At 62.6% G+C, this 113,988-nt stretch carries 102 protein-coding genes (1 of these 102 only partly in view); 33 read left to right on the top strand and 69 right to left on the bottom strand.

Annotated features, from left to right (window positions below; all coding sequences use genetic code 11):
• Window positions 1–145 precede the first annotated feature (145 nt).
• On the bottom strand, window positions 146–1,816 hold the full coding sequence (locus tag AC0L18_RS00035) for a peptide ABC transporter substrate-binding protein (protein WP_473490116.1): 1,671 nt from the start codon (window positions 1,814–1,816) through the stop codon (window positions 146–148).
• Window positions 1,817–1,854: 38 nt separating this feature from the next.
• Complete coding sequence (locus AC0L18_RS00040; protein ID WP_473490117.1) at window positions 1,855–3,519, bottom strand: ABC transporter ATP-binding protein; 1,665 nt, start codon at window positions 3,517–3,519, stop codon at window positions 1,855–1,857.
• A 689-nt stretch (window positions 3,520–4,208) separates the two neighbouring features.
• On the opposite strand from AC0L18_RS00040, the gene AC0L18_RS00045 reads away from it, so the two are divergent.
• From AC0L18_RS00045 to AC0L18_RS00055, 3 genes are all read left to right on the top strand, one after another.
• A complete protein-coding gene (locus tag AC0L18_RS00045; RefSeq protein ID WP_473490118.1) occupies window positions 4,209–5,534 on the top strand; it encodes an NAD(P)/FAD-dependent oxidoreductase in 1,326 nt (441 codons plus the stop codon).
• Window positions 5,535–5,613: 79 nt separating this feature from the next.
• A complete protein-coding gene (locus tag AC0L18_RS00050; protein WP_473490119.1) occupies window positions 5,614–6,687 on the top strand; it encodes a tartrate dehydrogenase in 1,074 nt (357 codons plus the stop codon).
• A 10-nt stretch (window positions 6,688–6,697) separates the two neighbouring features.
• Window positions 6,698–7,174 carry an Lrp/AsnC family transcriptional regulator gene (locus AC0L18_RS00055; protein ID WP_027151795.1) on the top strand — a complete coding sequence of 159 codons (477 nt, stop codon included), beginning with the start codon at window positions 6,698–6,700 and terminating at the stop codon, window positions 7,172–7,174.
• Between the two features lie 40 nt (window positions 7,175–7,214).
• Here the strand turns inward: AC0L18_RS00055 and AC0L18_RS00060 are convergent, their stop codons facing one another.
• Both AC0L18_RS00060 and AC0L18_RS00065 read right to left on the bottom strand, forming a co-directional pair.
• Window positions 7,215–8,591 carry an aminotransferase class III-fold pyridoxal phosphate-dependent enzyme gene (locus AC0L18_RS00060; protein WP_473490120.1) on the bottom strand — a complete coding sequence of 459 codons (1,377 nt, stop codon included), beginning with the start codon at window positions 8,589–8,591 and terminating at the stop codon, window positions 7,215–7,217.
• A gap of 30 nt (window positions 8,592–8,621) precedes the next feature.
• Window positions 8,622–9,464 carry a GNAT family N-acetyltransferase gene (locus tag AC0L18_RS00065; RefSeq protein ID WP_473490428.1) on the bottom strand — a complete coding sequence of 281 codons (843 nt, stop codon included), beginning with the start codon at window positions 9,462–9,464 and terminating at the stop codon, window positions 8,622–8,624.
• Window positions 9,465–9,784: 320 nt separating this feature from the next.
• On the opposite strand from AC0L18_RS00065, the gene AC0L18_RS00070 reads away from it, so the two are divergent.
• The gene (locus AC0L18_RS00070; RefSeq protein ID WP_287174371.1) at window positions 9,785–10,474 is read left to right on the top strand and encodes a haloacid dehalogenase type II; all 690 of its coding nucleotides are present in this window, start codon (window positions 9,785–9,787) and stop codon (window positions 10,472–10,474) included.
• Window positions 10,475–11,330: 856 nt separating this feature from the next.
• Here AC0L18_RS00070 and AC0L18_RS00075 read toward each other — a convergent pair.
• The 5 genes from AC0L18_RS00075 to argE form a co-directional block, all read right to left on the bottom strand.
• A complete protein-coding gene (locus tag AC0L18_RS00075; protein WP_473490122.1) occupies window positions 11,331–12,806 on the bottom strand; it encodes an NAD-dependent succinate-semialdehyde dehydrogenase in 1,476 nt (491 codons plus the stop codon).
• 18 nt (window positions 12,807–12,824) lie between these two features.
• Window positions 12,825–13,868 carry a tartrate dehydrogenase gene (locus tag AC0L18_RS00080; protein ID WP_473490123.1) on the bottom strand — a complete coding sequence of 348 codons (1,044 nt, stop codon included), beginning with the start codon at window positions 13,866–13,868 and terminating at the stop codon, window positions 12,825–12,827.
• A gap of 167 nt (window positions 13,869–14,035) precedes the next feature.
• Complete coding sequence (locus AC0L18_RS00085) at window positions 14,036–14,392, bottom strand: cupin domain-containing protein (protein ID WP_023798459.1); 357 nt, start codon at window positions 14,390–14,392, stop codon at window positions 14,036–14,038.
• Between the two features lie 13 nt (window positions 14,393–14,405).
• Window positions 14,406–15,329: a 2-hydroxyacid dehydrogenase gene (locus AC0L18_RS00090; protein WP_473490124.1), complete on the bottom strand. Its 924-nt coding sequence runs from the start codon at window positions 15,327–15,329 to the stop codon at window positions 14,406–14,408.
• Window positions 15,330–15,345: 16 nt separating this feature from the next.
• Entirely contained in the window at window positions 15,346–16,470 is a 1,125-nt protein-coding gene (gene argE, locus AC0L18_RS00095; RefSeq protein ID WP_473490125.1) for an acetylornithine deacetylase, read from the bottom strand.
• A 255-nt stretch (window positions 16,471–16,725) separates the two neighbouring features.
• Here argE and AC0L18_RS00100 point away from each other — a divergent pair, with 255 nt between their 5' ends.
• Window positions 16,726–17,604, top strand: coding sequence for a GNAT family N-acetyltransferase (locus tag AC0L18_RS00100; protein ID WP_473490126.1), 879 nt, complete (start codon window positions 16,726–16,728; stop codon window positions 17,602–17,604).
• A 54-nt stretch (window positions 17,605–17,658) separates the two neighbouring features.
• Here the strand turns inward: AC0L18_RS00100 and AC0L18_RS00105 are convergent, their stop codons facing one another.
• From AC0L18_RS00105 to AC0L18_RS00125, 5 genes are all read right to left on the bottom strand, one after another.
• Window positions 17,659–18,837, bottom strand: a complete 1,179-nt coding sequence (locus AC0L18_RS00105; protein WP_473490127.1) for a MalY/PatB family protein — start codon at window positions 18,835–18,837, stop codon at window positions 17,659–17,661.
• Window positions 18,838–19,001: 164 nt separating this feature from the next.
• On the bottom strand, window positions 19,002–20,141 hold the full coding sequence (locus tag AC0L18_RS00110; protein ID WP_473490128.1) for an amino acid ABC transporter permease: 1,140 nt from the start codon (window positions 20,139–20,141) through the stop codon (window positions 19,002–19,004).
• 3 nt (window positions 20,142–20,144) lie between these two features.
• The gene (locus tag AC0L18_RS00115; RefSeq protein ID WP_473490129.1) at window positions 20,145–21,332 is read right to left on the bottom strand and encodes an amino acid ABC transporter permease; all 1,188 of its coding nucleotides are present in this window, start codon (window positions 21,330–21,332) and stop codon (window positions 20,145–20,147) included.
• Window positions 21,333–21,402: 70 nt separating this feature from the next.
• Entirely contained in the window at window positions 21,403–22,416 is a 1,014-nt protein-coding gene (locus AC0L18_RS00120) for an amino acid ABC transporter substrate-binding protein (RefSeq protein WP_473490429.1), read from the bottom strand.
• Window positions 22,417–22,556: 140 nt separating this feature from the next.
• Window positions 22,557–23,522 (bottom strand): LysR family transcriptional regulator, encoded by a 966-nt coding sequence (locus AC0L18_RS00125; protein ID WP_473490130.1) that lies wholly within the window; start codon window positions 23,520–23,522, stop codon window positions 22,557–22,559.
• Between the two features lie 284 nt (window positions 23,523–23,806).
• On the opposite strand from AC0L18_RS00125, the gene AC0L18_RS00130 reads away from it, so the two are divergent.
• Window positions 23,807–24,409: a cupin domain-containing protein gene (locus AC0L18_RS00130; RefSeq protein WP_473490131.1), complete on the top strand. Its 603-nt coding sequence runs from the start codon at window positions 23,807–23,809 to the stop codon at window positions 24,407–24,409.
• A 134-nt stretch (window positions 24,410–24,543) separates the two neighbouring features.
• Here the strand turns inward: AC0L18_RS00130 and soxA are convergent, their stop codons facing one another.
• The 8 genes from soxA to AC0L18_RS00170 are packed head-to-tail and all read right to left on the bottom strand — an operon-like array spanning window position 24,544 to window position 30,831.
• The gene (gene soxA / locus AC0L18_RS00135; RefSeq protein WP_473490132.1) at window positions 24,544–25,323 is read right to left on the bottom strand and encodes a sulfur oxidation c-type cytochrome SoxA; all 780 of its coding nucleotides are present in this window, start codon (window positions 25,321–25,323) and stop codon (window positions 24,544–24,546) included.
• Complete coding sequence (soxZ, locus tag AC0L18_RS00140) at window positions 25,323–25,643, bottom strand: thiosulfate oxidation carrier complex protein SoxZ (RefSeq protein ID WP_473490133.1); 321 nt, start codon at window positions 25,641–25,643, stop codon at window positions 25,323–25,325. Before soxZ ends, soxA begins: the two co-directional genes overlap by 1 nt.
• Window positions 25,643–26,143: a SoxY-related AACIE arm protein gene (locus AC0L18_RS00145; RefSeq protein WP_473490134.1), complete on the bottom strand. Its 501-nt coding sequence runs from the start codon at window positions 26,141–26,143 to the stop codon at window positions 25,643–25,645. Before AC0L18_RS00145 ends, soxZ begins: the two co-directional genes overlap by 1 nt.
• Window positions 26,144–26,145: 2 nt before the next feature.
• Window positions 26,146–26,598: a sulfur oxidation c-type cytochrome SoxX gene (soxX, locus tag AC0L18_RS00150; protein WP_473490135.1), complete on the bottom strand. Its 453-nt coding sequence runs from the start codon at window positions 26,596–26,598 to the stop codon at window positions 26,146–26,148.
• On the bottom strand, window positions 26,595–27,857 hold the full coding sequence (locus AC0L18_RS00155) for an FCSD flavin-binding domain-containing protein (RefSeq protein WP_473490136.1): 1,263 nt from the start codon (window positions 27,855–27,857) through the stop codon (window positions 26,595–26,597). The genes soxX and AC0L18_RS00155 overlap by 4 nt, the downstream gene beginning before the upstream one ends.
• Window positions 27,844–28,188 carry a c-type cytochrome gene (locus AC0L18_RS00160; protein WP_473490137.1) on the bottom strand — a complete coding sequence of 115 codons (345 nt, stop codon included), beginning with the start codon at window positions 28,186–28,188 and terminating at the stop codon, window positions 27,844–27,846. The genes AC0L18_RS00155 and AC0L18_RS00160 overlap by 14 nt, the downstream gene beginning before the upstream one ends.
• The gene (locus tag AC0L18_RS00165; protein WP_473490138.1) at window positions 28,175–30,349 is read right to left on the bottom strand and encodes a xanthine dehydrogenase family protein molybdopterin-binding subunit; all 2,175 of its coding nucleotides are present in this window, start codon (window positions 30,347–30,349) and stop codon (window positions 28,175–28,177) included. The genes AC0L18_RS00160 and AC0L18_RS00165 overlap by 14 nt, the downstream gene beginning before the upstream one ends.
• 11 nt (window positions 30,350–30,360) lie before the next feature.
• A complete protein-coding gene (locus tag AC0L18_RS00170; RefSeq protein ID WP_473490139.1) occupies window positions 30,361–30,831 on the bottom strand; it encodes a (2Fe-2S)-binding protein in 471 nt (156 codons plus the stop codon).
• A 312-nt stretch (window positions 30,832–31,143) separates the two neighbouring features.
• Here AC0L18_RS00170 and AC0L18_RS00175 point away from each other — a divergent pair, with 312 nt between their 5' ends.
• Both AC0L18_RS00175 and AC0L18_RS00180 read left to right on the top strand, forming a co-directional pair.
• Window positions 31,144–31,863 (top strand): response regulator, encoded by a 720-nt coding sequence (locus AC0L18_RS00175; RefSeq protein ID WP_023798507.1) that lies wholly within the window; start codon window positions 31,144–31,146, stop codon window positions 31,861–31,863.
• A complete protein-coding gene (locus AC0L18_RS00180; RefSeq protein WP_473490140.1) occupies window positions 31,860–33,341 on the top strand; it encodes an ATP-binding protein in 1,482 nt (493 codons plus the stop codon). The genes AC0L18_RS00175 and AC0L18_RS00180 overlap by 4 nt, the downstream gene beginning before the upstream one ends.
• 42 nt (window positions 33,342–33,383) lie before the next feature.
• Here the strand turns inward: AC0L18_RS00180 and AC0L18_RS00185 are convergent, their stop codons facing one another.
• The 8 genes from AC0L18_RS00185 to AC0L18_RS00220 are packed head-to-tail and all read right to left on the bottom strand — an operon-like array spanning window position 33,384 to window position 41,292.
• Window positions 33,384–34,178: an SDR family NAD(P)-dependent oxidoreductase gene (locus AC0L18_RS00185; protein ID WP_473490141.1), complete on the bottom strand. Its 795-nt coding sequence runs from the start codon at window positions 34,176–34,178 to the stop codon at window positions 33,384–33,386.
• An 11-nt stretch (window positions 34,179–34,189) separates the two neighbouring features.
• Complete coding sequence (locus AC0L18_RS00190) at window positions 34,190–34,609, bottom strand: diol dehydratase small subunit (RefSeq protein WP_473490142.1); 420 nt, start codon at window positions 34,607–34,609, stop codon at window positions 34,190–34,192.
• The gene (locus AC0L18_RS00195) at window positions 34,606–36,873 is read right to left on the bottom strand and encodes a propanediol/glycerol family dehydratase large subunit (RefSeq protein WP_473490143.1); all 2,268 of its coding nucleotides are present in this window, start codon (window positions 36,871–36,873) and stop codon (window positions 34,606–34,608) included. The genes AC0L18_RS00190 and AC0L18_RS00195 overlap by 4 nt, the downstream gene beginning before the upstream one ends.
• Before the next feature lie 25 nt (window positions 36,874–36,898).
• A complete protein-coding gene (locus tag AC0L18_RS00200; protein WP_473490144.1) occupies window positions 36,899–37,060 on the bottom strand; it encodes a hypothetical protein in 162 nt (53 codons plus the stop codon).
• Window positions 37,057–38,112 (bottom strand): ABC transporter ATP-binding protein, encoded by a 1,056-nt coding sequence (locus tag AC0L18_RS00205; RefSeq protein ID WP_473490145.1) that lies wholly within the window; start codon window positions 38,110–38,112, stop codon window positions 37,057–37,059. Before AC0L18_RS00205 ends, AC0L18_RS00200 begins: the two co-directional genes overlap by 4 nt.
• Window positions 38,113–38,130: 18 nt before the next feature.
• The gene (locus AC0L18_RS00210; RefSeq protein WP_473490146.1) at window positions 38,131–38,949 is read right to left on the bottom strand and encodes a carbohydrate ABC transporter permease; all 819 of its coding nucleotides are present in this window, start codon (window positions 38,947–38,949) and stop codon (window positions 38,131–38,133) included.
• Complete coding sequence (locus AC0L18_RS00215) at window positions 38,946–39,875, bottom strand: carbohydrate ABC transporter permease (RefSeq protein WP_473490147.1); 930 nt, start codon at window positions 39,873–39,875, stop codon at window positions 38,946–38,948. The genes AC0L18_RS00210 and AC0L18_RS00215 overlap by 4 nt, the downstream gene beginning before the upstream one ends.
• A 55-nt stretch (window positions 39,876–39,930) precedes the next feature.
• Window positions 39,931–41,292, bottom strand: coding sequence for an extracellular solute-binding protein (locus tag AC0L18_RS00220; RefSeq protein ID WP_473490148.1), 1,362 nt, complete (start codon window positions 41,290–41,292; stop codon window positions 39,931–39,933).
• A 383-nt stretch (window positions 41,293–41,675) separates the two neighbouring features.
• Between AC0L18_RS00220 and AC0L18_RS00225 the strand changes: the two genes are divergently transcribed.
• Window positions 41,676–42,536: a helix-turn-helix transcriptional regulator gene (locus tag AC0L18_RS00225; RefSeq protein WP_473490149.1), complete on the top strand. Its 861-nt coding sequence runs from the start codon at window positions 41,676–41,678 to the stop codon at window positions 42,534–42,536.
• A gap of 155 nt (window positions 42,537–42,691) precedes the next feature.
• Here the strand turns inward: AC0L18_RS00225 and AC0L18_RS00230 are convergent, their stop codons facing one another.
• Both AC0L18_RS00230 and AC0L18_RS00235 read right to left on the bottom strand, forming a co-directional pair.
• Window positions 42,692–43,129, bottom strand: coding sequence for a YqaA family protein (locus AC0L18_RS00230; RefSeq protein WP_473490150.1), 438 nt, complete (start codon window positions 43,127–43,129; stop codon window positions 42,692–42,694).
• 246 nt (window positions 43,130–43,375) lie between these two features.
• On the bottom strand, window positions 43,376–43,534 hold the full coding sequence (locus AC0L18_RS00235; RefSeq protein WP_473490444.1) for a hypothetical protein: 159 nt from the start codon (window positions 43,532–43,534) through the stop codon (window positions 43,376–43,378).
• A gap of 833 nt (window positions 43,535–44,367) precedes the next feature.
• Between AC0L18_RS00235 and AC0L18_RS00240 the strand changes: the two genes are divergently transcribed.
• The 5 genes from AC0L18_RS00240 (at window position 44,368) to AC0L18_RS00260 (ending at window position 49,230) form a co-directional block, all read left to right on the top strand.
• Window positions 44,368–45,087, top strand: coding sequence for a FadR/GntR family transcriptional regulator (locus AC0L18_RS00240; RefSeq protein ID WP_473490151.1), 720 nt, complete (start codon window positions 44,368–44,370; stop codon window positions 45,085–45,087).
• Between the two features lie 60 nt (window positions 45,088–45,147).
• Window positions 45,148–46,122, top strand: a complete 975-nt coding sequence (locus AC0L18_RS00245) for a sialic acid TRAP transporter substrate-binding protein SiaP (protein ID WP_473490152.1) — start codon at window positions 45,148–45,150, stop codon at window positions 46,120–46,122.
• A gap of 79 nt (window positions 46,123–46,201) precedes the next feature.
• On the top strand, window positions 46,202–46,774 hold the full coding sequence (locus AC0L18_RS00250; RefSeq protein ID WP_023798555.1) for a TRAP transporter small permease: 573 nt from the start codon (window positions 46,202–46,204) through the stop codon (window positions 46,772–46,774).
• Between the two features lie 3 nt (window positions 46,775–46,777).
• A complete protein-coding gene (locus AC0L18_RS00255; RefSeq protein ID WP_473490153.1) occupies window positions 46,778–48,184 on the top strand; it encodes a TRAP transporter large permease in 1,407 nt (468 codons plus the stop codon).
• The gene (locus tag AC0L18_RS00260; protein ID WP_473490154.1) at window positions 48,181–49,230 is read left to right on the top strand and encodes an L-idonate 5-dehydrogenase; all 1,050 of its coding nucleotides are present in this window, start codon (window positions 48,181–48,183) and stop codon (window positions 49,228–49,230) included. Before AC0L18_RS00255 ends, AC0L18_RS00260 begins: the two co-directional genes overlap by 4 nt.
• A gap of 230 nt (window positions 49,231–49,460) precedes the next feature.
• On the opposite strand, the gene AC0L18_RS00265 is transcribed toward AC0L18_RS00260, so the two are convergent.
• The 4 genes from AC0L18_RS00265 to AC0L18_RS00280 form a co-directional block, all read right to left on the bottom strand.
• Window positions 49,461–51,275 carry an alpha/beta fold hydrolase gene (locus AC0L18_RS00265; protein ID WP_473490155.1) on the bottom strand — a complete coding sequence of 605 codons (1,815 nt, stop codon included), beginning with the start codon at window positions 51,273–51,275 and terminating at the stop codon, window positions 49,461–49,463.
• Window positions 51,276–51,582: 307 nt separating this feature from the next.
• A complete protein-coding gene (locus tag AC0L18_RS00270; RefSeq protein ID WP_473490156.1) occupies window positions 51,583–53,217 on the bottom strand; it encodes a helix-turn-helix transcriptional regulator in 1,635 nt (544 codons plus the stop codon).
• A 323-nt stretch (window positions 53,218–53,540) separates the two neighbouring features.
• The gene (locus AC0L18_RS00275) at window positions 53,541–56,144 is read right to left on the bottom strand and encodes a TRAP transporter permease (protein WP_473490157.1); all 2,604 of its coding nucleotides are present in this window, start codon (window positions 56,142–56,144) and stop codon (window positions 53,541–53,543) included.
• Between the two features lie 72 nt (window positions 56,145–56,216).
• Window positions 56,217–57,200, bottom strand: a complete 984-nt coding sequence (locus AC0L18_RS00280; protein WP_473490158.1) for a TAXI family TRAP transporter solute-binding subunit — start codon at window positions 57,198–57,200, stop codon at window positions 56,217–56,219.
• A gap of 117 nt (window positions 57,201–57,317) precedes the next feature.
• On the opposite strand from AC0L18_RS00280, the gene AC0L18_RS00285 reads away from it, so the two are divergent.
• Window positions 57,318–58,190 carry a MurR/RpiR family transcriptional regulator gene (locus AC0L18_RS00285; protein ID WP_473490159.1) on the top strand — a complete coding sequence of 291 codons (873 nt, stop codon included), beginning with the start codon at window positions 57,318–57,320 and terminating at the stop codon, window positions 58,188–58,190.
• A gap of 12 nt (window positions 58,191–58,202) precedes the next feature.
• On the opposite strand, the gene AC0L18_RS00290 is transcribed toward AC0L18_RS00285, so the two are convergent.
• On the bottom strand, window positions 58,203–59,525 hold the full coding sequence (locus AC0L18_RS00290; protein WP_473490160.1) for an aspartate aminotransferase family protein: 1,323 nt from the start codon (window positions 59,523–59,525) through the stop codon (window positions 58,203–58,205).
• 94 nt (window positions 59,526–59,619) lie between these two features.
• On the opposite strand from AC0L18_RS00290, the gene AC0L18_RS00295 reads away from it, so the two are divergent.
• Together AC0L18_RS00295 and AC0L18_RS00300 are read left to right on the top strand one after the other, a co-directional pair.
• On the top strand, window positions 59,620–60,477 hold the full coding sequence (locus AC0L18_RS00295; protein ID WP_473490161.1) for a beta-keto acid cleavage family enzyme: 858 nt from the start codon (window positions 59,620–59,622) through the stop codon (window positions 60,475–60,477).
• 113 nt (window positions 60,478–60,590) lie between these two features.
• Entirely contained in the window at window positions 60,591–60,866 is a 276-nt protein-coding gene (locus AC0L18_RS00300; RefSeq protein WP_473490163.1) for a hypothetical protein, read from the top strand.
• A gap of 84 nt (window positions 60,867–60,950) precedes the next feature.
• Here the strand turns inward: AC0L18_RS00300 and AC0L18_RS00305 are convergent, their stop codons facing one another.
• Complete coding sequence (locus AC0L18_RS00305) at window positions 60,951–61,637, bottom strand: N5-glutamine methyltransferase family protein (RefSeq protein WP_473490164.1); 687 nt, start codon at window positions 61,635–61,637, stop codon at window positions 60,951–60,953.
• Between the two features lie 372 nt (window positions 61,638–62,009).
• Between AC0L18_RS00305 and AC0L18_RS00310 the strand changes: the two genes are divergently transcribed.
• Complete coding sequence (locus tag AC0L18_RS00310) at window positions 62,010–62,684, top strand: LuxR C-terminal-related transcriptional regulator (protein WP_128168176.1); 675 nt, start codon at window positions 62,010–62,012, stop codon at window positions 62,682–62,684.
• Window positions 62,685–62,732: 48 nt separating this feature from the next.
• Here the strand turns inward: AC0L18_RS00310 and AC0L18_RS00315 are convergent, their stop codons facing one another.
• Window positions 62,733–64,484: a PAS domain S-box protein gene (locus AC0L18_RS00315; protein WP_473490165.1), complete on the bottom strand. Its 1,752-nt coding sequence runs from the start codon at window positions 64,482–64,484 to the stop codon at window positions 62,733–62,735.
• Window positions 64,485–64,730: 246 nt separating this feature from the next.
• On the opposite strand from AC0L18_RS00315, the gene AC0L18_RS00320 reads away from it, so the two are divergent.
• Entirely contained in the window at window positions 64,731–65,471 is a 741-nt protein-coding gene (locus AC0L18_RS00320; RefSeq protein ID WP_473490166.1) for a helix-turn-helix transcriptional regulator, read from the top strand.
• A 125-nt stretch (window positions 65,472–65,596) separates the two neighbouring features.
• Here the strand turns inward: AC0L18_RS00320 and AC0L18_RS00325 are convergent, their stop codons facing one another.
• Window positions 65,597–65,899 carry a DUF982 domain-containing protein gene (locus tag AC0L18_RS00325; protein WP_473490167.1) on the bottom strand — a complete coding sequence of 101 codons (303 nt, stop codon included), beginning with the start codon at window positions 65,897–65,899 and terminating at the stop codon, window positions 65,597–65,599.
• 215 nt (window positions 65,900–66,114) lie between these two features.
• On the opposite strand from AC0L18_RS00325, the gene AC0L18_RS00330 reads away from it, so the two are divergent.
• The 4 genes from AC0L18_RS00330 to otsB all read left to right on the top strand — a co-directional run bounded on the left by AC0L18_RS00330 (window position 66,115) and on the right by otsB (window position 72,054).
• Entirely contained in the window at window positions 66,115–67,176 is a 1,062-nt protein-coding gene (locus AC0L18_RS00330) for a glycosyltransferase family 4 protein (protein WP_473490168.1), read from the top strand.
• Between the two features lie 44 nt (window positions 67,177–67,220).
• Window positions 67,221–69,383, top strand: coding sequence for an amylo-alpha-1,6-glucosidase (locus AC0L18_RS00335; RefSeq protein ID WP_473490169.1), 2,163 nt, complete (start codon window positions 67,221–67,223; stop codon window positions 69,381–69,383).
• A 152-nt stretch (window positions 69,384–69,535) separates the two neighbouring features.
• Window positions 69,536–71,296 (top strand): alpha,alpha-trehalose-phosphate synthase (UDP-forming), encoded by a 1,761-nt coding sequence (locus AC0L18_RS00340; protein WP_473490170.1) that lies wholly within the window; start codon window positions 69,536–69,538, stop codon window positions 71,294–71,296.
• Entirely contained in the window at window positions 71,293–72,054 is a 762-nt protein-coding gene (gene otsB, locus AC0L18_RS00345; protein WP_473490171.1) for a trehalose-phosphatase, read from the top strand. The genes AC0L18_RS00340 and otsB overlap by 4 nt, the downstream gene beginning before the upstream one ends.
• A gap of 69 nt (window positions 72,055–72,123) precedes the next feature.
• Here the strand turns inward: otsB and AC0L18_RS00350 are convergent, their stop codons facing one another.
• The 3 genes from AC0L18_RS00350 to AC0L18_RS00360 are packed head-to-tail and all read right to left on the bottom strand — an operon-like array spanning window position 72,124 to window position 75,065.
• A complete protein-coding gene (locus AC0L18_RS00350; protein WP_473490172.1) occupies window positions 72,124–72,795 on the bottom strand; it encodes an ABC transporter ATP-binding protein in 672 nt (223 codons plus the stop codon).
• Complete coding sequence (locus tag AC0L18_RS00355) at window positions 72,792–74,033, bottom strand: ABC transporter permease (RefSeq protein ID WP_473490173.1); 1,242 nt, start codon at window positions 74,031–74,033, stop codon at window positions 72,792–72,794. The genes AC0L18_RS00350 and AC0L18_RS00355 overlap by 4 nt, the downstream gene beginning before the upstream one ends.
• Before the next feature lie 6 nt (window positions 74,034–74,039).
• Window positions 74,040–75,065 carry an efflux RND transporter periplasmic adaptor subunit gene (locus tag AC0L18_RS00360; RefSeq protein ID WP_473490174.1) on the bottom strand — a complete coding sequence of 342 codons (1,026 nt, stop codon included), beginning with the start codon at window positions 75,063–75,065 and terminating at the stop codon, window positions 74,040–74,042.
• A gap of 131 nt (window positions 75,066–75,196) precedes the next feature.
• On the opposite strand from AC0L18_RS00360, the gene AC0L18_RS00365 reads away from it, so the two are divergent.
• Window positions 75,197–75,880, top strand: coding sequence for a TetR/AcrR family transcriptional regulator (locus tag AC0L18_RS00365; protein ID WP_473490430.1), 684 nt, complete (start codon window positions 75,197–75,199; stop codon window positions 75,878–75,880).
• A gap of 22 nt (window positions 75,881–75,902) precedes the next feature.
• On the opposite strand, the gene AC0L18_RS00370 is transcribed toward AC0L18_RS00365, so the two are convergent.
• The 5 genes from AC0L18_RS00370 to AC0L18_RS00390 all read right to left on the bottom strand — a co-directional run bounded on the left by AC0L18_RS00370 (window position 75,903) and on the right by AC0L18_RS00390 (window position 81,635).
• Window positions 75,903–76,433, bottom strand: a complete 531-nt coding sequence (locus AC0L18_RS00370) for a cupin domain-containing protein (RefSeq protein WP_473490175.1) — start codon at window positions 76,431–76,433, stop codon at window positions 75,903–75,905.
• Window positions 76,434–76,447: 14 nt separating this feature from the next.
• Window positions 76,448–77,323 (bottom strand): class I SAM-dependent methyltransferase, encoded by an 876-nt coding sequence (locus AC0L18_RS00375; protein WP_473490176.1) that lies wholly within the window; start codon window positions 77,321–77,323, stop codon window positions 76,448–76,450.
• Between the two features lie 225 nt (window positions 77,324–77,548).
• A complete protein-coding gene (locus AC0L18_RS00380; RefSeq protein WP_473490177.1) occupies window positions 77,549–78,055 on the bottom strand; it encodes a c-type cytochrome in 507 nt (168 codons plus the stop codon).
• A 170-nt stretch (window positions 78,056–78,225) separates the two neighbouring features.
• Entirely contained in the window at window positions 78,226–80,748 is a 2,523-nt protein-coding gene (locus AC0L18_RS00385) for a two-component system VirA-like sensor kinase (RefSeq protein WP_473490178.1), read from the bottom strand.
• A complete protein-coding gene (locus AC0L18_RS00390) occupies window positions 80,745–81,635 on the bottom strand; it encodes a cytochrome-c peroxidase (protein ID WP_473490179.1) in 891 nt (296 codons plus the stop codon). The genes AC0L18_RS00385 and AC0L18_RS00390 overlap by 4 nt, the downstream gene beginning before the upstream one ends.
• Window positions 81,636–81,892: 257 nt before the next feature.
• Between AC0L18_RS00390 and AC0L18_RS00395 the strand changes: the two genes are divergently transcribed.
• A complete protein-coding gene (locus tag AC0L18_RS00395; RefSeq protein ID WP_473490180.1) occupies window positions 81,893–82,675 on the top strand; it encodes a response regulator in 783 nt (260 codons plus the stop codon).
• 58 nt (window positions 82,676–82,733) lie between these two features.
• Here the strand turns inward: AC0L18_RS00395 and AC0L18_RS00400 are convergent, their stop codons facing one another.
• The 8 genes from AC0L18_RS00400 to tpiA form a co-directional block, all read right to left on the bottom strand.
• On the bottom strand, window positions 82,734–83,036 hold the full coding sequence (locus AC0L18_RS00400) for a DUF982 domain-containing protein (RefSeq protein ID WP_473490181.1): 303 nt from the start codon (window positions 83,034–83,036) through the stop codon (window positions 82,734–82,736).
• 305 nt (window positions 83,037–83,341) lie between these two features.
• On the bottom strand, window positions 83,342–83,776 hold the full coding sequence (locus AC0L18_RS00405; RefSeq protein ID WP_473490182.1) for a PIN domain-containing protein: 435 nt from the start codon (window positions 83,774–83,776) through the stop codon (window positions 83,342–83,344).
• Entirely contained in the window at window positions 83,773–84,024 is a 252-nt protein-coding gene (locus AC0L18_RS00410; protein ID WP_473490183.1) for a type II toxin-antitoxin system Phd/YefM family antitoxin, read from the bottom strand. Before AC0L18_RS00410 ends, AC0L18_RS00405 begins: the two co-directional genes overlap by 4 nt.
• A 512-nt stretch (window positions 84,025–84,536) precedes the next feature.
• Entirely contained in the window at window positions 84,537–85,076 is a 540-nt protein-coding gene (locus AC0L18_RS00415; RefSeq protein ID WP_473490184.1) for a DUF1697 domain-containing protein, read from the bottom strand.
• Window positions 85,077–85,109: 33 nt separating this feature from the next.
• On the bottom strand, window positions 85,110–86,747 hold the full coding sequence (locus tag AC0L18_RS00420) for a CTP synthase (RefSeq protein WP_084646645.1): 1,638 nt from the start codon (window positions 86,745–86,747) through the stop codon (window positions 85,110–85,112).
• Between the two features lie 137 nt (window positions 86,748–86,884).
• Window positions 86,885–88,003 (bottom strand): L,D-transpeptidase, encoded by a 1,119-nt coding sequence (locus AC0L18_RS00425; protein WP_473490185.1) that lies wholly within the window; start codon window positions 88,001–88,003, stop codon window positions 86,885–86,887.
• Between the two features lie 211 nt (window positions 88,004–88,214).
• On the bottom strand, window positions 88,215–88,673 hold the full coding sequence (gene secG / locus AC0L18_RS00430; protein WP_473490186.1) for a preprotein translocase subunit SecG: 459 nt from the start codon (window positions 88,671–88,673) through the stop codon (window positions 88,215–88,217).
• 316 nt (window positions 88,674–88,989) lie between these two features.
• Window positions 88,990–89,757: a triose-phosphate isomerase gene (gene tpiA, locus AC0L18_RS00435; protein ID WP_473490187.1), complete on the bottom strand. Its 768-nt coding sequence runs from the start codon at window positions 89,755–89,757 to the stop codon at window positions 88,990–88,992.
• A gap of 146 nt (window positions 89,758–89,903) precedes the next feature.
• Between tpiA and AC0L18_RS00440 the strand changes: the two genes are divergently transcribed.
• The 6 genes from AC0L18_RS00440 (at window position 89,904) to lexA (ending at window position 96,270) form a co-directional block, all read left to right on the top strand.
• Complete coding sequence (locus AC0L18_RS00440) at window positions 89,904–91,796, top strand: SurA N-terminal domain-containing protein (protein ID WP_473490188.1); 1,893 nt, start codon at window positions 89,904–89,906, stop codon at window positions 91,794–91,796.
• Window positions 91,793–92,803 (top strand): anthranilate phosphoribosyltransferase, encoded by a 1,011-nt coding sequence (trpD, locus tag AC0L18_RS00445; RefSeq protein ID WP_077384095.1) that lies wholly within the window; start codon window positions 91,793–91,795, stop codon window positions 92,801–92,803. Before AC0L18_RS00440 ends, trpD begins: the two co-directional genes overlap by 4 nt.
• A gap of 4 nt (window positions 92,804–92,807) precedes the next feature.
• Complete coding sequence (trpC, locus tag AC0L18_RS00450) at window positions 92,808–93,659, top strand: indole-3-glycerol phosphate synthase TrpC (protein WP_473490189.1); 852 nt, start codon at window positions 92,808–92,810, stop codon at window positions 93,657–93,659.
• Between the two features lie 66 nt (window positions 93,660–93,725).
• Complete coding sequence (moaC, locus tag AC0L18_RS00455) at window positions 93,726–94,223, top strand: cyclic pyranopterin monophosphate synthase MoaC (protein ID WP_473490190.1); 498 nt, start codon at window positions 93,726–93,728, stop codon at window positions 94,221–94,223.
• Entirely contained in the window at window positions 94,223–95,428 is a 1,206-nt protein-coding gene (locus tag AC0L18_RS00460) for a molybdopterin molybdotransferase MoeA (RefSeq protein ID WP_473490191.1), read from the top strand. Before moaC ends, AC0L18_RS00460 begins: the two co-directional genes overlap by 1 nt.
• A 104-nt stretch (window positions 95,429–95,532) precedes the next feature.
• Complete coding sequence (lexA, locus tag AC0L18_RS00465; RefSeq protein ID WP_023801235.1) at window positions 95,533–96,270, top strand: transcriptional repressor LexA; 738 nt, start codon at window positions 95,533–95,535, stop codon at window positions 96,268–96,270.
• Here lexA and AC0L18_RS00470 read toward each other — a convergent pair.
• Entirely contained in the window at window positions 96,264–98,720 is a 2,457-nt protein-coding gene (locus tag AC0L18_RS00470; RefSeq protein ID WP_473490192.1) for a ComEC/Rec2 family competence protein, read from the bottom strand. The genes lexA and AC0L18_RS00470 overlap by 7 nt on opposite strands.
• Before the next feature lie 103 nt (window positions 98,721–98,823).
• On the opposite strand from AC0L18_RS00470, the gene gltX reads away from it, so the two are divergent.
• Both gltX and gltA read left to right on the top strand, forming a co-directional pair.
• Window positions 98,824–100,248 (top strand): glutamate--tRNA ligase, encoded by a 1,425-nt coding sequence (gene gltX, locus AC0L18_RS00475; protein ID WP_473490193.1) that lies wholly within the window; start codon window positions 98,824–98,826, stop codon window positions 100,246–100,248.
• 181 nt (window positions 100,249–100,429) lie between these two features.
• Window positions 100,430–101,758, top strand: a complete 1,329-nt coding sequence (gltA, locus tag AC0L18_RS00480; RefSeq protein ID WP_473490194.1) for a citrate synthase — start codon at window positions 100,430–100,432, stop codon at window positions 101,756–101,758.
• A 179-nt stretch (window positions 101,759–101,937) separates the two neighbouring features.
• Here the strand turns inward: gltA and lpxB are convergent, their stop codons facing one another.
• The 12 genes from lpxB to tsf form a co-directional block, all read right to left on the bottom strand.
• On the bottom strand, window positions 101,938–103,104 hold the full coding sequence (gene lpxB, locus AC0L18_RS00485) for a lipid-A-disaccharide synthase (protein WP_473490195.1): 1,167 nt from the start codon (window positions 103,102–103,104) through the stop codon (window positions 101,938–101,940).
• Window positions 103,094–103,996, bottom strand: coding sequence for an LpxI family protein (locus tag AC0L18_RS00490; RefSeq protein WP_473490196.1), 903 nt, complete (start codon window positions 103,994–103,996; stop codon window positions 103,094–103,096). The genes lpxB and AC0L18_RS00490 overlap by 11 nt, the downstream gene beginning before the upstream one ends.
• Complete coding sequence (lpxA, locus tag AC0L18_RS00495; RefSeq protein ID WP_473490197.1) at window positions 103,983–104,816, bottom strand: acyl-ACP--UDP-N-acetylglucosamine O-acyltransferase; 834 nt, start codon at window positions 104,814–104,816, stop codon at window positions 103,983–103,985. The genes AC0L18_RS00490 and lpxA overlap by 14 nt, the downstream gene beginning before the upstream one ends.
• 13 nt (window positions 104,817–104,829) lie before the next feature.
• The gene (gene fabZ, locus AC0L18_RS00500; RefSeq protein WP_292484378.1) at window positions 104,830–105,288 is read right to left on the bottom strand and encodes a 3-hydroxyacyl-ACP dehydratase FabZ; all 459 of its coding nucleotides are present in this window, start codon (window positions 105,286–105,288) and stop codon (window positions 104,830–104,832) included.
• A gap of 1 nt (window position 105,289) precedes the next feature.
• On the bottom strand, window positions 105,290–106,348 hold the full coding sequence (gene lpxD, locus AC0L18_RS00505) for a UDP-3-O-(3-hydroxymyristoyl)glucosamine N-acyltransferase (RefSeq protein ID WP_287222067.1): 1,059 nt from the start codon (window positions 106,346–106,348) through the stop codon (window positions 105,290–105,292).
• A 180-nt stretch (window positions 106,349–106,528) separates the two neighbouring features.
• The gene (gene bamA, locus AC0L18_RS00510) at window positions 106,529–108,901 is read right to left on the bottom strand and encodes an outer membrane protein assembly factor BamA (RefSeq protein ID WP_473490198.1); all 2,373 of its coding nucleotides are present in this window, start codon (window positions 108,899–108,901) and stop codon (window positions 106,529–106,531) included.
• A gap of 217 nt (window positions 108,902–109,118) precedes the next feature.
• The gene (gene rseP / locus AC0L18_RS00515) at window positions 109,119–110,261 is read right to left on the bottom strand and encodes an RIP metalloprotease RseP (protein WP_473490199.1); all 1,143 of its coding nucleotides are present in this window, start codon (window positions 110,259–110,261) and stop codon (window positions 109,119–109,121) included.
• A 116-nt stretch (window positions 110,262–110,377) separates the two neighbouring features.
• Window positions 110,378–111,208, bottom strand: a complete 831-nt coding sequence (locus AC0L18_RS00520; RefSeq protein WP_473490200.1) for a phosphatidate cytidylyltransferase — start codon at window positions 111,206–111,208, stop codon at window positions 110,378–110,380.
• Window positions 111,205–111,936 carry an isoprenyl transferase gene (locus tag AC0L18_RS00525; RefSeq protein ID WP_236374111.1) on the bottom strand — a complete coding sequence of 244 codons (732 nt, stop codon included), beginning with the start codon at window positions 111,934–111,936 and terminating at the stop codon, window positions 111,205–111,207. The genes AC0L18_RS00520 and AC0L18_RS00525 overlap by 4 nt, the downstream gene beginning before the upstream one ends.
• A 32-nt stretch (window positions 111,937–111,968) precedes the next feature.
• The gene (frr, locus tag AC0L18_RS00530) at window positions 111,969–112,523 is read right to left on the bottom strand and encodes a ribosome recycling factor (RefSeq protein WP_473490201.1); all 555 of its coding nucleotides are present in this window, start codon (window positions 112,521–112,523) and stop codon (window positions 111,969–111,971) included.
• 122 nt (window positions 112,524–112,645) lie between these two features.
• Entirely contained in the window at window positions 112,646–113,368 is a 723-nt protein-coding gene (gene pyrH / locus AC0L18_RS00535; protein ID WP_023801221.1) for a UMP kinase, read from the bottom strand.
• A 320-nt stretch (window positions 113,369–113,688) separates the two neighbouring features.
• Window positions 113,689–113,988, bottom strand: partial view of a translation elongation factor Ts gene (gene tsf / locus AC0L18_RS00540; protein WP_473490202.1) — the 3' end only. It continues 624 nt past the right edge of the window; the window shows 300 of its 924 coding nt (coding positions 625–924); its start codon lies off the right edge, out of view; it ends in the stop codon at window positions 113,689–113,691.

Below are 113,988 nucleotides of genomic sequence, written 5' to 3' on the forward strand. Positions count from 1 at the left end.
CTCCCACCTCCCCACCATACTCCCCTCCCTTCGGCGGGGGGGTGCGCCCCGTGTCCTCCCCCCCCCCCCCCCCCCAAACCCAAACCCCCCCCCCCCCCCCCCGCCCCCCCCCCCCCGGCCGCGCCCCCCCCGCGGCGTATGGATGTCAGGCCTTCCAATGCCATCCGGCGGCATGCCAGGACGCGACGCGGGTGTTGGAATTTGCCTCGAAACCTTCCAGCCCTTGCTTGCGGCCGAACACGTTGGTTGAGGCAAACAGAGGCAGGAACGGCAGATCCTGACGGACGATTTCCTGCACACGCAGATAGATGGCGCGCCGCGCTTCCCGATCGAAGGTGCGGGCGCCCTTGTCGAGCAGCGCATCGACCTCCGGGTTGGAGTATTGGCCTGTGTTCGAGCCCTTTCCGCCCTTCGCGGCGATCGCCTTGCTGTGCAGGCGGTTGGAAACGTCGGGGTCGCCCGCGATGACATTGGTCACACCGGAGATGGCTGACTCGAACTGCGATTTGAGCCAGAAATCGCCCCACATGACAGCGGCGGGCAGGTTCGAGATGGTCATCTCCACCCCGATCTCGGCGAATGTCTGCTGCAGGAACTGCTGCGTCTGCTCCCGCAAATGGTTGCCGGAGGTGGTGGAGTTGGCGAACGACAGGCGCACCCCGTCCTTCGCCCGTATTCCATCGGCTCCGGGTACCCAGCCGGCCTCGTCGAGGATCTGGCCCGCGCGCTCGAGGTTGAATTCCTGTGCCGGCAGGTTCGGATTGTAGTAGTAGGAACTCTGCGGCATGAACGTCTCGGTCGGTTTGTGGATGCCGTAATAAAGTGCTTCGAGGATCGCTTTCCTGTCGATTGCGGCGTAGAGCGCCTGGCGGACCGCCGGGTCCTTGAATTGCGGCTTCTCAAGATTGAGATAGATGGACTCGACCGATGCCCCAGGCTCCAGCTTGACCGTACGATCCGATAGTGTGCTGGCTTCCGCGTAGTGGTCGGCGGTTATATATGCCTGGTCGACGAGGTCGATGTCGCCGCTCTTGAACTGGGTGTAGAGCACCGTCATGTCGGGGATGTATTTGAAGACGAGCTGCTCCAAATAGGGGCCCTCCCCGGCATAATCCGCGTTCGCGACGAGTTCGATATGATCGCCGGCAACGCGCTGCGCCCACTTGAATGCGCCAGTGCCGACAGGCGCCTGATTGAAGGCGGCGGCGTTGGGGTCGGCCTCCTTTTCGAGGATGTGCTTGGGAACCATGAAGGTTTCGGCGAGAAACGACAAATAGGGGGCGAAAGCCTGCTCCATCCGCCAGGTCAGCTCGGTCGGCGAGACCACCTTGATATCGCGCACCAGCGAATGGCCGGCCGTGCGCCACGCCCGGAATTTCGGATTGGTGATGAGCTCAAGAGTGAATTTCACATCCTCGGCCGTGAACGGCTTGCCGTCGTGCCAGCGGACATCGTCACGCAGGCGGATGTGCCACTTAAGACCGTCCTCTGAAATGCCGCCGTTTTTCTGGCTTGGCAGTTCGACCGCAAGATTGGGCTGAAGAATGCCTTTGGGATCCATGCGGAAGAGCGCATCGAAAAGCGAGAAATGCACAGCGTCGTCGACCTCGATATGCGGCATCAACGGATTGAATACGGTGGGCTCCTGCGAGAGACCGACGACGACGCGGCCGGTTGGGTTCGCTGGCGGGTTCTGGGCGAAGGCGGGTTTGCCCAACAGATTGGGCGCAATGAGGCCAGCCGCCCCGCCTATCGCCATCAATCGTAGTGCATCGCGTCGCGAGTAGTTTGATTTGGTGTTTGAGCGTTCAGTCATTGGAATTCCCCTTGTTCTGGCGGTATCCGCCGTGGCTCTTACCCATTTGCTGCAACCGGACGGGTAGATCCCGGCTGCTCTCCAGGAATCGCCGCCACCAGCTCACGTGTGTAGGCTGATTGCGAGTCGAGGAAGATTTGCGAGGGAGGACCGCGTTCCACGATCCGCCCCTTCTGCATCACCGCGATTTCGTCGCAGATCTGGCTGGCGACGCGCAGGTCGTGGGTGATGAAGATCATCGACACGCCGGTCTCCCGCTGGATCTGGTCGAGCAGCTGCAGGATCTGGGCCTGGATCGACACGTCCAGCGCCGACACCGCCTCATCGGCGATCAGCAGCTTCGGCTTGAACATCAGTGCCCGAGCGATGCCGATGCGCTGGCGCTGCCCACCGGAAAATTCATGCGGAAAGCGATCAAAGGCGCCGGCATCGAGGCCGACATGGGCCAGGAGCGCTTTCGCCTCTTCACGCGCCTGGGCATAGGGCGTGCCGTGCGCGACTGGGCCAACGGTCAGGATGTGGCCGATCGTCGAGCGCGGGTTGAGCGAGGCGAACGGATCCTGGAAGATCATCTGGACCCGCGGCCGCAGCGGGCGGAATTCGGCTTCGGAAAGCTTGGCGATGTCGCGGCCCTCGAACAGAATCCCGCCGCCGTCGCTGTCCAGCAGCTTGATCAAAAGCCGACCAAGCGACGATTTGCCGGAACCGCTTTCGCCGACAACGCCCAGCGTGCGCCCGGGCGCCAGATCGAACGAGACCTCGTTGACCGCGGGCACGACGCGCTGTGCGCTGAACAGGGAACTGCCGCTGCGGTAGGTCTTCATCAGGCCTTCGACCTTCAGGATCGGCGCTTTGTCGGCCGTTTCCAGAGGAACGCGGTCCTCACCGGTCAGGTGTGGGACGGCTGCGATAAGACGCCGTGTGTAGGGATGGCCAGGCGACTTCAGGACCTGTTGAGCACTACCCTGCTCGACGATGTGGCCCTTCTCCATCACCACGACGCTGTCTGCGATCTCGGCCACCACGCCGAAGTCGTGAGTGATGAACATGACGCTCATTCCCTTGCGGCGCTGAATGTCGCGGATCAGCTCCAGAATCTGCGCCTGTGTGGTCACGTCGAGCGCGGTCGTCGGTTCATCCGCGATCAGGATCGTCGGCTCGAGCGCCAGCGCCATGGCGATCATCACCCGCTGCCGCTGCCCGCCGGAGAGGCGGAACGGATACTGGTGGTACATGAGTTCCGGGTCCGGCAGTCCCACCTCGGTCAGCAGCCCGACAGCGCGGCCGCGACGCGATTTCGGAGTGCCGACGCCGTGCGCCGCCATGACCTCGTCGATCTGCGCGCCCACCGTCATCAACGGATTGAGCGCCGACAGCGGGTCCTGGAAGATCATCGACACCACCCGGCCGCGCAGGCTGCGCAGCTTGTCTTGCGGCATGCCTACGATGTTCATCCCATCGAGGTGGATGGCGCCCGAGGAGACGCGGATCACATTGGGCAGTAGCCCCATGATGGCGTTCGCGGTGACCGACTTGCCGGATCCGGACTCGCCAATGACGCACAGGATCTGGCCGCGTTTCAGATCAAAGGAGATGTTCTCGACGGCATAAGTCCGTTCCATGCCCTTCGGCAGATTCACCGTGAGGTCGCGCACCGAAAGCGCCACATCGTGGGGGGCTACAGGCTGGATCGTTGCGACCATTGCGATCATCTCCCGTTTGAACCGAGCGGGTCCACGCTGTTGCGGACCGCATCATCGCGCTTTGAGCAGAAGCGCCTCACCATAGCGTCCGTCGTCTGGCCGTCTCGGCGCTTCGAGCGCTGAGGCTGTGAGAGACGGATTCTGCTCATCCTGGCGGCTCCCTTGATGAAATTCGGTCCGTGAACCGGACACTGTTCCCTTTTGTTGGAGAACTCTCCGAAGGCGTAAGCCCTGCCTATCGGAAGTCCTCTGGAGCTTACCCGTTATAAGGAAGGGTTGCTCCGTTCTTTCAGCCAGTTTGACTGTTCTGTCTCCGCATAGTCGTCGAAATTAGGCCCTCGGGCGGCAGGAACTTCTGAAAAGAACGTCAGGTTCGGCATTTCACTCTGCTCCCGTTCCGGCGCAGAAACCGGGATCAGACAACCAGGTCCTTCGTCCGCTAATTTGTGCGCGAAAGGCCTTGCGTCACTGCGCGCCGCGTCCCGAAAAGCCCATGCCGCAGATCACGCGACTGGATGAAGTGTACTCCTGCTTGCCCCGGCGGGTTGGGCGCCGGCAAAACTTTTTTCGGCAACAATTGCCTGTTCCATGGGCTGCAAACCGCAGGAAATTCCGTCCAGGCATGAACTCCGCAGCCTGCCTCTGCGGGCCGCCGGTTAACATCCATTAAAATAACCGGAGTCCCATCCATGCCCGCACCGCTGATTCACATCGAGTCCAGCCCATCCCTGCCTCGCGAGGCGGATGTCGTCGTCATCGGCGGCGGCGTGGTAGGCGTATTCACGGCCTATTATCTGGCGCGACGGGGCGTCAGCGTTGCCCTGCTGGAGAAGGGGCGCGTTGCCGCCGAACAGTCCAGCCGCAACTGGGGCTGGTGCCGGCAGCAGAACCGTGACGCACGCGAGTTGCCGATGGCAACCAGGAGCCTCGATCTCTGGGAGAAAGTGGCGCAGGAGACCGGCGAGGACACCGGCTTCCGCCGCTGCGGCCTGCTCTATCTCTCGCAGGACGAAAACGAGTTGGCAGGCTGGGCAAAGTGGCGCGATTTCGCAAGGACGGTTGGCGTCACGACGCATGTGCTGAGCGCGCAAGAAGCCACCGAACGGGGCAAGGCGACCGGCCGCAAATGGAAAGGCGGCGTGTTCTCGCCAACTGACGGAACGGCGGATCCTTCAAAGGCGGTGCCCGTCGCCGCGCGCGGCATCATGGCGGCCGGCGGCACCGTACATCAGAATTGCGCGGCGCGCGGGCTGGAGCTGAGCGCCGGCCGGGTCAGCGGCGTCGTTACAGAAGCCGGGACCATCCGGACAACCACCGTGGTCATGGCCGGAGGCGCGTGGGCTTCCTCCTTCTGCAACCAGCTTGGTATTCGTTTCCCGCAAGCTGCCGTGCGTCAGTCCATTCTATCCGTAGCGCCGGGCGCAAATGGCCTGCCGGATGCCCTGCATACCGCGCGCGTCTCGCTGACGCGGCGCAGCAACGGTGGATACGCGCTGGCGATCAGCGGGCGGGCGCGAGTCGATCCAACGCCGCAGCAGCTCAGGTTCAGCCGCGAGTTCGTGCCCATGTTCGCCCGCCGCTGGCGCAGTCTGGCCCCGGGAGCGTTCGAGGGCTGGCGTCAAGGTCATGAAAGCCTGGGGAAATGGGTACTTGACGACGTGACTCCAATGGAACGGAATCGGATTCTCGACCCCAAACCTGACATGAGGCAGATTCGCCTGACCTATCAAAGAGCCTGCGAATTGCTGCCCGAGTTCCAGCGCGTCGCGATTTCTCATGCTTGGGCGGGCTATGTCGACAGCACGCCCGATGGCGTCCCGGCAATTGGTGAAGTGGAGGGGATTCCGGGCTTTCTTCTCGCCGCGGGATTTAGCGGCCACGGCTTCGGGATCGGCCCCGGCGCTGGGCATATGATCGCCGATATCATCACCGGCAGCGAGCCGATCGTCGATCCGCGTCCCTATCGGCCGGAGCGTCTGAAGACAGCTGCGTGGGGCAAAGTCGCTGAATTCTGAGAAGACCGTTTGCCAAGCTACATCAGGTCGCACACGAGATCGAGGCTGCCAGGCGGCCAGCACTGAAGGGAAAGTGACGATGCGCGAATATGAGATTGCCGCCATTCCTGCCGACGGCATCGGCCCAGAGGTCATTGCCGCCGGTCTCCAGGCGCTTGAGGCGCTGCAGCGGCGCTGCGGCGACTTCAAGCTGCGCATCCAGCACTTCGACTGGGGCTCAGACTACTACAAGGCGCATGGTCGGATGATGCCCGAAGATGGGGTGGCGCAACTGAAGCGCTTCGACGCTATCTTCTTTGGCGCGGTAGGCGCTCCCGATGTGCCCGACGACATCACGCTCTGGGGCCTCCGGCTGCCGATCTGCCAAGGCTTTGATCAATACGCGAACGTGCGGCCGACCAGGATATTGCCCGGCATTGTTTCGCCGCTGGCGGGCGTTGGCCCTGGCGATCTGGATTGGGTGATCGTGCGGGAGAATTCCGAGGGCGAGTATTCGGGCCACGGCGGCCGAGCCCATCGCGGCCTCCCCGAGGAGGTCGGAACCGAGGTCGCGATCTTCACGCGCGTCGGCGTCACCCGCATCATGCGCTATGCATTCCGGCTGGCGCAATCACGGCCGCGAAAGCTCCTGACAGTTGTTACAAAATCCAACGCGCAGCGTCACGGCATGGTAATGTGGGACGAAATCGCAGCCGAGGTGGCGCCGGAATTCCCGGACGTCGCCTGGGACAAGATGCTGGTCGATGCTATGACAGTGCGTATGACGTTGAAACCCCGGAGCCTTGATACGATCGTCGCCACCAATCTTCACGCCGACATATTGTCGGACCTTGCGGGCGCGCTCGCGGGCAGTCTCGGCGTTGCACCGACCGCCAACATTGATCCCGAGCGGCGCTATCCCTCGATGTTCGAGCCAATTCACGGCTCGGCATTCGACATCGCCGGCAAGGGTATTGCCAACCCGGTCGCCACCTTCTGGACCGCTGCCCAGATGCTCGAACATCTGGGCGAGAGCGCAGCGGCCGCCCGGTTGATGAACGCTGTGGAATCGGTGACGAGTGAGGGCGTGCTGACGCCGGACGTCGGAGGGACAGCGACCACGCAGGCGGTGACGGACGCCGTCTGCCGGACGATCCGCGGTTCCAACGTTTGACAGGTTTCCAATGAAGCTCGACAAGATCGACATCAAGATCTTATCCCAACTGCAGAAGAACGGGCGGGTCACGAATGTCGAGCTCGCCGACCTGGTGAACCTTTCACCGAGCCCTTGCCTGATGCGCGTCAAGAAGCTTCAGGCGGAAGGCTTCATCACCGGCTATTCCGCCCAGATCGATGTGTCCAAGCTCGGGCAGACTCTGACGATCTTCACCGAAGTCACGCTCAAGCACCACCAGCAGAACGACTTCGCGAGATTTCTCACCGCAATCCAGAAGGTCGATTCTGTTATCGAATGCCATTTGGTTTCAGGCGGTTACGACTATCTTGTGAAGTTTGTCACAGCGGGCATCAGCGAGTACCAGACGATCATGGAGCGCATGATCGAACTGGATATCGGAATCGACAAATATTTCAGCTTCGTCGTGCTGAAGTCACCGATCGTCAAATCCCATTTGCCTCTCGACGCCATATTCGACAGATGAGAAAGAGGCTGCCGCGCGCATGCGGCGGCAGCCTGGACGATCATCCCTTCATCGCCGACCGCACGTCCCGGTCCTCGAGGGTTTGATCCAGGGTCATCCGGGTGCGTTCGAGGATTCCATCAATATCGTCATCGGTGCAGCAGAGCGGCGGCGCAAAGCCGAGAATGCCGCTGTTGAAGGCGCGGATGACAAGGCCGTTCGCCCACGCGCGCTCGAAGATGCGGCGCCCCGGATCGGCCGCCGCCGGCAGCGGCGTCTTGCGCTCCTTGTCGGTGACCAACTCGATTGCTGCCAGCATGCCGCGGCCGCGAATGTCGCCAACCAGCGGGTGGTCGGCGAGCGAGCGAAGGCCTTCCATCAGGCGCTTGCCGGCCTTGCGCCCGTTCTCGAGCAAGCTGTCTTCGTAGAGACGCAGACATTCGAGCCCGACCGCCGCGCTCACGGGATGGGCCGAATAAGTATAGCCATGGCCGACAGGCGCTTTGCCGGCTCCGTCTGCGATAGTATTGTACACATGGTCCGAGATGAAGACGGCGCCCATCGGCACGTAGCCCGAGGTCAGTCCCTTCGCCGTGGTCATGAGATCAGGCACGACCTCGTCTTCCTCACAGGCGAAGAGAGGGCCGGTACGGCCAAAGGCAGTGATGACTTCGTCGACAACGAACAGGATGTCATGTTCCTTGCACACGGCGTGCAGAGCCTTCAGCCAACCTGTCGGTGGAACGAGGACACCGCCCGAACCCTGAATGGGTTCGGCGTAGAAGGCCGCAACGCGGCCCGCGCCAAGTTCCGCGATTTTGGCCCGCAGGGCCGCGACCGATGCATCGATGACCGCCTGCGGGTTGGAACCGACCGGATTGCGATAGGCGTAGTGCGAAGGAATTTTGTGCTGCCAGTCGTATGGCACGCCGAAACCCGCATGGAAAGCCGGAATCGCGGTCAGGCCGGACCCTGCCGTCGAGGAGCCATGGTAGCCATGGTCGACCGAGATGAACTGGTCCTTCTGTGGCGTGCCCTTGGCATGGTAGTAATAGCGAACGAAGCGGATCGTGCTGTCGATTGCGTCGGAGCCGCCAAGCGTGAAATAGACATGGTTCAGATCGCCGGGCGCCAGTTCGGCAAGCCTGGCAGCAAGGCGAATGGCAGGCTCGGATCCCAGCCCGAAATATCCCGTGGCATAGGGAAGCTCTCTCAGCTGCTTTGCGGCTGCTTCAACGATACTTTCCTGGCCGTAGCCGATGTTCACACACCATAGACCGGCGAATCCGTCGAGCAGGGTTTTCCCGCTCGCATCGGTCACCGTTGCGCCCTTGGCGGATTTGAGCACCCGCACGCCCGTCTCCTCGTGGCTCCGATAGCATGAAAACGGGTGAACCAGATGTGCGCGATCGAGTTCGATCAGTGAGTTTGCCAGCATTTCTTCCTCCGATTCAGCATAGTGCCTGATTTAACCGAGTGCCTGACTGACCAACGCATATGTGCGATGATGCGCCGGCTTGCTTTCCCTGTGCGTGGCCATGGAGCGTCGCATCGTGATCCCCCCGCCGACGTGCGCGAGCCCGCGCCAGGTGAGCCATTCAGCAAGATCCGTTGAGACGTCGGTATCGACACGCACGAACTTGCCCTGATGATGGGCGAGCAGAAAGTCGATCAGGGCCTTGGCCTCGGTACCGTTCCTCGCCACCACCGGGCCAATGACCAGCCCCCGGCCGAATGGCCGGATGGCGGAAAAGGCCTGGGCAACGCCTTCATCGCGAATGACAGCGAGCTTCGCGCGCTCGAAAACCCGTTTCATCAGCGCCGATCGGTCATGGCCAAATGCCTCGCGATCCAGCACCTCAAGGCGGGCAAGATCGCCGCTCTCTGCCCAGGATACACGGGCCGGCGCCGAAACTGCCAACGCCTCGCCCTGATGCTGCACGATCTCGCCAGTCGTGACGAAGCCCAGCTTCTCATAGAGCGGCAGGCCTTCCCGTGTCGCCGTCAGGCAACAGGTGCGCTCACCCGCCTTGGCCAGCGCCTCTTCCATCATCTTTCGGCCGAGTCCGCGGCCGCGCATCGCCGCATCGACGATCACCATGTTGATGGCGGCGGCATTGTCGCCGTAGGGGGTCATCATGATCGTCGCCACCACGCGTTCTTCTTCCAGGGCGACGATCCCCCGGCTGACCGATTGGGCCAGTTCCCAATCCTCGCGGCGATGCGGCCAATTGACTTGGCGAGACAACTCGACAGCACCTTCCAGGTGCCCCGGTGTCATCTCTTCAAGAATGATCTGTCGTGTGGTCATGATGAATTTCCAGCCTTCGTCTTCAGTGCTGACGGTAGACCACCAAAGACAGCAGTTCCTCCCGACCGGCAGCCAGGCGCGACGCGTTTTCACTATCCTTCGCCGCTCGTGCCGCATCTTCTGCCGAAGCATGGCCGACACGCCGCGCTGCTCCCAAAGCTCGAAAGGACAGCTGGCGCAACTCTCTGCCAAACCGGCGATGCAATACGAAACGATCTGCTTCAGGTCGCGGCGAATGCGGCCGTTAGTCTTCCAGATCTCCGCCTATGGTGATTGTGGTACAGGCACGCTGTGCCGAGAAAACCAGGAGGATGGTCGCCATGTCGACGTTCAGACCGAAATACATCACCTTCGATTGCTACGGCACGCTCACCAATTTCGATATGGCCGGTGCCGCGCGGCGCGTCTACGGCGAGCGCCTCTCCCCAGAGGCAATGGCCAGCTTCGTGGAGGCTTTTAGAGGCTATCGCCTTGACGAGGTGCTGGGGCCATGGAAACCCTTCCTCGAGGTGGTGCAGAATTCCATCGAACGCAGCTGCAAGCGCATCGGTATCCAGTTCAAACCCGAAGACGCCCAACGCATCTATGACGAAGTGCCGACCTGGGGTCCGCACCCCGACGTCCCGGCTGGCCTGTCCAGAGTGGCCAAGGAAATCCCACTGGTGATCCTGTCCAACTCCATGAACAGCCTGATCATGTCGAATGTGGAAAAGCTCGGCGCGCCCTTTCACACCGTCATCACCGCCGAAGAGGTTGGCGCCTATAAGCCGCTGATGAAGGGCTTTGAATACATGCTCGACAAGCTCGGCTGCGGCCCGGAGGACATCACTCATGTCTCGTCCTCCTTCCGCTACGATTTGATGACCGCCTACGATCTCGGCATCAAGAGCAAGGTCTGGGTGAACCGCGGCCACGAGCCCGCGAACCCCTTCTACGAATATACCGAGATCAAGGATATCGGCGGGCTGGCCGCCGCGGTCGGCCTGGAGCCCGTTCGGGAAGTTGCTTGAGGCCGGCGGGCCTCTGGCCATCGCGGCATTCGACGTATCGAAATGAGAAAGGGGCGGTTCGACCGCCCCTTTCTCATTGCTGATGCATTTCGCACAAAAGCATGCCCTCGGGCCTGGGATTGACCGAACCACCCCTCGCCCGTCGTCCCAGGGCAGAGCAAGGAGCGAGCGGCGCCGCGTAGACCCTGGCATCCATACAGCGGTGGACCTTCGCTGCCTGACGGTCGGGCAGCCAAATCTCCAACGCTGGCGATTGGCATAAGCCACCCCACCTTCGTCATCCTAGGGCGAAGCAAGGAGCGAAGCGACGCGGCGCAGACCCTAGGATCCATGCCGTTACGCCACCCGAAGCATGCAACGGCTCAGAACGCGCTTGCATGCGCAACGGTGCTCGTTACCCTTCTGCCGGCTATGCCACCAGAAGCGCGGCACGATCTACATCGGCGTCACCAACGACCTCGGACGCCGCATGCCGGAGCACAAATCCGGCACGGCTCGCGCTTCACCAGCCGCTACGGTTCCGGTCCGCAGGAGCACTGCCGCCAGGCAACGGCATGGATCCCAGGGTCTGCGCCGCGTCGCTTCGCTCCTTGCTCCGCCCTGGGATGACGAAGTGGAGGGATGCTTCGGCTAATCCCGGAGGTTTGCGATTGCCACTGAAAATCGGCCGCTGAAAAGGGGACTGTGTTCCAATGCATGTCGCGCTAAGGGATGCCCTCAGGCCTGACCCTGGGCCTGACCGAGGGTGTGCAGCGGTTTTGCGATAGCGACAGCATAAACAACAACCTAAAGCGCGCCGCATGAGGCCGGTCAAACGCGACGCACTTTAGTTCGCAGTTGCGACTTCGAAAGGCCTCTAATTAAGCCCGCCAACATGAAGCGTCTTGACCTCGAGATATTCGTCGATGCCGAGCTGCGATCCTTCCCGCCCCACGCCTGACTGCTTGACACCGCCGAAAGGCGCAACCTCGGTCGAGATCAGGCCGGTATTGAGCCCGACCATGCCGAACTCCAGCGCCTCGGCGACACGCCATGACCGTTTGAGGTCGTCGGTGTAGAAGTAGGCGGCAAGGCCGAACGGCGTAGCGTTCGCGATCGTGATGGCGTCTTCCTCCGTCTCGAAGCGAAAAAGCGGCGCCACCGGTCCGAAGGTTTCTTCCGATGCCAGCAGCATGTCGGTCGTAGCCTCCCCCAGAACAACGGGCCGTGCATATTGCCTGCCGTAGGGCACTGCCTCGCTTTGGGCGAGGATCTGCGCGCCTTTCGTCTTCGCATCCGCGATGTGACGCTCGATCTTGTCGATCGCGGCCGCGTTGATCATCGGGCCGATCTCAGTGCCCTCGTCGGTCCCCGCGCCAACCTTCATCCGCGTCACGCGCTGGCTCAGCTTTTCGGCGAAAGCGTCGTAAACGCCTTCCTGCACGAGAATCCGGTTCGCGCAAACGCAGGTTTGGCCGCCATTGCGGAACTTGGATACGATCACCCCTTCAACTGCGTTATCCAGATCGGCGTCGTCAAAGACGATAAAGGGCGCGTTGCCGCCAAGCTCCAGGCTCAGCCGCTTGATGCTATCGGCCGCGCCACGCATGAGCAGCGCACCGACGCGGGTCGAACCGGTGAACGAGATCTTGCGCACCGTTTCGTTGGCCATCAGCTCTTTGCCGATCTCTCCCGGCATGCCGGTCACGATGTTGATAACGCCTGCCGGGATGCCCGCCCGCTCCGCCAGGACGCCGAGCGCCAGCGCCGAGAATGGCGTAAATTCCGACGGCTTGATGACAACCGTGCAGCCGGCGGCCAGCGCCGGTGCTACTTTGCGCGTGATCATCGCGTTGGGGAAATTCCACGGCGTGATGATGGCACAGACGCCGACTGCTTCCTTGAGAACCAGAATGCGTCGATCGGCGGTGGGTGACGGAATGGTCGAGCCACCGATGCGGCGCGCCTCTTCCGCAAACCATTTCACGAAAGATGCGCCGTAGCGGATTTCCGCCGACGCCTCGGCAAGCGGCTTACCCTGTTCGAGCGTCAGCAGAAGCGCCAAGTCCTGTTCGTGCTGGCGAATGAGGTCGTGCCATCGCTCCAGCAATCTCGCACGCTCGGCATGGGTCGTCTTCTTCCAGCTTTTGAATGCCTCGGCCGCAGCACCGATCGCGGCCCGGGTGTCGTCGCCGCCCATATCGGGAACGCTGCCAAGAACGGCCAGGGTGGCAGGGTTGGTGACCTCGACGGCGGCCTTTGTATCCGCTTCCCGCCACACACCGCCAATCAACGCCTGCTGGCGGAACAGGTCCGCATCGTCAAACGTGCCAATCTTCGTTATCGCATTCATGGTCTTTCCTCTGCCCTTTCAGCTCAACGCCGCAAGCACGGCTTGCGTGATTGTTTCAGTCCGGTCCTTGCCTGCGATCGTGCCTATGCCCTGCGCGGTTACGGATTCGATCGCCGACATCACTTCTGCCGCAGCATGCCCCTCGCCCAGATGCTCGAGCATCATCGCACCCGACCAGATCGCGGCGATCGGATTGGCGACGCCGAGATGCGCGATGTCGGGTGCCGAGCCATGGACCGGCTCGAACATCGAAGGCGCGCTGCGATCGGGATTGATGTTGGCAGAGGCGGCGTAACCCAGCCCGCCCTGAATGGCCGCTCCAATATCGGTGAGGATGTCGCCAAACAGGTTCGAGGCGACGATCACGTCGAGGCTTTCAGGCGCCAGCACCATGCGGGCAGCCATGGCGTCGATGTGGTAGTGCGAGACGTCGACATCGGCATAGTCCTTCGCCACCTCGCGCGTGACCTCATCCCAGAACACCATCGAATGTTTCTGTGCGTTGGATTTGGTGACGGATGCGAGCTTCTTGCGGCGCGCCCGCGCCTGTTCGAAACCGAAACGCATGATCCGTTCGACACCTGCACGCGTGAAGATTGACGTCTCGATCGCCACCTCATTGGCCGTGCCGGAATGAACGCGCCCGCCGGCGCCGGAATATTCGCCCTCCGTATTCTCGCGGATGCACAGGATGTCGAAACCATCGGCGCGGAGGGGACCCTGAACGCCCGGCAGCAGCCTGTGCGGCCGTATGTTGGCGTACTGCGTGAACCCTTTCCGGATCGGCAGCAGGAGTCCGTGAAGCGATACTGAGTCGGGCACTTCCGCCGGCCAGCCGACAGCGCCGAGATAGATCGCGTCGAATTTTCGAAGGGTCTCGATGCCGTCTGGCGGCATCATTGCGCCGGTTTCCAGGTAGTAGGCGCACGACCATGGGAAGCGTGTGCCATCAAGGGCGAAACCGCCCCGTTTGGCCGCGGCCTGCATCACCTGCCATGCCGCTCCGGTCACGTCCTTGCCGATGCCGTCGCCGGGGATGAGCGCTATGTCATAGGTCTTCATCGATCGAGGTCCTCATTCGCACTAGCGGAACCATAGCGGACCGCGCGCCGCATTTTTCGTCGAGAATGAGCGGCCCGACAGCGTCGAATCGCGTCGGGCCGAACTTGGATAGCCGATTGTTCTGGAACCGCCGCGCGCTCTACTCGGCCGTACCTTGAGCACTGAACTCAGTCGTAAACGCAGACGTAGATCTTGCGCACGGTTTCGATGGTGCGCCAGACACCCACGAAACCGGGCTTCATCACGAAACTGTCGCCGGCGCGGTAAGTCTTGGTCTCGCCACCCTTCTCCTCGATTTCGATGAGGCCCGAAAGGATATGGCAGAACTCGTAGGTGGTGCCCTTGATCGAATGCGTCTCGCCGGGGGTGGCTTCCCAGACGCCGGTCAGAACCTTCTCACCTTTCGAGGCATCCTGCGCCCAGCTCTTGAAGGATGGAGTGCCGGAAATGAGCCGCTCAGGCAGCGGCAATGCCTCCTTCGGCGTGAAGGCGGGATTTGTGTCAATCGTGGTCAGCAGTGACATGTGGGTCTCCTGGTTAGTAGCCGAGTGTCCGATCGATGAGGCCGATCAGTTGTTCGCCGGCGCGGTGGCGCCGGACGTTGTCGACGGCGGCTTGCGCCGCCGTATGTGGTTGTGTCACCGAAGCAATGTGCGGCGTTATCATCACCTTCGGATGCGACCACAGCGGATGGTTTTCCGGGAGCGGTTCCGGATCAGTGACATCAAGCATCGCCGCAGCTACGTGACCGGTATCGAGCGCGTCGATCAGCGCGGCCTGGTCGAGTTGCGGACCCCTGCCGACATGCAGCAGCCGCGCCCCGGCTGGTAGCAAGGAGAAGAGTTTTGCATCGAGAATGCCGCTGGTTTCCGGCGTCAGCGGCAGCAGGCAGACGAGAATGTCCGTCTGCTTCAGAAAGCGGGGCAACTGATCGGCGCCGTGAAAACAGGTGACTCCCTCAATCCGCTTTTCGCTGCGGCTCCACCCGGCAAGCGGAAACTGGAATGGCTTCAGGCGTTCGATTGCCGCCTGCGCCAGCATGCCAAGACCAAGAAAGCCGACCCGGCGCTCAGCCGCCTGTCGAGCGGCAATCGGTTGCCAGAGGCACCTCTTCTGCTGCTCGAGATAGGCGGGCATCTCCCGGTGGAGCGCCAACACGCCAAGCGCGACGTATTCCTGCATCATGCGGATGATGCCGTCCTCGACCATGCGCACCAGCTTCACATGGCTCGGCACGACGTCCTGCTTGAACTGGTCGACGCCGGCTCCGATCGAAAACAGCACTTCCAGGTTGCGGTAGCAGGAGATGTCGTCCGGCACCGTCCAGGTGATGAGATAGCGCACCTTCTCCGGCTCCAACTCATCGCCGGAATGGAAGAATTCCAGATCCGGGAGTTCGCGCGCAAAAATCTCGCGGAACACCGCAGCACGCGCCGCATCGGAGTTGAAAAGAAATGCCATGGAACCCGCCCTTCCCTCAGGCCGCGAGACGCGCGCCGAGATCCTCGATCATGCTCTGGCAGGCAACAAGTTCACCGATCTCGATGTATTCATTGGGACGATGCGCGCGGGAAATTTCGCCAGGGCCGCAAATGATCGCATCGATACCGGCCTGCTGATAAAGTCCGGCCTCGGTGCCGTAACTGACCGCTGTGAGCGGCTCCTGCCCGGTCAGCTCGGTCAGAACGGCCGCTAGCTTGCTCCCATCCGCCGGCGCAAGGGCGGGATAGGAACTCAATTCGTGCCAAGCCACCTCGAAGCCGCTGTCGCGCAGATCGAAAAGCCGGGCTTTGACCGGCTCAAGCAGGGATGCTGGGGAAACGCCCGGCACGGCACGCACCTCGATATCGGCTGTGCAGTGGCCAGCGATGATGTTGACCGCCTGTCCACCGGCGATGACACCCACCTGCAAGGAAGAGTATGGGGGCTCGAAATTTTGATCGAGCGGGCCGCCCGTGAGCGATTGGCCGTAGGCCACTGCGTGCGAGATGACGCCGGCCATGGCGTGCACGGCATTCAGTCCGAGATCGGGGCGTGACGAATGGCCGGATCGCCCGATCACCTCGAGCCGCGCCGCGGCCTTTCCCTTGTGCGCACGCACAGGTTGCATCCGGCTCGGCTCGCCGACAATTGCGCCAAGCGGCCTCTCGCACAGGCTCGGCAACGCAGCCAGGAGATGCGGCACACCACGGCACCCCGCCTCTTCGTCGTAGGAGAATGCGAGATGGACTGGCTGCCGCAGGTTCATTGCCGCAAGTCCTGGCAGCGCGGCCAGTGCGCAGGCGAGAAAGCCCTTCATGTCGGTGGTGCCGCGGCCGTAAAGCCTGCCGCCCTCGCGACGCAGGACGAACGGATTGGAGCTCCATTCCGGCTCGCCGGCCGGCACGACATCCATATGTCCGGAGATGACGTAGCCCCGACCGCCACGCGGGCCGACCGTGACGAACAGGTTGGACCGGTCGCCCTCGGGACCGGGCAGAACCGTCACCTCGGCTCCGGCTGCCTGACAGTAGTCGCGGATCCAATCGACGATCTCACCGTTTGGCGTGCCCACAACTGAGGGAAACGCAATCAGGGTCGCGAGGATTTCTTCCACGTTCATGGCTGTCCGCTCTGCTTGCACACTGTAGGTTGCGACCAGCCTATCCCTGAGCAGCAGTGTTCCCTGCCGAATCGCGTCGTGCTTTGGTTGAAGATTGCGAAAAAACGCCTCGAACCAGCGAAACCTGCTGGCGTTCCCCTGTAATGCTGCTGCAAATGAGGCCTGTCGCAAACATGGCTATCGGCGCCAGGATTTAACACCGCGTGCCCTGGGCATTCGTTGAAAGACATTCGTTGAAGGAGCGGATCGACTGAGATGCAGAGATCAGTACGCCTGAAATCCTTTGAACTGGTCGCGCGAGACATCAATGATGTCGATGTTGATCTGCTGCATGCACTATCGATTTCGGTCCGCTGGCCGCATCGTCCCAAGGACTGGGATTTGTTGCGCCGCGCCGGCCACGGCATCGTCGCCGTTGACGGAATTGGGCGCGTCTTCGGAAGCGCGATGTGGTTTCCCCAAGGGGACGATTTTGCCACCATCGGCCTGGTGATCACGACGCCTCGCGCACAGGCGCAGGGAGGCGGCCGATGGCTCATGGACCAGGTCCTCGAGCAGTGCGGGGATCGCAATCTGGCCCTGAATGCCACCCATGCCGCCTATCCCCTATATGTGTCGCTCGGCTTCACGAACGAGGCGATCGTCTACATGCGCCAGGGCGAGATCCCACAAAAACTCCCGCCAATGCCAGCTCCGGATGGTGAATTAAGTGATCTGCCCAGCGGCAGACTTCGCGAGATCACCGAACTGGACGCGCGCGCATTCGGGACCAACCGTGCAAGGCTGCTTGCGTTGCTTTCGGAGGATGCCTCGATCGCCACTTTGAGTCGCGGCGGCGAGGTCGTTGGCTATTCCATGTGTCGCGAGTTCGGGCGCGGCCATGTGATTGGTCCCACAATAGCCCGAAACGACCAGGACGCGGTCCAACTCACAGCCGTCCATCTGAAGAAGCTGGCAGGTCGATTCGCCCGCGTCGATACGCGCGAGAAGGATGGCGTGTTTGCCGAGTTTCTGCAGCAGAGCGGCCTCGGCATTGCCGAAACAGTGACGACGATGTCCAAAGGCCGCCGCTTTCTGAACCGCGAAAGCAACGAGCCCTGGGTCTATGGATTGGCCAGCCACGCCTGGAGCTGAATGCCAGCACGCTATCGCCGATGCCGCTGGGCCGCTCCGGTCCCGTCAACGCTCTCACAACGACTCCAGCGCCCTGGACATGCGTTCGAGCCCCCTGCGCAACAGCGGACGAGGGCAACCGACATTGAGGCGAATGAAGCCTTCACCGCCGGGTCCATAAACCCGCCCGTCGTACAAATTGACTCCGGCTCGGTCGACGAAAAACCGTTGAACGCCTCCGACCTTCCGATCGAGCCCGCGCGCATCCAGCCACACCAGGAAGGAAGCGTCCGGCCGCATCGGTGTGATGCCCGGCAGGCGATCCTCGGCGAAGTTGAGGACGAAATCGACATTACCGCCGATGTAGCGCGTCAGCTGATCCAGCCACGGCGCGCCGGTGCTGTAGGCGACCTCTAGCGCCAGCCGTCCAAAGAAGTTGGCATTGACCATGAACGATGCCTGCATGGTGGCCAGAAGCGCCTCGCGCCGCTGCTTGTTGGCCACCGACACGGTTGCGGAGGGCACTCCGGCCAGATTGAAGGTCTTCGTTGGAGCCGTGCAGATGAATGACTTTTCCGCGGCATCCTCCGAGAGGGACGAGAAGACGATGTGCGGGCGATCCGACAATCTGATATCGCAATGGATGTCATCGGATATGACAAGGATGCCGTAGAGCTCGCAGACATCGTTCAGCGCCGTCAATTCCCCGCGCGTCCACACCTTTCCAGCTGGATTGTGCGGATTACACAACAGGAAGGCCTTGGCGCCGGCTGCCAGTTTCGCGAAGTTCTCCAGGTCGAGTTCATATCGGTTATCCTGCAACCTTAGCCTGTTGACCAGCAGCTTCCTGCCGTTCCCCTGAATCACTTCGAAATAGGGCGAGTAGATGGGAGACTGCACGATCACCCCGTCCCCGGGCTTCGTGAAGGTCCGAAGCATCGCGGCTACCGACGGCATGATCGCAGGCGCTGGCAGCAGCGATTCCAGTGCCGGCGACCAGCCGTGCCGACGCGCGAACCATGATTGCACAATCTCGTAGTGACGGGGGTCGCGGCGGGTATAGCCATAGATTCCATGGTCCGCCGCTTCCCGCAGCCGCGCGATGACGGTTTCAGGCGCGCGAAAATCCATGTCCGCGGTCCACAGCGAAAGCAGATCTTCGCCCTCGACTCGAGGCGAGAATTCGTCCCACTGATTGGCCCATTTGACTGACCCAAACTGGTGGCGATCATAGATCCTGTCGAAGTCGATCATTCCAACATTTCTTTCCGCAACCGTCGGTTGCGATGCATCTGCACAAGCCATTGCCTGGTTTCCGGTGTGGTTTTCGCCGCTCGCGGCTCGAACTCTTGGCGGGCTATTTGAGGATTTGCGCCACGTGCCTCGTTGCTGAAACTGCCTGTCGCATACTCCGCTTCCTAGCTCCTGTGGCCACGCGCCAACGCGCGCTCCATCGACTGCGAGTACCGGGACATTCCAAAGCAGAAGATCCAGTAGACCAGCCCGGCGAAGAGATAGCCGGTCGAGGAGATCGTCGGCCCAGCCCAGTTCGGGTCGACACGCGCCGTTTCGACGGCTCTCAGGAAGTCCGCAATGCCGACGATCGCTACCAGCGTCGTGTCCTTGAACAGCCCGATGAAGGTAGAGACGATGCCTGGGATAACGATAGTGAGCGCCTGCGGCAGGATGATCAGACGCATCATGGTGAAATAGCTGACGCCGAGCGCCTTTGCCGCCTCATATTGCCCCTTCGGGATCGCCTGAAGGCCGGCGCGCACCACCTCTGCCATGTAGGCCGACGAGAACAGCGCTATTGCAATCAGCGGACGCAGCAGCCGATCGGGCGTCAGATAGTCGGGGACGAAGAGCGGCATCATGAAATTCGCCATGAACAGCACCGTGATGAACGGCACACCCCTGACGACCTCGATGAAGATCACACACACTGCTCTGACGAGGGGAAGCTCCGATCGTCGGCCAAGCGCGAGAAGCACGCCGAGCGGCAGCGAGAAGACGATCCCCACGATCGACATGAGCAGAGTGATGAGCAGCCCACCCCACAAGACGGTATCGATGATCGGCAGATCGAGCGACGCGATGCCCCTCAACAGCACGAAGGCGACGGCCGGGTAGGCAACAAAGAACAGCAACGCCGCCACATTGCGCCGCGGCGCCCGTTTCCACAGCAGCCAGAAGATCAGCACGGCGCCGATTGCCAGCGTCAGGTCCACCCGCCAGCGCTCGGATACGGGATACGCCCCGTAGCGGAGATAGTCGAATTTCTCGACAATGAACGGCCAACAGGCGCCGTCAGGGTTGGCGCGGCATTCTTGCTGTCCGCCTGCCCAGACTGCGTCCAAGGCTGCAAAACGCACGAACTGATGCAAAAGCCATGCGGCGAGAACTGTGAAGCAGATCGTGAGAACGCCGGAGAACGGCGTCGAGAACAGGTTCTTTCTGATCCAGGTTGCCGGGCTCGGCCGGATTCCAGAAGGCGGTGCCATAGGGGCCAGAAGCGGAGCGCTAACGAGGGGCGGATGCAGGGACTGGCCGCTCATTCATCACCTCTCGACGATCGCGAAACGTTGATTGAAAGCGTTCATGGCCATCGACATGACGAGGGAGATCGCGAGATAGACCGACAGCGTGATCGCCATCACCTGGACGGCGGCGCCGGTCTGGTTGAGCACCGTCCCCGCGAAAATCTGAACGAGGTCGGGGTAGCCGATAAACACCGCGAGTGAGGAATTCTTCGTGAGATTCAGGTACTGGCTGGTCAGCGGCGGTATGATGATGCGCAGTGCCTGCGGAACGATGACCAGGCGAAGCGTTTTGCCCGGCGCAAGCCCGAGCGCATGGGCAGCTTCGGTTTGGCCTTTCGGCACAGCCTGGATTCCGCTGCGGACAATTTCCGCGATAAAGGAAGCGGTATAGACGGACAGACCGATCAGAAGAGCCGCGAACTCCGGATAAAGCTGGTGCCCACCCCGGTAATTGAACCCTTTCAACTCTGGCGTCACGAACGACACCGGCGAACCGACCAGGAGGAAGACGATCAGAGGCAGTCCGATCAAGGCAGCGAGGCTGACCCAAAGCACGGGCAGCTGCTTTCCGGTGCGGTTCTGTGCGCGCCTGGCGTAGGACCAAAAGGCGACGCAAAAGATGCTGGCCGCCAGGACTGCAAGTCCCACGCTACCTGCTCCTGCGTAGAGCTGGATTTCCGGAATGATGAGACCGCGATTGTTCAGATAGATGCCGCCGGGGAGTTCGATCGACGCCCTCGGCGCTGGCAGCGCTTTCAGGACTGCATTGTACCAGAACAAAAGCTGCAGCAATAACGGGATGTTGCGTATGATCTCGACGTACGAAGCCGCGACCTTTGAAACGATCCAGTTCGGTGACAGGCGGGCAATGCCGACTACAAAGCCCAAGACTGTAGCCAACACGATCCCAAGCAAGCTCACATAAAGGGTGTTGACCACACCTACCCAAAACGCCTGGCCGTAGGTGGAGAGCGTGTCGTAGGGGATCAGTATCTGATTGATGTCGAAGCCGGCGGTCTCGTTCCAGAAGCCGAAGGACAGCGGAATCCCGCGTGCCCTCATGTTCGACGCAGTCTGAACGGCAATGCCCACGGCCAAAGCCAGCAGGCTGGCCGCCAGTAAAAGCTGATAGACGATGCCGCGGACCTTGGCGTCGTGCAAGGACAAGCTCCTGCGCGAGGGCGCGGCGAGCAGCACGTCGGACATGACCCTGTTCCTGTGTTGATGTGGACTGAGACGCCGGCGCAATCGCTGGCGTCTTGTGGACCAACCCAGCCTAGCGGATCGGCGGGGCGTACTGGAGACCGCCCTCACTCCAAAGAGCGTTCAGGCCGCGCTCCATCTTGAGCGGCGAGGCCTTGCCGATATTGCGATCGAACACTTCGCCATAGTTGCCGACCTGCCTGACAACGTCCACGGACCAGCTATCGCCAAGCCCGAGATCCTTTCCAAGGCTGCCCTCCGCTCCGAGCAGCCGGCGAATGTTCGGGTTGTCCGACGACTTCATTTCATCGACATTCTCAGAGGTTACACCCAGTTCCTCGGCAGCAACCATGACAAGGAGCGTCCATTTGGCCACGTTGAGCCAATGATCATCGCCCTGCCGCACGGCTGGCCCAAGCGGCTCCTTGGAGATGAGTTCAGGAAGCACGATGCTGTCGTCGGCCTTCGCCATGCGCTGGCGCGACGCATTCAAGGTGGAGGTGTCGGCGGAGAGGACGTCGCAGCGGCCTTCGTCGTAGGCCTTTACGACGGCTTCTTCATCGGCAAACCCGACGGTCGAGAATGTCATCGAATGCGACCGGAAGTAATCGGCGAGGTTCAATTCTGTCGTCGTGCCCTGGGTGACGCAGATGGATGCGCCATCCAGATCCTTGGCCGAACCGATGTTCTCCGCTTTGCGGACCATAAAACCCTGGCCATCGTAGAAATACGTCCCCGCAAAAAGTATTCCGAGAGACGTGTCGCGGGATGATGTCCAGGTTGCGTTATGTGCGAGTATATCGATCTCGCCCGACTGAAGCGCGGTGAACCGGTCCTTCGGCGTAAGCGGAATGAACCTTACCTTCTGCGCATCGCCCAGAACCGCTGCTGCAACAGCGCGACAATAGTCGACCACGAACCCGGTCCATTTGCCCTCATTGTCCGGAAGGCTAAATCCGGCCGTCGCTGAGTTGGTTCCGCAGGTCAGAACTCCGTTCTTCCTAACATTGTCGATCGTCGCGGCGGACGCGTTGGATACAACGAGCCCTACCGCTGCTCCGACCAGACTCTTGAGAATTGCTTGCATCTTGGTTCCCCTTATTTTTTTGTGGAGCACCAAGGTTGCGCAGGCCTCATTATTGGTCAAATTCATTCTCGTCATGTTGACTATGAGGTCTGCTCATACAATGGCTGCACTCGTAATGGTTTCAGCCGTGTGTCTCCTGTTTATTTCTTCTGTTCTCTCTCAGAAACAATCTCTCTCTTTTTAATCTGTGACTCAGAGTAGATGTTTGAGAGAACTTCTTTGAGCCAGATCGTCCCTGGGTCCGTGGCCATCTGCGGATGAAGGAGCAACCACGCGCTCACATTTGGGATCGGCAGGGGCGGCGAAAGGAGAGTCACTTCACTCGCTTTATCAAGGATTTGGAGGATTCCGTCACCACAATGAGCAACAAGTTCGGTGCCTCGCAAGACCCACGGAAGTGCCAGATAATTCGATATCGTCGCGACCACGTTCCGCCGCAAACCGAGCTCCTTGAGCGCGGCATCCGCAAGTCCGCTGGAAACACCATCGGCGGAAACCTGCAAGTGAGACGCTGACAGGTATGTCTCCAATGACATCGCCGAACTTGCGATTTGGCTGCCGCTCCAAACTGCGCAGAAGAGACGATCCTGGCCCAGTTCGACCTTTAGGAGGCTTGGGTCATCCTTGATCACTGCTCCAGTCAAGGCACAGTCGATCTGTCGAAGATGAACCGAGGACGGGATATCGAGCCCGTTCGCTGGAATAATATTCAACGTGGCACCGGGCGCCTGCCTGGAAAACTCCCGGAGAAGACGGGGTATGATTATCATCGCATGGTAGTCGGTGAGTCCGACACGAAAGTTCCGCCGCGTGGTTGCGGGATCGAAATTTTGATGGCGATCAATCGAGGCTCGAATCGTTGCCAATCCGGCCGAAATGTCTGGCAGAAGCTCGACCGCGCGCGGGGTCGGCCTCATAACGCCTCCATCGCGCGTGAACAGCTTGTCGCCGAAAAGGTGCCGCAGCCTGGATAAGGAATGGCTGATCGCAGATTGCGTTCTTCCCAATTCGCATGCCGTGCGCGTGACGCTTCTTTCGCGCATCATGACGTCGAACACGCGCAGCAAATTCAGGTCGAGGTCATCGAAGCTCATGAGATTGCCCATGAATGGTTTGTCATGAATGGTTTGTCATGAATCAGCACCGAAAAATGACGGCCACAGAGAGCCGATAAGGCCTTGGGTTTCATGATGAGGCGAGAACGCTCGATTGCTGGCCCTGCCCCCGCCAGGGGTTTGCAAGCACATTGTGCCTTTGCTCGGGGCCTCGAGTCTGACGGATACCGGCTGGATTGCCGTGGGCCAAAAGGTAGCGGAACCGACCCGGCATGCAGCCGGTTGAATCGGCATGAAGAGTCGTCCTCTGACAACCAGCAATGCAAGGCAACATCATGAGCATTCTGCAGAGTACCAAGAAAGCCGTCGAGCAGGTTACCGGTTGCGCAGCACCGGGCAGGCAAGAGGTAACCGATCTTGTAAGGCGGCGAAAAGCAAATGAGTTTTGGTTCAAGGATGATGGCCTGGTCCCCAATCATCCGTTTTGGCCGCTTGTCGTCTATCGCAGCGCAGTGAGGCTGCCCGAAGAATTTGATCCCGCAGCCGTCTCGGAGGAGCTTTTTGAGGCCAATGGATGGGGGGATAGCTGGCGGAATGCCATCTACGACTACGTTCACTACCATTCACGAATACATGAGGTGCTCGGGGTTGCGGCCGGTACGGCCAAAGTCCGGTTTGGAGGCAAGAAGGGACGAACCCTGTCACTGAAGGCCGGCGACGTCGCGGTTCTTCCGGCCGGCACCGGGCACCAATGCCTTTCGGCGTCCGACGATTTTCTGGTTGTCGGCGCCTACCCTCCATTTGGGACCTATGACGAATGCACGACTGCCCAGGACCATGATGGCGCGCTGGCCACGATCCGGAAGGTAGGTCGTCCACGCAAGGATCCCGTCTATGGGAGCAAAGGGCCGCTTCTGCAAAATTGGAAGAAGACTTGAACTAGGCGCAGATCGATCGAAGACAAGCACAGAATGCAAGAGCGTGGGAGTGCGCAGCTCAGGCTACCGGCCGAGCGCCGCATTGCAATCAACTGTCCGTCGGCGGCAGGTGAACAACCATCCACAGCCCGGCATCACGGTCGCACGGCCGGCGTCTCGACCAGAAGGCCGCGGGCCCGCTCGGTCAGATGGAGCTCCAGGTCGACGAGTTCGGCTGCGCCGAATGCGAAGGGCTCGGCTCTGACCCCGATCATGCAGTTGCGCAGGCGCCGCTGCAGCGAACCGACCGTCTGCCACTCCAGTCGGTAGAGCGGATAGCCGGTCGGATGCGCCTGCGGGATGACGCTGCCGCCGAGCCGTTTGCCCCAATTGTCGTCGTGGCAGGAGGCGCAGGAAAGCTCGAGCTGTCCGATGCGGCTCTGGAACAGACGCCGGCCGTTGTCGCGAAACCGCGCGAGCCGGGCGTCGGTCGCCGGTGTGATTGGCATGCCGCGCGACTGATGCGTCACATAGGCCGTCAGGGCGAGCAAAGCCTCGGACTCCGGCGCCAGCGGCTCGCCCTGCTGCCGCTGCGCTCGGCAGGAGTTGATACGTCCGGCAAGGTCGATCGGCCGGCCCGTCGCCGCATCAAAGGCCGGGTAGCGCGCGGCAACGCCGCGCATCGTCTGACGCGCATCGTCATGGCAGCCGGAGCAGGCGACATCCGCCCTGCCCTGCGCCTGTTGCCAGAGCTGCTCGCCCTGCAGCACCCACAGCATGCCGGGATTGCTCATGTCGTCGGCCTGCAGCGCCTGCGTCTGCGGCGTCATGAAGTCGAAGCCGGAGCGCTTCTCGACGTCTTCGATGCCGGCGGCGATGGCAATGCCGCAGACGACCACCGCGATAATCCCCACCAGGCCCCAGAGGGCGCGCATCAGTTCACCGTGATGGTCGCCGACGCCGTTTGGGTCTTCCCGGCATCGTCGCTCCAGGTGAAGTCGATCGTGCCGCTCGTCGTGGCAACCAGCGTGAAGGCAATGAACGGGTTGGCCGATACGGCTGGAAAGAGATCCGCCGAAAACGCCTCCTCGCCGTTGTAGGTGCAGGCGAAACGGCGGATAATGTCGCGGGGGATGTTGGAGCCGTTCGGGCCGATACGATAGCCGGTTTCCATGGGATGGGCGATCATCGCCTTGATCTCGACGACTTCGCCCTGCTTGGCCACTTTCGGCACATTGACGAGCGGGCGCGCCATTATGAAAGGTCCTCGATACAGGCAGCCAGCGTGACGATGGCGCTCGCCCGGCTCGACCAGAAGCTGCCGTCGCTCATCTCTGCGACGGCGACAACGACCTGCGAGGTCGCGAGCCGGATCCGCGTCGAGACGATGGCGCGGCCGGAGCGCGGCCCGAGGTGGAAAACCGCGACATTCGCCTCCGGGTTTTTCTCGTTGAAGACCGCGATGCGCCGGACATGGTCGTCTTCGGTCATCGGGCTCTCGACGACGATTGCGATCCCGACCGCGTTGCCGTTCTCGACCAGAGGCGGCAGGTCGAGCCGGACGCGGCCGTCGAGAACGTTGGCTCCGCCGGTGAAGGTCCGGATCGCTTCCTCAAGGCTCGGACGGGCAACGGCCCAGCGCGGCAGGCTGATCACCAGCAGGCCGGTCATGCCGGCCCGAAGAAACTGCCGCCGTCCGACCAGGCCTGCGTAAACTCCCGGGCCTGCGTAAACTCCAAGCGGGTCTTCGTGCATGATCACCCCTTCAGCGTCGTGAGATAAGCGACGATATCCTCGATATCGGCGCCGCCCAGGATCGGCTTGCTGCGCCAGACGGTGGCGACACGCCGGCCCTGCTCATCCGCGATCCGATAGTAGGAAGGCATGATCGTGTTCGGCACGAGCCGCTTCATGTCGACCACGCGCAGCCGGATCTGGCCTTCCGAAAGTCTTGCCCCAACGCCGGCCAGGTCGGGGGCCAGCGTGCCGTGCAGATGCGCGTCGGGAAACGGCCCGCTGTGGCAGAGCGTGCAGAGGCTGCGCTGCCGGTCCGCGATCAGCGCGGCGCCGCGCGCCGGATCACCCTTGCCGCCGACCAGAGGCTGCATGATCGCATCGCCGGTCACGACATAAGCCCCCGTCTCCTCGCCGGCACCGGGCGAGGCCGCAAGCTGCAGTCCCATCAGAGCCAGAAAAGCCACCCTCATCATCCGAACACTTCATTGGTAATCGTCCGGAACCAGTCCTGCGCATAGGCCGCTTCCAGTTCGCGGACGGAAAGCGGCGCTTCGAGCGGGCTGGTGCCGCCCGCACCCTCCACCTCGGCAAGCAGGCCGTCACGCGCCTGGTAGACGCCGGCGATCGAAATCCCGTAACCGGGCGCGACCAGGCTGTAGCAGGTGTTGATGAGCTTCGGCTGCGCCGGCGGCCGCTCCCTGACCAGGGCGGCGACCGCCGCGGCGCAAGCTTTTGCCTGGGCGTTGGCGCTGAAGGCGGATTTCGGCATCGCCCCGCCGATCGCCGCGTCGCCGATGACGTGGATCGCCGGCTGCAGGCGGGACTCGAAGGTGACCGGGTCGATCGGGCACCAGCCCGTCTGGTCGGCAACGCCGGCCGACTGCGCAATCGCGCCGGCACGCTGGGGCGGGATCACGTTGGCGACATCGGCCTTGTGATTGCCGAACTCGGTCACCAGCGTCCTCGTCGCCGGGTCGACTTCTGTCACCCTGCCCCCCGACGACAGCGGCACCCATTCGATCAAGCCGGGATAGAGCTCTTGCCAGGCCGCTTCGAACAGCCGCTGCTTCGAAAAGCCGTCCTTGGCGTCGAGGATGATCAGCTTGGATCTGGGCTTGCTGGTCTTGAGATGATGCGCGATCAGGCTTGCCCGCTCGTAGGGACCGGGCGGGCAGCGAAACGGATTGGCTGGCGCGGCGAGGATGACGAGCCCACCGTCCGGCATCGCTGCGAGCTGGTCGCGCAGCAGCAGCGTCTGCGCGCCCGCCTTCCAGGCATGCGGCATGATCGCCGTCGCCGCCTCGTCGTAGCCCGGCAAGGCGTCGAAGCGCAGGTCGACGCCGGGCGCCAGCACCAGCCTGTCGTAGTCGATGTCGGTACCATCCTCCAGCCGAACACGCCGGCGCTCGGCATCGACGGCGACAGCCCGCTTGCGGATCAGCGCGATGTCGCCGAACTGGTCATAGTGGAAGGTCTGCGCCTCGATGCCGCGCAGCCCGGCAATCACTTCATTGCTGAACGGGCAGGCCAGATAGGCGGCCTCTGGCTCGATCAGCGTCACTGCAAGATCGCGATCCAGCCGTTTCAGCGCGCGGGCGCAGCTTGCCCCGCCAAAGCCGCCGCCGACGACGACTACGCCGGGCTGCGTCTGTGCGCGCAGCTGCGGCGCGGCAAGGACGGCCGCGGCGACGCTGGCCGCCACGCCGCCGATCAGGGCTCTACGGCTGGGCATGGCGTGCGGCCTCCGGCTTGGCGAGCCATTCGGCGATGGCGCGCGTCTCCGCCTCGGTAAATCCCCTGGCGATGCGGTCCATGACCGTCGCCTTGCGGTCACCGGAACGGAAGGCTTGCATCTGGGCGACGATGTCGTCTGCCGCGTGGCCGTCGAGCGAAGGGATGGCTGAGCCGAGCGCCGCCGGCCCGTGACAGCCGGTGCATGCCGCAGCACCAGGCGCCGCGTCGGCCCATGCCGGCGCGCTGGCCAAAAGCGCCGCAAGCAGGACAGGCGCGAGCGCCGGTCCGCCGCGCCTGTCCTTCACGCGCCTCATATCATGCGAGGTCATGGTTCTTCAGCGGCAGCGTGCGGATGCGTTTTCCGGTGGCGGCGAAGATCGCATTGAGGACAGCCGGCGCGGCGACTGCGATGGTCGGCTCGCCGACGCCGCCCCAGAAGCCGCCGGACGGCAGGATGATCGTCTCCACATCAGGCATTTCGGCCATGCGCAGGACCTCGTAGCTGTCGAAGTTTTCCTGCTCCATGCGCCCGCCATTGACGGTGCATTCGCCGTAGATGCAGGCGGAAAGGCCATAGACGAAGGAGCCCTCGACCTGCCGCTCCACCTGTGCCGGGTTGACGACATGACCCGGATCGGTGGCCGCCACGATGCGATGGATCCTGAGCTGCCCATCGGTGACCGAAACCTCCGCTGCCGCCGCCACATAACTGCCAAAACCCATGATCTGCGCCAGGCCGCGGTGAACGCCGGCCGCGGGCGGGGTGTCCCAGCCGATCCGTTCGGCGACCGCCTCCAGCACGGCGAGATGTTTTGGATGTTTGGCCATCAGCTTGCGGCGGAAGGCGAGCGGGTCGACGCCGGCGGCATGGGCGAGTTCGTCCATGAAACACTCGACGTAGAGCGCGTTCTGGTTGAGGTTGACGCCGCGCCAGAAGCCCGGCGGGATCGGTGGGTTGCGCATGGCATGGTCGACAAGCAGATTGTCGACCGTATATCCCAGCGTGCCTTCCGTGCCGCTGAGGACCAGGCCCTGGAAGACCACCGGGTCCATGCCGTTCTGCATGCCCTGCGGCCGCACCGCGGCAAGGATCGACTGGCCGGATATGCGCATGTGCAGAGCGGTCAGGTTGCCGTCCGCGTCGAGTGCGCCCGTCAGCCGGCATCTTGTGGTCGGGTGATAGGCGCCGTGCAGCATATCCTCCTCGCGCGACCACATGAGCTTTACCGGCGTTCCCGGCACCTGCCTGGCAATGCTGACCGCCTGGCGCACATAGTCCTGGAAGTTGCCGCGCCGGCCGAAGCCGCCGCCGAGATGGATCTTGTGCACCTCGCATTGCTGCACCGGCAGGCCGGCGGCCTCGGCCGCTGCAGCAAGGCTCGCCTCGCCATTCTGGGTCGGCACCCATACCTCGCAGCGCTCCGGCGTGTAGAGCGCCGTCGCGTTCATCGGCTCCATGGTCGCGTGGTTCTGGTAGGGGAAGGCATAGGTCGCCGTGACCGTCCGGCCGGCGGCGGACAGGACAGCACCGGCGTCACCTTGCCTGGCGCCGATGAAGGCGTCATTTGCGGCGAGCCCCTCTTCGAGCATCGCCGCGATCGAGGCGCTGGTGACCTGCCTGTTGGGGCCTTCGTCCCAGACGATCGGCAAAGCATCGAGAGCGGTCTTCGCCCGCCACCAGGTGTCGGCGACAACCGCAACGGCGGTCTCGTCGACCTGAACGACAGTGCGCACGCCCGGCATGCCCGCCACCGCCGCCGCGTCGAAACTCTCCACCTTGCCGCCGAAATACGGGCAGGCCCGGATCGCCGCGTTGAGCATGTTCGGCAGCTTGAGATCGGCGCCGTAGACCTGGCTGCCGTTAAGCTTGTCGGCCGTGTCGAGCCGCGGCAGCGGCTTGCCGGCTATGGTCCAATCCTTCGGGTCCTTGAGCGTGACATTGGCGGTCGGCGTCATTCGCGCGGCGGCGGCAGCCAGCTGTCCATAAAAGGTGGCGCGATCCGACGCTGCATGCGTGACCATGCCCATCCTTGCGGTGCATTCGCTGGCCGGGACGCCCCATTCGGCGGCCGCGGCGGCGATCAGCATCTCGCGCGCAACGGCGCCGCCAATGCGCACATACTCATGCGACTCGCGGATGCCGCGGCTGCCGCCGGTCGAGAAATTGCCCCACACGCGGTCGCGCGCCAGGTTCTGGGCCGGCGACGGGTATTCCGTCGTGACCTTGGACCAGTCGCAGTTCAGCTCCTCGGCGACGAGTTGCGCAAGGCCGGTCAGTGTCCCCTGCCCCATCTCGGAGCGGGCGATGCGGATGACCACCGTATCGTCGGGCCTGATCACCACCCAGGCATTGATCTCCGGCGCCGCCTCGCTGCCATCGGCCAGTGCCGGCTTGATGAACGGCACGTTGAATCCGAGGGACAAGCCGCCGGCTGTGGCGGCCACGCCGATGATGAAGCTGCGGCGGGAGAGGGAAATTGTGGCGTTCATGACTGCTCTCCTCAACCGCGTTGCGTGGCTTCGCCGGCCTTGGCGGCCAGCTTGATCGCGGCGCGCACCCGGTTGTAGGTGCCGCATCGGCAGATGTTGGTGATCTCGGCGTTGATGTCCTCGTCCGCGGGGTTCGCGTTCTGCATGAGCAGACCCGCCGCAGCCATGATCATGCCGGCCTGGCAGTAGCCGCATTGCGGTACGTCGAGCGCCAGCCAGGCCTGCTGGACCGGATGCGAGCTGTCCGGCGAAAGCCCCTCGATGGTGGTGATTTGCTGGTCGGGCTCGACCGCGCTCACCGGAAGCACGCAGGAGCGCGTGGCGACGCCGTCTATATGGATGGTGCAGGCGCCGCAGGCGGCAACGCCGCAACCGTACTTCGTTCCGGTAAGCCCGATCTGCTCGCGGATCACCCACAGCAGCGGCGTGTCCGGATCGACCTCGATGTCACGTGGCGTGCCGTTGATGATCAATCTGGCCATTGTGCAATCCTTTCGATCAAAGGCTGGCGAGGACCGAAGTCTGGATGCCGCCCCTGGCGACAAAGACCGGACGTCCCGGCTAGCGACGAGGCCAAGTTAGGCGGGAGCTGTCGCAGAACCTTGTCCCGAACACCGGCAGTTCATCGCAAGTTGTCGCGGGCGCAGTGCTCTGATACATTTCGTTACACTTCTCACGCTTTGTTGATGTCGGGCGAGATTGCCGCCATGGCGCGGAAGGTGATCATCCGTGTAGACGCAAACTAGATATCGTCGATACTGACCGACTATTCAGCGGCGACCTTGGAGCATTGCATGGAAGTGGCGCAGCACATTGCGGTCGTCGACGACCACAGGGACATCCGCGATCTCGTGGGGAAATACCTCACGCAGCAGGGTTATCGCGTCAGCGTCGCCGACAGCACGGCCGCGCTCAAGCGGCTGCTCGACCGCAGCCTGCCCGATCTTATCGTCCTCGACGTCATGATGCCGGGCGAGGACGGCATTGCCGCCTGCCGGCACGTGCGCGGAACGGTCGACGTTCCGATCATCTTCCTTACCGCCATGGCCGAGGAGGTCGACCGGATCGTCGGCCTCGAGATCGGGGCCGACGACTACCTGACGAAGCCGTTCAATCCGCGGGAATTGCTGGCGCGGATCAAGGCTGTGCTCAGGCGCGTCCACAGCCTGCCGCCGCAGCGCGGTCGGCTCAAGTCGAACGCGCTGCGCTTCGACCGCTGGACCCTGAATGTCGGCCGCCGCGAGCTGGTCGGGCTCGACGGCGTGGCGGTCGCGCTCAGCACGGCCGAATTCCGCCTTCTCACCGCTTTTATCGAGCATGTCGGGATCGTGCTCAGCCGGGATCAGTTGCTCGACCTCACCGTCGGGCGCTCGGCCGACGGTTTCGACCGGGCCGTCGACAACCAGGTGAGCCGGCTGCGCAAGAAGATCGAGGCGGACCCAAAGAATCCAATGCTGATCAAGACGCACTGGGGCGGCGGCTACTGCTTCACCGCCGAGGTGGCCCAGGCATGATGCTGTTATGGAGACGCAGCCTGGCGGCCCGCTTCCTCATGCTGGTGCTGCTTGCGCTCGCCCTGTCGCAGGCGATCACCTTCCTGATCTCTTGGGACGAGCGCGGACAAGCCCTGCACGCGGCGGCCAAGGGCGAGTTCGTCAGCCGCACGTCCTCGCTTGCCATTTTGCTGGACACGACGCCGCCCTCGCTTCGACCCGACATCCTCAACGTCAGCGGCACCGCCTATACGCGCTTCTGGACCTCGCACGACGGGCCGAGCAATCCCCTCGCCTGGCAACAGGAGGCGCTGACGCAACTCGCCAAGCCGCTGCCCGGCATTGCCGCCAAATATGCCGCCTACATGAACGGGCAGGCCTCGAACGCGGTCGCTGCCGCCGATCCTTCGGTGCCGCCGCGCATGCTGGACCTGTCCGGCAGTGGCAGCCCGTTCACCCGACCTGCCAAGTTTCTTTATCTGGACGGCGCCCCAAACGGCATGGGGCTTTCCGTCCGCCTTGACGACAGCACCTGGCTGAATGCCGCCTACGCCAAGGTGATGCCGAGCGCCTTCTGGACCGCGCAATCGGCGATATCGCTGGGGCTCACCGCACTCATCCTGTCCGCCATAGCGATTTTCGGGGCGCAGGCAATCGCGCGTCCGCTGCGACGGCTCGCCAATGCCGCAGAACTGTTCGGCCGCGGCGAGGCAGTGCCGCGGCTGCCGGAATCAGGGCCGGACGACATCCGCCAGACCGCAGAGGCGTTCAACCGCATGCAGGAGCGCCTGCAGCGCTTCGTCGAGGACCGCACGCGCATGCTGGCGGCGATCAGCCACGACCTGCGCACACCGCTGACCTCGCTCCGGCTGCGCGCCGAGTTCGTCCAGGATCACGATCTCCAGGAGAAGATGCTGAAGACCATCGAGGAAATCCAGACGATGACGGAAGCAGCGCTCGCCTTCGCGCGCGAGGACGCCGCGGTGGAGGAGACGCGAACCGTCGATCTTTCGGCGCTGGTCGGCAGCCTCTGCGACGACCTCGAGGAGCTGGGCCAAAACGTCACCGTCAGCGACGGGCCCAAGGTGCTGTATCGCTGCCGGCCGGACTCGCTGCGCCGGGCGATCCGCAACCTCGTCGAAAATGCCGTCCGCTATGGCGAGCAGGCCAAGGTGAGCCTGGTCAGGCGCACCGACAGCCTGGACATCGTGGTCGAGGACGCCGGGCCCGGCATTCCGCAAGCCGACATGGAACAGGTGTTCGCGCCCTTCTTCCGCCTGGAGCAGTCGCGCAACCGGGAGACCGGCGGCGTCGGGCTCGGCCTGTCAATTGCCCGCGCCATCGCCCGCCACCACGGCGGCGACATCGTGCTGGAAAACCGGAGCAACGGCCTTCGCGCGATCATCAGGCTGCCGCTCATCGACATGGCCAAGCAGCTTGCCCCGGCGCCGGTGCCTGAGACGAGCCCTCCGACCGGACTGCGATCCTTGCCGGCTTGACCGAAACCCATCCCGCGATCGCGCCAGGCCCGCTGCATAGGCTCAACGGGTGATAGATTGGCCCGAGTTCGTCCCGCCCGCGAGAGACTCGCCTCCGTCAGCGACCAGTGCATGGCCGGTCATGTAGGACGACTTATCGGACACCATGAACAGAATGACCTCGGCGATCTCGTCGGTCGTTGCGAAGCGGCCCATCGGGACGATGTTGGCGATCGCGTGCTCCAGCGCTTTGCGGCCGCCGAGTTGGTCCGTGTAGGGATCGTTGAACGGCGTATCGACCCAGCCGGGGCAGAGCGAATTGATGCGGATGCCGTAACGCGCGACATCCAGTGCGATCTGGCGGGTCATGGTGATCGATGCGGCCTTGCTGGTGATGTAGGCGGTCATCGCTCTGTCGAGGAAGACGCCGGAGTTCGACGACGTATTGAGGATGACGCCGCCGCGCTGTCTCTTCATGACCGGTAGGACTGCTTGGCAGGCGACGAACTGGGCATGCACGTTAACCGCCCAAGAGTGATCGAAACCGGCGCCGTCGATCTCCTCGACGCTGCCCGCGACCTGCACACCGGCATGATTGTGCAAGATGTCGATGCGCCCATGTCGATCGGCCACGTCCTGGATGACGCCGACGACGGCTGCATCGTCGGTGACGTCGATACGGATGGCCTCGCCGCGCCCGCCGGCGGCGGCGATGGAGTCGACCGTGCCACGCGCGGCATCGAGATCGCGGTCAGTGACGATGACCGTCGCGCCCTCGCGCGCCATGGCTTCCGATCCGGCCTGACCGATGCCGGAGCCGGCACCGGTGACGATGGCGATCCGCCCCTGAAGTATCATTCGATTTTCCCCTAGTACCGGCGGCGAAACAGATTGCGGCGCTCGTAAACGGCGACCGCTTCGTCGATCAGCGCCGCGATGGTGTGCGCGCCGTATTCGCGACGCAGCAGCTCGGCGCGCTCTTTGAGCAGATGGGCTTCGGGAATTCGGCCCGGCCGCAACATTTCATAGGTGTCCAGAATGAGGTCTCGCGGGACGGAGACGAGGTCGGCGGCGCGTTCGAGATTGAGCGCAAGCCGGTCGCGGCCCGCATCGCGGGCGATCGATGCCTGAAGTCTGAGCACGTCGGCCGAAATCCGGATGTCTTCGGCACCGATCCGTTCCGAAATCACTGCGTCGAGCGTCAAATCGGCAAGCGGCATGCCCGACGCCGACACCGCCTGATCGGGCGCGTTCTCGGAGATGGGATAGAGGTCGAGAGGGGATGTCACGGACGAAGCCCTCCTTGTCCGATTGCAAACGCGACATCGAGCGGCGGGGCATCCGGCACTACCAGCCCGGTCTCTATCGCGTAGAGCATGGCGACGCGCACATGGTAGCGGGCGCCAAGCGCCTGACCTTCGGTCGGCACGATGACGGGTTCCGGAGCGAGCCCCAGCGCGTGGAGCGCGGCGTTGCGGCCCATTGCGCGGTAGTGGTCGAGCGTCGTGATCGGTGCATTCGAGAACAGTTCGATGTTCATGTGCGGCAGCCGGTCGGCGCGGTGGATGACTGCGGTGCCCTTGGCCTGGATGCCGATGGCATAACCCGAGCCGGAGAGGCGCGCCGCGGTGAGGCCGAGGAAGGACGTGTCGGCGGTATGTCGGATGCGGACGAGGCGCGGCACGCCGCCGCCCTCGCTCACACCATCGGTCAGGGCCAGCACCACGTCGATCAAGTCGTGGCCGGCTGTCGTTTGCGTGAGCTCGTTGCCGAATGCGGGGCTGAGGCCAATCACCACCTCGCGCGGATCCGTGCCTTTCCCGGCCTCGCCGCCTGGAATCAGCCATGGCTCCGAGGTCGGGTCGACGCGACGCTCGCTCTCCAGCACCTTCTCGCGTGTCTGAACATCGCGCACGCCTCGGACCGCTTCCCATCTAGCTTCGGACATCCGATATCCGCTGCCCGGCCCCCGGTAGTCGTTGGGATCGTTGAGCGCGCTGATGACCTTGCCGTCGCGCAGGATGGCCGACGTCTGCAGATAGTCGCCGGAGATGCGCTGGCGAAGCATCAGCAATAGGTTCTCGGCCTCGCGCCCGAAGCCCCGTTTGTGCAGCGCCCGCACCACATCCACCGCCGTTAGTCCGCGATCGCGAATGGCTTCGCTGATGCGCGTGACCTCGCCTGTCGAGAAGGTTTCGGTATCGAGCGAGCCCGAGGCGGCGGCGACGGAGAGCATCCAGGCTTCCGGCACTTCGGCGAGGCCAAGCTCCTGGAAGACGGCGGCCAGCGCCTTGATCGCTTGCATGCGGAGCTCGCGGATATTGCTCTCCTCTATGGGCGTCAGCCCACCATCCGCCTCGAGGTCACGCTGCAGAGCGAGGAAGTCCTCGACGTCCTCGCCGTTGAACAGGGATGGGTTGAACGAATTGTCGTATTTGCGGATCGATCCCATGCCGGAACACAACAGGTCGGAGCCGGCCATGAGGAAGGGCGTGATCTTGGCGCCAACCCGGATCTCGGACTCGCTGACGCGGGTGTCGTTGCCGGAGGCGCATTCAAGGCCGAGCCAGACGGCGATGAGGTTTTCGGCCATGAGCTCGCGCATGCCCCCCGCCATCGAGACGGTCAACGGCGCGCCGTCGATGCCGCCGTTCTGCGTTCCCTGTACGCCCATGGCGCGCTGCAGGCAGAGGCAACGGGCTTCCAGGTAGAGAACGGACTGATGTTCGTGAAAACCCATCAGCAGCTCGGAGGATGCGCCAGACGTGCAGCGTGCCTTGATGCCGCGCGAGGCGTAGGCGGCGGTGAGGAAAGCCTTGGACCAGGGTGTGTCGTCGCCATCGACGAACGCAGCTTCCGTGCCATAAACCGATACCGTCTCGGCATAGGAAGTGAAGCCAGCCAGGCCGATGCGCAGCTCTTCCGCTTCCTCGATCGAGCACTGGAACAGAACGCCGCCACGCCCAACCGACGCGCCGACAGCGCAGGCGACGGCGTTGGCCCAGGAGTTTGATGCGACGCGCATCGTCGTCTCGATCTCGTCGAAGCCGAGCGCCACGGCAACGGCGGCGTCTGCTGCAAGCTGCAGAGGATCATCCTTGGCGTTGGTGACGTGTGCCTGGTTTCCCGGCGTGCGGCGCTGCCGCATTTTGGAATAGGCGAAGGTGATCTCCAGTGACGACAAGTGCGACACGACGGAAGCCAGCTTCGCCGGCGTCATGCCGCGAGCCAGCCGCTCGAGCCTTTCGCGCGGCACGTTGATGTCGACCAGCATGCGGGCGACTTCGCCCGAATCCATTGCCATCGCCTCATCGATCAGGCCGAGATCGAGATGATGTGCGGCGATGAAGGAATCGAGGATGTCGAAGTCGGCTTCCGGCTTACCGTCGATCTCGACCACGCGTCCGTTTTCGACTCGCGCCGACGGCGCGGGGTCCCACGGGCTGTGAAAGGTGGCAAAGCCCGCTTCCGGATCCTCCGCGGCAAAGCGGTCGTGCCGCAGCGGCCGCGCGTCCCATTCGTCGAAGCGGCGCCAGCGCGGGGGCGAAGTCATCGCGTTCCTCCCTCATGTCGAGCGCTCAGAACCATCGCAGCCATACAAGCTGGATGAGGATGAGCACGATCACGTCCCAGAAGATCACCTCGCCGATCGTGAACCAACGCTTCACGCGGTTGACGCGCCAGAAGCCGAGCCAGACGATCGCGGCCAGAATGAACGGGACAAAGCTGGCGGCGGTCACTCCACCCTCTTTCCCGTGGCGGCGTCGAAATAGTGCAGCGCCTGCTTCGGAAAGGAGACGCTCACCGGCTGTCCCGGCTCGATCGCATCGCAATTCGTCTGGGTCCGCAGCGTGATTGCCTGCCCGCCCGCGTTTTGCAAGATCAGCAGCGCGTCGGGTTCGATCGCTTCTTTCACGTCCACGGTAAGCGTCATGGCTGCCGGTGCATTCGACGCCACGAATTCGATCTGCTCCGGCCGGATGCCGAGCGTGATCGGCCCGTCGAGGCGATCGACCGAGCAAGCCACGGCGCCAGCCTGGAACAGGCCGCCCTTGACCACTCCGTCGATCGTGTTCATCGCCGGGCGGCCCATGAACTCGGCGACGAAGCGGTTGGCAGGCCGGCGGTAGATCGTCTTCGGCTCGTCGAATTGCACCAGCCGGCCCTCCTTCAGCACGGCGATGCGCGTCGCCAGCGTCATCGCCTCCTCCTGGTCATGCGTGACGAAGACGAAGGTTTTGTCGAGTTGGCGGTGCAGGCGGTTGAGCTCGGTGCGCATATGCAGGCGCAGCAGCGCGTCCAAGTTGGAAAGCGGTTCGTCCATGAGGCAGATCGCCGGTTGCCATACCAGGGCGCGCGCTACGGCGACACGTTGCGCCTGGCCGCCGGAGAGCTGCGCCGGCTTGCGCTGCAGATAGGGGGCGATGCGCAGAAGCTCGGCAACGTCCTTCACCGAACGCTCGATTTCCGCGGCGGCCACTTTGCGGATGCGCAGGGGATAGGCGATGTTCTCGAAGACGGTCTTGTGGCTGTAGAGTGCGTAGTTCTGGAACACCATGCCGATGCCGCGGAAGCGCGGCGGCACGTTGGTCACATCCCTACCTTCGATCTCGATGCGGCCGCTCGACGGCTGCTCCAGCCCGGCGAGCAGGCGGCACGCAGTTGTTTTGCCAGACCCGGAGGGCCCAAGCAGCACGATGAATTCGCCGACATCGAAGTCGAGATCGAGCCGATCGAGCGCGACGGTGCCGTCCGAAAACCGCTTCGTCACTTCCTTGAACGAGACTGCCATTGGATGCTCCGCTAGTCCTTAGCCCTTCACCGCGCCGAAGGTCAGGCCGCGCACGAGGTGCTTCTGGACGAGAAATGTGAAGACGATGATCGGCAGGGTGGCAACCACTGCCACCGCGGCGACCTGCCCCCACAGGGTGCCGTGTGGCGTGATCAGGCCGGGAATGCCAACCGTCAGCGGCCGCCCCTCGAACGCCACGAGGATAAAGGCGTAGAGGAACTCGTTCCACGACATGATGAAGCAAAGCACCGCTGTTGCCGCGAGTCCGGGCGCGGCCAGCGGCACGACGATGTGCACGAATGCTCCAAGCTTCGAGCGCCCGTCCATCATCGCCGCCTCGTCGATCTCCTTCGGTATCTCGGCGAAGAAGCCGCGCATCATCCAGACGACCAGCGACAGATTGAAGCTCGTATGGGCAATCACCACGGCGTAGATCGTGTCGGTCAGGCCGATTGTGGTGAAGAACAGGAAGAGCGGCACTGCGATCGCGATCGGCGGCGCCATGCGCGTCGTCAGGAAGAAGAAAAACAGGTCTTCCTTGCCGGCGAAATCCGTGCGCGCGAACACATAGGCGGCCGGCGCGCCGATCAGGATCGACAGCGCAGTCGATCCCAGCGAGATGATCAGCGAATTGAAGACGAGTGGGAGATATTCCTTGTCGATGAAAACCGCCGGATAATTGGCGAAGGTCGGCATGAAGAACCAGGTCGGCTGCGTCGAGAGGATATCGAGGCGGCCCTTGAAGGACGTCAGCAAGATCCAGACGTACGGCGTAAGCGCAAGCACCAGTACGCAGGCGAGGATTCCGATCGCTAGGACCTTCCAGGATTTGCTCATGGCCTGACCGCTTGGTCCGCCGACTTCCAGTACACGGCCTTGTAAAAGATCGAGCACATGATCAGCACGACGAGGTAGACCATGAACGAGACCGCGGCGCCGTAGCCGAGGTTCCAGGTCTTGAAGTTGACGCGGTAGGCGTAGATCGAGAGCAGTTCCGACACGGTACCGGGGCCGCCGCCGGTCATGATGAAGACCTTGTCGAACTCTTTGAAAGCGTCGATGCCGCGCAGCAGAAGCACCAGCGCGATGATCGGGCGCATCAGCGGCAACAGGATGTCGGTGAACTGCCGCCACGGCCCGGCACCGTCCATTGTCGCTGCCTCGAAGGGCGAGCGCGGCAAGCTCATCAGCCCGGCCAGGATGATCAGCGTCACGAAAGGCGTCCACTGCCAGACGTCGATGGCGATGATGGTGGGCATGACGAGCCCCGACGACGAGAAGACGGCGCTGGAACGCGACAGCAGGCCAACGACCCGCAGGTAGTGCGTCGCCATGCCGAAGTCGCCCTGCAGCAGCAGGCGCCAGATCAGCCCGACAGCGACAGGAGCTAGCATCATCGGCACCAGCAGCAGCGTCGTCAGCAGACGCTGCCGCTCGATGTAGCGCCAGATCAGCCATGCCAGCATGAAGCCGAGCAGGAACTCGATCGACACCGCGACCAGGACAAAGCGGATGGTACGCCAGAAGGACCCCCAGAAGATTGCATCCTCACGCACCAGCCTGCGAAAGTTGTCGAAGCCGACGAATACGCCCTTCTGGTCCGGATTGGCGAAACTCAGGTCGGTCATCGCCGTGTAGACCATGTAATAAAAAGGCCCCACGAGAAAGACGAGGACGAGCAGCGCCGCCGGCAGGATCAGTGGCATAGATGCGCCGCGGTCGAGCAGGAACTGTCCGCGCGAAGGTCGAGTGCCTTTGGTCATGATATGCCCGGCGTTCTCCCGCGGGTTGTCTTCCACGGGATTAGGATAGCAGCCCTCACTGCACCGGATATTTCATCGGTGCGCAGGCCCCGAGCAGCGCCGAGATCTCCTTGGCCGATTCATCGAGCGCCGCCTTTGCTTCCTTCTCGCCGGCGAGATAGGAGGACAATTCGCGGACCAGGATGTCGGTCATCTCGCTCGCCTGCGGGATGGTAGGCTTCGGCTTGGCCACCTCATTGGACGCCATCGAGGCCTTGGCATACGGCAGCTTCTGCACGTCAGTGGATGCATAAACATCTGGCCTTGCGGAAGCGCCGCCATTCAGATGCTGGTTGAGTTGCTGTTCGTACTCCAGCATCCACTGGATGAAGAGGTATGCGGCCTCTTTGTTCTTAGACGTCGTTGGAATGAGGTATGACCAGCCCTCCACCTGAGCGACCTTGCCGCCTTCACCCTGCGGCACGATGTCGAAACCCATCTTGCCGACGACCGTCGACACGTTCTCATCGACGGCAACGGCGTAGGTCGCGTCGTTCCACATGATGAGCTCGGCGACCTTGCCCTGCTGCATCAACGCCATGACGTCGTCCCAGAAGTAGTTGAGCGTGTCCGGTGGCGAGAAGGCCATCAGGCTCTTGTAGTATTCGGTAGCGGCAATGGCCTGCGGGCTGTTGACGATGACCGGGCCGCATTCGGAGCCCGACTTCACCTCCAACATGTCGCCGCCGAAGGAGTAGAGGAAGTTCAGCCACTCGTACCACAGCGCTTCGTGGCGCTTGCCCTGCAGTGCGGTGCCGTAGAGACCCTGGTCAGGGCGGTTGAACCATTCGGCGATGTCGCGATACTGCTTCCAGTCCTGCGCCGGGCCGAGGTCGTAGCCGTACTTGGCCTTAAAGCCGTCCATCTCCTTGGCGTCGGTCAGGAGATCGGACCGATACCAAGCGTACATTGTGAGCGCGGTGAACGGAAAGCCATAGGCCTTGCCCCCGTACCAAGAGATTTCCTTCCAGAGACCCTGGTACAGCTGTTCCTCCGGCTTGAACTCGGGGTCGCGCAGTGTCGCCGAGGTCATAAACTGCTCGATCGGCTCGACATGGCCGTTGGTGACGAACTTGCCGACATTGCGGTGCTGCTGGAGGATGAAGTCGTAGCGGCCGCGCTTTGAGTTGAGGTCGAGCATCACCTTGCTGGCGGTCTCGGACGCCTCATACATCTCGATCTCGACCGTGATGCCGGTGCGCTTCTCGAACTCGGGCGCCAGCTTCTTCATCGCCTCGAGCGGCGGCAGCGCCTCGCCGATAGTGCGGATCGTGGTGCCCTTATACGGCGCCGCCGCTTCCTCCAGCGTCCAGGCACCGGCCTGTCCGGCAATGCCGAGCGTCGCGAATGCCGCGAGCGCCGGTGCCGTTATCAACATGCGTAGGCGTGAACTGTCTCCAAACATCGAGATTCCCCTTGGTTAATTGTCGTTGCGGTGCTGTCCACATTGGCTGGGCTTGAATGCTGGTCCGCCGGGGATTGGCCGTGCCCGGCCGGCCGTGAGATCTGTGGCGTGTTGGCGGCGATCGCCATTCAGGTCCTCCACCACTGCACGCGGAATCGCCCGACTTGTCCGAGAGGCCTCAGGTCCGCAAGGCCTTAGGATGTCAGTATATGCTATCGACGCCTGCCTGCGTAGCTCTTGTTGCGAAGAAGGCATATTCCACAAACTTGACAAAGCCTATAAGAGCATGCCGTTCGTGGGATATTTCCCTTACAGTGTAATCCAAAACGCATATGCCTTTCGGGATAGGAGCGACGGTGAGGGACGAAGCCTCTGAAGCAGCGTCAGGCAGGCGACTGCTGTCGCATCCCGAATGGTTCGACGCCCTCGGCGAACTTCTCGCGCAGGTGGGATCGCACCAGTTCCCGGACGCATTCGCCAAAACCATCCATCGTCTCGCACCATTCGACTACACGGTGAGTTTCGCTTATAGCGGCCCGGGCAAGCCGCTGTGCGTGCACCACACCTTCGCCCCGAAGCAGTTCGAAATTCACGTTCGAGAATACGAGATCGGGCCTTACCTACTCGATCCGTTCTATAAGGCGACGGCGAACGGCACGCGGTCGGGAGTTTACCGGCTGTCCGACCTTGCACCCGACCAGTTCTACAAGAGCGAATACTACAAGTCCTATTACGTGCAGACCGGACCGGTCGACGAGATCGCCTTTTTCACCCCCGGCAAGGACGGGTGGATCATAGCGACGTCGCTGATGCGCGCGCCCAGCCGCCAGAATTTCACCGCGCACGACCTGCGCACGCTCCGTATCGTCGAGCCCTTGGTCCGGCGCATCGTTGAGATGCACTGGCGCACCGACGAAAGGCTCAAGACCGCGACGCCGGTCGAAGACGACAAGTCAATGATGCGGCGCACCGTGCAGGATGCATTGGGGGCACGCGGCATGCCGCCGCTGACGCCACGAGAACTGCAGGTCGTCGGCCTCGTTCTTGAAGGTCACTCCTCCGAGTCGATCGCCAACCTGCTGGGCATCTCAGCCGGGACGGTCCGCATCCACCGCAAGAATATCTATGCCAAGATGCGCATATCCTCTCAGCGCGAACTATTTGCAATCTTCATCAAGGCGCCGGCGACCACCTCGTGGCCGGTCACGTCTGGGTAGGCCGGCGCCGCTATTTCGCGGCCGATCGACGAGCCAGGAAGATGGATGCTCCAGCTATGCCGCACAAGGGACGTTGGCATGCCCTCGGCATGATGCATCCTACGTGTCATCATGAGTTGTGCTATGGCACTGCGCTGATGTCCGCGATTTCGGTCTTACATCAGGCCCAGCACCGCTGCGGCGACAACCAGATAACGCGAAACTTTCGCCAGGGCGACGATTGCGACAAAGCTCCAAAGCGGCTCGCGCAAAACCCCGGCGACCACAGTCAGGGGATCGCCGACGATCGGCATCCAGCTTAACAAGAGCGACCATCTTCCATAGCGACGATACCAGTTCGTGGCGCGGTTGAGCCTCGCCGGACGCAGTGGAAACCAGGGCTTGTCCCGGAAGCGTTCGATCCCTCGACCAAGTCCCCAGTTCACCGCCGAACCAAGGATGTTTCCTATGCTGGCGACAACAACCAGCATTGTGGGCGAGAAGGAACCGGTGGCGAGGAGCCCGGCAAGAGCAGTCTCCGACTGCGCCGGAAGGATGGTCGCCGCGGCGAAGGCAATCGCAAACAGGCCGCCGTAAGCGGCAAAGACATCCATCTACGTTTCGCCTTGCGGAGCAGGCGTCAGGGTTGCACGTCGATCACGACCATGAGTCCGCCACCACCTTTCCTCAACAACATTGTTGTAGTTCGCATGATGCCCGATATCCGGGATGGATAAACACTTTTCCGGGCCGACGCGGCTGCTAGACGCGACATCGCCTTCCCCATCGCCCCAAAACCACAGGATAAGGCCTTCCGGTCGCTGGCAAGGTCAATAGCTTCCGCCAATGGCCTCTGAACTTTAAGGGGCACGGATATGCGGTCGGAAGATCAAGTCATAAGCAGGGCCCGTTACCAACTCCATCAGCCGCTCGGCGGCAAAGCCGATCATCTCGCGCAGGATATCGGCGTCGGGGGTCTTCTCTGCGAGCGTGCGCAGGTTCATCATGTCGCGGGTCATCGGTCGTTCCCTTCGAACCAGGTTGTGTCAGCACCCAACCCTACCGAAGAACATCGATGACCGCCGCTACGCCGCTCGCTCGCTACAGCGCTGTTGAGGGCGCGCTCGCGAGCGGCTTCGCTACCGCCGACCTACACCACGCGGTGGGACACGACCGACTGGCAGGCAAGGCCGAGCATGACCGTTTCGCAGTCTGCACTGCAGCGGTCTCAACAGGAACCGTCCAAATGCACCGTACTTTCCGGCGGATCTTAGCGACAATGTTGATTGCCTGGGGTGTCGGCTACGCTGCCGGCTACGCGCAGGCGCAAAACCCGCTCATCATTACGGCACCAGTCTCCGGTCAGACTATTGATGGGACGCTCTCCTTTTCCGGGACGGCTGCCGTCAACAGCATCACACGGCGCGGAACTATTCGCGGGCAGACCAATACGGGGGTCGAATGCCGAGGGACAACTACCATCAACCTTACCTTTTCGCGTGGAGAAGGAACGATGGTTTGCGGGCAACTCTCAACCCGATTCGTGTTCTCGCTGACCAGCAGACAACCTCCAGCTGGCACAGGAACAGGAATCCTTTCCGATGGGCGAAAAGTGGTCGTGAGAATAGGACGATGATCCCAAAGCGACAGGCACGTCCTCTATCGAGAAGTGGCGGGCCGATCGATGACCTCCCGCGCCGAAAAAACTCCAGCTCACGGAGAATAGGTTCCATGGCCGTTCTCTGCTGCTTGACTCTCAGCCTTTTTCGCGGCAGGTTTCGATCAATAGGTCAGACCAATTTACCGATCCGGGATCAGCCAGATGATTCCGTTGAAGTAGAACTGGGTAACAATGCCGATCCAGGCCGTTGAACCGCGTCGACTTTACCGACAGATCGCCGATCAGCTCAGGCAGTTGATCGACGCGGGCGAGTTCGCAGTCGGCGATCGGCTGCCGACCGAGCGCGAGCTGGCCGATCAGCTTGGCATCTCCCGCCCGACCGTCCGTGAAGCGCTGATCGCGCTCGAGGTCGAGGGGCGCATACGCATTCGCGTCGGCTCGGGCATCTACGTCACCGAACCGCCGCGTGCCGAAATTTTGACGGCAGAAATGGATGAAGGCCCGTTCGAGCTGTTGCGGGCACGCGAGTTCATCGAAGGGGCGATCGCCGCCGAAGCCGCCCTCCATGCTCGGCCGATCGACATCGAACATATGGACGACGTGCTGCGCCGCATGGAGGACATACCTCGCCCGACCAGGATGACGATCGCGCTCGATCGCGAGTTCCATACGATGGTGGCGGGCATTCTCGGAAACGCCGTTCTGGTGCGCTGCATCGGCGAGCTCTTCGATCAGCGCATGAACCCATATTTCGAACGCCTGTCGAGCTATTTCGAGAACAGGGAGTCCTGGCGGGCCGCCGCGGAGGAGCATCGCGCGGTGCGCGACGCGATCGCGGCGCGCGAGCCTGAACGGGCCAAGGCCGCGATGCAGGAACATCTGCGTCAGTCGCAACTGAGATTCTCACGCAATTTCGGTGAGAAATCCGCGGCCAGGGAGGCCGCGGGATAGGAGTCCGCCGACCGGGAGGGTCCTGTCGGCACCGTCAATCCATTCACAGGGAGGAATATGATGTTGAGGAAATACGCCGTTCTGCTCGGCACGATCGCTGCAATCGCTCTGCCCATGGCTTCGGCCTCTGCACAAACCGCGCTGAAATGGGCCCATGTCTACGAAACGTCCGAACCCTTCCACACCGAGTCGGTGTGGGCGGCAGAGGAGATCAAGAAGCGCACCGACGGCCGCTATACGATCGACGTCTTCCCGGCTTCGCAACTCGGCAAGGAAGCCGACATCAACCAGGGGCTGACGCTCGGCACGGTCGACATCATCATCTCCGGATCGAGCTTCGCCGCCCGCGAATACCCGCCGATCGGCGTGACCTACTTCCCGTTCACTTTCCGCGACGCCGATCACCTGCTCGCTTACACCAAGAGCGACAAATACAAGGAGTTGACCGCCGGCTTCGAAGAGGCCTCCGGCCATCACATCACCGCGACCACCTACTACGGCACGCGTCACACGACCTCCAACCGGCCGATCGAGAAATGCGCCGACATGCAGGGCCTGAAGATCCGCGTGCCTGATGTGCCGGCCTATCTCGCCATGCCGCGCGCCTGCGGCGCCAACACCGCACCGATCGCCTTCGCCGAGGTCTATCTCGCCTTGCAGCAGGGCACGGTGGAAGCGCAGGAAAACCCGCTGACGACGATCGACGCCAAAAAATTCTACGAAGTGCAAAAGCACATTATCCTGACCGGGCACATCGTCGATCATCTCAACACGCTCGTGTCGCAATCGCGCTGGTCGCAATTGTCGGACGAGGACAAGGCGATCTTCACCGAGGTGATGCAGGAAGCCGCCGCGCGAGCGACCAAGATCATCGTCGATCGCGAGAAGGCTCTGGTTGATACCTTCAAGGAGCGCGGTCTCACCGTTACCGAAGTCGATCGCGCCGATTTCGAAAAGAACGTGATGGAGAAGGTGACGTTCGAGGAGTTCGGCTACCGCAAGGAGGACTGGGAGGCGATCCGCGCCGTCAAGTAACCCGCATCGATCCGGGCCCGGCGCGACAAGCGCGTCGGGTCTGTCGAGCCCGCTGTCCAACAGTGCCCGGAGCTTGCCGATGACCCAAGAGGTCCACACCCAGGTTACAGCAGAAGAACTGGCGCATGCCTTCGAGGAAGAAGCGCCGCCCATCGATCTGTCGCGATACGCGGTGGAGGACTGGGTCACGCTCGCCGTGTTCTGGGGCATGTCGTTCTGCGTGTTCCTGCAGTTCTTCACGCGCTACGTCATGAACAACAGTTTTGCCTGGACCGAGGAGATCGCCATCAACTGCCTCGTCGTCGTGGTCTTCCTGGGCTCGGTGATGTGCACGCGCACCACGCGCCACATCCACGTCGACGTGCTCTATCACTATCTCCCCGCTGGGGCGGGGCGCTACCTGGCGCTCGCGGTCAATGTGATTACCATTTGCTTCTTCGCCTACATGTCCTGGCTGCTTTGGCGCTATGTCGGGATCGTCCACCGCGAGCGGATGGTCACCATCAACCTGCCGCGCAATGTCGTCTTCTACGCCGTCTTCGCCGGTTTCGTGCTGATGATGCTGCGCGCAATCCAGGTCTTCATCGGCAACATTCGCCGCGGCTATTCGGCGCTGGAGCGCCCCGCCGCGTTCGACGGATTGGGGGAATAGGCCATGCTGCTTCTGATCGGAGCCTTTCTCGTCCTGATGCTGATCGGCGTGCCCGTCGCTGTGTCGATGGCGGTGTCGTCGCTGCTCTATCTCGTCTTCTATGGCGTGGCGCCCGACATCATCGCCGCGCAGCGCATGATCGCCGGTGTCGAGAGCTTTCCGCTGCTTGCCGTGCCGTTCTTCATCTTCGCCGGCAATCTGATGAACATCGCCGGTGTCACCGGGCGAATCTATTCGTTCGCGCTGGCGCTTGTCGGCTGGATGAAGGGCGGCCTCGCGCAGGTGAACATCATCGGATCGGTGGTCTTCGCCGGCATGTCGGGCGCAGCCCTTGCCGATGCCGCCGGCATCGGCACCATCGAGATCAAGGCGATGAAGGACCACGGCTATCCCGTGGAGGCGGCGGTCGGCGTCACCGCCGCCTCCTCGACGCTCGGCCCGATCTTCCCGCCGTCGCTGCCCTTCGTCATCTATGGCATGATGGCCAACGTCTCGATCGGGGCGCTGTTCATGGCCGGCATCCTGCCCGGCGTCGTCATGACAGCGCTGATGATGGTGACGGTCGCGATCTTCGCCCACCGCCGGGGCTGGGGTTCGGACACGCCGTTCAAATTGAACCGGCTCGCCGCCGCCTCGATCGAGGTCGCCGTCGTGTGCTGCTTTCCGCTGGCGGTTTATGTGCTTGTCCAGACGGGACTGTCGCTCAACATTGCTGTTGGCATCGTGCTCGTCATCCTGATCGCCTGCGACTGGTATTTCGACTTTTCCGCCGTCATGGCGTTGATGACGCCGATCATCCTGATCGGCGGCATGACCATGGGCTGGTTCACCCCGACCGAAGCGGCCATGGCCGCCGTCATCTGGTCGTTGTTTCTCGGGCTCGTGCGCTATCGGACGATGACACTCGCAGCCCTCGCCAAGGCCAGTTTCGACACGATCGAGACGACCGCGTCGGTCCTCTTCATCGTCACCGCGGCATCGATCTTCGCCTGGTTGCTCACGGTCAGCCAGGCGGCGCAGCTGTTCTCGGTCTTCATCACATCGCTGACCGAAAACAAATGGGTGTTCCTGATCCTGGTCAACATCCTGATGCTGGTCGTCGGCTGTTTTCTCGACACGATCGCCGCCATCACGATCCTTGTGCCGATCCTCCTGCCGATCGTGGTTCTCTACGGCATCGATCCGGTGCATTTCGGTCTGATCATGACGCTCAACCTGATGATCGGTCTGCTCCATCCGCCGCTCGGCATGGTGCTGTTCGTCCTCTCGCGGGTCGCAAAACTGTCGGTCGAGCGTACGACCATGGCAATTCTGCCCTGGCTCGTGCCGCTGATCGTCGCGCTGATCCTGATCACCTTCGTCCCCGCCATCACGCTGTGGCTGCCGACGCAAATGGGGCTGATCCGTTGATCGACAGTGCAATCGCAGCGACGCTGTTTGGCCCCGAGGATCTGCGCGTCGTCGAGCATCCGCTCGGCCCCCTCGCGCCCGGAATGGTGCGCGTGCGCTTCGGCGCCGGCGGCATCTGCGGTTCCGACCTGCACTATTTTCGCCATGCGCGGACCGGCGATTTTGTCGTCACATCGCCGCTCGTGCTCGGTCACGAGGTCGCCGGAGAGATCGTCGAAATCAACGCGGACGCGCCAGGACTTGCCGTCGGTGATCGCGTGGCGGTCAACCCGTCGCGCTGGTGCGGACAATGCTCCCGATGCGCAGAGGGCCGCGCCAATCTCTGTGAAAACATCTATTTCATGGGCTCGGCGTCGAAAACGCCGCACATGCAAGGCGGTTTTGCCAGCGTGTTCGACGCCACGCCGGCGCAATGTGTCAAGGTTCCGCATGCTGTCGCCTACAAGGCGGCGGCGCTCGCCGAACCGCTCGCCGTCAGCCTGCATGCTGTGGCGCGGGCCGGCGACATTGCCGGCCGCAACGTCATCCTGATCGGCGCCGGCCCCATCGGGCTCCTGACCATGCTCGCCGCCAGGCTCAAGGGTTGTGGCGAGCTCACCGTCGCCGACATAGCCGAGGCGCCGCTCGCCTTCGCCAGCAAACTTGGAGCAAACAGGACGATCAACCTGTTCGGCGGCGACGACGAACTCAAGGCGCTCGCGGCCGACACGACGATCGATGTCGCATTGGAGATTTCAGGCACCGCCGCCGGTCTCGCAGCGGCGATCGCCAGCGTCCGGCGCGGCGGCACGGTCGTTCAGGTCGGCAATCTGCCGGGTGGTCAGATCCCGGTGGCCGCCAATGCGGTGATGGCCAAGGAAATCAATCTGAACGGCACGTTTCGTTTCGGGGCGGAATTCAACGAGGCCGTCGACCTCATCGTCAGCGGGAATATAGATGTCCTGAAGCTGGTGACCGCCGAACGCCCCCTCTCCTCGGCCTACGATGCGTTTGCCCTGGCCGCCGACCGCTCGCAGAGCGTCAAGGTGGTGCTGACCGCCGACTGAGGCGTTTTCCCGGCGCCTCCCCATCAGGGGTCGGTTCCGGTAGGGCGAAATGGCCCTCTAAGCGCTCTGCTCCTTCGGCCACAGATAGTAGCCGGTCAGTAAAAAATGTGCGCCCAGGCCAGCGGCGAGATGTGCGCCAGAAGGTCGGGCGCTACATCGTATCCCTCGTTCCGTCGTTCCGCGACGGCCGTGGCCGAGGCGCGAGCGTCGCGCCATCAATGGCCGCGCGGTCACTTGGTCCCGATGCCAATATTGACGGGGTTTCTCAGGATGGCCGAGCCGTCATCGCCGGCCCGGTCGCGCACCATGCGGTCGAGCGTCTGGCGAATGACTCCGCGCTCGCTTTCGCTCAACGCGAGGCTGCCAAGCACTTCCTCGACAATTGGATTGCTCCACACGATCCAGTCCCATAGCTCAGCACCTGAGTTGAAGACCGTGCTTTCGGTGATCGTCTCGACAGTGACGTCCTTCAGTCCGGCCTTCAGCTCGCGGGCAAGCCGCTCCGGATCGCTGAGCTGAAACGGTAGTGGCGGCGGGTCGAATGGCGGACCATTAAACCCCGGGCGTACTGATTGAACGGCCCCGACCAAGAATGTGAGGAAGTCGATTCGATGCGGGTCGCCATAGGCAATGACCAGCACCCGCCCTCCAGGTTTGACAACCCGCGTCATCTCCCGAATGCTCCTCGGCATGTCGGGAAAGAGCATGACCCCAAACTGAGATCCCGCGGTGTCGAAGCTGTCGTCGTCAAAGGCAAGCGCATGCCCGTCCATTACGCGGGTGTCGATTTCCAGGCTTTCCCGGCTGGCGCGCTCTCGCAGCAGGCGGAGCATGACGGGAGACTGGTCGACAGCGACCACCTCGGCACCGATCCGAGCTGCCGGAATACTGAGCGCGCCGCTGCCGGATGCAATGTCGAGAAAGCGCCTGCCGGGGCGGAGCCCTGCCCTGACCAGACTCTCATTGCCAAGCCAGATCTGTGTTTCGGTATTCGTCCGATCGTAACCCGAGGCAATTCGGTCCCAAGCCTCGCGTGTGTCCGGCAGCGCCTGAGGAACCGCGGATTCGGCCTCGATAAGCGCAGCGCGCAGCACCTTTACAAATGCGGCAGGCTGTTCGATCGGCGGATCATCGGCTGCGCCGTCGATAATGTGGAGCGGCCACCCAAAACGGACGCTCGCGGCTTCCGCTACAGGCAATGGGGTGGCAAGATCGTGCCGCCCCCAGATCAGGAAGGTCGGGATTCTGATGCGTGCCAGTTCTTCTGATAAGATTGCGGGAAATCCGAATTGCTCCATCAGACTTTGCTGGGTCGGCTTCAACTCTGGCGCCTGCGCGCGATCGAGATTGTAGGCTTGCAGCCGCTCCCAGCTCTCGCCCATATGATTGCGCAGCGCGTCGAGGTCGAAGGCGCACTGCTGCCAGAGGCGGTCATGGTTTTCCGGACTTGGCTCCGTGATGAACGCGGCGAGGGCCGCACCGAATTCAGGCGCCGGCTGAAACGGCGCGAGGCCGAGCGCATCCGACAGCACCATGCAGCGGAGCTTGTTACCATGCTTGGCGGCAAAGCGGGCGGCAATTGCGGCGCCGAGAATTTGGCCGACAAGAATGGGCGGTGTCGGGCAGGTGCGTTCGATGAGTTCGCCAAGCCACGCGAGCACACGATCGGAATGGACCGGACCCTCGATTGTCCCAGACGCGCCATGGCCCGGCAGATCCGGCGCGATCACGTGATGTGTTCTCACAAGCTCCGGGAGAATTCGCAGCCACTTTGCTGCATGTCCTCCTGGGCCGTGCAACAGCACGATCGGTGGTCCCGCGCCGCCCTCCAGTAGCTCGGTTGAGATGCCGGCCAATTCGAGCCGCCGTTCGGCGATCGGCAGCCCGGTGAGCAGGCGCTTGCGGGCAGCTTCTCCGGATATGCGGTTCGATTCAATTGCCGCCGGGGTGGCGGTGTAACCTTCAACGTGAGACATCATGGCCTCCCTCCTGTTGATAGTAAGATTTCGTTTTGCACGTGCCGCCTGGCCGCTTGGGCTGCTCACGCGCTGGAGCGCGCGCTGCGAGCGGTTGACACGCTGTTCTCGGTTCGCGCGAGCCCCAATCCGAACCAAAACGTCCAAAGCGCCACACAGAATCGGTATGTGACATCGCTTCCTCCTTTCATCGTGGCCGGATGTTTGCCGCGCGATCACCGAGTCCGTCCTGCAGTCTGCAGGCGAGTTGCGCCGAGGCGCCGCGCATCCATAGCCGACAGGTGCAAGCTTAGGGCGGAAGGGAGGGCGGCGCTTCGGGCGAACCACCCAATGGCGCCGATGACGGCATGGGTGATTCCACCCATGCCGGGCGCGCTCAGACTAGGCGGTGCTCGTAGGCCCAGGCGGTGGCGGCGGTGCGAGTGGGGACGTCAAGCTTGTTGAAAATATTGCTGACGTGCCTGTCCACTGTCTTCCCGCTCAAATGCAGTTCGTTGGCGATTTCCTTGTTGGTTTTGCCGGAAGCGATCAGGCGGAGAACCTGCAGTTCGCGGGCAGAGAGGCCGCGGGCTTCGTCCGGCCGCGTGTCAAGCAGTGTGTCGATGCGAGAAACGTCGGGCGTGGCACCAAGCTGCTGAAATACTGTCCGGGCTGCCTGCAGCTCCAGTACCGCACCGTCGTTGTCACCGAGGGCGCGGCAAGCCAGGCCCATTATGACGCCTACGCGCGCTGCTTCGTATGGCGCGTCGACTTGCTGCCACGCCTCGATTGCCTGGCGCAGCCAAATCGCCGCGGCTTGCGCTTCGCCGTCTGCCAGTTCCACCGCTCCCCGCGCGTGAGCGCCAAGGGCGCGCAACGGTTCGGTTCCGTAACTTTCTGCAGCGTCCGCCAGTTCGTGGCAGGCGCGTCGTGCTTCCTCGATGTCGTCAGCCGCCAGCATGATCTCGACGTGAGCAGGCAGCAGCCGAATGCGCTTCACTTGGTCGGTCGTCGCGGCCATGACGCGCCGGCTTGCCGCCGCAGCCGCATCGATGTGCCTTTCGGCCAACCGCAACAGGGCAAGGCCCGGCTGCGGTTCGAAGCCATATTGGCTTGCATTCCGATATGCCTGCTCGGCCGCGTCAACGTCTCCGCGAAGGCGGTGTACTTCCGCCAGCTGGTACCACGCCCCAGCCGTATCTCTCCGATTGTTCGACTGCGTCAAACGCTCCACGGCCTGCTGAGCTTCGTCGATCGCGTCCTGCCATGCGCCGCTGAGCCGCTTGATCTCGGAGCGATGCATCAAGCAGGTGCCGCTGAAACTGACCAGCTGGGGCTGTTCGGAGCACCATCGTCCCAGAGCGGAAGTCCATTCGCGTGCGCGGCCCAGAGCATGGACTTGCTGACACGCTTCGATCACGCTGCAGTAGATCAAGCCGGTAAGCAGCGGCGACAATTCGCCGGCCGTGACCGAAACCATCGCCTCGTCGAGGAGCGCGAAACCTTCCGCGGTTCGCCGCTGTCGCAACAGAACACGGCCCTGCAAGTGCCGTGCACAGACCACCAGATCCACGTCCGCAAAGCGCTCGCCAATCTCGATTGCGCCGCTCGCCGCAGCGTAGGCCGCCTCAAGGTTGCCCGAAGCAAGATGCTGTTCGACGTGGGGCAGCATCAGGTAACCCTGTTCGGCACAATCATGTGGCTCGCGTTCGAGCAGCCGATGCGCCCGTCCAAACCAGCCGGCCGCCTGAGCCATCTCCCCACGAAAGACAAGGCGCAGGCCACGCCAGAAGGCGCAGCGGGCGGCCCGATGGCACTCGCCCGCGTCCAGATATGCATGATGGGTTCGCTCCAGGGCCCGCAGGTACTCCTCGTCGCGCCCGGTCAAATAGGCCGACATCGCCAGCCGTTCGAGATCGTCTACTGCGAGCGGAGCCGCTTCGCCGGCGCGCGCGAGGAACCGATAGGCGTCGTCCCACGCCCTTTCTTCGTAAGCCTCACGACCGAGGGCGAGCTGATCCGTCTCGTCCAAGGACCCGCTGTTGAATTGCTGTCGATCTGACCTGCCCATCGGCGTTGGTTCCGGAGACGAACAGAAATCCTGGCCATCAATGGCTGCTTTGGAGCCACGGTGAAGTATAGCATGCACGAACGCGAATGACCCGGAATGCACTTAAAAGCGCTCTGTGCATGGGAATGAGTCACACCATGCCGTCTACTAGGTCCCCGTCCAATCACCGTTGTACGGCGGAAACCGGCCATATCCCCGTCGTGTGAACGTTGCCATGGGGCTTGGGGTGTCATTTCACCCCTACCGGAATCGACCCCCACCATCTGTTATCAACCGTTCCAGTCTCAGCCTGCCGGCCCGGTTTCCTTCCTGTCGGCCTGCTTGCGCGCCCGCGCAAACTGCAGCCCGGCGACGCCGGCCGTCGCAGCGAGCGCCAGGCCGATCGGAATGAGGCTCGAGGGCTGGTCGGCCTTTCTGAGCACCGCCACCACGTCATACCCGACATCCAGCCCGATGCGCTTGGCGTAGGATCCGAAATCGACATTGCTGATCATCAGCGCGTCGCCCGCTTGCGTGATGGTAAGGCCGATGCCGCGCAGCCGCTCCAGCGGCTCGCCCGGCTCGCCGAGCGGCACGTTGACCGTCTTGCGGACATCCTCGCCCATGAGGTCGACACCCTCGACGACGAAATTGATGCGGCCATCGGCCGGCGTCTGCGCCACCGCCGACAGGAACTCGCTCGCCGGCAACTCCTCGTAAGGCGGCGACACCTGGTTGAGCCACCAGTCCGGCCGGAAAAGCGTGAAGCAGATGAGCAGCAGCGCCGCACTTTCCCAAAGCCGGCTTTTTGTCACGAACCAGTTCATGGTCGCGGCCGAAAACAGCAATATTGCGATCAGCGACACCGTCGCCACCCAGATCGTCTGCGGCCAGGTGTCGACTCCGATCAGCAGCATCGCCGGATTGAAGATGAAAACGAACGGCAGGATCGCCGTGCGCAGCGAATAGAGCGCGCCCTGGAAACCGGTGGCGATCGGGTCCTCCTTGGAGATCGCCGCCGCCGCGAACGCGGCCAGCCCGACGGGCGGGGTGATGTCGGCCATGATGCCGAAGTAGAAGACGAACAGGTGGACCGCAATCAGCGGGATCGGCAATCCGGCCTGGGCGCCGAGATCGACCACGACCGGGGCCATCAGCGTGGCGACCAAAATGTAGTTTGCGGTGGTCGGAATGCCCATGCCGAGCACAAGGCTGATCGCGGCGATGAGGATCAGCATCAGGATGACATTGCCGCCGGAGATGAACTCGACGAGTTCCGTCATCATCAGGCCGAGACCGGTCAGCGTGATCGTGCCGACGACGATGCCGGCCGTGGCGGTGGCGATACCGATGCCGATCATGTTGCGGGCGCCGAGCGCCAGCCCGTCGATCAGGTCGTCCCAGGCAGCCCGCACTGAGGCGGCGAGATTTCCTTTGCGGAACAGCGCCATCAGCGGCTTGCGGGTGGCGACAATAGCAAGGATTGAAACGGTCGCCCAGAACGCCGAGAGGCCGGGCGACATCTGCTCGACCATCAGGCACCACAGAAGCACCGCGATCGGGATGAGGAAATCGAGCCCGGTCCGCGTGACGTCCCAGGCGCGCGGCAGTTCCAGGATTGGGGCGTTCGGGTCGTCGAGTGCGAGATCCGGATAGCGCGAGGAATACCAGACCGAGGCGACGTAGAGAGCGACGCCGGCGAGCGCGAGCAGCGGCGGCGCGGCTCCTCCGAAGACAGCCTGGATAGCAACGATGCCGTAATAGACGAGACAGACGGCAAGAATGCTGCCCGACAGTCCGAGCCCCATCCGCAGCATCCGCTCTCTTGCCGGCGTCGGACGCTGCGGGATCGTCTTCAGGCCCATCTTTATCGCTTCGAGATGAACCATGTAGAGCAGCGCGATATAGGAGAAGACCGCCGGCAGCAGTGCGTGCTTGACGATCTCCGAATAGGGAATGCCGACATATTCGACCATCAGGAAGGCGGCCGCGCCCATGACCGGCGGCATGATCTGGCCGTTGATCGAAGCCGTAGCCTCGATGGCGCCCGCCTTGACGCCGGAAAGGCCGGTGCGCTTCATCAGCGGGATGGTGAAGATGCCGCCTGAAACCACGTTGGAGACGGACGAGCCGGACACGACGCCGTTGAGGGCCGACGAAACCACGGCGACTTTCGCCGGGCCGCCGCGCAGGTGGCCGAGCAGGGCGATGGAGATCTGCATCATCCAGTTGCCGGCGCCTGCCTTTTCCAGAAGAGTGCCGAACAGGACGAACAGAAAGACGAAACTCGTCGACACGCCAAGTGCAATACCGAAGACGCCTTCGGTGGTCAGCCATTGATGGTTGAGAAACTTGGTGAGTGATGCGCCGCGATGCTGAATCACGTCCGGCATGTACTGGCCGGCAAAGGTGTAGAAGATGAAGGTACAGGCCACGACCACCATCGGCAGGCCGAGCGCACGGCGCGTCGCCTCGAGCAGCAACAGGATGCCAACGGTGCCGGTCACCAGATCGAGCGTGGTCGGCTGGCCCGGCCGTCCGGAAAGCACGACGTAAAAGAGAAAGAGGTAGGCGCCGGCAAATCCGCCGACCACGGCCAGCACCCAGTCGAGCAGCGGCACGTGATCGCGGGGCGAGGATCTTAGCGCCGGATAGGCGAGGAAGGTCAAGAACAGCGCAAAGCCGAGATGGATGGCGCGCGCTTCGGTGTCGTTGAGGATGCCGAAGCCGAACACGAACGGCAAAGGCGAAGCGTACCAGAGCTGGAAGAGCGACCACGCAACTGCAACCCAGAGTAGAATGCGCCCGACCGTTCCAGCCGGATGCCGGCCACCCGTGTCGGCCTCCGCGACAAGTTGTTCGAGCTCTTCGAGATCGACGCCGGCCGGTTGTGCCTTCACTTCGCTCATGACGTCGTCTCCTGTTGCGGATGGCCCCGGCGGATCAGCTGGACCCGCCGGACCGTCGTCAGGTCACGAAGCCTACTTCAACCAGCCCTTCTCCTTGAAGTATTTTTCAGCGCCCGGATGCAGCGGCGCGGAATTTCCTTCCGCGACCATCTTGGCGGGATCGAGATTGGCGAAGGCCGGATGCAGCGACTTGAACTCGTCGAAGTTCTCGAACACCGCCCTGGTCAGTTGGTAGACGCTCTCATCGGGAACCTTGGCCGAGGTGACCAACGTGGCGAGCACGCCGAAAGTCCCGGTATCGTCGGGATTGTTTGCGTAAAGACCGCCTGGGATGATCGCCTTGGCGTAGTAAGGATTCTCGGCGACAAGCTTGTCCACGACCTCTCCAGTCAACGGCACAAGCTTGGCGGCGCAGGTAGTCGTCGGATCCTGGATGTTCGCTGAAGGATGGCCGACGCCGTAGAAGAACCCGTCGATCTTGCCGTCGCAGAGCGCCGGCCCGTGCTCGTCCGCTTTCAGCTCCGATGCGAGCGAAAAGTCGGCCAACGTCCAGCCCATCGCACCGAGCAGACGCTCCATGGAAGCGCGCGTCCCGGAACCGGGATTGCCGACGTTGAAACGCTTGCCCTTGAAATCCTCGAACTTCGTCACGCCGGCATTGGGATGCGCCAGCACCGTGAACGGCTCCGGATGGATCGAGAAAACCGCGCGCAGATCGGTATGGGCGCCACCGTCCTTGAACGATTCCAGCCCCTTGTAGGCGTTGTACTGGACGTCGGACTGGGCCATGCCGAAGTCGAGTTCGCCTTCTTTGATCGTGTTCACGTTGAATGCCGATCCGCCGGTCGATTCGACCGAGCAGCGGATGCCGTGTGTCTTGCGATCCTTGTTGAGCAGCCGGCAGATAGCGCCGCCGGCGGCATAATAGACGCCGGTGACGCCACCGGTCCCGATGGTAACGAAATTCTGCTGCGCCATTGCGCTGGCCGAAAACAGCAGCGCCGCCGACAAGGCGGCGATCTGCACTCCGAGGCGTGCAGTCCGGGCATGTTTCATCTGGTTCTCCCTTGGTACTTTGCGTGCCGTCGCGGCCGTCCGGTGTTTTGGTGTCAAGGCACGTCGATGCATGCTACGATTGTTGCGCTTTATCAATCAAGGGAAATGCTTGTTACAATGGACGGTCGGGAGATGGGTTTCGACGCGCTTTTGGCGCGCATACTGACCGAACTCCCAAAATTGAGCTCGGAGTTGCGCAAGGCGGCGCGCTTCCTGGTCGATCATCCCGACGAGGTGGCGCTGGTTTCCATGCGGGTGCTGGCCTCGCGATCAGAGGTGACACCGACGACCTTCGTGCGACTGGCGCGGCGACTGGGTTTTGGCGACTGGGCGGCGCTGCGCAAGCCGTTCGAAGACCGGCTGCGCTCCGGCAAGACGCCTTTCGCGGCAAGGGCCGATGCGCTTGTCAGGCGCAGGTCGGAGACGATCTTCGCCGAATCGCTGAGGACAACGGTGGCCAATCTGGCGACGGCCGAAGCGGTCAACGGCAGCGAAGAAATCGCAAGGGCCTGCGCGATACTGGAGAAGGCTCAGCGCATACGTGTCGCCGGGTTCCGAAGCTGCCGCGCGCCCGCCCACGCGCTCGTCTATCTCTGCCGGATGTTTCGGCGCGAGATCACCCTGCTCGGCGGCGACGGCGGTGCGATCGAGGCGGAACTGGCAGCGCTTGGAAAGAAGGAAGCGGTCGTCGCGATCGGCTTTTCGCCCTATTCGCGTGAACTCGGGCCCGTGGTGGAGGCTGCGCAACGACACAGCGTTCCGATTGTCGCGATCGTCGACAGCATGGCTGCTCCGATCGCGCGGCATGCGCAGGTTGTCTTGCGATTCTCTACCGACAGCCCGTCCTTCTTCCCGTCGGTAGCCGCAGCCATGGCTATCGTGGAAGCGCTAGCCGCAACGATGCTGGCGCGCAGCGGGCCGGCAGCCGCGGCTCGTGTCAGGGAGACGGAATTGGAGTTACAGGCGTTCGGGGCCTATCTGCCGGAATGAAGAGCGCTGGCGCTATGCCACTGCAGCGTCTATCGCGTCGCCGAGCCGTTCAACAACCGCGTCGATTGCCGCGGCGTCTATGATGAAGGGCGGCGCCAGCAACACATGATCGCCGCGCACGCCGTCGATCGTGCCCCCTGCGGGATAGACCAGCAGGCCGCGCGCCATCGCCTCGCGCTTGATCTTCGCATTGAGCTTCCGCTTCGGTTCGAAGGGCGCCTTGGTCGAGCGATCCTCGACCAACTCTACACCCATGAAAAGGCCGCGCCCGCGAATGTCGCCGATATGGGCATGGTTGCCGAACCGTTCGCCCAGTCGCCGCGAAAGATGCTCTCCCATCGCCCGGACATTAGCGAGCAGATCGTCGCGAGCGATCACCTCCTGGACGGCGAGCGCCGCCGCGCAGGCCATCGGGTGACACATATAGGTGTGGCCGTGCTGGAAGAAGCCGGAGCCTTCGGCGAAAGCGTCGAAGATGCGGCGCGAAAGCAGCACCGCACCGATGGGCTGGTAGCCGCCACCGAGGCCTTTGGCGATCGTCATCAGGTCGGGCGCAACGCCGTCCTGCTCGCAGGCGTGCAGCGTCCCGGTGCGGCCCATGCCGCACATCACCTCATCGAGGATGAGGAGCACACCGTAGCGGTCGCAGATTTCGCGAACGCGCCTGAAATAGCCGGGAACCGCGGGCACAGCTCCTGCTGTCGCGCCGACCACAGGTTCCGCGACGAAGGCCATGACAGTGTCCGGACCGAGTTCGAGAATTTTATCCTCGAGCGCCTGGGCAGCGCGCAGTCCGTAGGCCGCCTCGCTCTCACCGGCTTTCTGGTAGCGGTAGGCATAGCACGGGTCGATGTGATGCGTGTCGATCAGCAAAGGGCGGAATTGGGCGCGGCGCCACTCATTGCCCCCGGCAGCGAGAGCGCCGAGCGTGTTGCCGTGATAGCTCTGGCGGCGGGCGATGACGTTTTGCCGCTCTGGCCTGCCGGTCTCGACGAAAAACTGGCGGGCCATCTTGAGCGCCGCCTCCACCGCTTCGGAGCCGCCGGACACAAAGTAGGCGTGGCTGATACCTTGTGGCGCGCCGGCGACGAGCTTGTCGGCCAATGTCTCGGCCGGCTCGTTGGTGAAGAAGCTGGTGTGGGCATAGGCGAGCTTGTCGGCCTGCGCATGGAGCGCGGCTGTCACCTCGGGATGGCCGTGGCCGAGGCAGGAAACCGCCGCACCGCCTGACGCGTCGATATAGGCACGGCCATCGCGGTCGAACAGTTCGATGCCCTTGCCGCCCACCGCGACGGGCCGGCTCGCATGGATCTGGCGGTGCAGGATGTGTGTCATGCCTTCCCCGATTGACGATGGCGCGATTTGCAGCGAACCTATCATGCAACATATGTTACACACTGCGCAATACTGAAACAAATGGACTGAGCCTATGACCGTCGACAGGGACGCGACCGGCCCCGGACTTATCGCACCGACGGCAATCGCCGTTGCGCCGAATGGTGGACGGCGTGGCAAGCAAGACCACCCTGCCCTGCCGATCGGCACCCAGGAATTGGCCCGGACCGCCGCCGCCTGCCTTGAGGCCGGCGCCGCCATGATCCATACCCATGTCCGCGACCGCGACGGCGGCCATTTGCTCGACGCGCACGCTTATCTCGAGACGACGAAAGCGATACGTGATGCGGTGGGCGAGCGGCTGATCATCCAGATCACCAGCGAAGCGATCGGCCGCTACCAGCCGGCCGAGCAGATGGCGGTGGTGCGCGCTGTCCGCCCTGAGGCGGTTTCGCTGGCGCTGCGTGAACTGGTGCCGGACGCCGCCCATGAGACCGCTTTCGCGCAGTTCCTGGCGTGGTTGAAGAGCGAGCGGATCGCCCCTCAGATCATCCTTTACGCGCCCGAAGAGGCGTCGGCCCTGGCCGCCATGGAGCAGCGCGGGCTGGTGCCTTTCAACGACATCCCGGTGCTCTATGTGCTCGGCCGCTACACGCCGGGACAGGTTTCGCGACCGGCCGATCTGCTTCCCTTCCTTGCGCAGGACCGCCCGCGCTTCACGCACTGGATGGTCTGCGCCTTCGGTCGGCAGGAAACCGCTTGCGTTACGGCCGGTGCGCTGCTGGGCGGTCATGCCCGCGTCGGCTTCGAGAACAATTTTACTCTGGCCGACGGCACGACTGCCAAGGACAATGCCGCGCTCGTAACAGCGACCAAAGGCGCTCTGACTGCTTGCGGCGTCAGGATCGCCCAAGCCAACGACCTGCGCGCCGCTTGGTCGATCCAGGGCTAACCCTCGCCCGCGCGCCTCGTCGGTTCGTCACATTTGTCGAAAATCTCTTTGCTACGCTGCAACCGAACTTTTTGGCTGACGTTAAGGTTGCAACAGGCGCTGGGGAGGCCTTTATGCAGACGTACCTCGTCGAACAAATGGAGGGCGATGACGTGATTACGGTGCGTGTCATCAACGCGCCTAGCCCCTTCAAAGCCGCCGCCATGTCGACAGATCGACATGTTACGCTGCGAAGGTGGGAAAAGGATTGGATCCGAGTAACCGACGAGAACCGGGGACAATTCTTTGCATACAGCTTTGTCTCCGACGCAAACCCGGACAACAGCGGGCTTGTAATAGCACCGAATAAATCAAGAAAAGCCCAAAAAGCTGATCAGGGACACGAGTAAGCGCCACCTTTTTTGCTTCTTGCTGGAGCGCGCCAGAACCGTGAACACCGCGAATTAAGCCAGCCGTTGCGGCATGGCTGACGCTCACGGCGTAGTATGTCCCACAACCACCCTTCCCTCGCCGGCTTCGTTCGTGACCGCCCGGATCCCCTCGAAGGACTTGGAGCGCTCCAGCAAACGCATGACCTGCCGGTCCTGGCCGAGACCGACCTCGAAGAGCAGAATGCCTCCGCGCCGCAAGTAGCGCGGCGCGTCCTTGATCACCCGCATATGGATGCTCAGGCCGTAGGGGCCGGCTGCAAACGCTTCACGCGGCTCGAACTCGGTCAGATGCGCGCGGTCGCCCTCGAGCCGCTTTTCCGAAATGTATGGCGGGTTACAGACGATCACGTCGATCGTGCTGTCGAGTTCCAAGCCCGAGAAAGCACTGAACAAGTCACCCCTCAGCACCGACACGCGATCTGCCATGTTGTGATGGGCGACGTTGCGGCGTGCGACCTCGACGCATCCATCGGTGAGATCGCTCGCCCAGACCTGCGCGGCAGGGACGTAATGCGCAATGGCGCAGGCCAGATTGCCGGCCCCGCAGCACATGTCGACAACCCGCGGCGCCGACAGGTTCATTTGCCGCAGAACATCAAGTGCTGTCGTGCCGAGCAACTCCGTCTCCGGCCGGGGAACGAGCGCACCGGGCGCGATGAGCAACTCCAGCCCCATGAAGATGGTGCGGCCTCTGCGGTAGGCTTCGGCGACACTGATCTCTTCGCTCACAACAGCTCCCTCCCTGTCTTGCCGGTCGCGGTGCCCGACAATTGAGTGGAAGTTAAACCACTAAGTTCCCGATCGACAATCGAAAAACACGCCTCGCCATGGGCATTGGCGATCGCGAGCTATCGGCATCGTCTCAAGGCGTTGGCACATGGTCCTGGAGGATAGGAACGGAAGATTCGACGTGTTCAGCGGTTCCCGTTGACAGCGTTCAAAAAAAGAGGAGCCTTACCTGCCTTTTAGGATTATATTAGCAAGCTGGGCTTGCGGTGTTGGGGCACCGCTGGCGTTGACTGGATGAATTGACGAGTGATTGGCCACGACTCCAAAGGCCGGTGACCGTTCAATCCATGCAGGTTTCGTTGGGGTAGTTCAATGTATCGAATCGTCATCGCCGACGATCACGGCCTGTATCGTCGTGGCCTGCGCTTGGCTCTGAGCGCAGGCATTCCAGGTGTGGAGATATTTGAGGCGTCGTGTTTCGACGCCGCGCTCAGTCTGCTGGCCGAGCAGGCGTCCGTTGATCTTGCGATCCTGGACCTGAACATGCCGGGATTGTTCAATCAGGAAGTGCTCAGCGGCATTCTGTCGGCTTATCCGGATACGCGATTTGCCATCGTTTCCGGAAACGATTCACGCTCGGAGATACTCACGGCTCTGTCGATCGGTCTCCACGGCTATATCGTAAAGTCGCAAAAAGACGAGGAGGTCGTCATGGCCGTCAACGAAATCCTCTCGGGCCGCATCTACGTCCCTGCACTTCTGTCGCGCCCCGGTGCTGCGCAAACAACTCACGTACCTGCTCCCGCCGAGCCTGTCCCGCAGCGACGCACCAACACCGGCAATCTTGGCAGGCTGACCTCGAGGCAAAAGGAGGTCCTCAAGCTGATGGCGGAAGGGTATTCGAACAAGGAAATTGCGCGCGATCTGGAGATCGCCGAAGCCACGACGAAAATCCATGCCGCTGCAGTTTTGCGTGAGCTTGGGGTGCGGAATCGGACCGAGGCTGCCGTTATGCTGAAGACGTGGTTAACGAGAGATATCAACTAATTACAGCACCACGTTCTTTTGATACGCAAGGGGCCTTGGCCGCTGGCGTCAGGGGCCGATTTCCTTGCGTGACAGCCGCAGCGAATAGCGCAGCCCGTGATCCGTCATTTCCAGCTTGGGTGAGTGACCGACCAGCGGCGCCCCATCCACTCCGATTATCATTGAACCGAAGCCATGGCGGACAATTTTTGAAGGCGGCCGCCGCCGCCCTGATTCCACCCAATCGAACACGATGTCACCGCCCGCATCTTCCGATGCGAACGTCCAATTTACCTCGACCCGGCCCTTTGAATCGCCAAGCGCTCCATGTTTCAAGGAATTGGTCGCAAGCTCGTGAACAATCATCGCAAAGCTCTCGGCGGCGCCTCCCGACATCGTAACCGAGGGACCGCCGACAGATATTTCGCGTGTCCCCATATACGGTTGCAGCTCCTGGACAACGAGATCGTGAAGCATCCCCGACCCGCTGCTGTTGCCCGAAAGCAGCAGATGCGTTGCCTCGAGCGAACGAATTCTGTCGATCAGCGTCTCCTTGTACCTGGCGATATTGTCCTCGGGATCATTGACCATGTTCACCAGTGCCGTGATCACCGGGAACAGGTTAATGAACCTGTGGCGTTGCTCGAGCATGATGCGCTCCCGCTTCTTTGCCGCGGCACGCAGCAGCGTGGTTTGCCGTCGCTCGGTCAGGTCGGCGGCCACGCCGAGCCGCTGTAGACGATCATCGTATTTCTCTTCCCTTCCGCGCAGAGCAACCCAGCGGATATGTCCGTCCGGTCGTCGGACGCGAATCTCGACGTCGTAGTTGGTGACCGATGCGAGCTTTCTCGATACAGCCAGCTTTGGCCAGTCCGCCGGATGAACGACGGCCGACAGTTCCTCCAACCGGCGGCTGCCGGCCGAGGGCAGTCCGAGAATGTCCCAGAACGCACCCGAACCGGTGACGATGCCGTTTTTAAGGTCGATCCGCCACGTGGCCAGGCGTCCAGCAGACAAAGCGAGATCCAGCCACTCCTTCTGAGCCCGAAGCGCTTCGTGCACGGCTCGTCGTCCCGAGATATCGTCGACCACCACGAAAATGGTCTCTGAGAGAACCCCGTCGGGCACGGACAAAGACAGCGTTAGCCGCGCCCAGAATGCCGAACCGTTCTTTCTTGAGAGACGCACCTCCGAAGCGAACGAAGCAGAGTCTTTGCCCAGGCCAGCCAGCAATTGCGCCAAGGCATCACGGTCGTCCGGATGGACGAGTGTCTCCAGCTGCAGTTGGGCAAGCTCGTCCTCCTCGTAGCCTGTCATCTCGCTAAGGCGTCTGTTGGATTGCAGCAGCTCACCTTTCTCGTTGATGTTTGCGAACCCCATTGCGGCGCGCTCGAAAGCCCAACGATAGCGGCTTTCGGTTGCTTCGACGGCAGCGAGCCTGGCTTCGGCTACCTCCAGCAGCTCACGTACGTCCTGCCGCAGCCGATGGAATGTCATGGCAATCACGCAACCGGAAATCAGCAGCAGAATGGCGCGCGCCCAATCTTCGCCGGAGATCTGACCATGCAGGGTGCTTCGTGTCCACAAGCCGGCAACCACCATCAGGACCGTTGCCGCAAGCGCAGGACCACGGTCTTCAAGGTAGGAAATGATAATAATAGCTGGAATAAATTCCAGGAAACTCGACCCTTCTCCGATGTATGCTGACGCTTTTGTTTCAAATATCAGCGTAGCAGCCAGCACCGATGCGGAGGCAATGTGAGTTAGCAGTCTGCCCGTTGGGTTCAAATCCGACCTGCGCGACTGCCAGTTCATCGACATCGACTACTACCTTTTGACTAGGCCATCGAGACTAGAGCAAAAAACGTACAACCTAGTCCGACTGCGGGATTGCCATACCACTATCACAGCGCGCATTTTATCAAACAGGGGCGAACAGAACTCATCAGAATATAACGAGTTTCAAGACAGCAGGGAGCGCATTTTTTGCGAGCCCTGCGCAAGAAGACTGTTCGTAAATCCCGGGCACGTTACTACGGACTGATGGACCTTTGGGGAGGTTGGAAAATGGCTATGATCGTTAGATACAGTGATGCCGTTGCGGGCGACCGGTACATCACGACAGGAGTCAAGTATAACCCTGACGAGCAGGTGACGCGGCCCTCGTATGCTTATCCTTCAGCTCGTGCATCAGATCGGCCGGAGACCGGGGGCGACGAACCAAGGAGACGCAGCCTGGAATCCGTCACCGGCATGCTTGATCGCCTTGGCTGTGGTTATCTCGTACTAGACCGCGACAGAAAAGTAATCGAATGGAACGCGGCCGCTCTAACCACGCTGGAGCGCCCCACACCGGAGCGCCCCACTCTGGAGCACAAAGGCGAAGCGGCTGATACAGCCAGTGCACTTTCGGTAGCCCTAAGGCGGCTGGTCGCAAATGTTCCGGCGCCTTTCCTGCCGGGCTCCCTTTCCTGGGTGGTGATCCGCAGCACAGGTGACAGGCCGGTGGTACTGAAAGAGAACGGTCTTATCGCCCCCGATGGAACCAGCATCGTGGCATTGCTTGGCCGTGTGAACAGGTCGGGGCCAAACCCTCAGACACTGCAAAGGATGTTTGGCCTGACGAGCGCGGAAACGCATCTGGCTCTGCGTTTGGCTCAGGGCGATGCGCCGTTGGAGATCGCCCGCAGCTGGCGGCTCAGCCGCACCACGATCCGCTCACAGCTTGCGTCGCTGTTCGCCAAGACCGAAACGAGACGTCAGGCGGAACTGGTGGCTCTTCTGGGACGCATTTCGGTCTTGCCATGATTTTGGGGTCGGCCTGGATCCAGGCGCCCGGGCATCCTGCCCACCGACGCAGATCGCCGCTGTCGCGGTGCTGCTTGCTCGCCAACTGGGCTGGTCGGTAAACTGGCACCTGGGAGCGCTGGCGTCTATCGCCGAGGCGTGTATGCGCTGTCCATCTTTTCGCCGCGTATCGGCAGCGCTATGTCATCATCCAGGAGCCGGGTGATCCGGGCAAAGCCCTTAAAAGCCTTTCTTGCTTCCTCGGCAGACATCTGACTTGCCAGTGCCGCAGCGCAGCAGTTCAGCGCGCATTGATACACCGGGCCGCGCCTACCCTTCGGCCAGTGGCGCAAAAACGTCATCGCTTCGCTGACATTGTCGATTTCTTCCACAGGTTCTCCGTGCCCGCGCGCAATGCGCACCGGCGTATAGAATTGCAGGCGATTCATCTTTTCCTCCCGTCGATCGCGATGCGTTCGATCGAACCTAGTTAAATTCACGGCCAGCCAATTGGTTCCCGGCAAAAACGCCCACGGCCTTGATAAACGGCAGCGGGCCGGCTGGGTGAATCGCCAGTCATCGCCCGACTCCTTGCCGTTGCGGAACGTTCGGGGGAGTGGTGCATTTCGACATCAGCGATGGTCTTTCTGGGAAATGCCAGTCTATGAAAATAGCCCATGTGGCGCCGCTCCACGAATCCGTGCCGCCTCGGCTCTATGGAGGCACGGAGCGCATTGTCTCCTATCTGACTGAAGGCTTGGTGGAGCTAGGCCATGACGTAACTTTGTTCGCCAGTGGCGATACAAGGACCTCGGCAGAATTGGTGCCGTGCCGCGAGCGTGCGCTGCGTCTTGACCCAAGCCCGCTGAAATCCGAGACAGCCGCCCACCTTTCGATGCTTTCCGAGGTGAGGAAACGAGCTCAAGAATTTGATATCATTCACTTCCACCTCAGCCATTTCCTGCATTTTTCCTTCTTCGAGCACATCCATGAGCGGACGGTGACGACGCCGCATGGCAGGCTCGACTACGTCGATCTGGCGCCGGCCTATGAGCGTTTTCCGCGCTTTCCGATGATCTCCGTGTCCGGCAGCCAAAGGACGGGGCTGGCCGACGCCAACTGGCTGGCGACGATCCACCACGGGCTGCCGACCGAACTCTACAAGCCGGTTTTCGAGCCGAGCCCAGGGGCGCCCTACCTCGCCTTCCTTGGCCGGATGTCGCGCGACAAGCGTCCGGATCGTGCCATCGAGATCGCGCTGCGCTCGGGGCTGAAACTGAAGCTTGCAGCAAAGATCGGCGACGACGACCGGGCTTATTTCCGCAACATGGTCGAGCCGCTGGTCGACGGCGATCGTGTCGACTATGTCGGCGAGATCGAGGAAGACAAGAAGGCGGAATTCCTCGGCAACGCGGCCGGCCTCGTATTCCCGATCGACTGGCCGGAGCCGTTCGGTCTTGCCGTTATAGAAGCGATGGCCTGCGGCACGCCGGTGATCGCCTGGAAATCCGGCGCCTTGCCGGAAATCGTCGATCAAGGCGTGACCGGTTTTATCGTGGATTCCATGCAAGGCGCGGTTGCCTCTGTGCCCGACCTGCTGCGGCTCGACAGGCGGAAGGTGCGAACTGTCTTCGAAAGGCGGTTTTCTGCCAAAAGAATGACCCGCGACTATGTTTCCGCTTATGCGCGCCTGATCGGCGCCTCGGCCGAAGCAAGAGCGTCGTGAGCGGCATTACCTCAAAGGGGCGAAACGAGAGGGATATGTAGAGAATGGCCCAACTCGACGAGCGCCAGCTTGATCCCGCGGTAGCACTTGCGTCCCTGGACGCCACCGCACCTCGAGAGCCGCATCGGCTGTTCGCCCTCAAGCAAGGCGATTGTTTTGCCGTGGCCGACGCCTACGGCGATATCCGCGGCGCCGGCGACGGTTTCTTCCGTGACGACACGCGAGTGCTTTCCGAATTCCGGCTGACCGTCGGCGACCGGCAGACATCGCTGCTCGGTGCGTCGCTCAGCCAGGACAATGTGCTCTTCACCTCCAACCTGACCAATCTGCCGATGCAGAGCGTCCGCGGCCGGGACATTCCGCAGGGCGCGATCCATATCGAACGCGTCAGGCTGCTTTGGCAGGACCGGCTGTTTGAACGCATCACCCTTTCCAACTACAGCCAGGAACACTCCATCATCCGCGTCTCGCTGCATTTTGCCGCCGATTTCCGCGACATGTTCGAAGTGCGCGGATCGACAAGGCTGAAGCGCGGCATGGCCCATGCTGCCAAGACGGATGCGACCTGCGTGCTGCTGCGCTACGACGGGTTGGACGGGCTTGCGCGGATATCGGCGATATCGTTCTCGCAGGCGCCAGACCAGCTGACGGGCGACCGAGCGGACTTCCTGATTGCCGTGACTAGGCGCAGCGGCAAGGTGCTGTATGTCGAAGTCGGTCCCGAAACGGCGGAAACACCGAACCGCGATCGCTTCCGCGCCGCCGCGGCCCGGGCTCGCTTCGGCATGCGGGCCAAGCGTCGCCATGGTGGTACGGTGCACAGTTCCGGGCGCGTCTTCAACGATTGGGTCGAGCGCGCCCGCGCGGATGTGGCGCTGCTGACCACTGAGCTTACGACCGGACCCTACCCCTATGCGGGCATCCCTTGGTTTTCGACGGCGTTCGGCCGCGACGGCGTGATCTCCGCCTTGCAGATGCTGTGGCTCAACCCGGGCTTGGCGCGAGGCGTGCTGGCCTTCCTTGCCCAGCACCAGGCGACGGAGACATCGCCGTTCAGCGATTCGCAGCCGGGCAAGATCATGCACGAGACCCGCAAAGGCGAAATGGCGGCGCTGCGGGAGCTCCCGTTCGGCCGCTACTATGGCGGTGTCGACACGACGCCACTCTACATCCATCTCGCCTGCGCCTATGCGGACCGTACCGGTGACATGGCGTTCGTCGACAGCCTGTGGCCGTCGCTCTGCGCTGCGGCTGAATGGATCGAGGAGGCAAGCCGGCCGACCGGTTTCGTCACCTATCAGCGTGCCGCCGAGTCCGGCCTCGCCAACCAGGGATGGAAGGACAGCAGCGATTCCGTCTTCCATGCCGACGGCCGAACCCCCAAGGGACCGATCGCCCTGGTGGAGGTGCAAGGCTATGCCTTTGCCGCGTTCCGGGGGTTGTCGGAGCTCGCCCGTCGCCGCGGCGAGATCGACAGGGCCGATCATTGGGAGAGCAGCGCCGAGGCCATGCGCGCCGCTGTCGAACGCCATTTCTGGCTGGACGATCTCGGCTTCTACGCGTTGGCGATCGACGGCGCCGGCGAGCCCTGCAAGGTGCGGACGTCGAATGTCGGGCACCTTCTCTATGTCGGCCTCCCCGCGCCGGCACGGGCGCAGATGGTCGCCGACCAGCTGCTTTCGGCGTCCTTCCATTCGGGCTGGGGGCTGAGGACGCTCGCTGACGATGCTGTGTTCTTCAACCCGATGTCATACCACAACGGCTCGATCTGGCCGCATGACACCGCCATGTGCGGCGCCGGTCTGGCACGCTTTGGCGAGCGCGAAAGCGTGATTCGGCTGATGAGCAGCACCTTCGAATCGGCTGTCCATTTCAACATGCGGCTGCCCGAACTGTTCTGCGGCTTTACCCGCGCGCCGGGCGAAGCGCCGATCGCCTATCCCGTCGCCTGCCTGCCGCAGGCGTGGTCGGCTGGGTCTGCCTTCATGCTGATGCAGGCCTGCCTCGGCCTCGAGATCGACGGCTGGGACGGCGAAATCCACGTCACCCGTCCCAGGCTGCCGATTGGTATCGACATGCTCACGCTGAGGCATCTTGGCGTTGGCACCAGGAAGGTGGATCTGACATTCCAGCGTGTCGGCGATAGGGTCGTCGCCTTTCTCGCCGACCGGCATGAGGGGTTGGTGCCGCTCATCGTGCGGACCTAGTTTGGCTTACGCATGGAACCAGCCGCCGGGCTGCAAATTAGCGGAACCGATGGCCCGTCCGAGCGTTCCGACGCACGGCAGCTGATTGGCGGCCGCGAATTCGAAAAACTAACAAAATGGCCACCGACCGGCCGGAGAAGATCGTTGTTCCCATGTCAGACTTTGGCATAGAGGTGCTCTGGGTTCTAATCATTGCAAGCCTTGGCCTTTCCGCTGTTGCCCTGGTGTTCTCGATATCCCGCCGGCGCCACATACCTGCGGCCGCATCCTCCGCAGGCGATGACCTGGCTTCGGAAGCGGCTCGCACGGTGCTGCGGGAGTTTGAAAAGAATGGCCACTCGGCCGATGCAGCGCTGATCACATGGTCGCCCGACACCTTGCGCAAGATCCTGGCCGACGATCTGCCGGAGACGCAGGTGATCGTCGTATCCAACCGCGAGCCCTACATCCACAACACCAGGGATGATGGCATCGAGCTCCTGGTGCCGGCCAGCGGGCTGGTTTCGGCACTTGAGCCGATCACCCGCGCCTGTGCCGGCACCTGGATTGCGTATGGCGGCGGATCAGCGGACCGTTTCACCGTCGACGAGAACGATCGGGTCGAGGTGCCGCCTGGCAATCCGTCCTACACGCTGCGCAGGGTCTGGCTGACCGAGGAAGAATACCAGGCCTATTATCTGGGCTTCGCCAATGAAGGTCTGTGGCCGCTTTGTCATATCGCCTTCACCCGCCCGATTTTTCGCGCGTCGGATTGGCAGGTCTATGAGGCCGTCAACCGGAAGTTCGCCGATACGGTGGTTGCCGAAGCGCGCAACAAGCGGCCGATCGTGCTGGTTCAGGACTACCACTTCGCGCTCTTGCCGCGCATGATCCGTGAGCGCCTGCCCGAGGCGATCATCATTACTTTCTGGCATATCCCATGGCCCAACTCGGAAGTGTACAGCATCTGTCCATGCCGTGAACGGATCCTGGAAGGTTTGCTCGGCAGCTCCATCATCGGCTTCCATACGCAGTTTCATGCCAATAATTTCACCGAAAGCGTCGATCGCACCCTGGAAAGCCGGATAGAACGGGCGGACGCGGCGATCTCCCATGGCGGGCAAACGACTCTGGTCCACGCTTACCCCATTTCCATAGAATGGCCGGCCGAACTGCTGGCAAGATTGCCGGCTGTCGAGGAATGCCGTGCCCGTGTCCGCGAAAGATTCGGGCTGCCGGCGAACGTCAAACTGTGCGTCGGCGTCGAGCGCCTCGACTACACCAAAGGCATTCCCGATCGCTTTCAGGCCTTGGACGAATTGTTCACGCGACATCCCGAATGGGTAGGCAAAGTGGTTTTCCTGCAGGTCGCGGCGCCGAGCCGGGGCACATTGCCGGCCTACCAGCAACTTCATGACGAATGCGTTCGCTATGCCGAAGAGCTCAACCAGCGCTACGGCGGCGAGAATTATAGTCCCGTCCTGTTGCTCGCCGAACATCACTCGCAGGAGCAGGTCTACGAGATCTATCGCGCCGCCGACATATGCATGGTCACCAGCCTGCATGACGGCATGAACCTGGTCGCCAAGGAATTCGTCGCGGCGCGCGACGACGAACAGGGCGTGCTGCTGCTCAGCACCTTTGCCGGCGCTTCGCGCGAACTCCTGGAGGCACTGATCGTCAACCCCTATGATGCGACCATGATGAGCGAGGCGCTGCTGCAGGCGTTGACCATGTCGCCGGACGAGCAGCGCGAGCGCATGCGGCCTATGCGCGAGATGGTCCGCGACAATAACGTCTATCGCTGGGCCGGCAGCATGCTGCTGGACGCTGCGCGCCTTCGCAAGCGCGGGGTGACCGGCAACGGCGAGCGGCCATCCAACCGCAACAACGTCGTTTCCATCTTCGAGCGGGCGCGAAAGGCGGCGTCGTGACAGACCTTCGACTGCCGCTGGCCCCCGACCTGCCGGAAGAGCAATGGGCGCTTTTTCTCGATATCGACGGCACCTTGCTGGAACATGCCGCTCATCCAGACGCTGTCTTCGTCGGTGACGAACTGCGTCAGCTTCTCGGAAATATCGAGCGAAGGCTGGGCGGCGCCCTCGCCTTCATCACCGGGCGTTCGGTCGCTGCCGTGGACAGATTGTTTCATCCCCTGAAGCTGCGCGTTGCAGGGCTGTACGGGCTCGAGCATCGGTTGACGCCGGACGGTCAAGTCGACATTGCCGACGCTCCGGCGGATATCGCGGCTCTTGCCGACGAGATTGAAGCCGAACTGGGTGGACGCAAGGTCTACATCGAGCGCAAGGGACCGGTCTTGGCCATCCATACCCGCGCTGCGCCGCAACTACTTGCCCGGGCTACGCAGCTTGTCGAACAGGCACTGACGCAGCTTCCGCCTGGGTACCGCGTGATTGCGGGAAACGCGGGCGTGGAACTCATGCCGCTGGAAGCCGTCAAAGGAGCTGCCATCCGGCGTTTCATGGAAATCCAGCCCTTTGCCGGCCGGCGCCCCGTATTCCTCGGAGATGACACCTCTGACGAAAACGGTTTCGAGGCAATAAACGAGGCCATCGGCATCTCTATCCGCGTGAAGCCGCGCGGGCCTACGGTTGCAAGCTATGGTCTCGACGACGTGACCGAGGCAATAGCCTGGCTCGATGCCAATTTCGGCGCGGCGCGGGTGTCCTGATCGCGACCCCGATGATCATTGGACAGGCTCGCGCCATGCCTGATCCCATGAACGCCGATTGGTTCCGGTTCAGCCGATCTTCCCGTCCACGATGTGAATGCGGCGATCCACGCGCGCCGCCATGTCGAGATCATGCGTAACTGCCACGACGGTCTTGCCGCCCTCGCGCACCAGGTTCTCCAGGATTGCGAAGACCTGCTCGGAGCTCTTGCTGTCGAGGCTCCCCGTCGGCTCATCGGCGAGGATAAGCGGCGGGTCGTTGGCGAGCGAGCGTGCTACCGCGACGCGCTGACGCTGGCCGCCCGAGAGTTGGTCAGGCCGCTTGTCGAGATGTTCGCCGAGTCCCAGGGATGAGAGCAGTTCACCGGCCCGTTCGCGCATCTGAGGACGCGCCAGCCGGCCAAGCTTGCGCATTGGGATTTCGACATTTTCGCGCGCCGTGAACTCCGGCAGCAGAAAGTGGAACTGGAACACGAAGCCCAGCATCGAAAGCCTGGTCCGCGCGCGCTCCCTTTCATTCATCGGCTCGGCGTCGCGGCCGCCTATTGTCAACGTCCCGGCGGTTGGCCGGTCGAGCAGCCCCAGCAGATAGAGCAATGACGATTTTCCGGAGCCGGAGGGACCGGTGACGGCGACGAATTCCCTTTCGTTGATCGCCAGCGTGATGTCCTTGACCAGCGTGACGGGAACCGTCTCGGGCAACACGCGGGTCAGTTTCTTGGTCTCGATGAGTGCGCTCATGACGCGCCTCTGATGATCTCGACGGGGTTCAGGCGCGCCGCACGACGCGCCGGCAGGTAGCCGGCCACTGCCGCCGAGCCCAGCGCGAAAGCCGACGCGATGACGTAGTGCATCAAGCTCCAGGCGATCGGCAGGCGGGTCATCTCCTGGCCGGTCGCGGCGATCTCGAAACGCACCAGCGACAGCGCATAGGTCGTGGAGACGCCGAGCAGCCCGCCGAGCACGGAGCCGGCAGCGCCGATCGCGACGCCTTCCAGCAGAAAGAGCCGGCGCATGTCGGATTCCGGGAAGCCAAGCGACTTCATGATGGCGATGTCGCGCGCCTTTTCGTGCGTGATGGTGGAGATGATGTTGTAGATGCCGAAGCCAGCGACCAGCATGATCGCGCCGACAACGGTGTACATGATGACGTTGCGTACGACGAGCGCTTCGAGGATCGATTCATTGGCCTCCTGCCACGCCACCGCCTTGTAGCCCAGTTCGGCCTCGGCGCGCTGCGCTACCGCCGGAGCGCGGTCAGGATCGTCGAGCTTGATGCGGATCTCGTTGATGGCGTTCGGACGCGCCGAGAGGATCTGCGCGTTTTTCAGAAGCACATAGGCCTCGCCTTCGTCGCGCGCGGTGGTGCCGGTGTGGAACAGGCCGGCGATCTTGAAGTTGCGCGACAGTCCCTCGGCAGAAACCGCCGTTATCGTGTCACCGAACCCGGCGCCGAGCCGGCTCGCCATCGTGTCGCCGATGAGCACGTTGTTGCCGCCCGCGGCAAGCGCCGAAAAGCTGCCTTCGACGAAGTTTCCGACAATCGGCGACACGCCGGACTCGCGCTCCGGTTCGATGCCAATGATCGCCGCGCCGACTTCGCGGCTGGAAAAGCGGATCACACCCTGCGTTTTGAGGCTTGCCGCGAACCGACCCGGAATCCAGCTCTCCAGCCAGGAGGTCGCGGCGGTCGGGTTGATGATGCCGCGGCGATCGTCGCGCGGCCTGAGCCCGGAAATCGCTACTGTCGCAAAAGCATCCTCGGCCGGTTGACGGCGGGCTGTGCGCTGCTCGTCGGTGATGTCGACATGCGGCATCGTGTCGACGAGTTGCCTGACGAAATCGTCCTGCCCACCCTGCATCAGCGCCGCCATGGCAATGGAGAATCCGACACCGACCGCAACGCCGATCACGGCAACCAGCGTCTGGCGACCGCGGCCGGCAATGTGCGTGAGGGCGATGTCGAAGATGAGCGGCATCGTGCTTCATTGCTCCTGGGCGCCGGTGATGCTCACGCGCGCGCCGTTGGCGAGGTCGGCGGGATAGGGCGAGATGACGCGAGCCCTCTCATCGACACTCGAGAGAACCTCGATGCCATTGGTGGCGCGAATGCCGGTTCGGATTTCACGTTGCCAGGCCTTGTCGGCTTCGACGACGAACACCTTATTCCCGTCCACAGCAACGGACGGGATCAACAGCGCGTTTTTCGAAACGCGGATGACGATGTTCACGTCGGTCGACATGCCGATACGAAGCGGCGTATCGTCCGGCAGGCGGAAACGGACGCGATAGGTCTTCGTCACCGGATCGCCCTTGGGTGTGATGCTGTCGACCACGGCTTCCAGGTTCTGCCTGGGGAACGCGTCGGATCTAAGCAGCGCGTGCTGGCCGACCTCGACCCGGGGTATGTCCTCCTCGTTGACCTCGGCGACGACGAGGAGCGGCTTCGGCTCGCCGACCCAGAACAACACCGTGCCGAGTTCGGCGACCTCACCCACCTCGCCGTCCTGCCTGAGCACGACGCCGGCGCTCGGCGCGCGTAACACGTAGGAGTCAAGTCGCGCCTTCTGTCCGGCGACCAGCGCTTCGATCTGGCCGAGCTCGCTCTGCGCACGATCGAGAGCCTGCTGGCTCGCCGCACGCCTTTCGGCAAGCACCGTCAGCCGCCGGAGCTCTTCCTGGGCAAGCGCTTGACGCGCTTCGAGTTCGCCAAGCACGGCCCGGGCCTCGCTGTCGTCGAGGCTGGCGAGCACGTCGCCTTGTGCAACCCTCGACCCCTCGCAATTGCATTGCTCGACGATCCTTTCGCGAACCACCGGAGTCACCTTGGCCCAGGTTCGCGGCTCGACGGAGCCACTCGCGTAAACGATTTCCGCCGCGTCGCCGCGTTGTGGCGTCACCACCGAAACCTTGGCCGGTTGCCAAAGATACCAGGCGCCGAACGCAGCCGCGGCCGCGACAACAACGATGCCGACAGTCCAGCGTATCCGTCGCAAGGGACTCTCCTTCATGATCGAATCCGAATGTCCTGCGGTGACAGATAATAGCACTAGACCGACCGTCGGTCTATAAAAGTTGCATAAAGCTCCGGTTCGTGCTTCTCTTGCCCCACCTGCACTTTGTGAGGTTTGATTTGCCCCGAGTGATAAAGCCGCCGGAGATACGATCCGCCGAGCTCCTCGACTGCGCCCAGCGGCTTTTCTTCGAGCGCGGCTACGACAACACGACGGTGAACGACATCATCCGCGAGGCCGGCCTGTCGAAGGGCGCGTTCTACCACTATTTCGCATCGAAAGAGGCCCTGCTGGAGGCGCTCGCCACACGTCTCGCCCGAGACAGCTTCACCGAGTTGCAGCCCGTGCTCAACGATCCCTCACTCGATGGGCTTGGCCGTCTCAATGCCCTGTTTGCCGGCTCGCGGCGGCTGAACGTCGAGCTTGCTCCGCACATGCGCAAGACATTTTTCGTCCTGTTCCGGCCCGAAAACCTTGCCCTCTTCCATCGGGTCGACCGGGCGGCCAGGGAATTGGCCATGCCGATAATCACCGATCTGCTCAGGAAAGGCAGCGACGAAGGCATCTTCGACGTGCCCGACCCGGAAGCCTTCGCCGAGATGTTCTTGCAGCTGCGGCTGATCTTTCGGGATGTAATGCACCGCGCCCTGCTGAAGGCCGAGCAGGGCAATATCGACGAAGCGGCGCGGCTGCTCGACGATCGGCTGCGGCTCTACGGCATCGCAATCGACCGGCTCTTGAAGCTGCCCGATGGAACGATAGAAGCAGCGCAACCCGGGTTTGCCCGGGCTTTCCTCGAAGCAGGCCCGTGAGCCGCTGCCAGCGCTGTCCAGATCAGCGGGGCGCCAGTGAAAGACCTACACTCGCATTCTCTTCCGGCGTCGCGTTCCAGTAGCCATATGCTGCGGCGGTCTTCAGGAAATGCTGCATCGCATCGGCTGAGGGAGGATCAGAATGCCTGCTTTCCCCGGTGATCGGCCTGCCGATTTCCCGGAAGAACCGGCCTATCTGTGACGTGCTGACGAGGATCATCACGGCCGGCCCGGTCGACAGGTTCCGAAAGGCGTGCTTCGCCCCGCCCGGCACGTGGAAAATATCGCCCGGCCGGATGGATACCCAGACGAAGCCTTCCGGCGACTGCGAGAGCCCTTCGATCTCGCCGGAAATCTGGATGAAGGTCTCCGGGTCGGCGTGGCTGTGCAGCGGCACGACAACACCCGGCGGTATGGTGCCGCGCATGACGCAAGGCTCGTCATCGCGCGACGGTGTAAGAAACTGGACCACAGGTCCCAGCACGTCGAGCGTCTCGACATTGTATGGATCGACGAGATGGCCCTCGTGCTCGCTGACGGCAGTGTCGAGCATCGATCTCTCCTTCGTTATCCCGGCGTATTTGCCCATGCGCCGACAAGGGGCGGCAGCATAATGCACATCTGCTGTTTGACGGCCTCGCTGCGCAGTCGCTCGGCGAGCGTATCGACCCTCATTTCGGTGGCGGTCGCTGCGCCGACCGCCTCGGCCATCGGCAGCAGGCTGCGCAAGGTCTCGGCAACATAGTCGTAGACCGGCGAGTCGGGCCCGCTACCGGCGAGGCCGGCGGAATTCATCTGCGGCGCCGGCAGCCCTGCGCCGGCGAAGACCATCGGCAGCCTGCCACCCATGTCGACCTCGAAACCTGCCCGCTCGATCGTCTCGATTATCCAGCCGCGGCATTTGCCGAACAGCGGCGCCTCCGGAAAACTGCGGGTGAGCGGCATCGCCATTTCCTGGAAGGCGACGATCCCGCCCGGCCGAAGAAACCCGACAAGCCTGCGCAGGGTTGCGGCCGGATCGGGCAGATACATCAGGACGAGCCTGCCGATCACCGCATCGAAAGTCTCGTCGGGTGAGAATGTATCAAGCTCGCCTGTGGTAAAGCGTGTCCAGTAACACTGGCCGGATTGGGTGGCGCGCCGCTCGGCAATGTCTACCGCCCCCGCCGAGCGATCGACGCCGAGCACTCTTCCCGAGGGCCCGACCAGCTTCCCGGCCAGCAAGGAGACGTCGCCGACGCCGCAGCCAATGTCGAGCACGCGCATACCCGGTCCCAGCCCCGCGCGGCGCAGGAAATCCTCCGTAAGGTCGTGAATGAGCGCTCCCTGCAGTTCCAGGCGCTGGAATTCACGTTCCGTGTAGCCCAAGGCATAGGGACGCGGATCCGTGGTGCCCTGATCGCGGTCGATCTTCGGCGCGTATTGGCCAAGCAGATTGTCCATTATTGACTCCCTGATCGATTTATCTGGTTTTGACTTTTCCTGATCGCCGGGCATCCATCTGACCGCCCCGGTTGGACCGCCACGATCGGCGATCAGTGCTACAACGTGATTTCCGGAATCGGGAATTGCGTTACGACTGAAGCAGGCGGCCGTGTCTGACGTACCGCACAGGCGGGGAACACCCTGCCCCCGGATCTTCGGCGGCGACTACGTCTTCGGAGGCGACTACGGCTTCGGAGCCTGCGGCACAAACACAATATGCGGTGTCTTCGGCGGACGATCGGGCGGCACATAGCCCGGAACCGGCGTATCGTCCGCCGGCAGCGAAAGCACATATCGGTGGATGGCGCGCAGGTCGGCCTCGGTCATGGCACGCAGGTTGAACCACGGCATAGGCGGGCGCGTCTCGACTGTACGCGCTGACCGTACCCAGTCGTCCTCGCCCATGGTCCGCAAAAGCTGACGAAGATTCGTCGGGTAGATCGTCCCCCACGGCCCATTGAAGCCAAGCGAGTCGCCGATCAGCCATCGATCCTCGGGAACCTTGCCGGCCTTCTCCAGATAATTTGGCGTGTGGCAGTCGTTGCAGCCGCCGATTTTCACCAGGTATCGACCGCGCTCGATCGAATCGGTCGCCATCGCCGCACCCGTCTCATCTGGGTCGAGCTTTACGGTGGCGAGCAGCCCGCTCAGGCCAAGGGCGGCAATTCCGACGAGAGCCCATCGTGTCATCAGCTTCTCCTACCGGTTTCCAATTTTCGGGCCATGGTCTTCTCGGGATCCTGCTCTTCTCAGGATTATGGTCCGGGCCTGGACTGGAACATCGAAGGGCCCGGCTACAGGTTGATTTCAGCCAGGCGGAATTTTGGTTACGGTTGTAACGAGGACCCGGCCGACCGTGATCAGCCTGAATGCAGATGGCGGGCAAGGCATTGTGCAACAGAGGCCGACAGCAGCGGTTTCTTGATGACTTCGCTTATGCCGGCCGCCGTCAGTTGACGCGATCGCGGCGTGCGGCCGTAACCGGTCATCAGGACAATTGGCAGGTCAGACCGGATCTCATGCAACTTGCCGGAGAGCTCGACCCCGGTCATGTCAGGCATGACCTCGTCCGTCAGCACCAGGTCGAAGCGCCCCGGATCGGCACGGAAGGCATTGAGAGCCGCGGGGCTGCGGTCGAACCCGACCGGCTCGTAGCCCAGCGCGGCGAGCATCTCCTCGGCAAGTTGCATCAGCGGCGTATCGTCATCGACAACCAGGATCGTCTCGCCGTTGCCATACTCGACCAGAACCTCGGTGGCCTCGCCCTCGCCCTCATCCGCTTGTGCTGAAGCGGGTTCGATCTGCGGAAAATAAATCTTGAAGGTCGTGCCTTGGCCCAGTTGGCTCTTCACGTCCACCGCACCCCGATGTGCCGCGACAATTCCGTGCACCGTCGACAGGCCGAGCCCGGTGCCGTGCCCTGCCGGCTTGGTCGTGAAGAACGGCTCGAAGATGCGCTCGAGAGTCGCCTGATCCATGCCGCTGCCGCTGTCCCTGACGGCAAGGCGGATATAGCGGCCGGCAGGCAGGTTGCCGTGCGACAGCGCCTGCGCCTCGACGATCTCGGTCATGTCGAGAGCGATCTCCAATAATCCGCGGCTGTTCATCGCATGCGCCGCGTTGGTGCCGAGATTCATCACCACCTGCTGAAGCTCGGTCGGATCGCCCGTCATCGCGGCATCCGTGGCTGCAAGATGCGTCTCCACTGCAAGCGTGGCGGGGGACGAGGCGCGCAGCAGATCGACCGCCTCCGCAATCACGGGCTGCACCCGCAGCGCGTGATGCTGCCGCTCGCGGCGACGACTGAAGGCAAGGATCTGTTCCGTGACGTCCTGCGCCCGCCTGCCGGCCTTCATGATCTGCTGGACGTAGCGCCGCGCACGAGACTCCTTCAGCAGCACCACCAGCGCCATCTCGCTATAGCCGAGGACGGCGCTGAGAATGTTGTTGAACTCGTGCGCTATGCCGCCGGCCAGCGTTCCGATTGCTTCCAGCCGCTGCGATTGGTTGAGCCGCGCCTGCAGCGCTTCGCGTTCCCGTTCGTTGTGTTGGCGCGCGATGGCATTGGCGAAGATCTCGGCGGCGGTGCGCAGCAGCGCGATGTCGTCGTCGGTCCAATGCTTTTCGTGCGTTACGCCATCGAGAGCCAGAAAACCCAGCCGCTCTTCGGCATGCCACATCGGTATGCACAGCCACGATCGAATTTGATGCGCCTGCAGGCATGCCTTCTCCCGCCCCTCGGGAAGCTCGCCGACGCGGGGGACGTCGATGCAGCCTTGCCGTTCATGGTCCGCGAGCGTCCAGTGTGAAGCCAGTTCGATCAAATTGTTCGGCAGGCGGGCCGTCGAGCTTCCGCTCGGACGGCGATAGAAATAGCCGCTGGAAAGATCGGCATCGTATGTGCGGCTGACGAAAATCTGGGCACCGTCGAGCCCGGCATGTTCCACCAGGCGCGCGAGGCCCTTGCTGATCCCGGCCCGGATGCGGTCACGCGGCAGATTGATGAACTGTGTCGAGATCGAAGCGATCAAGCCTTCGAATTCCAGCCGCTCGCGCAGGATCCGCGCATTGTGGCGCAGGCGAGCGAACAGGTAAGCCACATAGCCCACCAGGACCAGCGCCGCGACGTAGAGCAGCGTCTGGAACCGCGCAGCCCGTGCCGCGGCGCGCCCATGCACATCAAGATACAGGTCCTGCAGAGCGCGGGCCCGTTCGCTCGTTGGCGCAGTCTGCAGGCGGGAGACGAGATCGTCGACCGCCGGAAGCCTGCTGACGATAAGCCGGCCGTGGGAGACAAGGGAGCGGACATCGCTTGCAGCCACGGCATCGACGGATGGCCTGGCCAGCCGGTCAAGCGAGGCGGTGACTGCCCTTGCCGCCTCCGGCCGGGGATCGCTGATGAACCGCGACATGGCGATCATCAGAGCTCCGATCTCGACCGCTCGAAGGCCGTCGCCCTCGGTCGTGAGCCGGCCGCTCATATAGTTGAAATAGTTCAAAGAGTTCTGCAGCAGCGCGTTGTCCGACTTGAACGCCTCGACGAGCGTTTCCTCGTCGCGCACCGCGGCGATGACATCGGCAATCCGCCTCTCGATGTCCGCCCGTGCTTCGCCGCTTGCGACGTCCCCGGCAGCCGGCAGCGTCCGCGTCGCCTCATTCAGGTTCTCGATCGACCGCACAAGCGGATCGTAGCTGCGCAACAGCCCCGCCCGTGCCCGCAACACGTCGCGCTGCAGGGCAGCGTTATAGAGGATAACGGTCCTGAGAGCGTCGAGCGTGCGTTCGTGGCGCGCGGCATCAGGAGCCGCGCCCTGCAGCAGGAGGTAGGTCAGGACGATGAGCAGGCACGCGACGACCGGCGCCAGGATGGGTAGCGACTTCATTGCTGCAGACGATCCGCTGCGCTGGTCAACGGCTGGCCGCGATATTCGCCCGTCAGCGTCGCAAGGAACTTGACGATGAGATCGGTATCGCGCTGATCGAGTTCCCGGCCGAGTTGGCTCCGCGCCATGATCTTCACTGCGTCTGGGAGCGATGCGGTGCGGCCGTCGTGGAAATACGGCGCCGTCACCGCGACATTGCGCAGGCTGGGAACGCGGAAGACATGGCGGTCGCTCTCGACGCCGGTAATGGCGAAGCGGCCGAGATCCGCCTGGGACAAGGTTTTCTGACCGGCGAAGGGATTCCGAAAGATGCCGAACTTCTGAAACAAATTGCCGCCGACATTGGCGCCCTGATGGCAAGCGATGCAGCCAAAGGCCTTGAACAATTGATAGCCATGCTCCTCGTCCGCCGTGATGGCGTCGCGCTCGCCCTTGAGATAGCGGTCGAAACGAGCGTTGGGCGTGATCAGCGAGCGTTGAAAGATGGCCAGGGCGTCGAGCACGTCCGTCCGGCCGGGAGCCGCGCCGTAGAGCGTCACGAACCGCCGCGAATAGTCCGGGTCGGAGCGCAGTTTCGGCAGCAATTCTTCCCAACTCGTGTTCATCAGCCTGTCATCGAGCAGGACTGCCTCGTTCTGCTCGATGACACTGCGGAAATTGCCGCGCCAGTTCAGCCGGAAATTGAGCGCTGCGCTGAAGACGGTCGGCGCGTTGAAATCGAGCTGCCCGCCATCCGCCGCCGTGGAACGAGCCCTGCCGTCGTCGCCGCTGAAATCGAGCCTGTGGCAACCGCTGCAGGCGATGACATCGTCATGCGACAGCCGGACATCGTTGAACAGGCTCTCGCCAAGCGCGATCTTCGCCTGGTCGGAAGGACCAGTGCCCATTATCGGAGCAATCGGCTCGCCGATCGGAGGGGCCGGCTGATTGACCAGGGCCAACGCAAACGGTGCCGCCGCTGCCAGGCAAAGCGGAACCAAAAGCCTCGCCCGAACCTTACCAATCTGCCCATACGCCATCGAGTGAGCCTGTGGTATCCGATCACGAAGATTATCGGTGCTTGCCAACAACTCGCCGTTAATCGGCGTTAAGTCTAATAAAGCAACGGCTCGGTCATGGGTTCCATACCTGCGGACGGTCTGAGATGTTAGCCGAACAGAACACTCGCTGCGAAGAGCAGTCGAAAGGCACAATCGAACCGGCAGCGGCGGCGAAGCATATCCTTGTCGTCGATGACGACCCCGAAATTCGCGAGATGCTCACCAATTACCTGGAGAGCGAGAATTTTAGGGTTAGCGCTGTTGCCGACAGCCGGGCCATGTCGCGCGTCCTCAATGAAAGACCGGTAGAGCTGGTGCTCCTCGACATGCGGCTTGCCGACGAGGACGGGTTTGAAATCATGCGGCAACTCGGCAGTCCGCCGGAAGCGCCGCCCATCATCATCATCACCGGCCACAGGCGCGACGAAGTGGATCGCGTCGTCGGCCTGGAGCTCGGGGCTGACGACTACATCACCAAGCCCTTCAGCCTCAGGGAACTGCTTGCGCGCGTTCGCGCCGTGCTGCGGCGATCGGGGTCAACACGCCAGCAGTCGCCTGGCAAGAAGCCCAAGCGATACCGCTTTGCCGGCTGGGAACTCGACATGCGGATGCGGCGCCTGAGGTCGCCCGCTGGCGAAGCGACGCCGCTGACCGCCGGCGAGTTCAACCTGCTGGCGGCCTTTCTGCAATCGCCGCAACAAATCCTGAGCCGCGAGCAGCTTCTCGCTGCCAGCAGGATTCACGACGAAGAGGTGTTTGACCGCAGTATCGATGTGCAGATACTGCGACTGCGCCGCAAGCTCGAGGTCAGCCCGAGCGAGCCGAAACTCATTGTCACCGAGCGGGGCGCTGGCTACGTCTTCGCTGCCCCGGTCGAGGTGCAGTGACTTTCGAGGTGCTGTGCTTGTCGACGTCCCGTTACTGGCAGGGGTCAAATAGGAACGTTCATCGCCTCAGCGCATGCACGCTATCAACATTGCCGCCGCCTATCGGCAGAGCCATGTCGTCGTCGAGCAAGCGCGTGATGCGGGCGAAGCCGGTAAAAGCCTTCCTTGCTTCCTCTGCCGACATCCCGCCCGCCAGAGCCGCGGAGCAGCAATTCACCGCGCATTGGTAGACTGGCCCACGCCGGCCGACTGGCCATCTACGCAAGAACTCCATCGCTTCGGCTACGCTATCAATTTCTTCGGCAGGACTTTCCTGCCCGCGCGAAATACGCACAGGCGTAAAGAATTGCAGGCGATTCATTGTTTCCTCCCGGTCGATCGTTATGGGCCTGATCGAACCTTTTGAACTTACTGCTGACCATGTGTTTCCGGCAAACAGAACCCGATGATGAAAAACTCGGGCCAAAAACGAAGTCTTTCACATCACTCGACCGAAATCGAATCACCAAACATGACAAACATGTGGCGAACCGTTGCCCGCCGCGGCACTGGGACTTCAATTATCCCGAGTCGGGGCCTGGAGGCGCTCAACCCGCATTTGAGGTATGCGGATTACGCAGCCGGATTTGGCTAGCCGCAGCAGACCCCTTTGGGATCTCTTCTCCGTCAAAGCGTCAGTGGATCGAGGCAGGGAACTCCTAAGGGCTGGAAGTGCCTCAGGTTCCCAGTCAGGAGCGTCAAGAAGTTCGCTTTAGCGGTCGCAGCGATGAGAATGTCAGCCAGCCCTGGATGACTCCCTGCGGCTGTGGCGGCGTCTTCCATGAGGCCTGCCTCCAACGCCACCGCCGCATCGATCGGTAAGATTTCCGCGCTGTAGTCCGTCATGATGCCCAGCAGCCACGCCATTAGCGTCTGAGCCTTCGCCGTGGCTCCCGAGCGGTCGAGCTTGGCGATGCCTCTCCGAAGTTCGTGGAGGGCAAAGGCAGGCACAAACAAGTTGCCCGTCTGCTGCAATAGCCAAGCTGCCGCATTCGGGGGCAGCGGAGGCTTTCCCGGCGCGGTCGCCGACAGCACCGAGGTGTCGAAAAGGTATGAGGTCAAAGGTTAACCTCGCGGCTTTGCTGGGTGCGGTCGCGCTCCGGTTCGAAGCCCTCGGGGCAACCGGGGAACGACAGCAGGTATTCCGCGAGGCTGGGCTTCTCGGGGTAAATCTTCCTCGCTTCGTCGATCGGAACGATAGCTGCCACTGGCTTGCCGTGCCTCGTGATCGTGATTGGGTCGCCGGCCTCGGCCGCATCGACGAGTGCCGTCAAAGTGGCCTTGGCTTCGCGAATGTTGATGTGTTTCACTGCTGTTGCCTCCATTGTGGTTGCACGCAACTACATTTAGCAAATCCGTCGTCGATTGCAAGTGGACACTTCTCGGAGAACAGGCCATTCCAAAACTTCGATCACATCTCGAAGGAAGTCGCGGACAGTTTCGACGCCAGGATTTCCAATTTACCTCTCCCAGGAGAGTGAACGGGGAGAAGGGGGCTGGCGGCAACCTTGGCACCCTTTCCGCAACGCTGGAAATTGGCGAAATCTTTTGCGAAGGCGTCTTTCTCCCCGTCGCTCTACGGGGAGAAATGCCCGGCAGGGCAATGAGGGGCAGCGCCAGCTGAGGTGATTTCCCGGGGTAGAGTTGTCCTGCGCTGTCAATGTAGGCGCCGCCCCTCATCTGCCTGCCGGCATCTTCTCCCCGTGAACGGGGAGAAGGGGCTGGCCGCAACCTTGGCACCCTTTCCGCAACGCTGGAAATTGGCGAAATCTTTTGCGAAGGCGTCTTTCTCCCCGTCGCTATTCGGGGAGAAGGGGAAGCCCTATCCGCCGACCATCTCGGCCAGTTTGCGCACCGTGTTCCAGTTGCGCGAGGTGCCGATGCCGAGCCGTTTATGACTTATCGCCGCCACAAGACGCGAGCTTGGCGTCTCGCGCGAAAAGAAAATCCAGATGTCGCCGCCGACCGCCTGCATCCGCTCAGCCTTGCCGATATAGGCCTCCAGCGCCGCGACGGCCTCAGCCGGAACGGGCTTGCGCATCACGCGCACCGCTACCTGATCCGCGGCGGCAGCCGATTCGGCGGGAAACGGATTGCCGGCAGCAAGCTTCAACCAGTTATCCGCGCGGCGCACGATGATGTCGACATGGCGGCCGAAGGTCTTTTGGAACGCCGTCTCCAATCGGCGCTCCAGCACGGCAATCTCTGTTTCTTTCGTCTCGAAAACCAGATTGCCGGTCGCCACCAGCGTGCGCGGATTGTTCAGGCCCAGGCCTTCTGTCATGGCCCTGAGATCGGACATGACGACACGCCGCCCCTCGCCCAGGACGATACTGTAAAGCAGAGCGACGTAGGTTTGCATGCTAGCCCGGATATCTCACGATAGCCTGTCGATTTAGACCAAGCGGCTCTGCTCCACCGCTGCCTCGATGAAGCTGGCAAACAGCGGGTGCGGGTCAAGCGGCCGGCTTTTCAGCTCGGGATGATATTGCACGCCGATGAACCAGGGATGGTCGGGATATTCGACCGTTTCCGGCAGCACGCCGTCCGGCGACATGCCGGCAAAAACCAGCCCGCAATCCTCGAGCCGCTCCTTGTAGTCGACATTGACCTCGTAGCGGTGGCGGTGGCGCTCGGAAATCTGCGTGTCGCCATAGATCTCGGCGATCTTCGAGCCCCTGGCGAGGTCCGCCTGATAGGCACCGAGCCGCATGGTGCCGCCGAGATCGCCGGTTTCCCTGCGCTTCTCCAGCATGTTGCCTTTCAGCCATTCCGTCATCAGGCCGACGACCGGTTCCTCGGTCGGACCGAATTCGGTCGACGAGGCATGCTTGACGCCGGCCAGCGAACGCGCTGCCTCGATGCAGGCCATCTGCATGCCGAAGCAGATGCCGAAATACGGCACTTTTCGCTCGCGGGCGAACTTCGCCGCAAGGATCTTGCCTTCCGCGCCGCGCTCGCCAAAACCGCCGGGGACCAGAATGCCGTGGACCTTTTCCAGCCACGGCGCCGGGTCTTCTTTCTCGAATATCTCGCTCTCGATCCAGTCGAGCTTGACCTTGACGCGGTTGGCGAGACCGCCATGCGACAGCGCCTCGATCAGCGATTTGTAGGCGTCCTTGAGGCCTGTATATTTGCCGACGACGGCGATGGTCACCTCGCCCTCCGGGTTGTGGATGCGTTTGGACACCGCTTGCCACGGCTCCATCCGCGGCTTCGGCGCCGGATCGATGCCGAAAGCGGCGAGCACTTCCGAATCCAGCCCTTCATTGTGATAGGCCATCGGCACGTCGTAGATGTGCGGCACGTCGAGCGCCTGGATGACCGCGCTCTCGCGCACATTGCAGAACAGCGACAGTTTGCGGCGCTCTTCCCTGGGAATGGGGCGGTCGGCGCGGACCAGCAGGATGTCGGGCGCGATGCCGATGCCGCGCAATTCCTTGACCGAATGCTGGGTCGGCTTGGTCTTCAATTCGCCCGCCGTTGGAATATAGGGCATCAGCGTCAGGTGCACGTAGACGGCGTTGTTGCGCGGCAGGTCGTTGCCAAGTTGGCGGATCGCCTCCAGAAACGGCATCGCCTCGATGTCGCCGACGGTGCCGCCGATCTCGCACAGGACGAAGTCATAGTCGTCATTGCCGTTGAGAATGAAATTCTTGATCTCGTCGGTGACATGCGGAATGACCTGCACGGTGGCGCCAAGATAGTCGCCGCGTCGCTCCCGCTCGATGATATTCTTGTAGATGCGGCCCGTGGTGATGTTGTCCTGCTGGTTGGCCGAGCGGCCGGTGAACCGCTCATAATGGCCAAGATCGAGATCGGTCTCGGCGCCGTCATCCGTCACGAAGACTTCGCCATGCTGGTATGGCGACATCGTGCCGGGATCGACATTGAGATAGGGATCAAGCTTCTTGATGCGCGCGCGATAGCCTCGCGCCTGCAAGAGAGCCCCAAGGGCCGCTGCAGCGATGCCTTTTCCGAGTGAGGAAACCACGCCGCCTGTGATGAATACATATCGCGCCATGGGAGTCATCGCTTAACGCGGCCGAATTGATTCCGCCAGAGAAAAAACCGCCGCGAAGGCTTTTTCCCAAGAAGGCGCCCTGATGATGCTCGAACCAAAGCAAAAGGGCCGGCGAGGCCGGCCCTTTTGTTAGACCCGTCAAGGCGTCAGATGATGACGACCTTGGTGCCCACTTTCACCCTGCGATAAAGGTCCATGACGTGCTCGTTGATCATGCGGAAACAGCCGTTGGAGGAGCTCGTCCCAATCGACTGCGGCGCAATGGTGCCGTGAATGCGCAGATGGGTGTCCTTCTTGCCGTCATAGAGATAGATGGCGCGGGCGCCGAGCGGGTTATCGCCGCCGCCGGGCATGCCGTCCTTGTACCGGCCGTAATTCTTCGGCTCACGCTTCTGCATCTCGAGCGTCGGGATCCAGCGGGGCCATTCCTGCTTGTCGCCGACGGCGACCGTGCCCTTGAACTGCAGGCCGTCACGACCGACCGCAATCGCATAACGGCGGGCGGTCCAGGAGGATTCGACGAGATAGAGGCGGCGCGCGCTCGTATCGATGACGATGGTGCCGGGGCTATAGCCGGTGAACTCGACCTCTTGCGGCACGAACTCCGGCTTCACCTTGAACTGCTTCCTGGCTTCCTTGCTGGCGAGCGCGGCATCGAGGGCGCGGGTCTCGGGGAGCAGCGACATCGACGGGGACGTGCCGCCGAACAGGCCGGCGAACAGCCCGACGCGCTGCGGCTTCTGTCCGACCGGCTCGCTGCGCAATTCCCCGTTGTTGCCGGTCAGCGCGACGTTCATGGCCTCGGCGGGAATTGCCTCGGCCGACTGGATTGCAGCGATGGGTTGAATCGGTTCGATGATCTTGACCGGCCTGGCATCGGCCAGCCTGGCCTTGCCAGCGGACTTATCCTTCTTGGCGAGGCCCTTCTTGGCAAGAAATGCCTGCCGTTCCGCGTCCGACCTGGCTTTGGCCGCCTCGCGCATCGCCAGCTTCCTTGCCTCGATCGCCTTTACTCGAGCAGACTGCTTGTTAGCCGCGATCTTGGCTTCGATCTTCCTGATCTGGGCAAGATCTGCCGCGCTCGGGTCTTTTTTCTTCTTGAGGAGCTTGAGTTGCGCCGTGTCGCTTTTGGCGGCGACGTAGACGACGTCAGTTGTGACTGCGGATTTAGGGGCCGAATTGCCCGCCGGCATGGCCGCGTAAGCGGGCGCACCAAGGCTGAGCACGGCCCAAAGGCCGGCTAAAATGAAGCTGCGAAGCTGCATGGCGAAGATCCGATCGTTCAATGCTTGTTGCCACGGCGTCGCCCGGCGTCCCCCAAGGACCCCGAATGTGCCGCGCGCAATCTATAATCGATTAATCGGAGACGCCTCAAGCGCCCTGGCGTGCCGCGCCCGGTCGAATCCTCGTGATCGTGCGGCATTTGCCGCGACTGTGTTCAAACAACAACAGATCGCGGCGCCGGACGTCTGCTGATTACTGGTTTGGAACCTGCGGCGTTACTGGCTGGGTGGCGCCGTTTGTGGCCGGCGGCGTGGTCGCTCCCGCCGCTGGCGGTGCAGCGGGGGCCGGGGCTGCGGCATCATTGCCGGAAGGCGGCGTTGGCGCCGTATTGCCGGACGGCGGTGTCGCCGTCGTGGTGCCAGGCAACTGGTTGAGCACGCCGCCCTCGCCGTTCGTCACAGGCACGCGATCGAGAATATCGATCGGCTTCTCGCCGTAACGGGCGACGATCGACAAAGTCAGCGAGGTGGCGAAGAACGCCGCCGCCAGGATCGCCGTCGCCCGCGTCAGCGCATTGGCGGCGCCGCGCGCGGTCATGAAGCCCGATCCGCCGCCGATGCCGAGGCCGCCGCCTTCGGAGCGCTGCAGCAGCACCACGCCGACAAGAGCGAGCACAACCATGAGGTGGACGACGATCAGTACGGTTTCCATAATTTATCCTGGCAAAGCCTTGCGCGGCCGCAGATACGACCGGTGATTTGGAGGCGGCTCAATACAATGCTTTGACGGCAATTCCAAGCCCGTGGCCGGAATATGGGAAGCAATGCGGCCGTTGCAACATTTTCCGCTGCGGCACAGTATCCGAAGTGCCCGACAGCCTTTCGATGCTAAAGCACGTCGCGCAAAAGCATGCCCTGGGCCTGACCCCGGGCCTGACCCGAGGGTGTGCAGCGGGTTTGCGATAACGACATGCGTAAAAACAACAACCTAAAGCGCGTCGCATTAGGCCGGCCAAGCGCGACGCGCTTTAGGAGATGTTTCGATAGGCTTCGGCAATGCCGAGAAAGTCCGCCGCCTTCAGGCTGGCGCCGCCGACCAGCGCGCCGTCGACATTTTTTACGCCCAGCAGTTCGACCGCGTTCGACGGCTTGACCGAGCCGCCATAGAGGATGCGTATCTTTGCCGCTGCGCTGCCAAGCTTTTCCGACAGTTTTTCGCGAATATGCGCATGCGCCTCAGCAACGTCGGCGGCAGTCGGCGTCAGCCCCGTGCCGATCGCCCATACCGGCTCGTAGGCGATGACGGTATTCGATGCCGTTGCATTCGGCGGCACCGAGCCGGCGACCTGGCGCGACAGCACGTCTAGCGTGGCGCCCGCCTCGCGCTCGGCTCTCGTCTCGCCAATGCAGATGATGGCAACCAGCCCGGCGCGCCACGCGGCGGACGCCTTTGCCTGGACAATGGCGTCGTCCTCATTGTGATCGGCGCGGCGTTCGGAATGGCCGACGATGACGTGGCTGGCGCCCGCATCTTTCAGCATCTCGGCCGAAATACAGCCGGTATGGGCGCCGCTCTCCTTGGCGTGGCAATCCTCGCCCCCGGCCCGGACCGGCGTGCGCGACAAGATCTCCGCGGCATGCGCAAGCAGCGTCGCCGGAACGCAGACCAGCGCTTCGGTCTCGGCATCGAGCCCGCTCATGAAGCCGTTGCCGATCATCCTGAGTTCGTTGAGCGAGGCGCTGGTGCCGTTCATTTTCCAGTTGCCAGCGACCAACGGGCGGATTCCAGGCGTCATGGGATTTGCTTCTCCGGGCAATATTCGGCTGCGTCCTCACTACCAAACTCAGCCCACAAAGCAATCGACAGTGGGCCGGAAGGACGCTATTGCGCTTGTTTCAGACTCGGCGCATGCGAAAATGCGCGAAAAAATCGGAAGTGACCATGCTTGGCATCTTGAGAAGCGCGGCGGGAACCTGGATCGCGAAAGCGCTGCTGATATTGTTGGTGTTGAGCTTCGCCGTCTGGGGCATTTCCGGACAGATGGTCGGTGGTTTTGCAGGCCACGACGCCGTTGTCACGGCCGGCGGCACCAAAGTGTCGATCAACGAGTATCGGCTGGCCTATGACCGGCAGATCAGCGTGATGTCGCAGCAATTCGGCCAGCGCATCAGCCGCGAGCAGGCGACGGCGCTCGGCCTCGACAACCAGGTGCTGGCGCAACTCGTGTCGGGGGCAGTCCTCGATGAGCAGGCCCGCAAGCTCGGGCTTGGGCTGTCCAAGGACCGGCTGGCCCAACTCACGCATGAAGACCCGGCCTTCAAGGGTCCCGGCGGCAACTTCGACAGAAGGACTTTCGAATACATACTGCAACAGGTCGGCATGCGGCCGGAAGACTATCTCAGGAATCGCGCCCAGGTGGCTGTGCGCCAGCAGATCGTCGAGGCGGTTTCGGACGGCCTCAAGGCCCCGAATACGTTCTTGAAGGCGGTCGCGCTTTATCGGGGCGAAGACCGCACCATCGACTATTTGACCTTGCCGAAATCGCTGGTCGAGCCGATCGAAGCGCCATCCGACACTACGCTTTCGGCGTATTTCGAGGAAAACAAGAAGACCTATGCGGCGCCCGAATACCGCAAATTCTCCTATGTCAGGCTCGAGCCGGAAGACATCATGGATGTGAGTGCCGTGACCGACCAGCAGGTCAGCGACGACTACAACAAGAACAAGGGGCGCTACACCACGGCGGAAACGCGCACCATCGAACAGCTCGTGTTCAAAACGCCCGATGCCGCGAAGGCCGCGCTCGATTCACTCAAGACCGGCGCGACCTTCGACAAACTCGTCGCCGCCGAGGGCAAGACGCAGGCCGACACGCTGCTCGGCACGCTGTCCAAGGACAAGATCGCCGACAAGGCGGTGGCGGATGCGGCCTTTGCGCTCAACGTCAACGAAGTCAGCCCGGTCGTTCAGGGCGCCTTCGGTCCGGTGCTGCTGCGCGTCACCGAGATCAAGCCCGAAGTGGTGAAGCCGCTGGCCGAAGTGGCCGCCAACATCCGCAAGGACTTGGCGCTGGGCGAGGCAAGCCGCATTCTGCTCGACGTGCGCGACAGTTACGAAGATAGCCGCGCTTCGGGCAGCACGCTCGAGCAAGCGGCCGAAAAACTGAAGCTGAAGGTCGTCACCGTCGACGCGATCGATCGCACCGGCCTGAGGCCGGACGGCACCATCGTCAAGGATCTGCCGGAATCGCCAGAGCTCATCAAGGCGGTGTTCGATGCCGAACCCGGCACCGAAAATCCCGACCTCACCACCGCCAACAATGGCTTCGTGTTCTACGAGGTGGATTCGGTCACGCCGGCCCGCGACCGCACGCTGGATGAAGTCCGCCAGAAGGTAGTGGCCGACTGGACGGCGGCGGAAACGACCAAGCGGCTCACCGCAAAAGGGCAGGAGCTCGAAAAGCGTCTCGAGGCCGGCACCACGCTCGACGTGATCGCGAGCGAGCTCAAGCTTGAGAAGCAGACCAAGCGCGGCGTCAAGCGCGGGGCGGACGACGCCGATTTCGGCAAGGAAGGGGCGGCTGCGATGTTCGGCGAAGGCGAAGGCGGGACCGGATTAATCCCCTCGCCCACCGGCGACGGACAGATCCTGTTCAGGATCGCCGAAGTCTTCGAGCCTGCCGGAGCCGACGCCAGCTCGGTGCCGGACGACGCGCAGAAATCGTTCACCGCCGGCATGTCCGACGACCTGCTCGACCAATTGGTGGCGCAGCTGCAGACGCAATATGACGTTCGCATCGACCAGACCGCAATTGCCCAAGCCCTGACCAGATGAGCGCGCTCAAGACCCATATTGCCAAGGTCGCCGCCGGCAGCTCCCTTTCCTTCGAGGAAGCGCGCGATGCCTTCGACATCATCATGTCGGGCGACGCTACGCCCGGCCAGATCGGCGGCTTCCTGATGGCGCTGCGCGTGCGCGGCGAGACGGTGAGCGAGATTTCCGGCGCCGTCGCCACCATGCGCGCCAAGATGCTGCGCGTCGACGCGCCGGCTGGCGCCATCGACATCGTCGGCACGGGAGGCGACAATTCGCACAGCGTCAACATCTCGACCGCATCCGCCTTCGTCATCGCCGCCTGCGGCGTGCCGGTGGCCAAGCACGGCAATCGCGGACTGTCCTCGCAGACCGGCGCCGCCGACGTGCTGACCGCGCTCGGCGTCAAGCTCGACATCCCGCCGGAAACGATCGGCCGCTGCATCCACGACGCAGGCGTCGGCTTCATGTTCGCGCCGGCGCATCATCCGGCGATGAAGCATGTCGGCCCGATCCGCGTCGAGCTCGGCACCCGCACCATCTTCAACCTGCTTGGCCCGCTCTCCAATCCGGCTGGTGTCGTCAGGCAGATGGTTGGCGTCTTCTTGCCGGAATGGATCATGCCGGTGGCCGAGACGTTGAAGGCACTGGGCGCCGACCACGCCTGGGTCGCCCATGGCGACGGCTATGACGAGATCACCACCACCGGCGAAACCCAGGTCGCCGAACTGGTCGGCGGCGAGATCCGCAGCTTTACGCTGACCCCGGAAGCGGTCGGGCTGAAGCGGCATACCAAGGACGAATTGCGCGGCGGCGATGCCGCCTACAACGCCCAGGCGCTGCGCGACATGCTGGGCGGCGCTGCCGGTGCCTTTCGCGATACGGTGCTGATGAACGCCGGCGCCGGACTGGTGGTGGCGGGAAAGGCGACGACGCTTGCCGATGGCATGGCGACGGCGGCGCAAGCCATCGACAGCGGCCGCGCGCTGAAGGTGCTTGACCGGCTGGTCGAGATTTCGAACGGATAGCGCCGTGTCTGATATCCTGCGCAAGATCGGAGCCTACAAGCGCGACGAGATCGCGGCGGCGAAGGCGCGGGTGCCGCTTGCCGAAATCAAGGCGCAGGCCAAGGATGCCGACGCACCACGCGGCTTTCTCTCGGCCCTTGAAGCCAAACGCAAATCCGGCAGTTTCGCGCTGATCGCCGAGATCAAGAAGGCGAGCCCGTCCAAGGGCCTGATCCGCGCCGATTTCGATCCGCCGGCGCTGGCCACGGCCTATGCCAAAGGTGGGGCTGCCTGCCTCTCGGTGCTGACCGATGCGCCGTCTTTCCAGGGGGCGCCTGAATTCCTCACCGATGCGCGCAGCGCCGTGACATTGCCGGCTTTGCGCAAGGATTTTCTGTTCGAGCCCTATCAGGTGTTCGAGGCCCGTGCGTGGGGCGCGGACGCCATCCTGATCATCATGGCGAGCGTCGATGACGCCGTGGCCAGGGAACTCGAAACGACGGCGTTCGAGCTCGGCATGGATGCGCTGGTCGAGGTGCATGACGAGGCCGAGACGGAACGCGCGCTGAAACTGTCGTCGCGGCTGATCGGCATCAACAACCGCAATCTGCGGACGTTCGAAACCAGCATCGAGACATCGGAGCGGCTCGCGGCTATGGTGCCGGCCGACCGACTGCTGGTCAGCGAGAGCGGTATTTTCTCGCACCAGGACTGCCGCAGGCTGGAACGGAGCGACATTGGCACTTTCCTCGTCGGCGAGAGCCTGATGCGGCAACAGGACGTGGCCACTGCGACGCACCTGCTTTTGACGGGCAAGGCGCCCGCCAATGCATCTGCCCGAAAATCGGAATCGATGTTCGGAGAGCATGATGCATAGATACAAAGCGTCAGAGTGTACTTTGTGCGTCCAAACGGACGCACGTCGCTCCAGGGTGACCTGACGATGTCGGCCGCCCTCACCCATCTTGGCGCGGAAGGCGAAGCCAATATGGTCGATGTCGGCGACAAGGCGGAGACGACCCGCACGGCAATCGCCGAAGGTCTTGTCTCGATGCGGCCCGAAACGCTGAAAATGATTCTCGACGGCGATGCCAAGAAGGGCGACGTGCTGGGCACGGCGCGCATCGCCGGCATCATGGCGGCCAAGAGGACGCATGAGCTGATCCCGCTCTGCCATCCGCTGCTGTTGACCAAGGTATCGGTAGACATCGAACCTGACGCGACGCTGCCCGGCCTGAAGGTCACGGCGCTGGCCCGCGTCACCGGCAAGACCGGCGTCGAGATGGAAGCGCTGACCGCCGTCTCGGTCGCCTGCCTGACCATCTATGATATGGCCAAGGCGGTCGATCGCGGCATGGCGATCTCCGGCATCAGGCTGGTGGAAAAGACCGGCGGCAAATCCGGCGACTACAAGGCGGATGCCCAGAGGGCAGGCCAATAATGGCGCTGCTTGCGGTCGCCGAGGCGCTCGAGCACCTGCTTGCGGATGCTGCGCCCTTGCAGGCTGAAAGCGTCGCCCTGATGGATGCCGCCGACCGCGTGCTGGCGGAGCCGCTCATGGCGCTCCGCACCCAGCCGCCATTCAACGCGTCGGCCATGGACGGCTATGCCGTGCGGGCCGACGATGTCGCGTCCGTGCCCGCGAGACTTTCGGTGATCGGCATGGCGCCGGCCGGACGAGGCTTTGCCGGAACAGTCGGCCCAGCGCAGGCCGTGCGCATCTTCACCGGCGCGCCGCTTCCCGCAGGCGCCGACACCATCGTCATCCAGGAGAATGTCCGCGACCTCGGTGGCGGCATGGTCGAAGTGACCGCGCCGACGGTTGAAGGCCGCAACATCCGCCGCCTCGGGCTCGATTTCTCGAAGGGCGACGCGCTGCTGGAGAAAGGCCGCCTGCTAGATCCGGCGGCATTGTCGCTGGCGGCGTCGGCCAACCACCAGCAGGTCCGCGTGGTGAAACGGCCGCTGGTCGCCATCATCGCCACCGGCGACGAATTGCTGCCGCCGGGCAGCGACCTTGGCCCCGACCAGATCATCTCCTCCAATGCCTATGGCGTCGCCGCCGCGGCCCGCTCGGTCGGCGCCAGCGCACTCGATCTCGGCATCGCCCCCGACCGCAAGGAGGCGATCGCCGCGCTGGTGACAAAAGCCGTCGACGCAGGCGCGGACGTCATCGTCACGCTGGGCGGCGCCTCGGTCGGCGACCATGACCTCGTCCATGACGTGCTGACCGGCGAAGGCATGGCGCTTGATTTCTGGAAAATCGCCATGCGGCCCGGCAAGCCACTGATGTTCGGGCGGCTGGGCGCCATCCGCTGCATCGGCCTGCCCGGCAATCCGGTGGCCAGCCTGGTCTGCTCGCAGCTCTTTCTGAAGCCGCTGCTGGCGCGGCTCGGCGGCCGCGCCTTCCGCCAGGACATGCGTCAGGCGCGGCTCGGCGCCGCCATGCCGGCCAACGATCTCAGGCAGGACTATGTACGCGCGGAGGTGGAGGAAGAAGCTGGCACGCTTGAGGCAACGCCGTTCAGTATCCAGGATTCCTCGATGCTCAGAATGCTGGCCGACGCCAACGGACTGATCGTGCGCGAGCCATTCGCTCCCGCAGCCGCAGCGGGCGCCGCCTGCAGCGTGCTGATGCTACGCTGAACAAAACGTCAACACATTCATTAAACTTTAAATGGTTGCGGAACACAACTGGAACAGATAGTGTTTGTTCTGGGTTTGTTTTTCTGATTCTGTTGGGGGTCGCGATGCTGACACGCAAACAACATGAACTGCTGATGTTCATTCACGAACGGCTGAAGGAAAGCGGCATTCCGCCCTCGTTCGACGAGATGAAGGAAGCGCTCGACCTCGCCTCCAAATCAGGGATCCACCGGCTGATCACGGCGCTGGAGGAACGCGGTTTCATTCGCCGCCTGCCCAACCGCGCCCGCGCGCTGGAGGTGCTGCGCCTGCCCGATTCGATCGCGCCGGGCCTCAATGCGGCGCGCAAATTCTCGCCGAGCGTCATTCAAGGCTCCCTTGGGCAGGGCGGCCTCGGACGCCAGATCAAGCCGGCGCCGTCGCGCATGCGTGCGGCCGGCAATGACGACGACGTCGTTGCCACCGTCTCCATACCGGTGATGGGCCGCATCGCTGCCGGTGTGCCGATCGACGCCATCCAGCACCAGACGCATTCGATCTCGGTGCCACCGGACATGATCACCGGCGGCACGCACTACGCGCTGGAGGTCAAGGGTGATTCGATGATCGAGGCCGGCATCTTCGACGGCGACACGGTCATCATCCGCAACGCTGACACCGCCCAGCCTGGCGAGATCATTGTCGCTCTGGTCGACGAGGAGGAGGCGACGCTGAAACGATTCCGCCGCAAAGGTGCCTCGATCGCACTGGAAGCCGCCAATCCGGCCTACGAGACGCGCATCTTCGGGCCGGACCGGGTCAAGGTGCAGGGCAAGCTCGTCGGACTGATCCGGCGTTACTGAAGAGCAGGCTTCTTGGGTTTCTCGGCCCTGCGGTATGGCGGCAGGCCCCTCGCCTCGCGCGAAAATCGCCGCTGCTCATGCCAGGGCCTGTATGGCTGTCTGACGGCAAAACGGATTTCTGCGCGCGTCGTCGCCGATAGCGGATCGAAGAAGACGGCGGCACTGCCCATGCGAGCGAGCTGCCGTTTGGTGACGACGAGAACCAGCGGGTTGCGGCAGGGTTTGTAATAGGCTGTGGCGTCGTCGATGATGATCAAATCCGCAAAGGCACAGGCCGGCCGCGCGGTTTTCCGGTCGTCGGCGAGCGCAATGAGCGCGCCGGACGGATGCCGGGCCAGGCACAGGCCGGCAGTGCAGGTGAAAGGCGTTCCCGGCGGCAGGTCGGCCGGGTCGGCGATGTCGAACTGCACATCTCCTTTTTCGAATGTCTCCGGCTCGACGATCGTTGTTGAAACCAGCGCATGTTTCCAGTTGTCGGTGGTGAATTCGTTCGAACGCATCCGGTTGACGGCAAGTTCGCCGCCGCCGATCGGCAGCGCCACCAGATGGGCATCCTCCGAAATCAGCACGTCGGGGGTGCGCGTCTCGGAAATCGTCAGCAGGCCGGCGAGCGCAAAGGGAAGTGCGGCAAGCCGCAGCCATGTCGTCGCCATCGTGGCGATGACCAGGGCGACCGTCACCAGCAGGACCGATTGCAACGAAATCAGGCCGACTGCATCGACCGGCGAACGCTCCGATATCCATCCCGAAATTGCGATCATCGCCGTCAGGCCCTTGCCCATCATATAGAGGAAAGGGCCGTCGAGGCCGAAAGGCATTGCCAAGGCGCTGAGGACGGCCAGGAACATGACGATCGTGACGATCGGCATGACGGCCAGATTGGCGAACAGGCTGAGCGGCGAGACGCGCTGGAAGTGCCAGATGGCGAACAGCGCGGTGGCGCTGCCGGCAATGATGGAGGTCATTGCGATGGTGCCTGCCCCAGCGACGAGCTTGCGCGTGACGAAAGCGACCGGTGACCGTCGCCGTTGCGGCGCCGTGGCCTTGTCGGCACGATAGTCGGACCAACCGGCATAGGCGCCCACGAGAGCCGCAGTCGCGGCGAAGGACATCTGGAAGCTTGCGCCGACCACCTCATGCGGCGACACGACGATGACGACGATGGCCGAAATCGCCAGGTTGCGCATGGTGAGTGCCGCCCGGTCGAACAGCATGGCGACAAGCATTACCGCCAGCATGATGAAGCTGCGTTCAGCCGCGACCACGATACCGGAAAAGATCAGATAGGCAGCGATGGAGACGAGTGCGGCAGCAGCCGCATATTTCTTGACCGGCCGGCGCGACGAAAAGTTGGGAAACAGCGCAAAGGCGCCGCGCAGCAATCCCATGACGGTGCCGGCGACAAGCGCCATGTGCAGGCCGGAAATGGAGATGATGTGGTAGATGCCGGTGCGCCGCATCGATTCGTTTATCTCTTCGGGGATGCCGGCACGCACGCCGACGATCAGCGCAGCGGCAATCTCCCCCTCGGCACCACCGATGCTGTTCCTGATATGGTCGGCTATGGTTTCGCGCGCCTTCTCGATCGACGAAGAAAGGCGTGCGGTTAACGGTGCATCTTCGGAGACAACGATCTTTGGACTGCCGAGGAAAAAGCCACTGGCACCGATACCGGCGAAATAGCTGTCGAAGGAGAAGTCAAAGCTGTCCGGTCTGACCGGGCCAGTCGGAGGCAGAAGCCTCACATAGCCGGTTGCCACCGAGCCTGCGGTCATCTCAGCGGGAATCTTGCGTGCCGATACCCTGACACGTTCGGGCGCATAACGCAGTGTCGGCCGGGCGGTCGACATCACGTCGATGGTCAGCCTGATCCGGCCGTTCGCCATCTGGTCGAGCCTGACGACACGGCCGGTCAGCCGGGTCTGGATTTCCGAACCGAGCATCTTCGTTCCGGCGCGCCAGGTTTCCACCTTGGCGGCGAGCACACCAAGCGCGCACAGCAACGCTGCCATGAAGCACAGATGCGTTTTGCGGCGTGAGCGCGTGACGGCCGCACACAATGCCGTGAGGACCACGACGGCGATGGGCTGGGCAAAGTCCGGTTCGACGGCAAGCGAAAAATAGACGATCACCCCGCATGCCAGAAAAACCGGCACCAGCAGGAAGGCGACGCCGCGGTCGAGTTCCAGGCCGGCTGCCGAGGCCACGCTGTTGCGGACACCGGATGGTGAAAGATGGCTGAGCTGTCGGCGAAAACGAATGACAGGGCCGGGTGCTGAAGCCGGTATCGGCGCCGAGCGATCCGGCGAAAGAGGCTGGATGCCCGGCGGCGACGCAGGCAGCGAAACGGGTAGCGGCTCAGCGTCAGGAACGTCGGCGAACAGCGATCGTTCGCTGACGCTTGCGTTCGCGCCCTCGCTCTCGTCCACGCCGCGGCCTGGTCCAGCCATAGGGTTCGCCCCTTGCGCCCTTGACCTCCTATGCTACATGAACGCGCAACGCGCGAAAGTCCGCGCAGCCACATCCGTTTCCTGCGCTTGCCCCGAGAGTTCCATGTCCGACAAGGTCGTCACCCGTTTTGCCCCTTCGCCCACCGGATTCCTGCATATTGGCGGGGCGCGCACGGCGCTGTTCAACTGGCTGTATGCGAAACACACCGGCGGCAGGATGCTGCTGCGCATCGAGGACACCGATCGCGAGCGTTCGACCGATGCGGCAACCGCTGCCATCCTCGATGGGCTCTCCTGGCTCGGCCTCACCTGGGACGGCGAGCCGGCATCGCAGTTCGAGCGCGCGCCGCGCCACCGCGCGGTCGCCGAGGAGCTGGTGCGCCTCGGCAAAGCCTATTACTGCTATGCGGCGCCGGCTGAGCTGGAGGCAATGCGCGAGAGTGCGCGGGCCAAGGGCTTGCCTCCCCGCTATGACGGCCGCTGGCGCGACCGCGACCCGTCAGAGGCGCCGGTTGGCGCCAGGGGCGCGATCCGCATCAAGGCGCCGGCCGAAGGCGAGACGGTGGTGCATGACCGCGTGCAGGGCGAAGTCCGCTTCCCCAACAAGGACCTCGACGATTTCATCATCCTGCGCTCGGACGGCAACCCGACCTATATGCATGCCGTCGTCGTCGACGACCACGACATGGGCATCACCCATATCATCCGCGGCGACGACCATCTGACCAATGCCGCCCGCCAGATGGTGATCTATCGAGCCTTGGGCTGGGAGGTGCCGTCAATGGCGCATATCCCGCTGATCCATGGCGCCGACGGCGCCAAGCTGTCGAAGCGGCACGGCGCCCTCGGCGTCGAAGCCTATCGCGTCATGGGCTATCTGCCCGAGGCACTGCTCAACTACCTGGCGCGGCTCGGCTGGAGCCACGGCGACGACGAGGTCATGTCGATCGCCGACATGATTGCGTGGTTCGACATCGGCGATGTCAACAAGGGAGCCGCCCGCTTCGACTTCGCCAAGCTCGAGGCGCTGAACGGCGTGCATATGCGGCGCATGAACGACGCCGAATTGCTCGATATCTTCATCAACACCTTGCCCTATCTCGAAGGCGGCCCGGCGATCGCAGCGCGCCTCGACGACACACGCAAGGCGCAGTTGCTGGCCGCCCTGCCCGGCTTGAAGGAGCGCGCCAAGACGCTGGTCGAGCTGGTTGACGGTGCCACCTTCCTGTTTGCCGAGCGGCCGCTGCCGATCGACGAGAAGGCGGCGGCGCTGCTCGGCGGCGAGGCGCGCGAGATCCTGCGGGGCGCCCATGCGGCGCTGAAGGCGATTTCAGGGGATTGGACGGCCGCAGCTGCCGAAGCGGCGATCCGCCAATATGCGCTTGCCGGCGGCCATAAGCTTGGCGCTGTGGCCCAACCTTTGCGCGCCGCGCTCACCGGCAAAAGCACCTCGCCCGGCGTGTTCGACGTGCTTGCCGTGCTTGGCCGCGAGGAAAGTCTGGCGCGCGTCGCGGATCAAATCGATTAGCAAAACTGGCCCAAGAAGATTGGCATTGAAAGGTGGGTTTCGCAGTGCAACATTAGGTCTTGGCCCAATTTGGCACGCAAATCGAATTGCGGGCGCAAACGCGCGAACTCCGATACTTTCGACGTGTTGCGTTGCAGAAATTTTGCCTTTGCCGACATGAGAAAACAAAAAGGAGTTTGCAATGTCCGAAGCTGCGACAAAAATGGAATATGGCGGCAAAACCCACGCGTCGACCGCGAAACTTGAATTCGGCGGCAAAACTCACGAACTCAAGGTGCGAAGCGGCTCGGTCGGACCTGACGTCATCGATATCGGCGCGCTTTACAGCACCACCGGGGCCTTTACCTACGATCCCGGCTTCACCTCGACGGCAAGTTGCGAGTCGGAAATCACTTTCATCGATGGCGATGCCGGCATCCTTTTGCATCGCGGTTATCCGATCGACCAGTTGGCCGAGCACGGCGACTTCCTCGAAGTCTGTTATCTCCTGCTCTACGGCGAACTGCCGACCAAGGCGCAGAAGGACGATTTCGACTACCGGGTGACGCGCCACACCATGGTGCACGAGCAGATGTCGCGCTTCTTCACCGGCTTTCGCCGCGACGCCCACCCGATGGCGGTGATGTGCGGCGTGGTCGGTGCGCTGTCAGCTTTCTATCACGATTCCACCGACATCTCGGACCCCTACCAGCGCATGGTCGCATCGATGCGGCTGATCGCCAAGATGCCGACGATCGCGGCGATGGCTTATAAATACCACATCGGCCAGCCCTTCATTTACCCCAAGAACGAGCTGAATTTCGCGGCCAACTTCCTGCATATGTGCTTTGCCGTGCCGTGCGAGGAATACAAGATTAACCCGGTGCTGGCGCGTGCGATGGAGCGCATCTTCATCCTGCACGCCGATCACGAGCAGAACGCCTCGACCTCGACCGTCCGCCTCGCCGGCTCGTCCGGCGCCAATCCGTTCGCCTGCATCGCCGCCGGCATCGCCTGCCTGTGGGGACCGGCCCATGGCGGCGCTAACGAGGCAGCCTTGAACATGCTGGGCGAGATCGGCCAAGTCGACCACATCCCGGAGTTCATCGCCCGCGCCAAGGATAAGAACGATCCGTTCCGATTGATGGGCTTTGGCCACCGCGTCTACAAAAACTACGATCCGCGCGCCAAGATCATGCAGAAGACCGCACATGAGGTCTTGGGCGAACTCGGCATCAAGGACGATCCGCTGCTCGATATCGCCATGGAACTGGAAAGGATCGCTCTGACCGATTCCTACTTCATCGAGAAGAAGCTTTATCCGAACGTCGATTTCTATTCCGGCATCACGCTGAAGGCGCTGGGTTTCCCCACCACCATGTTCACCGTGCTGTTCGCGGTCGCCCGCACCGTCGGCTGGATCGCGCAGTGGAAGGAGATGATCGAGGATCCGCACCAGAAGATAGGCCGCCCGCGCCAGCTCTATACAGGTGCGCCGGAACGCGACTACGTGCCGATTGCTAAACGGTGAATAGTGAATAGTGAATGGTGAATAGTGAATAGTGAATAGTGAATAGTGAATAGTGAATAGTGAATAGTGAATAGTGAATAGTGAAGCAGGGTCTCTTTGTGACCTGTGGTCAAGCACGATTTTGACCATTCACCATTCACCATTCACCATTCACCATTCACTATTCACCACTTCACCATTCACCGCTTGATACACCTCATCACGACCCCCGCAGCGATGTCGCCCGAAGGTCCGTCGACAGCCATGCGTCTGGCCACCTCGGCAAAACCGTCCTTCTGCCATGCGCGATAGGAAGTGTCGGAAAACAGTGCCTCCAACTGCCGCGCCAGGTAGTGCGGTCGCACATATTCGTTGTAGCTTTCCGGCACGATCGGGCGGTCGGCGATGAGATTGGGCAAGGAGGCGCTCCATACGGTGATCAGGCGTTGGGCCATCCGCATGACCGGATCGAGCCGGTAGCAGGAGATCATCGGCACACTCGACAGCGCCAGTTCCAGCGACACCGTTCCCGATGCGATCAGCGCTGCATCGGCCTTGCCGAAGGCCTGCCATTTGCGCTCGGGATCAAGGATGATCTCCGGCTTCTCGTCCCAGCTTGCCACCGAAGCCCTGACCAGGTCGGCGACATGCGGCACCGTCGGCAACAGCAGGCGCAAGCGGTGTCCGCGCGCACGCAGGATCGAGATCGTCTTGCCGAACGGGCCGGCCAGCCGTCGCACCTCGCCGCGACGCGAGCCGGGCAGCACAAGCAGTGTCTTCACACGATCGTCGGACAGGTCGCGCGGCAGGCTTTGCGCCTTGGCGGCGCCGAGCACGCCCGGATCGTGGGTAAGGCGATGGCCGACATAGGTGCCGGTCGGACCGCCGAGGCGGGCGAGTTCCCTCACTTCGAAAGGCAGTATGCAGAGGATGTGGTCGACATACGGTTTCATCGCCACCGCCCTGCCCGGCCGCCATGCCCAGACGCTCGGGCAGACATAGTGGACGATCGGGATTGCCGGATCGGCGGCACGCACCTTTTTCGCCACGCGCAGCGAAAAATCCGGGCTGTCTATGGTGATGAGGCAGTCCGGCTTTTCATTGGCGACCGCACCGGCCGTCTGGCTGATCCGCCGTATCAGGCGCGGCAGATCGCGCAGAATGGCGCTCAATCCCATTAGCGCGATCTCGCCGCCGTCGAACAGCGGCGTGAGGCCGAGCGCCTGCAAATGCCGGCCGCCGATGCCGACGAGCCGGACCTCGCGGCCGGTCACGCGCTTGAGCGCCTCTACGATGTCGGCGCCAAGCAGATCGCCGGATTCCTCGCCGGCGACGATGGCGATCTTCAGCGGTCGCTCAGTCGCCATGCACCGGCTCCGCAGCAGGCAGGCCGATCACGAACAGGCCGAGCGCGTTGGCGCGAGCGACGACTGTCGGGCCTTCAAGAACCAGCGAGCGGCCGGCTTCGACGGCAATGCCGGCAAGTCCGGCGGCATGCGCCGCCTCGATCGTCTGCGGGCCGATGGAGGGCAGATCGGCGCGCAACTCCTGGCCAGGCTTGGCGCATTTGACCAGGACGCCGCGCGTTCTGCCGGCCAGCCTGCCATGGCCGCGCAACTGCCGTGTTCGATCGAGCAATCCGTCGGTGCCCTCGATGCCTTCCAGCGCGATGGCGCGGCCGCCGATCGCAACAGCCGCCTGGCCGATATCCAGCGCGCCGATGGCCATTGCCGCTGCGTGGGCCGCTTTGATGTCGCGCCAGTCGGATTTCCGCGGCGCTGCCTTGGTCAGCGCGCCTTCGGCGGCGACCAGTTCCGGCACGATCTCATGAGCGCCGACCACCTTGATGCCGCTGCGCTCGACCCTTCGCACGAACAGTTTCAGCACGGTGTCGTCGCCTTGGGTTACACCGACAAGAAGGCTGGGCACCCAGGCGAGCAGGCCGAGATTGAGGCGCATGGCGCTCAGCCTGGGGCGCCGTGTGATATGGCCCGCTGTCACCAGATGGGTAACATGACTATTTTTGAGCGTCGGCAGCAGAGAGCCGACATCCTCCAGCCTCAACGTCGCCTGCTCATAGGCGTCGAAGTCGGATATGCGGTCGACCTCGCCCGCCACTATTACCACGAAGGGAGACTTGCCTTGCACAGCAAGCGCCCTGGCGACTTCGACCGGTAAACTGCCGCCGCCAGCTATGATGCCGATTTTGGCGTCTGGCGCGAGATCAAGGCCCGTCCGGGTGCCCTCAATCTTCGTCATCGGCATCGTCGCCGCCACCGGCCTTGAGCGACGGGACGGCATAGTGCCGCTTACCGCGACTGGCGATGAAATCGATGATCTTCATGGCGGTCGGTGACGAGGCGAATTCCGCCTTGGCGAACTCGATGTTTTCGCCGACGGTTCGGGAGCGATCGAAGATCGTCTTGTAGGCCTTGCGCAGCGTGTGGATCTCGGAGCGCGGCAGGCCGGCGCGCTTCAGGCCGATGATGTTGAGGCCGCGAAGGCTGGCGCGATTGCCGACGGCGATGGCGTAGGGAATGACATCGCCGACGAATGCCGAGCAACCGCCGAGAAAGGCGTTGTCGCCGACGCGGACAAACTGATGAACTGCGCTGAGACCACCGATATAGACGTTGTCGCCGATCTCGCAATGGCCGCCCAACGTCGCCTGATTGGCGAAGGTGGCATTCTTGCCGACGATGCAATCATGCGCGATGTGGGCATAGGCAAGGAAGTTGCCGTTGTCACCGATCGTCGTCTCGCCGCGGCTGGAATCGGTGCCGACGTGCATGGTCACGCCTTCGCGGATCGTGCAGTTCTCACCGATGACCAGCGTGGTGCGGCCGCCCTTGTGCTTGTTGTTTTGCGGCGGCGCGCCCAGTGTCGCCATAGGATAGACTTTGGTCGACGCACCGATGGTGGTCGCGCCGATCACCGAGACGTGGCTGACCAGTTCGACGCGGTCGCCGAGCACCGCGTCGGCGCTGATGTGGCAGAATGGCCCGATGCGGACGCCTTCGCCGATTTTTGCGCCGGCCTCGATGACCGACGATGGATGGATGACTGTCTGGATTTTCATAAGCATTCGATCGTCAGTCGCTCGTGACCATCATCGCCGATATCTCGGCTTCCGCGGCCTTGACGCCGTCGACGAGAGCCTCGCAGGCGAATTTGAGAAGGTTGCCGCGTTTCTTGATTTTCTTCACATGGATCTTTAACTGGTCGCCGGGAACGACCGGTTTACGGAATTTGGCATTGTCGATGGTCAGGAAATAGACGAGCGACGGTTTTTCGGTGCCTAGGCTGCGGATGCAGATGGCGCCGGCCGTCTGCGCCATCGCCTCGACGATCAGCACGCCGGGCATGACCGGCTGATCCGGGAAATGACCTTGGAAATGCGGCTCGTTTATGGTCACGTTCTTGATGCCGGTGGCGGACTCGTCGCCATCGATATCGATGATGCGGTCGATCATCAGGAACGGATAGCGATGCGGCAGGAGCTTCATCAGCCCCAATATGTCGACCGCCTCGAGCGTTGTCGCCGCAACCATCTCAGCTCTTCCCTCCGTCGCCCGATTTGCGCGCCCTGGCCAGTCTTCGCAGAGCCGCGATCTCCCGCATGGCTTCCGCCATCGGCTGCGCCGGGTACCCTCCCCAAATCTCGCCCGCGGGGACGTTGCTCATGAACCCGCTTCTTGCAGCAAGCTTGGCCCCTGTCCCTACCGTCAGATGATCCGCAAGACCGACACCGCCACCCATGGTGACGTTGTCGCCCACCGTTACGGAACCGGAAATACCCGAAAGGCCGGCGATTATGCAATTGCGGCCGATGCGGACGTTATGAGCGATCTGGACCAGATTGTCGATCTTGGTGCCTTGACCGATAATCGTGTCGGACATGGCGCCGCGATCGACGGTGGTATTGGAGCCGATCTCGACGTCGTCCTGGATGACGACCCGGCCGATTTGCGGCACACGCTCCGGACCCTTGGCGCCGGCCACGAAGCCAAAACCGTCCTGGCCGATGCGGGCGCCGCCATGAATGATGACGCGGTTGCCGATCAGCGCGTACTGGATGCTGGCGCCTGGGCCGACATAGCCGTCGCGGCCGAACTGGCAGGAGGGACCGATAACGGCATGAGGAGCAATGACGGTTCCGCTGCCGATAGAAGCGCGAGGGCCGATGATCGCGCCGGCCTCGACGATCGCGCCGACCTCGACGCGCGCCGATGGATCGATATGGGCATGCGGCGAGATACCGGTTTCGCCGGTCATCGGTGCTGGTGTCGCAGCCGCCGGGAAAAGCAGGCGGCCGACCATCGCGAAAGCCTGTTGCGGGCGCGGATGGATCAGAACCGCGATACCCGCCGGCGCTTTGCCGGCAAATTCGGCGGGGCATAGAACCGCCGCTGCTCGCAGCGATTGCATCAGCGCGAAGTTGCGTCTGCCATCGACAAAGACAAGCGCGTGCTCGCCGCCTTCGCTTGCCGGCGCCAAGGCTTCGATCGATCTGTCGGAGAGGTCGGAATCGACAAGCACCGAGCCGGTCAGATTCGCGACTTCGCCAGCCGTATACCGGCGTGATGGCGCGAAGAACACCGGATCGGTCATTCCAGAAGCTATATCCAGCTAGCGCATGACCCCGAAAATCGGAATCGATTTTCGGAAAGGATAATGCGCAAAATCAAAGTCCTGCAACGTCCTATGCGCGTCCAGGAGGATGCGCGGCGCCGTAGTGTCGAATTGCTCTCTTCCGGACCGCTACGGCCCGGAAGTATCGTTGCCCGCCGATCAGAAGCGGGACGATATGCCGAAGTTGAATTCCTGCACGTCGTCGGTGTCCTCCTCGAGGACCGGGATCGCATAGTCGATGCGGATCGGACCAAAGGGCGACGCCCACATCAGGCCGACGCCGACAGAGGCACGCCACTGCATGTCGACCGTCGACTGATCGACCAGTGAAGCATCGATCTTGCTGCCATAGAGCGTCGCCGCGTCGGCGAACACCGCGCCGCGCAGGCCGAAGCTTTCCGGAATGACCGGCATTGGGAACTGGGCTTCCGCCGAAGCATTGAAATAGGTGGTGCCACCAAGATGGTCGTTGGCGTCTTCATTGTCGACCGGGCCGATACCGCCGTAAGCGAAGCCACGGATCATGCGGTCGTTGCTCTGGAAATGATCGAAGATGCGCAGGTCGCCATCGCCGCCGTAGCCTTGGATATGGCCAGCCCCGCCGGAAATCACCGCCACCAGATCAAGCTGCTCGGACAATGTCTGGTAGACGCTGCCACGCGTTGTCACCTTGACGAATTTGGCGTCGCCGCCGAGGCCGGCGAATTCCGTGGTGACATTGGCGAAGATGCCTTCATGCGGGTTCTTCATGTCGTCGATGGTGTTGTAGACCAGGCCGAGACTGACCGACGACTTGAGCCACGGGCTTTCCGCGATGCCGTCCAGGATAGCCGTAGAAATGTTGCATTTGAGGGGGTCGAAGTCGCCGTTGGTCTCGCAGTCTTCGTCGAGCTCGTACTTCTCCTGGGAGATATTGTACGCCAGCTGCGTCGAGATGTCGTCGGTGATCGGCAGGCCGAAGCGCACTGTCGCGCCTAGCGTCTCGCTCTTGTAGTCGTCGCGTTCCCTGGTCCGGTTGAAGACATCGAAACCGGCGGCAATGCGCCGCCCGAGGAAATAGGGCTCGGTGAAGGAGAAGCTGTAGTCGCGCGAATTCTTGCCGCCGCCCGCCGAGAGCTTGATGAACTGGCCGCGTCCGAGGAAGTTGCGTTCGCTGATCGATCCTTCGACGGTCGGGCCTTCGGTGTCGCCACCGCTCGAATAGCCGGCGCCGACCGAGAACTCGCCGGTCGACTTCTCGACCACGTCGACCACCAGCACCACCTGGTCCGGCTCAGAACCGGGCACGGTCGAAACCTCGACTTTCTCAAAAAAATCGAGTGCTTCCAGCCGTTTCTTCGCGCGCTGAATGAGAACCTGGTTGAAGGCATCGCCCTCACTCACGTCGAATTCTCGGCGAATGACATAGTCGCGTGTCCGGTCGTTGCCGCGAATCTCGATGCGCTCGACATAGGCCTTGGTGCCCTGGTCGATCGTATAGACCACTGAAATGGTGTGGTTCTCGAAATTGCGGTCGCCGCGCGGCGTCACCTGGGCGAAGGGATAGCCGGAACCGGCGACCCTCTCGGTCAATGCGATGATGGTGTCTTCGACGTTCTCGGCGTTGTAGACATCGCCCTTGTGGGTTTCGACCACCGACTGCAGCGATGCGCCGTCGACCTCGGGAATCGTGCTCTCGACGCTGATGTCGCCGAAGGTGTAGCGCTCGCCCTCCTGCACGGTGATGGTCACCGTGTATTTATTGGTGGTTTCGTCGAGCTCGCCGACCGCGGAAATCACCTGGAAGTCGGCATAGCCGTGATTGTAATAAAAACGGCGCAGCAACTCCTGGTCGGCATTGAGCTTGTCTTCGTCATAGACGTCGTCGCGCAGCACGTACGAAAGGATGGTCGAGCGCTTGGTCGAAATGACATCGGACAGGCGACGGCTCGAATAGGCGCTGTTGCCGACGAAATTGATCGCGGCGATCTGCGTGCGGCCGCCTTCGTTGATGTTGAACACCACGTTCACGCGGTTGTCGCCGAGATCCATGATCTGGGTGGTCACGGCGGCGTCGTCGCGGCCGATACGCCCGTAGGCAGCCTTGACCGCCTCGACATCGGCATCGAGCGCCTGCTGCGAGAACGTTCCACGCGGCTTCAACTGGACCGCGGCCGCCAGCGCGTTGTCCTTGAGCTTCTTGTTGCCCTGGAACAGCACCTGGTTCACGACCTGATATTCGGAAACCTTGATGACCAGCGTCGAACCGACCTGGTTGATCTGGACGTCCGAGAACAGCCCGGTGCCGAACAGCGCCTTGACCGCCTCATCGATATCGGCGCTGGAAAACGGCCTGCCGGGTTTGATCGTGACGTAGTTGCGGATCGTCTCGGCGTCGACACGCTGATTGCCGCTGACTTCAACTCTTGAAACAACAGCGGCCTCGGCCGCCGATGTGGCAACGAACTGCACTGCGAGCGCACCTGGTACGACCAGGGCGGCGGACAGGGCCACCGCGGACGCGGCGCTCAGAAACTTGGATGCTGCCTTCATCGGGCTTTTGTACCTTTTCTCGAAGTCCCCACGGCGAGAAAACCGGACGTGCGGTAATTTCCCCTACCGTATTAACCGGATTTTCCCTACACGCAAGGCTCCTGGTTAATTTGTATTTACTTAACCCAATTGCGTGGCTTTCGCGTCACGCATATCCCCACGCATGGTAAACGGCGTCTCAACAGTGGCTGTGCTGAAGCCAAATTTCTTCATGATTTCAGCATCCAAACAGGTCGTTCCAGAAAACGAACCCCATGAAGCCCAAGACGAGAAGCAGGCCAGCCCTGTAGCCCAACTCCATCATCCGTTCCGACACCGGTCGCCGAATGATGGCCTCTACGCCGTAGAACAGGAGATGGCCGCCGTCGAGTGGAGGAATCGGCAAAAGGTTCAGAATACCGATCCCGACCGACAGCAGCGCGACAAGTTGCACAAGCCAGTCGAAGCCGAGTTTTGCCGCCTGCCCCGACATCTTTGCGATCTTGATTGGGCCGCCCAGTTGGCATTTGTCTTCGCGACCGACAACGAAACGCTGCAGGAACTGACCGGTGCGCTGAATGATGTATCCGGTCTCCTCGACCGCCGCCCCGACCGCTCCGACCGGGTTATAGGTGATCAGCCTGGGCTGGCCGAATTCCTGGTTGTTGACGACGCCGATCACCGCCACCTTGACCTTGTTGCCCAGCCCGTCTTGCTGCTCCATCAATTCCGGCGTCGCCGTAACGGTGATCTCCTTGCCGTCGCGCAGCATGACGAAGGTGATGGGGTCGCCACCGCGGCCCGAGACCCGGCGCTGGACGTCGGCGAAGGTCTGGACCTTGCTGCCGTCGACGCTGACGAAGCGGTCTCCGGGCAGGATGCCGGCCCTGGCCGCTGGGCTGCCCGCGGTGACTTCAGCCACCATTGGCTCCAGCACGGGCCGGCCATAGGCGGAAAACAGCACCGCGAAGACGGCGATCGTCAGCAGAAAATTGAACAGCGGGCCAGCCACCACAGTTGCCGCGCGCTTCCAGACCGGCTGCGTGTGAAAAGCGATCTTGCGCTCGGCAGCCGTCAGCGTTTCGATCTCCTCCGAACTGGGCTGGCTCGAAGTGGCGTTCATGTCGCCGACGAATTTGACGTAGCCGCCGAGTGGAATGGCGCAGAGTTTCCAGCGTGTGCCATGGCTGTCATTAAAGCCGAAGAGTTCCGGGCCGAAGCCGATCGAAAAGACCTTCACGCCGATGCCGCACCAGCGGCCGACGAGATAATGGCCCATCTCGTGAACGAACACGACGACGGTCAGCACGAACAGGAAAGGCACCAGCGTGCCGAGGACAAAGCCCTCCGTGCTGAAAACCGCGTGAAGAATCTCGTTCAATTCATGTCCTCAAAATTCGTCCGCAGCACGGTGGTACCGCGACTGTGGCATCAATCCAGGCGAATCCATGGCGCATCCTGCGCAGGTCAAGAAACCAGGCCCGGAATCGATGCCGATCAAGCTGGAAACAGCCCCTGTGCCGGATGGTCGGCGGTCGCCGAAATCCAGCCGATGACGTACAGGGCGAAAGCCGCCGCGACAAGCCCGTCGACCCGGTCCATGACGCCGCCATGGCCCGGTATCAGCCTGCCCGAATCCTTGCGGTTGTGGCGCCGCTTCACCCATGATTCGAAAAGGTCGCCGGCCTGGGAGACGAGCGAAAGCACCAGCGCGACGACGCCGAGCACTGCGAGATTGCCGGCTCCGGCCGCAGCGGCCAGAAGCAGCCCGGCAACTACGCCGCCGACGGCGCCGCCGAGCGCACCGCTCTGCGTCTTGCCGGGTGAGATCGACGGCGCCAGCTTCGGCCCGCCGACAGCGCGGCCGACGAAATAAGCTGCTATGTCGGTCGCCCAAACCACCGCGAACAGGAAGAGAATGGCGACGAGGCCGGAATGGTCGCCGTCGCGCAAAAGAGCAAGTGACAGTCCGGAAATGGCGGCATAGGCAAGGCCGGACGCGTCCCACTGTCCCGTTTGATGCATCGAAGTCTGGTGCATCGAAGCCACGACCACGGTGACAACGACCATCACCGCCACAAGAAGCAGCAGCCAGGACGCCGGCAGGCCGGCGACCAAGGCGCCGACGAAAACCAGAAGCAGCGCTTCCGGCAGAAGACCAAGACCCGTGGCGGCGACCGGGCGGCACATTCGCGTCCATTCGTAGAAGATCAGGATCGTCATGGCGGCGCAAAGCATTCGGAAGGGCAGTCCGCCGAGCCAGGTCAGGCCGAGCGTGACGACCGCAAGCACGACGGCAGAAATAACGCGAAGCTGGAGGTTGCTCATCCCTTGGCTGTCACGGCGACGCCTTCAGCGCCAAGCCCGCCGAAACGGCGCTCGCGACCGGCAAAGTCGCGCAATGCGTCAGCCAAATGCTCGCGGCTGAAATCGGGCCAGTAGCAAGGCAGGAAGACAAGTTCGCTGTAAGCCGCTTGCCACAGAAGGAAATTCGACAGCCTGAGCTCACCGCTGGTGCGGATGACCAGTTCCGGATCCGGAATACCCTGGGTGTCGAGAGAGCCGGCAAAGGATTCGGCCGTGATCGCCTCGCTGTCGAGCTCGCCGCGCGCCACCGCCGCGGCAAGCTTGCGCGCGGTGCGCACGATCTCGTCGCGTCCGCCATAGTTGAAAGCGATGACCAGGGTCAGCGCTTCGTTGCGGACGGTCAGCGTTTCGGCCTCTTCAAGCAGGCTCCTGATGTCAGGCTGCAGCCCTGCCCTGTCGCCGATGATCCTGACCCGCACGCCATTTTGGTGCAGTTCGGCGAGGTCGCGGCGGATGAAGATTTTCAACAGGCCCATCAGGTCGCTGACTTCGGACTTCGGCCGCGACCAGTTTTCCGACGAGAAGGCGTAGACGGTGAGGAACGAGATGCCAAGGCCAGGAGCGGCGCGCACCGTGTTGCGCAGCGCCTCGACGCCGGCACGATGCCCAGCAAGCCGTGGCAAGCCACGCGCCTTGGCCCAGCGTCCGTTTCCGTCCATGATGATTGCGACATGCGCGGGGCTTGTCATGTTCTCGCTTTCGAGCCAGCAGTGGCCAGACCCTAAACCTGCATGATTTCAGCTTCCTTATCGGAAAGCAGATGGTCGATGGTGCCGATCATCTCGTCGGTGAGCTTCTGGACCTGGTCGGACCGCTTGCGATGATCGTCCTCGCTGATATAGCCGTCCTTTTCCGCCTTTTTGAGGAACTCCATGCCGTCCCGGCGCACGTGGCGCACGGCGATGCGGGCATTCTCGGCATAACCATGCGAGATCTTGACCAGCTCCTTGCGGCGCTGTTCGTTGAGCTCGGGCAGCGGAATCCTGAGATTGGTGCCGTCGACGATCGGATTGAAGCCGAGATTGGATTCACGGATGGCGCGATCGACCGCACCGACCATCGACTTGTCCCAGACCGAAACCGAAATCATGCGCGGCTCCGGCACCGACACGTTTGCCACCTGGTTGATCGGCATGGTGGTGCCGTAGGCCTGCACCTGGATCGCGTCGAGCAGGTTGCTCGACGCGCGGCCGGTCCGCAGCGAAGCCAGATCGTGCTTGAACGCAGCGATCGCCCCGTCCATGCGCCGTTTGAGATCATCGTATTCGCCACTCATCATCGTCTCCTCGACCCGTTAGCCGGATTCACTTCAGGGTAACCCGTATTCAAGCCTCGATCCGAAAACCGGTTCCCGTTTTTCGCCTACGGAAAACCTTCGGTTCGGCATCGGGCTCCCAATCAGTCGTCCGTGACGACCGTGCAACGTCCGCCGCCCCTCAGAATATCACCGAAACCACCCTTCTCGTGGATCGAATAGACGATTATCGGGATGTTGTTTTCGCGCGCAAGTGCAATCGCGGCCGTATCCATGATCGAAAGACCGCGTTTTATGACTTCGCCATGGCTGATGCGCTCGAAGCGGGTCGCATGCGGGTCCTTCTTGGGATCGGCGGAATAGACGCCATCGACCTGGGTGCCCTTGAACAGCGCGTCGGCGCCGATTTCCGCCGCGCGCAGCGCCGCGGCCGAATCGGTGGTGAAGAACGGATTGCCGGTGCCGCCGGCAAAGATGACAACCTTGCCCTGGTTCATGTAGGCGGTCGCCTGGCGCTGCGAAAAGCTCTCGCAAAGCTCAGGCATGGCGATTGCAGACAGCACCACAGCGTCGACGCCGATTTTGTTCAGCGAGGTGCGCAGCGCCAGCGAGTTGATGACGGTGGCGAGCATGCCCATATGGTCGCCGGTGACGCGATCGCCGCCCTTGGAGGCAACGGCCACGCCGCGAAAGATGTTGCCGCCGCCAATGACAACCCCAACCTCGATGCCCAGGGTGCGGGCCTCGGCGATGTCGGCGGCGATGCGATCGACCACCGACACGTCGATGCCGAAATGCTGTTCACCCATCAGCGCTTCGCCCGACGCTTTCAGCAAGACACGTCGGTAGAGGGGCTTCACCGTCATCTGGTCCTCATCATTATGCGTGTGACGCGCCGGGGCGGCTTCCCCGCTCAGGCGCTGCCCCGAAACATTGGCGTTCCGATACACGAAGGGCGCTGCGATGTCACGCGGCGCCGGAACCGGCAAACGCTCTTCCAGCCATTGGCTTACACCGGAAAATGCAACTTGTGCATGCAGAATCTTGCATGAGCAGATCCGGGCATGAGCAGATAGCCAGCCGGCCTGTCGCCGACGCCTGGCCTTCATCGATACCGCGCAAGAAATCGGCCGGGCATCCTCGCGGACACCCGGCCGTAAAGTCGTTCAGAAAGATAGAGTGCGTTTTACTTCTTGACCGCCGCCGCGACTTCCGCCGCAAAATCGGTCTCGTCCTTCTCGATGCCCTCGCCGAGCGCAAAGCACAGATAGGCAGTGATCTTGGCCGGTGCGCCGATTTCCTTCTCGGCGTCCTGCAGCGCCTTCTCGACGGTGATGTCGGGATTGAGCACGAAAGCCTGCTTGAGCAGCACGACCTCTTCGTAGAACTTGCGCAGACGGCCCTCGACCATCTTCTCGATAATCGCTTCCGGCTTGCCGGACTGGCGCGCCTGGTCGGCGAAGATCGCCTTCTCGCGCTCGACCGC

The organism is Mesorhizobium sp. WSM4819 (genome assembly GCF_055811215.1).

Excerpts from the sequence above, each read along its gene's own strand:
- AC0L18_RS00185 (WP_473490141.1), bottom strand. The coding sequence starts at position 34,178 with ATGATACTTCAGGGGCGGATCGCCATCGTCACCGGTGCCGGCTCCGGC.
- AC0L18_RS00075 (WP_473490122.1), bottom strand. The coding sequence starts at position 12,806 with ATGAATGCGATAACGAAGATTGGCACGTTTGACGATGCGGACCTGTTC.
- AC0L18_RS00090 (WP_473490124.1), bottom strand. The coding sequence starts at position 15,329 with ATGGCATTTCTTTTCAACTCCGATGCGGCGCGTGCTGCGGTGTTCCGC.
- soxX (WP_473490135.1), bottom strand. The coding sequence starts at position 26,598 with ATGATGAGGGTGGCTTTTCTGGCTCTGATGGGACTGCAGCTTGCGGCC.
- AC0L18_RS00100 (WP_473490126.1), top strand. The coding sequence starts at position 16,726 with ATGCAGAGATCAGTACGCCTGAAATCCTTTGAACTGGTCGCGCGAGAC.
- AC0L18_RS00105 (WP_473490127.1), bottom strand. The coding sequence starts at position 18,837 with ATGATCGACTTCGACAGGATCTATGATCGCCACCAGTTTGGGTCAGTC.
- AC0L18_RS00210 (WP_473490146.1), bottom strand. The coding sequence starts at position 38,949 with ATGAGCAAATCCTGGAAGGTCCTAGCGATCGGAATCCTCGCCTGCGTA.
- AC0L18_RS00275 (WP_473490157.1), bottom strand. The coding sequence starts at position 56,144 with ATGAGCGAAGTGAAGGCACAACCGGCCGGCGTCGATCTCGAAGAGCTC.
- AC0L18_RS00085 (WP_023798459.1), bottom strand. The coding sequence starts at position 14,392 with ATGTCACTGCTGACCACGATTGACACAAATCCCGCCTTCACGCCGAAG.
- AC0L18_RS00235 (WP_473490444.1), bottom strand. The coding sequence starts at position 43,534 with ATGACCCGCGACATGATGAACCTGCGCACGCTCGCAGAGAAGACCCCC.
- frr (WP_473490201.1), bottom strand. The coding sequence starts at position 112,523 with ATGAGTGGCGAATACGATGATCTCAAACGGCGCATGGACGGGGCGATC.
- AC0L18_RS00490 (WP_473490196.1), bottom strand. The coding sequence starts at position 103,996 with ATGACGAAGATTGAGGGCACCCGGACGGGCCTTGATCTCGCGCCAGAC.
- pyrH (WP_023801221.1), bottom strand. The coding sequence starts at position 113,368 with ATGACGGTGAAGCCCCTCTACCGACGTGTCTTGCTGAAAGCGTCGGGC.
- moaC (WP_473490190.1), top strand. The coding sequence starts at position 93,726 with ATGTCGGCCGCCCTCACCCATCTTGGCGCGGAAGGCGAAGCCAATATG.
- AC0L18_RS00205 (WP_473490145.1), bottom strand. The coding sequence starts at position 38,112 with ATGGCAGTCTCGTTCAAGGAAGTGACGAAGCGGTTTTCGGACGGCACC.
- AC0L18_RS00280 (WP_473490158.1), bottom strand. The coding sequence starts at position 57,200 with ATGAAACATGCCCGGACTGCACGCCTCGGAGTGCAGATCGCCGCCTTG.
- fabZ (WP_292484378.1), bottom strand. The coding sequence starts at position 105,288 with ATGGTTGCGGCGACAACGCTCGAGGCGGTCGACATATTGGGGCTGATG.
- AC0L18_RS00165 (WP_473490138.1), bottom strand. The coding sequence starts at position 30,349 with ATGAACGCCACAATTTCCCTCTCCCGCCGCAGCTTCATCATCGGCGTG.
- lpxD (WP_287222067.1), bottom strand. The coding sequence starts at position 106,348 with ATGACCGATCCGGTGTTCTTCGCGCCATCACGCCGGTATACGGCTGGC.
- lpxA (WP_473490197.1), bottom strand. The coding sequence starts at position 104,816 with ATGAAAATCCAGACAGTCATCCATCCATCGTCGGTCATCGAGGCCGGC.
- AC0L18_RS00250 (WP_023798555.1), top strand. The coding sequence starts at position 46,202 with ATGACCCAAGAGGTCCACACCCAGGTTACAGCAGAAGAACTGGCGCAT.
- bamA (WP_473490198.1), bottom strand. The coding sequence starts at position 108,901 with ATGAAGGCAGCATCCAAGTTTCTGAGCGCCGCGTCCGCGGTGGCCCTG.
- AC0L18_RS00425 (WP_473490185.1), bottom strand. The coding sequence starts at position 88,003 with ATGCAGCTTCGCAGCTTCATTTTAGCCGGCCTTTGGGCCGTGCTCAGC.
- gltX (WP_473490193.1), top strand. The coding sequence starts at position 98,824 with ATGTCCGACAAGGTCGTCACCCGTTTTGCCCCTTCGCCCACCGGATTC.
- AC0L18_RS00180 (WP_473490140.1), top strand. The coding sequence starts at position 31,860 with ATGATGCTGTTATGGAGACGCAGCCTGGCGGCCCGCTTCCTCATGCTG.
- AC0L18_RS00255 (WP_473490153.1), top strand. The coding sequence starts at position 46,778 with ATGCTGCTTCTGATCGGAGCCTTTCTCGTCCTGATGCTGATCGGCGTG.
- AC0L18_RS00120 (WP_473490429.1), bottom strand. The coding sequence starts at position 22,416 with ATGCAAGCAATTCTCAAGAGTCTGGTCGGAGCAGCGGTAGGGCTCGTT.
- AC0L18_RS00285 (WP_473490159.1), top strand. The coding sequence starts at position 57,318 with ATGGACGGTCGGGAGATGGGTTTCGACGCGCTTTTGGCGCGCATACTG.
- AC0L18_RS00395 (WP_473490180.1), top strand. The coding sequence starts at position 81,893 with ATGTTAGCCGAACAGAACACTCGCTGCGAAGAGCAGTCGAAAGGCACA.
- gltA (WP_473490194.1), top strand. The coding sequence starts at position 100,430 with ATGTCCGAAGCTGCGACAAAAATGGAATATGGCGGCAAAACCCACGCG.
- AC0L18_RS00080 (WP_473490123.1), bottom strand. The coding sequence starts at position 13,868 with ATGAAGACCTATGACATAGCGCTCATCCCCGGCGACGGCATCGGCAAG.
- AC0L18_RS00060 (WP_473490120.1), bottom strand. The coding sequence starts at position 8,591 with ATGCTGGCAAACTCACTGATCGAACTCGATCGCGCACATCTGGTTCAC.
- AC0L18_RS00160 (WP_473490137.1), bottom strand. The coding sequence starts at position 28,188 with ATGACCTCGCATGATATGAGGCGCGTGAAGGACAGGCGCGGCGGACCG.
- AC0L18_RS00520 (WP_473490200.1), bottom strand. The coding sequence starts at position 111,208 with ATGAGCAACCTCCAGCTTCGCGTTATTTCTGCCGTCGTGCTTGCGGTC.
- AC0L18_RS00350 (WP_473490172.1), bottom strand. The coding sequence starts at position 72,795 with ATGAGCGCACTCATCGAGACCAAGAAACTGACCCGCGTGTTGCCCGAG.
- AC0L18_RS00320 (WP_473490166.1), top strand. The coding sequence starts at position 64,731 with ATGGCTATGATCGTTAGATACAGTGATGCCGTTGCGGGCGACCGGTAC.
- AC0L18_RS00050 (WP_473490119.1), top strand. The coding sequence starts at position 5,614 with ATGCGCGAATATGAGATTGCCGCCATTCCTGCCGACGGCATCGGCCCA.
- AC0L18_RS00525 (WP_236374111.1), bottom strand. The coding sequence starts at position 111,936 with ATGACAAGCCCCGCGCATGTCGCAATCATCATGGACGGAAACGGACGC.
- AC0L18_RS00070 (WP_287174371.1), top strand. The coding sequence starts at position 9,785 with ATGTCGACGTTCAGACCGAAATACATCACCTTCGATTGCTACGGCACG.
- AC0L18_RS00110 (WP_473490128.1), bottom strand. The coding sequence starts at position 20,141 with ATGAGCGGCCAGTCCCTGCATCCGCCCCTCGTTAGCGCTCCGCTTCTG.
- AC0L18_RS00390 (WP_473490179.1), bottom strand. The coding sequence starts at position 81,635 with ATGGGCACTGGTCCTTCCGACCAGGCGAAGATCGCGCTTGGCGAGAGC.
- AC0L18_RS00385 (WP_473490178.1), bottom strand. The coding sequence starts at position 80,748 with ATGAAGTCGCTACCCATCCTGGCGCCGGTCGTCGCGTGCCTGCTCATC.
- AC0L18_RS00325 (WP_473490167.1), bottom strand. The coding sequence starts at position 65,899 with ATGAATCGCCTGCAATTCTATACGCCGGTGCGCATTGCGCGCGGGCAC.
- AC0L18_RS00470 (WP_473490192.1), bottom strand. The coding sequence starts at position 98,720 with ATGGCTGGACCAGGCCGCGGCGTGGACGAGAGCGAGGGCGCGAACGCA.
- AC0L18_RS00035 (WP_473490116.1), bottom strand. The coding sequence starts at position 1,816 with ATGACTGAACGCTCAAACACCAAATCAAACTACTCGCGACGCGATGCA.
- AC0L18_RS00330 (WP_473490168.1), top strand. The coding sequence starts at position 66,115 with ATGAAAATAGCCCATGTGGCGCCGCTCCACGAATCCGTGCCGCCTCGG.
- AC0L18_RS00310 (WP_128168176.1), top strand. The coding sequence starts at position 62,010 with ATGTATCGAATCGTCATCGCCGACGATCACGGCCTGTATCGTCGTGGC.
- AC0L18_RS00125 (WP_473490130.1), bottom strand. The coding sequence starts at position 23,522 with ATGGGCAATCTCATGAGCTTCGATGACCTCGACCTGAATTTGCTGCGC.
- AC0L18_RS00055 (WP_027151795.1), top strand. The coding sequence starts at position 6,698 with ATGAAGCTCGACAAGATCGACATCAAGATCTTATCCCAACTGCAGAAG.
- AC0L18_RS00215 (WP_473490147.1), bottom strand. The coding sequence starts at position 39,875 with ATGACCAAAGGCACTCGACCTTCGCGCGGACAGTTCCTGCTCGACCGC.
- AC0L18_RS00355 (WP_473490173.1), bottom strand. The coding sequence starts at position 74,033 with ATGCCGCTCATCTTCGACATCGCCCTCACGCACATTGCCGGCCGCGGT.
- lpxB (WP_473490195.1), bottom strand. The coding sequence starts at position 103,104 with ATGGCGACTGAGCGACCGCTGAAGATCGCCATCGTCGCCGGCGAGGAA.
- AC0L18_RS00145 (WP_473490134.1), bottom strand. The coding sequence starts at position 26,143 with ATGCACGAAGACCCGCTTGGAGTTTACGCAGGCCCGGGAGTTTACGCA.
- AC0L18_RS00460 (WP_473490191.1), top strand. The coding sequence starts at position 94,223 with ATGGCGCTGCTTGCGGTCGCCGAGGCGCTCGAGCACCTGCTTGCGGAT.
- AC0L18_RS00300 (WP_473490163.1), top strand. The coding sequence starts at position 60,591 with ATGCAGACGTACCTCGTCGAACAAATGGAGGGCGATGACGTGATTACG.
- AC0L18_RS00155 (WP_473490136.1), bottom strand. The coding sequence starts at position 27,857 with ATGCCCAGCCGTAGAGCCCTGATCGGCGGCGTGGCGGCCAGCGTCGCC.
- lexA (WP_023801235.1), top strand. The coding sequence starts at position 95,533 with ATGCTGACACGCAAACAACATGAACTGCTGATGTTCATTCACGAACGG.
- AC0L18_RS00130 (WP_473490131.1), top strand. The coding sequence starts at position 23,807 with ATGAGCATTCTGCAGAGTACCAAGAAAGCCGTCGAGCAGGTTACCGGT.
- AC0L18_RS00065 (WP_473490428.1), bottom strand. The coding sequence starts at position 9,464 with ATGACCACACGACAGATCATTCTTGAAGAGATGACACCGGGGCACCTG.
- AC0L18_RS00170 (WP_473490139.1), bottom strand. The coding sequence starts at position 30,831 with ATGGCCAGATTGATCATCAACGGCACGCCACGTGACATCGAGGTCGAT.
- AC0L18_RS00175 (WP_023798507.1), top strand. The coding sequence starts at position 31,144 with ATGGAAGTGGCGCAGCACATTGCGGTCGTCGACGACCACAGGGACATC.
- AC0L18_RS00230 (WP_473490150.1), bottom strand. The coding sequence starts at position 43,129 with ATGGATGTCTTTGCCGCTTACGGCGGCCTGTTTGCGATTGCCTTCGCC.
- AC0L18_RS00290 (WP_473490160.1), bottom strand. The coding sequence starts at position 59,525 with ATGACACACATCCTGCACCGCCAGATCCATGCGAGCCGGCCCGTCGCG.
- soxZ (WP_473490133.1), bottom strand. The coding sequence starts at position 25,643 with ATGGCGCGCCCGCTCGTCAATGTGCCGAAAGTGGCCAAGCAGGGCGAA.
- AC0L18_RS00335 (WP_473490169.1), top strand. The coding sequence starts at position 67,221 with ATGGCCCAACTCGACGAGCGCCAGCTTGATCCCGCGGTAGCACTTGCG.
- AC0L18_RS00245 (WP_473490152.1), top strand. The coding sequence starts at position 45,148 with ATGTTGAGGAAATACGCCGTTCTGCTCGGCACGATCGCTGCAATCGCT.
- AC0L18_RS00295 (WP_473490161.1), top strand. The coding sequence starts at position 59,620 with ATGACCGTCGACAGGGACGCGACCGGCCCCGGACTTATCGCACCGACG.
- tpiA (WP_473490187.1), bottom strand. The coding sequence starts at position 89,757 with ATGACGCCTGGAATCCGCCCGTTGGTCGCTGGCAACTGGAAAATGAAC.
- argE (WP_473490125.1), bottom strand. The coding sequence starts at position 16,470 with ATGAACGTGGAAGAAATCCTCGCGACCCTGATTGCGTTTCCCTCAGTT.
- AC0L18_RS00415 (WP_473490184.1), bottom strand. The coding sequence starts at position 85,076 with ATGCAAACCTACGTCGCTCTGCTTTACAGTATCGTCCTGGGCGAGGGG.
- AC0L18_RS00340 (WP_473490170.1), top strand. The coding sequence starts at position 69,536 with ATGTCAGACTTTGGCATAGAGGTGCTCTGGGTTCTAATCATTGCAAGC.
- AC0L18_RS00440 (WP_473490188.1), top strand. The coding sequence starts at position 89,904 with ATGCTTGGCATCTTGAGAAGCGCGGCGGGAACCTGGATCGCGAAAGCG.
- AC0L18_RS00040 (WP_473490117.1), bottom strand. The coding sequence starts at position 3,519 with ATGGTCGCAACGATCCAGCCTGTAGCCCCCCACGATGTGGCGCTTTCG.
- AC0L18_RS00400 (WP_473490181.1), bottom strand. The coding sequence starts at position 83,036 with ATGAATCGCCTGCAATTCTTTACGCCTGTGCGTATTTCGCGCGGGCAG.
- soxA (WP_473490132.1), bottom strand. The coding sequence starts at position 25,323 with ATGCGCGCCCTCTGGGGCCTGGTGGGGATTATCGCGGTGGTCGTCTGC.
- AC0L18_RS00240 (WP_473490151.1), top strand. The coding sequence starts at position 44,368 with ATGCCGATCCAGGCCGTTGAACCGCGTCGACTTTACCGACAGATCGCC.
- AC0L18_RS00315 (WP_473490165.1), bottom strand. The coding sequence starts at position 64,484 with ATGTCGATGAACTGGCAGTCGCGCAGGTCGGATTTGAACCCAACGGGC.
- AC0L18_RS00045 (WP_473490118.1), top strand. The coding sequence starts at position 4,209 with ATGCCCGCACCGCTGATTCACATCGAGTCCAGCCCATCCCTGCCTCGC.
- AC0L18_RS00115 (WP_473490129.1), bottom strand. The coding sequence starts at position 21,332 with ATGTCCGACGTGCTGCTCGCCGCGCCCTCGCGCAGGAGCTTGTCCTTG.
- AC0L18_RS00220 (WP_473490148.1), bottom strand. The coding sequence starts at position 41,292 with ATGTTGATAACGGCACCGGCGCTCGCGGCATTCGCGACGCTCGGCATT.
- AC0L18_RS00195 (WP_473490143.1), bottom strand. The coding sequence starts at position 36,873 with ATGACTTCGCCCCCGCGCTGGCGCCGCTTCGACGAATGGGACGCGCGG.
- secG (WP_473490186.1), bottom strand. The coding sequence starts at position 88,673 with ATGGAAACCGTACTGATCGTCGTCCACCTCATGGTTGTGCTCGCTCTT.
- AC0L18_RS00375 (WP_473490176.1), bottom strand. The coding sequence starts at position 77,323 with ATGGACAATCTGCTTGGCCAATACGCGCCGAAGATCGACCGCGATCAG.
- trpD (WP_077384095.1), top strand. The coding sequence starts at position 91,793 with ATGAGCGCGCTCAAGACCCATATTGCCAAGGTCGCCGCCGGCAGCTCC.
- AC0L18_RS00360 (WP_473490174.1), bottom strand. The coding sequence starts at position 75,065 with ATGAAGGAGAGTCCCTTGCGACGGATACGCTGGACTGTCGGCATCGTT.
- AC0L18_RS00370 (WP_473490175.1), bottom strand. The coding sequence starts at position 76,433 with ATGCTCGACACTGCCGTCAGCGAGCACGAGGGCCATCTCGTCGATCCA.
- AC0L18_RS00380 (WP_473490177.1), bottom strand. The coding sequence starts at position 78,055 with ATGACACGATGGGCTCTCGTCGGAATTGCCGCCCTTGGCCTGAGCGGG.
- AC0L18_RS00420 (WP_084646645.1), bottom strand. The coding sequence starts at position 86,747 with ATGACTCCCATGGCGCGATATGTATTCATCACAGGCGGCGTGGTTTCC.